Genomic DNA, 111,061 nt, shown 5'->3' on the forward strand with positions numbered 1-111,061 from the left:
CTCGAAAATGCGGCGCGAGCCCGGCCGCGAGAACGCCGGCGACGGACGCATCACGCGCGTCATAGAGGCGGCGTTGCCCTATGCGCTCACCGGCGCGCAGCAGCGCGCGCTCGTCGAGATACGCGAGGATCTCGCCTCCTCGCGGCGCATGCTGCGGCTGCTGCAAGGCGATGTCGGCGCCGGCAAGACCATTGTCGCTCTGCTCGCCATGGCCAGCGTCGTCGAATGCGGCCGCCAGGCGGCGCTGATGGCGCCGACGGAAATTCTCGCGCGCCAACATTACGAGCGCCTGCTGCCGCTCGCCGAAGCCGCCGGCCTGCGCCTTTGCCTGCTCACCGGCAGAGCCAAGCCCTCCGAGCGCGCGCGAATCTACGAGACCATAGCGGCGGGCGCCGTCGATATCGTCATCGGCACTCATGCTCTGGTGCAGAGCGAGCTTTCCTTCGCCGATCTTGGCCTCGCCGTCGTCGATGAGCAGCATCGCTTCGGCGTGCAGCAGCGTCTGGCGCTCGGCGCCAAGGGCGAGAGCGTCGATGTTCTGGTAATGACGGCGACGCCCATTCCGCGCTCGCTGGCGCTCACCTATTTCGGCGATATGGACAGTTCTATCCTCGACGAGAAGCCGCCCGGCCGCTCGCCGATCGAGACGCGCGCGCTGCCGGTGTCACGCATCGGCGATGTGGTGGAGGGCGTGCGCCGCGCTCTCGCCTCCGGCGCGCGCGTCTATTGGGTGTGCCCGCTGGTGGAGGAGAATGAGGACCTCGATCTCGCCGCTGCGCAGGATCGTCACGAGGATCTGACGCGCATTTTCGGCGAGATCGTCGGCCTCGTTCACGGCCGCATGAAAGCCCCGGAGCGCGACGCCGCAATGGAAGCGTTCAAGCAGGGCGTAACGCGCATTCTCGTCGCCACCACGGTCATAGAGGTCGGCGTCGATGTGCCGGAGGCGACGGTCATGGTGATCGAGCACGCCGAGCGTTTCGGCCTCGCGCAATTGCATCAGCTGCGCGGGCGCGTCGGCCGCGGCTCGGGCAAATCCTCCTGCCTGCTGCTCTACAAAGGCCCGCTCGGCGAGACGGCCAAGGCGCGGCTGGTGATGCTGCGCCAGACCGAGGACGGATTCCGCATAGCGGAAGAAGATTTGCGCCTGCGCGGGGAGGGGGAAATTCTCGGCGCGCGGCAATCCGGCCTGCCGGGCTTCCGCCTGGCCGATCTCACAGCCCATGCGCGGCTGCTGGCCATAGCGCGCGACGACGTCGAGCTGACCCTGCGCCGTGACCCGGACCTCTCCAGCCCGCGGGGCGAGGCGCTGAGGGTTCTGCTCTATCTCTTCGAGCGCGACGAGGCGGTGAAGCTGCTGCGGGCGGGATGAGCGCGCCGGGCCTTTATCGGGAGCGCCATTGCGCGTAAATTCCGGACCTGCGCCGCTAAAGCGGCGAAAATGAAAAAAACGGGCGGCGAGCGCCCGTAAAGGGAGAGCGAATTGTCCTATCTGCACACGATCTGGAGCCAATTGTCGTGGAGCGACAAATGGGTCCTCGCCATCAACGTCTTTCTCGCGGTCATCTTCTTCGCCTCCTGGCGGAACAAGAAGCGCCGCCAGAAGCAGGGCGAGTGAACGCGCTCAGACGGCGCCGCGCAGGTTCGCCGCCGTCTGGCCGAAGAGGATTTTGCGCTCCTCTTCCGTGAAGCCGTCGCGCGGGCGGGAGAGGGCTTCGCCTTTCGCATAGGCGCGCTCGACCGCCGGCCGCGCGCGCATCGCCTCGAACCAGCGCCGCACATTGGGAAAGTCGTCGAGAGACTGTCCCTGCCGCTCATAAGGAACGATCCAGGGATAAGCGGCCATATCGGCGATGGAGTAATCATCGGCGATGTAGTCTCGTCCAGCGAGACGCTTGTCCAGCACGCCATAGAGGCGATTGGTCTCGTTCACATAGCGATCGATCGCGTAGGGAATCTTCTCCGGCGCGTAATTGCGGAAATGATGGTTCTGCCCCGCCATGGGGCCGAGCCCGCCGACCTGCCAGAACAGCCATTCGAGCACGCGCGCGCGGCCGCGCAGATCGCTCGGCAGAAAGCGCCCCGTCTTCTCGGCGAGATAGACGAGGATCGCGCCGGATTCGAACAGCGAGACCGCGGCGCCGCCGTCGGCCGGCGCATGGTCGACGATGGCCGGCATGCGATTATTCGGCGAGATGGCGAGAAAGGCGGGAGAAAATTGCTCGCCCTTCGATATGTCGACGGGGATGATTTTATAGGCGAGCCCCGCCTCCTCGAGAAAGATCGTGATCTTGTGGCCATTGGGCGTGGGCCAAAAATGGAGGTCGATCATATGAGGTCTCCGTGTCGTGCGAGGACGGGCTACTCGCTATTCGCTCGTCCCAACGGAATCGTGACATAGAAAGTCGATCCTTGTCCCGGCTGCGATGTCACCGACAGCCGCCAGCCATGGCGATCGGCGATGGATCTGCAGATCGCGAGGCCTATGCCGGTGCCGGGATATTTGCCCTTGGGATGCAGCCGCTTGAACGGCTCGAAAACGAGCTGCGCATATTTGCTCTCGAAGCCTATGCCATTATCGACGAAGGCGACGACGATCTCGCGCTCGTTCTGCGTCGCCTGAATGACGATCTCCGGCGCGCAATCTTGCTTGCGATATTTGAGCGCGTTGGAGACGATATTATGCGTCAGCCGCGCGAATTGCGAGCGGTCGGCGCGAAAGGCGACATGCGGCGCCTCTATGCGCATGCGTGCGCCGCTCTCCGCGATCGCCTCGGAGAGGTCGTCGACAGCGAGGTCTATTTCGTCGCGCAGATCGAGCTCCTGCACATTCTGCGCATCGTTGATCGCGCGCGAATAGGTGAGGAGATCGTCGACCAGCTCGCGCGCGCGCAGCGCCGAGGAGCGCATCACGCTATTGGCGTAGCTCATGTCGTTCTCATTGGCGCTGGAGATCGCCTGCTCGAGAATATCCGCGAATGCGGCGATCTTGCGCAGCGGCTCCTGCAGATCATGCGAGGCGACATAGGCGAATTGCGCCAGACGCTCATTGGCGCGCTCCAGCTCCGCCGCGCGCTGCGACAGCGCATTCTCCGCTTCGCGCCGCGCGGTGATGTCGAGCACGGTCGCCAGCACGATCGCGCCGGTCTCGCTCTCGATCGGCGTCAGCCCGATCTCGACTGGAAACTCGCTGCCGTCGCGCCGCGTCGCCTTCAGATCGCGGCCGGCTCCCATCGGGCGCTTGCTCGGATGCGCGAGGAAGCTCTGGCGCAAGGAGGAATGCGCCGCCCGCATGCGCGCGGGGACGAGAATATCGATGGACTTTCCAACCAGTTCGTCGCTACGATAACCGAACATACGCTCGGTCTCCGCGTTGACGAATTGGATGAGTCCATCGGCGCTGCTGACGATCATGGCGGCAGGCGCCGACTCTACCGCGAGGCGAAAATGATCGTCGCCTATGCTGTCGAAGCTCATCCTCGCACCCCTCGTCGCGCGCATTTGGTAGCGCTCGTTGCTGCGCGCGGGGCGACCGCATCCTATTTATAGGAAACAGCGTCTGAGAAACGAGCGCAAGTCGAGAAGATGGGGATTGTGATGTCCGCTGTCGAGACGAAGAATCGGGCCTGCCGCGTATTGATCATCGAGGACGATCAGGACGACGTCTTCCTGTTCAAGCGAGCCCTCGATTCCGTGCGCTCCTTGCTGGAGCGCGACATCGAATGCGAGCAGGTCGACAATGGGCTGGACGCGATCTTTCTCGTGTCGCGCGAGGAGATCACGGACAAGCTTCCGGATGTGCTGGTGCTGGACCTCAACATGCCGCGGCTCGATGGCGTGAAGTTCTTGAAGTCGCTGCGCCGCTCGCTTCTGCTGAAGGAGCTGCCGGTTTTCGTGCTGACAACCTCCACCGCGCCGTCGATCCATGAGGAGGCGATGCGGGCCGGCGCCGACAAGGTGTTCGTCAAGCCCAATGACGCTGAGGCGCTGCTCGCCATCGCGCTGGAGATCGTGAGCTCGGCGTTGGAGCGGCGCGGCGAGCCGGCGACGCGTCAGTAATACCAGAGGCCGTCGTGCAGCCCGCGCGGCGATGGCGGCGGCGCCTGGCGCGGCGGCGGATTGACGTAATCGCCGCCGCCATAACCGCCGCCGTAAGGCGCGCCATAGCCGTAAGGCGCCGGGCCGCCGGCGTTCTGGCCCGAGGGAGGGGCGTATCTCTGCCGCTCGCGCTGAAGCCGGCGCTGCTCGCGCGCCCGCTCGCGCGCCTCCCATAGATCGCGTCGCTGCTCGGCGGCCTGCGCGCGCGAAGGCCCCGCGCCGCCCTCGCGGTCCCGCGCGAATGGCTCTGCGAGCGCCGAGGTCGCGATTGCGACGCCTGCGAAGACGATCGATGCGACGAGCAGGGCTTTCGACATGGGACGCCTCCGATTGCGAATGGAAGCCTAGTCTAGACCATGGCGCGGCCGCTGGCCGGCGGCGCAAACGGATGTGGTTAAGCTCCTCTCTCTCGCTTGCGCGCGCCGCAACGCTTTTTTCAGCCTTTGCTGGAAGTGTCACAGATCTCGCCGCCCGACGCGGCGGCGGCTTGTTTTTCGCGATGTGATGCGAAAATTCCTTTTGTGGAGCGGCGCCATGATGACGCTTGATCCGACGACGTTCGGTCCCGCCGGCGACGACGCCGCGAATCGAATCGCCTGCGCCTGTCTGCCGCCGCCGACGACGCGCTGGGTGGTGCGCCGCAAGGCCGAGGTGGTGGCGGCGGTGCGCAGTGGCGTCGTCTCGCTCGACGAGGTCTGTCGGCGCTATTCGTTGACGCCGGACGAGTTCAATGCCTGGGCGAGCTTCATCGACCGCCATGGCGTGGACAGCTTGCGCACGACTCGTCTGCAATATTATCGCCGCCGCGCGGCGCGGCTCGCCGCCGGCAAGCGTTGACCTGTCAGCCCTGCGGCTTGCTCTCGATTCGCAGAGCCTCGCCGGCGTGTTGGGCGAGCGCGGTCTGAATCGGTCCCGCCAGCGCCGCCAGCAGCCAGGGCAGCCAGACCTCTATGTGCAGCGAATCGGCGAGCACCTCTATGCGCGCCTGCATATTGTGGCCGAAGGCGCCGACCTTCAGATCGGCGGCGTTCCCGGTCCAGACGACCTCGGAATGCGCGAGCTTGTCCACATAGTCCCGCCGCAGCTGCTCGAGCCCAGCGGCGACGCGCGCCCGCGCGGTCTCGACGCCGAGATCATGGCTAACGCTGATGACGATGGATTTTTGCATAGTGAGGCTCCCGTGCCGCCAATCTAGGCGTCGAGAGGCGGATTTCACAGGGGCGGAATGATTACTGGCTCCCCGAGCAGGACTCGAACCTGCGACCCAGCGATTAACAGTCGCTTGCTCTACCGGCTGAGCTATCGGGGAACGGTGCCGGGCATATAGCAAGCTCTAAGCACTCTTGCCAAGCCCTGTTCTCCGCCTTTCTCGATTTCTTTCGGGCTTCCCACAAGCCATTCAATCGGCAGGGGGAAAAAGCGCGAGTGTCGCTACTATGTCATTCTGCGACGGCAGGCCCGCCTCATTGCCCAGGTGCTGAATCTTATATCCCGAGGCCGCGCGGGCGAAGTGGAAGTGCTCGCGCCAGGGCGCTTCCGGCCGCTGGAGATAGGACGCCATATAGGCGCCGTGGAACACATCGCCTGCGCCCGATGTGTCGACGATGCGCTCCGCCGGTACAGGGAGGGAAGGGAGGCGCTGCACCTCGCCATTCTCGTCGTACCAGAGCATGCCGCGCTCGCCATTGGTGACGCCGCCGATGCGGCAGCCCTTGCTCTTCAAATAGGCCAGCATATCGGCCTCCGAGAGCGTCATCTGCTCGCAGAGCCGCTCGGCGACGATGGCGACGTCGATGAATTCGAGCAGATCGGTGATTCCCGACCGCAGCGCGCCGCCGTCAAGCGAGGTCAACGCGCCCGATTCGCGGCAGGCGCGCGCGTAATGGAGAGCCGCGTCGGCGATATGCCCGTCGCTGTGCAGTGCGCGCACCCCAGTCAAATCGAGACGCGGGAAGTCCTCGAGGAAATTATTGTCGCGGGCGCGCAATATGGCGCGTTTGCCGTCTTTGGGCAGCACGAAGGACAGGGACGAGCGGCGCACCCGGCGCGGATGCACGCGCAGCCCATAGGTCGCGGCCATATCCATGAACATATGGCCGAGCCAGTCGGGCGCGAGCTGCGTCAGCAGATCGACGCCGTCGCCGACCAGCTTGGAGCAGGCGAAGGCGGCGGTCACGGCGTTGCCGCCGAAGGAGACGGCGTAATCCTCCGCCACATCCTTCTCGTCGCCCTTGGGCATGACCTGCGTGCGCATGGTCACGTCGATATAGGAATGGCCGATGAACAGAGACTGCAATCGAGGACTCCGAAAGGAGGAGCGGAGGAGGGGGCGCCGTCAGACCGAGAAGCTGGAGCCGCAGCCGCAGGAGGCGGTGGCGTTGGGATTCTCGACGCGGAAGGATTGGCCCATCAGATCCTCGACATAATCGACGCGCGCGCCGGCTATATAGGCAGCAGAAATCGAATCGATGACGAGCTTCGCCCCATCGCGCTCGACGACGATATCGTCCAGCTTGGGCTCGGTCTCGACCGTATAGGCGTATTGCAGGCCGGAGCACCCGCCGCCATCGACGGAGAGCCGCAGCGCCGTCGCGGCGGCCTCGCCGGCGAGAATGGCGTGAATGCGCTCGGCCGCGCGCTCGCTCATTTCGATCTTCGCAATCGTCGCCGTATCGGTCATTAGGGCGCGCCTTCCTCTTTTTTGGCTTTTGTCTCGCCAGCCTCGTCGCTTGCGCTCCCCGGGGCGGGCGGGATATGCGAAGCGAAAATATGGCCGCCCGCGTGACCTTGCAATGACAGGAGCAGACGATTGGCGATCGAAGATCCCGCCGTCCGCGTCCGCGCCCCCTACGGCAGCGATCCTGCGGCCTCACGCGGGCGCTTGTTTCCCGAATCGGCCTCGCCGACGCGCAGCGAGTTCCAGCGCGACCGCGACCGCATCATCCATTCGACGGCCTTTCGCCGTCTCGCGCATAAGACTCAGGTCTTCGTGCCGCTGGACGGCGATCATTTCCGCACGCGGCTGACCCATACGATAGAGGTGGGGCAGATCGCCCGCGCGCTCGCCCGCGCTCTGGCGCTGGACGAGGATCTCGCCGAGGCGGTGGCGCTCGCCCATGATCTCGGCCATACGCCCTTCGGCCATGCCGGCGAACATGCGCTGCAGCGCTGCATGGAGGCCTATGGCGGCTTCGATCACAACGCGCAGGCTTTGCGCGTCGTCACTCTGCTCGAGCGCCGCTACGCTCGCTATGACGGGCTGGACCTCACCTTCGAGACGCTGGAAGGCCTCGTCAAGCACAATGGACCTTTGCGCGGCCCGCGCTCGAATCGCGCGCTCGCTCCTTATGTGGCGGAGTTCGACGCGCTGTTTCCGCTGGAGCTGGACAGTTTCGCAGGCGCAGAGGCGCAGGCGGCCGCTCTCGCCGACGATATCGCCTATGACGCCCATGACATAGACGATGGGCTGCGCGCCGGCCTGTTCTCGCTCGAGGATATCGCCGCCGTGCCCTTCATCGGCGTGATGCTGGACGAGATACGCGCCGTCTATGGCGCGCTGGAGCGCACGCGGGTCATTCACGAGCTGGGCCGGCGCGTCATCACCCGCTTTGTCGAGGACGCCATCATCCAATCGGAGAAGCGCCTGCGCCTCGTCGGGGCGAAAAGCGTCGAGGATGTGCGCCGCGCCGGCGTGGCGACGATCGCCTTCTCGCCGCCCATGGCCGAGGCCGATCGCTCGATCAAGGCCTTTCTCTTCCCCAAAATGTATCGGCATGAGAAAGTCGTGGGCGTCTGGGACCGCGCCGAGCAGGTCATCTCGCGGCTTTTCCCCGTCTATTTCGACGATCCGGCGCAAATGCCGCCGGAATGGGCCGAGCTCGCCCGCGTCGAGGAGAGCGCCGCCCGCGCCCGCCATGTCGCCGATTACATCGCCGGAATGACCGACCGCTACGCGCTCGGCGAATATCGCAAGCTGTTCGGGGAGAAAATGTCCTTGGGCTGAACAGTCGGTCCCGCTCACCCTCCCCTTTAGGGGGAGGGTCGGCCGGCGTCAGCCGGACGGGGTGGGGTTCAACAGCAAAAACTCGGGGCGTCACCCCCTCCCGATCGCCTTCGGCGCTCGACCTCCCCCCTCGAGGGGGAGGTGGAAACGCCCTTTCGAGCGACACCGCTCATTTCCCCCATCGCCCTGAGGGCGGACCACAGCTCGCCTTGACGGAGCCCCTCGCGCGCCCGACCTCCTGGTTCTGACCCGGGAGGCCCCCATGCTCGTCATCGAATTCGTCGGCGCCGCTCCAGAGGGAATGACCGCGCAGGTCATCGATCGGATGAACACCGACATCAGCGACGTGCGCAAGGCCGTCACTCACGCCAAGTCGCTGTTTTCGAATGTGATCGTCCAGCGCACGCATAAGCCGCTGCCGCATGGCTTCCGCATATTGGACAGCGATGGGCGGGAGGTCGCGAGCTGGAGCATAGACGAGTGAGGCGGGCGAGCCTGAAGGCCCGCGGTCCGGGCGCCGCTCTTGGACCGCCGATCAGTCGCTGCTGTCGCGAAAGATGCGTTCCGCTCCCCATTCTGCTAAACCCCCGGCCGCAATCGCCCCCGGCCCGGACATTCGATGAACATCTTCTCCGACTTCCACGTCGCCATCGCCGCCATTCTCGATTCGATCAAGGCCTCCGGCCGCCTGCCGGAGACGCTGGATCATGCGCGTTTCGTCGTGGAGCCGCCCAAGGACGCCGCCCATGGCGATCTCGCCACCAACGCCGCCATGGTCTTCGCCAAGGAGGCCAAGGCCAATTTCGCCAATCCGCGCCAGCTCGCGGTGGAGATCGCCGCCGCGCTCGCCGATCTGCCCGATGTGGCCGAGGCCGAGGTCGCCGGGCCGGGCTTCATCAACATCCGCCTGAAGCCGAGCCTCTACGCCGATGTGCTGCGCGCCGTGCTGAGCGACTGCGAAGCCTATGGAAGGCCGCAGGGCAGGGGGGCGCTCGCGGGCAAGATCAATGTCGAATATGTCTCGGCCAATCCGACCGGGCCGATGCATGTCGGCCATGGCCGCGGCGCGGTGTTCGGCGATGCGCTGGCCAATCTCCTGGCCTTCGCGGGCGCCGAGGTCACGCGCGAATATTACATCAATGACGCCGGCGCGCAGGTCGATGTTCTCGCCCGCTCGGCCTTCCTGCGTTATCGCGAGGCGCTCGGCGAGACGATCACAATTCCAGAGGGGCTCTATCCGGGCGACTATCTGAAGGCCGCCGGCGAAGCTCTGGCGAAACAATTTGGCCGCGAGCTTTTGGACAAGAGCGAGAGCGAATGGCTGGAGCCGGTCAAGCGCGCCGCGATCGACGCCATGATGGCGATGATCCGCGACGATCTCGCCGCGCTCGATATTCGCCATGAGGTCTTCTTCTCCGAGCGTAAGCTGCATGAGAAGATCAATGGTCTGTCGCAGATCGACAAGGAGATAAACGAGCTGCGCGCGCGCGGCCTCGTCTATGACGGTCGCCTGCCGCCGCCCAAGGGCCAATTGCCGGATGATTGGGAGGATCGCGAGCAGACCTTGTTCCGCTCGGTCGATTTCGGCGACGACGTCGATCGCCCGCTGAAGAAATCTGACGGCTCCAATACCTATTTCGCGGCCGATATCGCCTATCATAAATCCAAGATCGACCGGGGCTTCACCACGCTCGTCGATGTGTGGGGCGCCGATCACGGCGGCTATGTGAAGCGCATGACCGCGGCGGTCGCCGCGCTTTCGGACAATAAGGTCACGCTCGACGTGAAGCTCTGCCAGCTCGTGAAGTTGATGCGCAATGGCGAGCCGGTGAAAATGTCGAAACGCGCCGGCGATTTCGTCACCTTGCGCGAGGTGGTGGACGAAGTGGGCGTCGACGCCGTGCGTTTCATGATGCTCTATCGCAAGAATGACGCGCCGCTCGAATTCGATCTCGCCAAGGTCATCGAGCAGTCGAAGGACAATGCCGTCTTCTATGTGCAATACGCCCATGCGCGCGCCAAATCGGCGATCCGGCAGGCGCTCGGCGCTTTTCCCGATCTCGATCTGACGCCCAAGGCGCTCGCCGCTGCGCCGCTCGATCTGCTGCAGGACGAAGGCGAGATCGCGCTCGCCAAGGCCATTGCGCAATATCCGCGATTGATCGAATCGGCCGCCACGGCGCATGAGCCGCACAGAATCGCCTTCTATCTCTACGATCTCGCCAGCGTCTTTCATTCGCATTGGAACAAAGGCAAAGATCGGCCACAATTACGCTTTGTTAATGCAGATGATAGAAATTCGACCTATGCGCGGATGGCGTTGGTCGTTTCTTTGACTTGCGTCCTGGCGTCGGGTTCGAGACTCCTAGGCGTGAGCGCCCCCGACGAGATGCGGTGATCGCGGCCGGCGCTTTGCAAGAGTGCGGCGTGCGCTCGCATCCGGGAATGGCGACGTCGCGTCCGTCGGGTAGTGAGCAGGAAGGTGCATCATGCGCGAGGCGACGGCCCGAGGGCCTTCCATCGACATCAGCGAGTTCGAGCGGCGCCTGCGTGGCGGCGAGCCGCAAGAGAATCAGGCGGGCAGGAGCGAGGCGAAGAGCGATCCGCTCGCCGAGCTGGCGCGGCTGCTGCACGGCGACGAGACGGCCGGCGCGGCCGATCCTTATGGTAGAGTCTTCGCCGACCAGCAGCGTCGGGAGCCGGCCGTGAGCCAGAGAGACAGAGACGTTTTCGATACGGCCGAGCTGCGCGGGGCTCTGCCGCCGGTCTCGCCGTCGCCCTTATCGCCGCCGCCGCTTTCGCCGGCGGCGCAGCAGCAATCGCAGTCCGACGACTATTACGCCGTGCGCTCGCCCGGCGAGGGTCAGTGGGCGCATCAGGATCAGCAGGACTATCTCGACTATGGCGTCGAGGACGAGCCTTATGACGAGCCGCGCGAGCGGAGAGGCTTTTTCGGCGCTTTGCGCGATCGGCTGCGGCCGTGGCATGCGGTCGTCGCTCTCGCCGGCGTCGGCGCGGTGAGCGTCGGCTTGGCCTTGGGCCATCGCGGCGGCATCGTGGCCCCGCAGGAGCTCGCCACCATAAAGGCGCCGGAAGGGCCGGCCAAGGTGCAGCCCTCCACCGTCGCCGAAGCCGCCGCGCCCCAACGCGGCGCCGCCGTGCTCGATCGCAATCAGACCGCTCCGGTCAAGAAGGTCGTCTCCAAGCAGGAGCAGCCCGTCGATCCGGCGGCGGCGGTGCGCGTCGTCAAGCTCGGCGACGGGCCGGTCGACGCGCCGCACGAGGCCGCCCCGGCCGGCGGCCCCAATAATCCCTATGGCGCCGAGCCGCGGCGGGTGAAGACCGTCTCGGTGCGGCCCGACGGCACCGTCATCGATCATGACGCGCCGACGCCGGCGATCGCCCGTCCCGTCAATGTCGCGCCCCCGGCGCGGCCGCCGTCCCTCGCCGCCCGGCCGAGCGCCGTCGACGCCGCGGCCGAGCCGCCGACCGCGACGCCCAAGGGTCCGGCCAAGCCGGCGACGACCCCCAAGGTCGCGCAGCCGCCGCGTCCCAAGCCCGCCGCCCCGGCGGCGGCCGCTCCCGAGCAGACCGCCGCGCTCGAAACGGCCCAGCCGGAGGCCGCGACCGGCGGCAATGGCGGCTTCGCCGTGCAATTCGGCGCCGCCGGCTCGGAGGACGAGGCCCGCCGGCTGATGCAGACGGTGAATTCCAAATACAGCGCCCAGCTCGGCGGCAAGCGGCTCGGCTTCCGCCTCGCCAAGGTCGGCGAGAAGAGCGTCTATCGCGTCCGCGCCGCCGGCATGAGCCGCGAGGCTGCTGTCGGCGTCTGCGAGAAGGTCAAGGCCTCCGGCGGCTCCTGCTTCGTCGCCGCCAATTGATGGAGACAGCGGCTCCGTGACGCGCGCTTTCATCTGCGGCTGCGCCGGCCTCGCCCTCTCGCAGGAGGAGAAATCCTTCCTGCGCGAGGCGCAGCCCTGGGGCGCGATCCTGTTCAAGCGCAATGTCGCCTCGCGCGAGCAGCTTTCCGCCCTCACCGCGGAAATCCGCGAGGCGCTGGGGACCGACGCCCCCATTCTCGTCGATCAGGAGGGCGGGCGCGTCCAGCGTCTCGGCCCGCCGGTCTGGCGCGCCTATCCCGCCGCCGCCGCCTTCGAGAGGCTGGGGCTTCCGCCCGAGGAGACGGCTGCGCTCGTCCGGCTCGGCGCGCGACTGATCGCCCATGATCTGCGCGAGGTCGGCATCGACGTCGATTGCCTGCCAGTTCTCGACACGCCGGTGGACGGCTCCCACAATATCATCGGCGACCGCGCCTATAGCCGCGTTCCCACCGAGATCGCGCGGCTCGGCCGCGCCGCGGCGGAGGGGCTGCTCGATGGCGGCGTGCTGCCGGTCATCAAGCATATCCCCGGCCATGGACGGGCGCGGGCGGACAGCCATCTCGAGCTGCCCGTCGTCGACGCCTCCCGCGCCGAGCTGGAGGCGCAGGATTTCATTCCCTTCCGCGCCGACGCCGATCTGCCGCTCGGCATGACCGCCCATGTCGTCTATCGGGCCATCGATCCCGAGCTTCCGGGCACGCTCTCCAAAGCCGTGATCGAAGGGATTATTCGTTCCCTCATCGGTTTCGACGGCCTGCTGATGACCGACGATCTCTCGATGAAGGCGCTCTCGGGCGGCTTTCGCGCGCGCGCCGAGGGCGCGATCGCCGCCGGCTGCGATGTGGTCCTGCATTGCAACGGCGATCTCGCCGAGGCCCGCGCCGTGGCGGAAGGGGCTGGCGATCTCGCCGGCCGGGCGCTGGAGCGGGCGCGTGCGGCGAAAGCGAGAATCGCCGCGCCGAAGGAATTCGATCCTGTGGACGGCGCCCGCCAGCTCGACGCGGCTCTTGCGGCCGGCGTCTGATCGGCCCAATCTCTCGCCTTCCCGATGGGCGGAGGCGTGAGACAACGCCGTGAGGCGAGATGGCGCAGGATTTGGCTTTCGACATCGCCGGAGAACATGAGCGCGCGGAGGCGGAGCCCGCCTTCCTCGTCGATGTGGACGGTTTCGAAGGCCCGCTCGACCTGCTGCTCGAGCTTGCCCGCCGCCAGAAGGTCGATCTCGCCCGCATTTCCATTTTGGCGCTGGCCGAGCAATATCTCGCCTTCGTCGAGGAGGCGCGGCGCGTCCGGCTGGAGCTGGCCGCCGATTATCTGGTGATGGCCGCCTGGCTCGCCTATCTGAAATCGCGCCTGCTGCTGCCGGAGCAGCCAAAGACGGGCGAGGAGCCCTCCGCCGCAGAGCTGGCCGCGGCGCTCGCCGATCGCTTGCGCCGGCTGGAGGCGATCCGCGCGGCGTCGGACAAGCTTCAGGAGCGCGCGCGGCTCGGCCGCGACATGTTTCTGCGCGGCGGGCCGGAGGGCATAGAGACCAAGACGAACTCGACCTTCACGGCCAGTCTCTATGATCTTCTTTCGGCCTACGCCCGCCAAAGGCAGAAGCAGGCGATCTCCAAGGTCACGCTACGCCAGCGCAATGTCTGGTCGCTGGCGGAGGCGCGCGAGACGCTGGAGCGGCTCGCCGGAATCGCGGCCCAATGGACCGCGCTCGACGATTATCTTTTGGCTTTTTGTGTGGATATTCAAACGGCGCGCACCGTCCGCGCCTCGTCTTTTTCCGCTTCGCTGGAAATGGTGCGGGAAGGGCGGTTCGACATTCGCCAGGACCGCGCCTTCGCGCCGATCTGGCTGCGGCGGCGGGAAACGGAACTGGACCGCGAGCCTTCGGACTCGCCAAGCGAAGCCTCGGAGGCGTGAGCCATAGGGCTCCGATCCAAAGGCCAGGGAGAAGAAATTTGGCGCGAGCCTTGCGACCCGTCCAACTGTTCGAAGACGATGTGACCCTCGATCAAGAGGCGGCGGCGCTGCGCGAGGCCTCCCGCATCGCCGAGGCGCTGCTTTTTGCGGCCAGCGAGCCGCTCGACGAGACGGAGATCGCCCGCCGCCTGCCGGACGGAACCAATGTCGAGGCCGTGCTGGCGCGGCTGAAGCAGGATTACGCCGAGCGCGGCGTGACGCTGACTCGCGCCGGCCACAAATGGTTTTTCCGCACTGCGGCCGATCTCGGCTGGGTGCTGGCGCGCGAGCAGGTGGAGCAGAAGAAGCTGTCCCGCGCCGCGCTGGAGACGCTCGCCATCGTCGCCTATCACCAGCCGGTGACGCGCGCCGAGATCGAGGACATAAGAGGCGTCGCCGTGGCCAAGGGCACGCTGGACGTGCTGCTGGAAACCGGGTGGATTCGCCTGCGCGGCCGTCGCCGCGCGCCGGGGCGTCCGCTCACCTATGGCACGACCGATGCGTTCCTCATGCAGTTCGGCCTGGAGCAGATCGGCGATCTGCCCGGCCTCGACGAGCTGAAAGGCGCCGGCCTCTTCGATGGTCGCCTGCCCAAGGGCTTCGACGTGCCGCAGCCGACCGACGACGCCACGCTCAAGGAGGACGAGGATCCGTTGGAGGGCGACGCCGAGGCGGCGCTCGAGATGGATTTTCTGCTGGAGCCCGACGCGCCGGAGGAGCCCGAACCGATCGAGGAATAGAGCGCTTTCGCCCCGTCTCGCCCGGGCCAAATCGAAATCCTACCTAAAGCGTCGGAGAATTCGACGCAGGGCGCCTCATCCAACTTGTTTTTGCGCGTCCGGCGTCCTAGGTTCCGAGAAGTTTCGGCCGGCCTCGCCGGTCCACGAAAGACGAGTGGGAGGTTCGCGTCATGGGCGGTCTGTCGATCTGGCATTGGATTATCGTCGGCGGCGTGGCCTTCATCCTGTTCGGCGGCCGCTTCAAGATTTCCGACGTCATGGGCGACGTCGCCAAGGGCATCAAGGCCTTCAAGAAAGGCCTCGCCGAAGACGACACCGAGGCGAAGGCCGAGGAGCCGGCGAAATCGCTGGAGCATCAGGCGCTCGCGAGCCAGACGACGCTTCACGTCGATAAGACGGCCGAAGCGAAAAAGGCCTGACGCCACCCTTGTTTCGCCTGCCGCGGGCAGGCTCTCGAGAAGACCATGTTCGATCTCGATCCCGGAAAGCTGATCGTCATCGGCATCGTCGCGCTCGTCGCGATTCCGACCAAGGACCTGCCGCGCGTATTGCGCCAGATCGGCCAGATCACCGGGCGCATGCGGCGCATGGCGGCCGATTTCCAAGGCCAGTTCATGGATGCGATGCGCGAGGCCGATCTCGCCGACGTGCATAAGAATTTGAAGAGCGAGGTCGATTCGGCCTTCGCCGGCGTCGGCGACGTCGCCTTCGATCCGCTCAAGCAAGCGCGCGAGCAGATCGTCGGCGCGATCGAAGGCCCGCCTGCCCCGCCGCAAAGCGATGAGAGCAAGGCCGCTGAGCCGGCCGTCGAAGCGCAGGCCGAGCCTCATGCGGCGAGCGAGCCCGCGCCGACGAGCGAGACCGATACGCCGCCCGAAAGCCAGCCGAAATGACCGACGCCGACATCGACGCCACCAAAGCGCCGCTCCTCGAGCATCTGATGGAACTGCGCGAGCGGCTGATCCGAGCGCTGCTGGCGTTTTTCGGCGCCTTCATCCTGGCCTTCTTCTTCGCCAAGGACATCTACAATCTCCTGGTCGTGCCCTATACAATGGCGGCGGGGCCGGAGGCCAAGCTCATCTACACGGCGCCGCAGGAATATTTCTTCACGCAGATCAAGGTGGCGATGTTCGCCGCGGCCTTCATTTCCTGCCCGATCGTCATCGGGCAGCTCTACGCCTTCGTCGCGCCCGGCCTCTATCGCCACGAGCGGCAGGCGTTTCGTCCCTATCTCGTCGCCACGCCGGTGTTTTTCGCGCTGGGCGCGATCGTCGTCTATTTTCTGGTCATGCCCAATCTGCTGCATTTCTTCATTTCGATGCAGCAGGCCAATGAGCCGGGGAAGGCGCAGATCGAGCTATTGCCGCGCGTGTCAGAATATTTGTCGCTCATCATGACGCTGGTGCTCGCCTTCGGCGTCGTCTTCCAGCTGCCGGTGGCGCTGACGCTGCTCGGCCAGATCGGCATCGTCTCGTCGAAATTTTTGTCCGAGAAGCGTCGCTATGCGATCGTCCTCGTCTTCATCGTGGCGGCGGTGCTGACGCCGCCCGACGTGTTCAGCCAGCTGGCGCTCGCCATACCGGGCCTGCTGCTCTACGAGGCGTCGATCATTTCCGTGCGCTGGATCGAGAAGAAGCGGGCGGCGGCCGAGGAACAGCAAGCCGCGGGTTGACCCTTCGTTCTGCTCGAGGGACAAGGACCCTCATCCGACCCTCGCTGACGCGAGGGCCACCTTCTCCCACGAGTGGGAGAAGGATTCGCGCCCCTCAACGTCGGCCGCTCCCTTCTCCCACTTGCGGGAGAAGGCAGCCCGGCGCAGCCGGGTCGGACGAGGGCCTCGCACCAGTCGGCGGATCGATTCTCATGCACGACATCAAATTTATTCGCGATAATGCGGAAGCTTTCGACAATGGCCGCCGCCGCCGCAATCTCCCGCCTCTGTCGGAAAGCCTCTTCGCGCTCGATGACGTACGCCGTACGGCGATCGCGGCTTTGCAGGCGGCGCAGGAGCGACGCAACGCCGCCTCGAAAGAGATCGGCCTCGCCATGCGCGAGAAGGACGCCGCCCGCGCCGAGGCGCTGAAGGCGGAAGTCGCGAAGCTGAAGGAGGACTTCCCGCAGCTCGAGCAGAAGGAGCGCGAGGCGAGCGCTGCGCTGGACAAGGCGCTGTCGGAGATTCCCAACACGCCGCTCGAGCAAGTGCCGGAAGGCAAGGACGAGCACGACAATGTCGAGGTTCTGCTCTGGGGCGAGCCGCGCAAATTCGACTTTGAGCCGAAAGAGCATTTCGACATTGGCGAAGGCTTGAAGCTGATGGATTTCGAGACCGCGGCCAAGCTCTCCGGCGCGCGTTTCGTCGTGAACAAGGGCGGGATCGCGCGGCTGGAGCGCGCGCTCGCGCAATTCATGCTCGATCTGCATACGGGCGAGCATGGCTATACCGAGGTCGCGCCGCCGCTGCTGGTGCGCGACGATGCAATGTTTGGCACGGCGCAATTGCCGAAGTTCGAAGAGGATCAATTTTGGGCTATCAGTGGCCAATTCATTCCAGAGATATCTGATGAAGAACTTATCAAGGACTATGTTGACGTTCGAAGCGAAATGCCGAAGGGGCTGGCGCAGACTTTGAGAACAATGAAACGCGAACGCCTAGGTCTGATTCCCACCGCCGAAGTCCCGCTCACCAATCTCGTGCGCGAATCGATCCTCGACGAATCGCAGCTCCCTCTGCGCTTCACCGCCGGCACTTATTGCTTCCGCGCCGAGGCTGGCGCGGCGGGGCGCGACACGCGCGGCATGATCCGCCAGCATCAGTTCTATAAGGTCGAGCTCGTCTCCATCACCACGCCCGAGCAATCGCTCGAGGAGCATGAGCGCATGACCGGCTGCGCGGAGAAAGTGCTGCAGCTGCTCGAGCTGCCCTATCGCAAGGTGACGCTCTGCACCGGCGACATGGGCTTCGCCTCGCAGAAGACCTACGACCTCGAGGTGTGGCTGCCGGGGCAGGGGAAATATCGCGAGATTTCCTCCTGCTCGGTCTGCGGCGATTTCCAGGCGCGGCGCATGAACGCCCGCTTCCGTCCCGCCGAGGGCAAGGCGACGCGCTTCGTGCATACGCTCAACGGCTCCGGCGTCGCCGTGGGTCGCGCGTTGGTCGCGGTTCTGGAGAATTATCAGGAGGCCGACGGCTCCGTCACAGTGCCGACGGTGCTGCGCCCCTATATGGGCGGGCTGGAGCGAATCGCCGCGGCGCGGTAGCCCTTAGCGAAATCTATGTGCGCGCTTCCTTCTCCCGCCTGCGGGAGAAGGTGGCCCCGCTAAGCGGGGGCGGATGAGGGTCCTTCGCGTGAGGCGAAGACTCGTGTCGAGCTCGACGAGCCCTCATCCGACCCTCGCTGACGCGAGGGCCACCTTCTCCCACGAGTGGGAGAAGGAGCGCCAACGATCAGCGTTTGTGAGCCTATGCGCATCCTCATCACCAATGACGACGGAATCCATGGCGCCGGCCTCGCGCTGGCCGAGCGCGTCGCGCGCAGCCTCACCGACGATGTCTTCGTCGTCGCGCCGGAGAGCGAGCAATCGGGCGTCGCGCATTCGCTCTCCATCAATGATCCGCTGCGTTTGCGCGAAATCTCCTCGCGGCATTTCGCGGTCAAAGGCACGCCGACCGATTGCGTCATCATGGGCGTGCGCAAGCTGCTCGCCGACAAGCCGCCGGATCTCATTCTCTCCGGCGTCAATTCCGGCCAGAATCTCGCCGAGGACGTCAGCTATTCCGGCACCATCGCCGGCGCCATAGAGGGCACGCTGCTCGGCATTCCTTCCATCGCGCTCTCGCAGGTCTATGATTTCTTCGCCGGACGCCGGCACATCCACTGGGATTGCGCGGAGGCTCACGCGGCCGACGTCATTCGCAAGCTGGTCGCGGCGGGCATTCCGCCGGGCGTGCTGATGAATGTCAATTTTCCCAACTGCACGCCGCAAGAGGTGAAGGGCGTCGCCGTCACCATGCAGGGCCAGCGCTCCAATGATCTGATGCATATAGAGGATCGCAAGGACGGTCGCGGCATTCCCTATTATTGGATATGCTTCCGGCGCGGCAATTTCACGCCGGGGCCGGGCACCGACCTCGAGGCGGTGGAGGCGAATAAGATTTCGGTGACGCCCCTACGCCTCGACTTCACCGACCATCCGACCTTGACGCGGCTCTCCGCCGCTTTCGAATAGGAGTCAAATGGAGGAGCGCGCGGACGAGGGACAATCGATCGAGGCTCGCGCGGCGCTTCTCCTGCAATTGCGGCGCGCCGGCGTGCGCGACCTCTCCATCATGCGCGCCTTCGAGACGATTCCGCGCGAGCTGTTCGCGCCGCATCGCTTCCGCGATCTCGCCGCTCGCGACATGTCGCTTCCGATCGGCTGCGGACAGACAATGCCGGCCGCCGCCGATCTCGCGCACAGGCTCGAGGCGCTACGAATCGAACCGCATCACCGTGTGCTGGAAGTAGGGACGGGCTCCGGCTTCGGCGCGGCGGTGCTGTCGCGGCTCGCGCGCGAGGTGGTGACGATCGAGCGTTACGAGACTTTGGCGATAGAGGCGCGCCAACGTCTCGCCGAGCTCGGCTGCGCCAATGTCGAGGCGCTGTTCGGCGACGGCCTCGCAGCGGACGAGACGCGCGGATATTTCGACCGCATCATTCTCCATATGTCATTTCACGAGCCGCCGCCGCATGCGGTCATGGCCGCGCTGGCGCCGGACGGGGCGGCGATCTTCGGACGCTATGCGCCGCCGGCTTCCGAGGATGCGCGGCCGTTGGAGCGCCTATCGCTCTCGCATCGCGACGGCGAGGCCCTATGGACGACGAGCGATCTCGGCCCGTGCCGCCTGGGCGCAGCGCTGACAGGACGCGCGAAAGCTCTGTGAACGCCCGGAATTTACCTAAATTCGTCGAGGCGCCGCTGAACCCGCATTCATCTTAAACGCTCCCTTAACCGGGCTGTGACTAAATGAGCACAGTGAGGATAGCGTTCGAGTGTAGGTCGCGTCATGGCAATTGAGCGTCGTGTTTTTCTGTCGCGGGTCGCAAAGCGGCTCATGTTCGCCGCCGGCGCCGCCGGCCTTCTCGCCGGCTGTTCCGACGCCTCCCGTTTCACCGATCCTTTCACCAATCCGTTCCAGGATTCCGCGCCGGCGGGCCGCGTCGATCGCGTGCCGACCGGCACGATCTCGCAGCCCGTGCGCCGTAGCGTCGTCGAGCGTCATCCGCTCGCGCCGCAGCAGGCCGTGAGCCAGGCTGCGCCCGCTCCCGTCGCCGCTGCGCCTGCGCCGGCGCAAGCTCCCACTCGCATGGCCGGCGCCTATAATCATTGGAGCGCCGAAGGCGGCACGCCCGTGGTCGTCGCCGACGGCGAATCGGCCGGCGTGATCGCGACGCGCTATGGCGTTCCGCTCGACGCGCTGCTGCGCGTCAATGGCTATGGCAAGCCGGCCGAGGTGCATTCCGGCTCGCGGCTGGTGATTCCGATCTATCGCGCTTCCGCCGCTCCGGCGACTCCCGCTCCTGCGCCCGTCGCTGCAGCGCCGGCTCCGGCGCCCGTCCATGTGGCCCAGCCGAAGCCATTGCCGCAGCCTGTGGTCAAGACGGTGGATGTGCGCGATCGCAAGACCGAGAAGAAAGCGGTCGCTCCCGTCGAGCCGAAGCGGAAAACCTCGAGCGTCGAGCCCGAGCAGGAGCCCGCTCCGGCGCGCCCCATCGTGGCCGAGCGCCCGCACGCCGCGCCCGTCCGGCAGGCGCAGGTCGAGGCGAAGCCGGCGAAGCCAGCGCCTCGTCAGGTGGAAATCAAGCAGGCCGAGACTCAGCCCGCGAGGCCCGCGCCCAAGCAGATCGTCGCTCAGGCGCCTGTGCAGCCGAAGCCGGCTCCCGCGCTGAAGCCGCAGGCCGAGGCGCATCCGGCCCGCGCGCAGCTCGCGCAGCGGACCAAGGAGCCTGAGCCCGTGAAGGCGAAGGCCGAGCCGCAGCGCAAGCTCGCTCAGGCGGAGCCCGTGCGCAAGCCGGAGCCCGAGGTCCGCGCCAAGAAGAAGCCAGAGCCGGCTCCGGCGAAGGAGATCGCCCGCGCGCCGCAGGCCGAGAAGCCGCAGCGTTTCGCCGAAGCCGCGCCGGCCGCGCAGCCGCAGGCTCAGCGCAGCATCGACAAGACGCCGACCGCCTCGATCCCGCCGCAGGCGCAGCCGGCCGAGGAGAAGTCCGCGTCGGCTCCGGCCTCCGCCGACGCTCGGCCGGAGTTCCGCTGGCCGGCGCGCGGCCGCATCATTCAGGGCTTCAACACGGGCGGCAATGACGGCATCAACATCTCCGTGCCGGAAGGCACGCAGGTGAAGGCGGCCGAGGGCGGCGTCGTCGCCTATGCCGGCAGCGAGCTCAAGGGCTATGGCAATCTGGTGCTGATCCGCCATCCCAATGGCTTCGTCTCCGCCTATGCCCATAATGGCGAGCTCGATGTGAAGCGCGGCGATCAGGTGAAGCGCGGCCAGACGATCGCCAAATCCGGGCAGTCGGGCAATGTCGGCTCGCCGCAGCTGCATTTCGAGCTGCGCAAAGGCTCGACCCCGGTCGATCCGACCGGCTATCTCGCCGGGCTGTGAGCTTAAGGAATCTCGGGCGTTCGCGAGACACTTGCGCCGGAGTGGGGCGACGGGCGGCACGACGCGCCCGTCGCCCGTTTTCTTTTCCGGCGGGAGCCTCTATAGGGACGTCCGGGTTGGGCGATAGGGGAAAATTCGGCAGTGAAACGTCTCATCTCTCTCGCGGCGGCTGTTCTTTTCGTCACGCCGGCGCTCGCTATCGATCCCACCGGAATTCCAGTCTGCGACACATTCTTGAAGCGCTATGAGGAATGCTCGGTCGAGCTGCCGCGCGCCAATGTCCACGCCGCGCAGAAGGAGCTGCTCGAGGGCGCGATGAGCCTGCGCGCCAACGCCTCCAATCCCGAGCTGCGCCCGACATTGGAGAAGTTCTGCGCCGACACATTCGAGGCGATGAAGGCCTCGAGCGACATCAAGGCCTGCATGTCGAAGTGAGCCGCCGCTCAATGGATCGGTATGGTGATCGCGTTGCGCAGGGCGGATTCCGCGGCGAAATAGCCGTAGCATTCCGCTGTGTGCAGCGCGGTCCAATTGTTGACGGTGAGGAAATTCGCCTTGGTGTCGTAGGTGTGGTCGCCGATGCGATCCGGGCTTTTCACGCCGGGGCCGACGAAATGCGCCAGCTCGTGGATGATCGTCTCGAGCATGAAATTATCGGTCTTCGTCAATAGCTGCCCGACCGGAAAGAAAATCGTGTCTTCGCGCAGATTCTTGGCGCCTTTGTAATTGTCGTCGCCGGAGAGGCGCGGCCTGCCGTCCGGGCGGCGGGCCTGCCAGCCGCCGTAGAAAGTGTAGGCGACATAATCGAGCGCGGCGAGCGTGCCATCCGCGGGATCGGGCTGGAAATAGCCGACGCCCCAGCCGAACATCGGCGCCTGCAGCAGCGAATGGGTGATGACGGTGGTCATCGAATCATAGAGCCGCTTGGCGCGTTGCAATTGCGCCAGCTTCGTCGTCGTCGGCTCCTTGTGTGTATGGAAATATTTGTCGAACAGAGCGAGCTGCCCTCTGCCGATGTCGTGCAGGGAGGGGAAGGGATCGTTGCGCCCCGCCGGCGAGCGACGCAAATATTCCGAGGCCATGTCGATATTGAGCTGCGCCATGGAAATCCAATGGCGCGCGCGCGGCAGCAGCGAGCCGATGCGCTCGACGAATTGCGCGTTTTGCTGCGCCGTGGCCTTGGGCGGCGGCGCCTTGGGGCCGGCCTTGGCGGGGGCGGCCTGTCCGCCGCTCTGGCCGCTCAGCGCGTGAATGGTCGGCCCGTCGGGATCGACTCTTCCGTCCGACCAGCCGAGCTGGCGCTTCTGATATTTCTCGATCGCCGCGATGGTGATCGGCCCGACGATTCCATCGACGTCGAGCTTCAAGATCGGTCCGCCATCCGCCGGACAGACGCCATTGAGCGCGGATTGGATCGTCCGCGCGTCTTCGGGCAGGTTGCGGCCGCCGCGGCCCACGGAGCCGCCGATCGAAAAGCCGGGCGCCGGAGGCGGATCGCAGCTGGAGCAGCCGCCATTCGATAATTTCATGAGAATTTGCTGGGCCATGGGTCAATTCCCCGGGGGAGCGCTGGATCGAAATCGCGAGCGGCGCCGCAGCGTCACTGACCTCACATTAGCCGGGCGGCTTTTCGTGTTCTGTGCGCGCGCTCACAGTCGCGACGGCGACGTTATTCGCGCGACGCCTGCGGACATGTCCGGAGGGGCTCTAGCGCCGAGCCCTCGGCGCGCCAGATATGATGGTCATGCGTTCCCTCTGCCTGCGCTGGCTGCCGAATTTCATTACCATCGGGCGTCTCGTGGTGACGCCGGCCGCGATCGACATGATCGTGGGCGATCATTGGCGCGCCGCCTTCGCGATCTTCGCTCTCGCGGGAGCGTCGGACGCGCTGGACGGCTGGCTGGCCAAGACCTTCGATCTGCGCACCGAGCTCGGCGCCGTGCTCGATCCCATCGCCGACAAGGCGCTGATCGTCTCCATTTATGCGACCCTGGCGTTCAAGGGCGTGCTGCCGCCGTGGCTCGCTCTGCTGGTGATCTCGCGCGATGTGATGATCGTCGGAGCGGTGTTCGTCTCCTGGCTGCTGGCGCGTTCGATAGATCTCAGCCCCTTGCCGGTCTCTAAGGCCACGACGGCGGCGCAGCTGCTGCTCGCGGCGATTGTGCTCGCGGGCGAGGCCTTCTCTATTCCGCTCCATGGCGTGGACAGCCTCGTCATGGCTGCGGTCGCGGCATTGACCGTCGCTTCCGCCAGCGTCTATCTCTGGCGCTGGGTCAAGCTCATGGGACCAGACGATGTCGGAGCGTGAGATGGAGGAGGCGCGCGTCCCGAACGGACTGGACCGGCGGCTCGCCTTTTGGATGGCGGCGATTCTTCTCGTCTTCGCGCTGTTCTATTTTCTGAGCCCAGTTCTCGCGCCGTTTCTGGCGGGGCTCGCGCTCGGCTATCTGCTCGATCCGGTCGCCGATCGGCTGCAGGCGCTCGGCCTCTCACGCCTCGGCGCTTCTTTTGTCATTTTGACCGTGTTCGTCGTGCTGACGGCGGCGATCGTGCTGCTGGTCGCGCCGGTGCTCACGCGGCAATTCAGCGAGTTCATCGAGAGCCTGCCCGGCTATCTCACCACTCTGCAAGGGCTGCTCACGCGCGTCAGCCGCGAGGCCACTGGCGATTTTATGCGCAGCGTCTATGAGAAGCTCGGCCTGCCGGTCTCCGACGCCTCGCTCGACACGCAGAAATATGTGAACGACCTCGCCAGCGAGGCGGCTCGCATGGGCGCCGCTTTTCTGAAATCGCTGGTCTCCGGCGGCGCGGCGCTCGTCAACATGGTCTCGCTGGTGGTGATCACGCCGGTCGTCGCCTTCTACATATTGCTCGACTGGGACGATATGGTCGCGACGCTCGATCAGCTGACGCCGCCGCGCTATCGCGACGATGTGCGCGCCATCGCCCGCGACATAGACAGAGCGCTGGCCGGCTTTCTGCGCGGCCAGGCGCTCGTCTGCCTGTTCTTGGGCCTGTGGTACAGCATCGGCCTATCGCTCATCGGCCTGAATTTCGGCTTTCTCATCGGCGTCAGCGCAGGCGTGCTCAGCTTCGTGCCCTATGTCGGCTCGATCACGGCTTTCGTCCTGTCGATCATCGTCGCTCTGGTGCAGGGCTGGCCGGATTGGCGCCTGCCGGCCATGGCTGTGGCGGTCGTCTCCACCGGCCTCTTCCTCGACGGCAATGTGCTGTCGCCGCGCCTCGTCGGCGGCTCCATCGGCGTGCATCCCGTGTGGCTGATGTTCGCTCTGCTCGCGGCGGGATCGTTGTTCGGCTTCACCGGCCTGCTGCTGGCGGCGCCGGTTGCGGCGGCGCTCGGCGTCATTCTGCGCTTCGCCGTGCGGCGCTATCGGCAGAGCGCGCTGTTTCTCGGCCCGGCCGCGCCGGGGGAGAGCTGAGCCCATGCCGGAAGGCGACGCTCGCCGCGGCCCCGCCCAGCTCTTTTTCGATCTGGCCGGCGAGCCGCGCTATGGCGAAGCGGATTTTCTGATCTCGCCCGCCAATCGCGCGGCCTATGAGATGATCTCGCGCTGGCCGGATTGGCCGGACAGCGCGCTGCTGCTCGTCGGGCCGCCGGGATCGGGCAAGACCCATCTCGGGGCCATTTTCGCGCGTCGCAATGGCGCCGTTCTCGTCTCTCCGACCGAGATTCCGGAGCCCGGCCGGCTCGCCGGCGCCGTTGCGCTGCTCGATGGGCTGGAGGCGGTGACAGACGAAACCGCTCTGTTTCATTTGATGAATTTCATTCGCGAGAGCGGCGGAACGCTGCTCGTCACCTCGCAGCGGCCGCCGTCGGCGTTGAAAATCGCGCTTCCCGACCTATTGTCGCGTTTACGTCGTGCGCCGGTCGTAGAAATCGGCGCGCCGGACGATTCTCTGATTCGCGCCGTGCTGGAAAAGCTGTTCCGCGACCGTCAGCTGGCGGTCGAGGCGACGCTCGTCGACTATGTCGCGCTTCGGCTCGAGCGCTCGCTCGAGGCGGCTCGCGCCTTTGTGCGCATGCTCGACGAGGAGGCCCTCGCGCGCGGCCGTCCGGTCACGCGCGCGCTCGCGGGCGAGCTTTTGCAGCTTCTCGACGCCTCACGCGGCGCGTGAGGGGTTTCGGTCGGCGGAAAATCTGTCAGAATCGCGCCGGCGGGCGAGAGGTGGAAAAAGCATGACGAAGCATATCCAGGACAATCTCGAGGCCGAGCGCACCGGAGCCGATATTCCCGTCATGGACAAGCCGGGCGATCTCTTGGAGCGCCCGCAAGAGCTGGCCGCTCTGCCGCAGCGCTTCATCAATCGCGAATTGTCCTGGCTCGAGTTCAACCGCCGCGTTCTCGAGGAGGCGTCCAACCGCAATCATCCACTGCTCGAGCAGCTGCGCTTCCTGTCCATCTCCGCCAATAATCTCGATGAATTCTTCATGGTGCGCGTCGCCGGCCTGCGCGGCCAGGTCCGCACCGGCGTCGCTACTCTGTCGCAGGACGGGCTGACGCCGGCCGAGCAGCTGGTGAAGATCAACGAGCGGGTGGCGCTGCTCACCACGGCGCAGACGCGGCGCTGGCGCGAATTGCGCCGCGAGATCGAGGATGTCGGCATCGTCATCGTCGAGCCGGGGCATCTTTCCAAGGGCGACCGCGAATGGCTGGAAGAGCATTTCATGTCGCGCATCTTCCCGGTGCTGACGCCGCTCGCCATCGATCCGGCGCATCCTTTCCCCTTCATTCCCAATCTCGGCTTCACTCTGGCGCTGGAGCTGGTGCGTCCGGGCGATCGTAAGACCTTGCATGCGCTGGTGCGTCTGCCGTCCAAGATCGAGCGTTTCGTGCGACTGCCGAGCGCGGGCGGCGCGGGGCAGGGGCGCGAGCGCTTCATGCTGCTGGAGACGCTGATCGCCATCAATGCGCAAAAGCTCTTCCCCGGCTATCAGCTCAAGGGGCAGGGCATTTTCCGCCTCATTCGCGATAGCGATCTCGAGGTGGAGGAGGAGGCCGAAGATCTGGTCCGCCTGTTCGAGACGGCGTTGAAGCGTCGCCGCCGCGGCTCGGTCATTCGCCTCGAGGTCGCCTCGGACATGCCCGAGGCGCTGCGCGCCCTCGTCGCCGAGGAGCTCGATGTCGGTGGGGACGAGATTTTCGTGCTCGACGGAATGTTGGCGCTGAACGATCTCTCGGAGGTGGTCGGGCTCGATCGGCCCGATCTCAAGTTCAAGCCCTACACGCCGCGCTTTCCCGAGCGCGTGCGCGACAATGGCGGCGATTGCTTTCTCGCCATCAAGCAGAAGGACCTCGCGGTCCATCACCCTTACGAGTCTTTCGACGTCGTCGTGCAATTCCTGCAGCAGGCGGCGCGCGATCCCAATGTGGTCGCGATCAAGCAGACGCTCTATCGCACCTCCTCCAACAGCCCCATCGTGCGCGCACTGGTGGAGGCGGCGGAGGCCGGCAAATCGGTGACGGCGCTGGTCGAGCTGAAGGCGCGCTTCGACGAGGAGGCCAATATCCGCTGGGCGCGCGATCTCGAGCGCGCCGGCGCGCAGGTCGTGTTCGGCTTCATCGAGCTGAAGACGCATGGCAAGCTGTCGATGGTGGTGCGCCGCGAGGGCGGCAGCATCGTCACCTATTGCCATGTCGGCACCGGCAATTATCATCCGGTGACGGCGCGCATCTATACGGACATCTCGCTCTTCACCGCCGATCCGGCGATCGGCCGCGACGTGTCGCGCATCTTCAATTTCATCACCGGCTATGCGGAGCCCGCCGGGCTCGAGCGCATGGCGGTCTCGCCCATCTCGCTCAAGACGCGGCTGCTCGAGCATATCGAGCAGGAGATCGGCTTCGCCAAGGCCGGCAAGCCGGCGGCGATCTGGGGCAAATGCAACGCTCTCGTCGATCCGGAGATCATCGACGCGCTCTATCACGCCTCGCAGGCGGGCGTGTCGATCGAGTTCGTCGTGCGCGGCATCTGCTGCCTGCGGCCGGGGGTGCCTGGCCTTTCGGACAATATCCGCGTGAAATCGATCGTCGGGCGCTTCCTCGAGCATGCGCGCGTCTATTGCTTCGGCGGCGGCCATGCGTTGCCGCACGCCAAGGCCCATGTCTATATCTCCTCGGCCGATCTCATGCCGCGCAACCTCGACCGCCGCGTCGAGGTGCTGATGCCGATCACCAATCCGACGGTGCATCAGCAGATTCTCGATCAGATCATGCTGGCCAATCTCATCGACAATGAACAGAGCTATCGCGTCTTGCCGGATGGCTCGTCCTTACGCATAACTCCCCCTGAGGGCGAAGAGCGGTTCAACGCCCATAAATACTTCATGACCAACCCGAGTCTCTCTGGCCGTGGCAAGTCTCTCAAGGAATGGCGCCCGCGTTCGCTCCTCAAGCCGCGTGAGGAATGACGCGGCGGAGGTCGAGGCCGCGGCGCATGCGGAAGCAGCGCAGCGGCCGGTCGCAATCGTCGACATCGGCTCCAATTCGGTGCGCCTCGTCGCCTATTCGGCGTTGCGGCGGGCGCTGACGCCGATCTTCAACGAAAAGGCCATGTGCGGGCTCGGGCGCGGCGTCGTCACGACGGGCCGGCTGCCCGATGACGCGATTCGCAAAGCGCTCGCGGCGCTGCGACGCTTTCGCTCGCTCTGCGAGATCATGGAGATAAGCGACATAGAGGTGATCGCGACCGCGGCCGCGCGCGACGCCGTCAATGGCGCCGCCTTCCTCGCCGCCGCCCAGGAGGCGATCGGCCGCGAGATTTCGCTGCTGTCGGGCCGCCGCGAGGCGGAGCTTTCGGCGCTCGGCGTCATCTCCGCCATACATGAGCCGGATGGCGTCGTCGGCGATCTCGGCGGCGGCTCGCTCGAGCTCATCGACCTGCAAGACGGCGAGATGGGCGAGGGGGTCACGCTGCCGCTCGGCGGTCTCGCGCTGATGGACGCCGCCAGCCGCTCGACCCGCCAGGCGGCGCGCATCGCCCGCAAGGCGATCGACGACGCGCTGCCTCTGCAGCGGCTCAAGGGGCGGACCTTCTACGCCGTCGGCGGCACATGGCGCGCGCTGGCGCGGCTGCACATGCGTCAGCGCAATTATCCGCTCGACATGATGCATAATTACCGCATTCCGACCAGCGACGCGGCAGAATTCGCCAGCCTGTTGGAGCGCGTCGACAGCGAGGCGCTGGCCGATATCGCCGCGGTCTCGACGGCGCGCCGTCCGCTGCTCGCCTATGGCGCGATCGTGCTCGACGAGGTGATTCGCAAGGCGCGGCCCAAGGAGATCGTCATCTCCGCCGCCGGCGTGCGCGAGGGCCTGCTCTATGAGCGCCTCGCTCCACAGCAGCGCGCGGCCGATCCGCTGGTCGCCGCCGCGCGCGAATTGGAGGGCGCCATGGCGCGCGCGCCCGGCTATGGCGATGAACTCATCGCCTGGACCGACGCGCTCTTTTCCTCCTCCGGCCTGCCGGAGACGGAAGATGAGGCGCGGCTGCGCCATACCGCCTGCTTTTTGTCGGATGTCAGCTGGCGCGCCCATCCGGACTACCGCGCCAATCAGGCGATGAATGTGATCGCCAATTCCGCCTTCGTGGCCGTCGATCATCCGGGCCGCGCCTTTTTGGCGCTGGTGGCGGTGCTGCGTCACGCCGGGCCGGACAGTGAGGGCGCACTTCCGGTGCGTGGCCTGCTGTCGCCGCGCCTGCTGGAGCGCGCCCGCGTGCTCTCGGCGGCGCTGCGGGTCGCTTATCTGCTGACGGCGGCCATGCCCGGCGTATTGCCGCGCACGCCGCTCGTCACTCATGAGGGGAAGCTGGTTCTGTCGCTGCCGCCGGAATTCGCCGATCTCGTCAGCGAGCGGCTGGCCAGCCGCTCCAAAGCGCTCGGCCGACTCATCGGTGCCGAGGCGATTATAGAGGCCGCCGCCCCCGTGCTCTGACGGAGGCGGCGTCCGTCATTTTAGTAGGCCGCGCGGGGCGCGACGCGCTCGCTCGTGCTCACCGTGACGGCGCCGGCGTCGGCAGAGCAGGAGAAGCGCAGCGTCTTGGCGACGGCGGTGTCGAGATTGGCGGAAGAACCGCTGGAAATCGGCACGATGAAGCGTGTCGTCGCCGTGGTCGTGCCGGCCGCCTCGAGCGTGGGCGCGTCGAAGACGATCACCGTCAGCCGGCAAGCGCCGGAACCGCCCACGAAATAGCTCAGCACATGTTTCTGGCCCGCGTCGAAGCTGGCCGCGGCGAGCGGCTTCAGCGTCACGGGCGCAGCCGCCGGGCCGTAGGGCTCGGCGTGCAGGGCCACGCCCGCCGTGAGGCTCAGCACAGCGGCGAGGGCCAGAGCGAAGATGCGTTTGCCTGCAGTCATCATGGTCTATCCTTCCTCGAATTCAGCGACGGCGCCGGAAAGCGCCTCCTGCGACCACCGCTCCTCGAAGCGCCGAAGCCGCGTCGAGCTCGCGTTGCGTCGCAACATGACTGTATGTTGCAGCGCAGCAGCTAGATTTCAAGGCGCGGTTTGTCGCAGGGCTGTCTCTATAGAACTATTCGATTTCACAATGAATTCAGATCGAAAGATGAGTTGTGCGTCGCAAAATGGATAGGTTCGTGCGGGCTGGATGGGTCGGCAAAGAGCCACCCATCCCTATCCATGAGGATAGGGATGGGAATGGGTGAAAGAATGGGGAGCCTGCCTACCCGGAGGCTGACTTCAGCGCGCGGCGCTCTCGTCCAGTTCTTGCCAGTCGAGGGTGACGACCCTGCCTTTTTCGACCGCCAGGGCGAGCCGTCCAGCCTTTAGCTGCAGAGCTTTGTCGCCGAAGATCGCCCGCCGCCAGCCGGACAGGGCAGGGACATCCGCCCCATCGTCGGCGGCTATGGCCTCGAGGTCTTCGACGGTGGCGATCATCTTGGTGGCGACGCCCGTCTCTTCGGCGACCTGCCGCAGCAGCACCTTGAGCAGCTCGACCGTGGCGCCGCTGGAGCTGCCGCGCTTCTCGCGCTCTATGCGCGGCAGGGTGGCGGGATCGCGCTCCAGCGCTCTTTCCACGGCGGCGACGATTTCCGCCCCCGAGCGCGAGCGCTCGAGCCCGCGCGGGAAGGCGCGCAAATTGCCGAGCGCCTCCTGCGTGCGCGGGGCGGCGAGGGCGATCTCGATCAGCATATCGTCCTTGAGCACGCGCGAGCGCGGCACATCGCGACCCTGCGCCTCGGCCTCGCGCCAGGCGGCGAGCTCCATCAGCACGGCGAGGTCGCGCGGCTTGCGCACGCGATGACGCAGCCGCTCCCAGGCGTTCTCCGGGCTCTGCTCATAGGTCTCGGGCGTCGTCAGCGTGCGCATCTCGTCGACGAGCCAGTCGAGCCGATTGGAGCGCTCGAGCCGCGTGCGCAAATGCGTGTAGATCTGACGCAAATGGGTGACGTCGGCGATGGCGTAGTCGATCTGCGCCGTGGACAAGGGCCGCTTCGACCAATCGGTGAAGCGCGAGGATTTGTCGAGGCTCTCCTTGGAGATGGCTTTCACCAGCTCGACATAGGAGACCTGATCGCCGAAGCCGCAGACCATGGCCGCGACCTGAGTGTCGAACAAGGGCGCCGGAATCAGCCGCGCCAGCCGCCAGACGATCTCGAGATCCTGGCGGGCGGCGTGGAAGACCTTGACCACGCGCTCATTGGCCATCAGCTCAAAAAAGGGCGTGAGGTCGAGCCCTTCGGACAGGGTGTCGACGGCGAAGGCCTCCTCGGGCGAGGCCAGCTGGATGACGCAGACCTTGGGCCAGAAAGTCGTTTCCCTCAAAAACTCCGTGTCCACGGTGACGAAGGGATGACTGGCGAGACGGGCGCAGGCGGCGGCGAGATCTTCGGTAGAGGTCAAGAGGCTCATCGACATGCAGTCTTAGAGTACTTTTTTGTGGTCCTGAAGGGCTTGCGTGCATGTTTTCGCATTCTTGCCGCATGTTTTCGACTGATTTTCCCGGCGGACCGCCCGAGCTGGCGCTTCTCGCGGCGGCTCGCGGGGCGCGCGCGATAGCGGCCAATCTGTTGAGCCGTTTTGGAAAATGATCTATCCGAGAGGGGATGAGGACGTCTCCTCCTCCCATTCTATGCGCCCGGCCCGAGCGGCGGTCCGGCGCGGCGCGCGTCTCGATGCGCAGTTTTTCCGATTGCTCTCGATGCGGCGAAATGAAATCATAGTGAAATAGTCAACTATATGGAGCCCTCGGCCACATGGCGCCCCTCGCTTTCGCCTCCACCTCGTTTCAGTCTCCGCTTCGGCTCGCTCTGGCGGCGGCATTTTCCCTCGTCTGCGTCGCGGCCGAGGCCAAGGGCGACGCCTGGGCGTCCTGCCGCGCCGCCGATCCGGACAAGCGCATAGAGGGTTGCGGCGAGGTCATCGCCCGTGGCGACAAGGAGACCAAGCCGAACCGCGTGGCGGCCTATGTCAATCGCGGCGGCGCCTTTCACGCCAAGGGCGATTTCGACCGCGCGCTCGCCGATTACGACAAGGCGCTGGAGATCGATCCGGCCTCTTCCGTCGCTCTCGCCGATCGCGCCGCCGCCTATCGCGCCAAAGGCGATTTCGACCACGCTATCGCCGATTACGACAAGCTCGTCGCCGCGCAGCCCAAGGCGGCGGCCTATCTCGGCCGTGGCGGCGCCTATCAGAGCAAAGGCGATCTCGACAAAGCCATCGCCGATTACGACAAGGCGCTGGAGCTGGACAAGAAATCGACGGCCGCTCTGGCCAATCGCGGCCGCGCCTGGCGCGCCAAAGGCGATCTCGACCGCGCGCTCGCCGATTTCGACGCGGCGATCAAGCTCGAGCCCAAATCCGCGCAGGCCTATCTCAACCGCGCCGCGCTCTATCAGGGCAAGGGCGATCTCGACCATGCGCTGGCCGATTACGACAAGGCGATCGCCAGCGACGGCAAGCTCGCCATCGCCTATAATAATCGTGGGCTGACGCTGCACGCCAAGGGCGAGTTCGACCGCGCCGTCGCCGATTTCGGCAAGGCCGTCGGGCTCGATCCCAAATATGCGCGCGCCTATCTCAATCGCGCCAACGCCTATCGCGGCAAGCGCGAGCTCGATCGCGCCAAGTCCGACCTCGAGCAGGCGCTGGCGCTCGATCCCAATCTCGCCGCGGCGAAGAAGGGGCTGGACGAGGTGACGAAGCAGCTCGCCGCCCGCGCCGCGGCTGCGCCGGCGCAATAATCCTGAGTTGCGCTCGCGCCGTCAGAGCGACGGCGAGGGCGCTTCGTCTATGGCGAGGAAGAGGCGCTCGACTCCCGTTCCGGCGATCGGCGGCGATCGATGCGGAAGGGCGCGGAGGTCGGCGCTCGCCGCTTTTTCTCCGCGCATAATCGCGACCCAGCCGCGTTCGAGCTGCCGAATCGAATTCTCCGCGAGCGGATCGGCTTCCGGTCCCGGCGCGATCCATTGCGTGCCCGGGCCGCGATAGGTGGTCACGAGACGAAAGCGCACGAAATCGACATGGAACAGCCGGCAGGCGTCGTCGGCGATCGTCTCCAGCCTGACTCGCAATTCGCCCGCCCGAGTCGCCTCGCGATAGAGGCGCGCGAGGCGCATGACGTCATTCGCCAACCATTCGGCGAGCCACTTCGGCCCGAGGGCCGCCTCGTCGAGCGCGTCGAAGAGCGCGCGCGGCAGCGTCTCCTCGGCGCCGGTCACGCGCAACCGTAGAGGCCGCGCGAGACTCATCGCATCCAGCGTCTCCGCGATCCGCGGCTCCAGCGCGCGCGGCAACAGGCAGATGGAGCGGGATTGCATCAGTCGGCGAGCGGAGCTGGACGGCGGCGCGGCCGCCTCGTCACGCAGCATCGGCGCTCTCCCAAGCGGGGAAGGGATCAACGAGCGAGCGATAGGCGGAGGCGTCGAAGCGCTTCGGCTTTTGCGGCCCGACGAGGCAGGCGTCGAGCGCAGCGCGAATCGCGGCCTCGTCCATGCCGATTCCGATGAAGACGAGCTCTTGCCGGCGATCGCCCCAGACCTCGTCCCAATTGCGCTCGAAATGGCGCTTCCAATCGGGATGATCGGGCCAATGCTGCTTCGGCACCGCGATCCACCAATAGCCCATTGCGGTCACGCGGGCGATCGCGCCGGCGATCGAGAATTCGCCGACCCATTTCGGCCGGGTGGCGAGCCAGAAATGCCCTTTGGCGCGCACCAGTCCCGGCCAGGTCGCATTGATGAAAGCGTTGAATTTTTCCGGGTGGAACGGACGCCGCGCCCGATAGACGAAGCTCTCTATTCCATATTGCTCCGACTCCGGCACATGCTCTTCCGGGCTGTAGAGCGCCTTGTGCCATAGCGGATGGCGCTCCGCCTTCTCCTCGTCGAAGAGGCCGGTGTCGAGAATGGCGTCCATCGGCGCCGCGCCGAAATCGGTCTCGACGATGCGCGCGTCGGCGTTCAGCGACTTCACCACTTTGCGCACCAGCGCCAGCCGCTCCTCCGACACCGCCGAGGCCTTGTTGAGGACGATGACGTCGGCGAATTCGATCTGCTCGACGAGGAGATCGACGAGGGTGCGGTCGTCGTCCTCGCCGGCGACCTCGCCGCGGTCGCGCAGAAAGTCGTTCGAGCCATAGTCCTGCAGCAGGCTGGCGGCGTCGACGACGGTGACCATCGTGTCGAGCCGCGCGAGATCGGAGAGGCTGGCGCCATTCTCGTCGCGAAAGGAGAAGGTGCTGGCGACCGGCAGCGGCTCGGCGATGCCCGTGCTCTCGATCAGCAGATAATCGAAGCGGCCTTCCTCGCCGAGGCGCCGCACTTCCGCGAGCAGATCGTCGCGCAAGGTGCAGCAGATGCAGCCATTGGTCATTTCGACGAGCTTCTCGTCGGTACGCGACAGCTCTGCGCCGCCGTCGCGGATGAGGTCGGCGTCGATATTCACCTCGCTCATATCGTTCACGATGACGGCGACGCGCCGGCCCTCGCGATTATTGAGAACATGATTGAGCAGCGTCGTCTTTCCGGCCCCGAGAAAGCCGGAGAGGACGGTGACGGGGAGGCGAGGGTCGGGAGTCTGGGCCATGGCGCGCCATATGTTATGTTATAACATATATAGGCGTAGCCGAGCGGGATAGCGGCGTCAAGCGAAGGCGAGGGTGGGCCGTGGATTCGCTCAAGTTTGATCTATGCGCACCCATCGATGCATGTTATATAGATATATTAACATGTGATAGCAGGAGATTTGCATGGAAAGTAAGCTACTTGACATGTTTGACGAGGGATACCGAGAAGCCGGCATATCTCCTTCCGTTCGCGCCGAGGCTTTCGACGATTTCCTGACGATGAAGTCGATTGCCGCAAAGCGGACATGGACCTTCGGGAATGGTCTGGGCGCGAACGCCGGAGCCGTTTGTATGGGAGGCCATTCCAAGGAGCTGGTTCGCAATTTGTGCGTCCGCATCGACGCCCTCACCCTCGCGCAACTCGATGCAGTCACAGACGTGATGGAGTGCTCGAAGCAAGAGTTCGTCTTGGAAGCCGTGTCGAGCGCAATAGCAAAGGCTACGACTAATTTGCGCGCGCAAGGCCTCTCTCAGCCATTGGAGCAATCGCTGCGGACTCAATTAGAGAAAGCCGAGTTGAGCTACGAATATTCCGACGACGCCAAAGGTGGAGCGCTGCGCTATCGTGGCGAAGTTATTCTCAATCGTGATTCTCGAAAGCATGAAAATACGGTCAATGCGGTCAGAAATCTGATCGCGAACGGCGAATAAGTCGCGCCAATTCGCTAGAGCATTATCCGATCCGATCGGATAATGCTCTAGGTATCTCTCTTTTGGAGCGAATTCTGATCGATCGAACGATACCGTTCGATCGGAACGCGCTCTAGCAGGCGTAGTCCGCGTCCTGGCAGAGAGCTGACTACGCTGAACGTTCGAGCCCGGCTCGTCGTGGAAGTCTCGAACCGGCTAGACTTTAGGCGCCAAGTGGTGGGCGAGGGCTCTACTTCCCCTTGGCCGCCGCCAGCACCTCGGCCGCATGGCCGGGCACTTTCACCTTGCGCCATACCTTCTCGATCTTCCCATCCGGGCCGATCAGAAAGGTCGAGCGCTCCACGCCCATATATTTGCGGCCGTACATGCTCTTCTCGACCCAGACGCCATAGGCGGAGAGCATTTCCTTGGTCTCGTCGGAGGCGAGCGGGAAGGTCAGCTCATATTTGGCGCGGAATTTGTCGTGCTTGGCCGGCGAATCGGGCGAGACGCCGACCAGCGCGGTCTTAGCCTTGCCGAAATCGGCTTTCAAAGCGTTGAATTCGATCGCCTCCTTGGTGCAGCCGGAGGTGTCGTCCTTGGGGTAGAAGTAGAGCACCAGCTTCTTGCCGGAAAAGCCGGAAAGAGAGAGGGTCTCGCCGCCGGCGCCGGGCAGCTCGAAAGAGGGGGCGGCGTCGCCTTCGCGCAAGCCTGTGGATTTCTTCGCCTCGGTCACTGCGCCTTCCTTTCGTCTCATCCGCCGTTACAATCGGCAGCATGCAGAGGATGGCGCGCTCCGCAAGGGATTCTGGTGAAAATCCCCAGTTGCGCGCCATTCGAGTTGTGATCTTCTCGCCGCCGTGCAGATTCGGCGCCGGCGCGCGCGGAGCGGCGCGGTGGAACCGAAGGGCTGGCGCTTGACGCAGAGGATAGACGAAGGTCCGGCGGTCGGAGCGCGGGCGCCGCGCTTTTTATTGGGATTTTTCCAGCGCGGCTCCACCGCAGTCCGGCTGCGCGGCTTTTGCGTGGTGCGTTGCCTTTCCATCTTGGCGGTGACGGCGCTGCTCGTCATCGTGCTCACTGTCGGCGCTTTTTTCGCCGCGCTCGCCCGCGGTCCCATCGCCTCCGACTGGCTCGCTCCCAAGATCGTCGAGGCGCTCGACGATCTCTATGTGCATCGCTACCAATTCGGGATCAGCTCGGTCGCGATCGCCAGCACGGATCACGGCCTCACCTTCACCGTGAACGGCCTCGCCGTGAAAAGCGGCGAGCGCACGATCCTCGCCGCGCCGCGCGCGCAATTGTCGGTGGACCCGCGGGCGCTGCTCATCGGCCGGCTGACGCCGCGCCGGCTCGACGTTCTGGACCTGGAGCTGAGGCTGGAGGTGCTGCCCGACGGCGTGGTGGCGATTTCCGCGCCGGGCGCCGATCCGGTCGCCATACCGCTCGACGCTCCGTCGCCTGCGGAGCCCGCCGCCGAGGCGCAAGCGGCTCCTGTCATCCCATCGCTGCGGCAGGCGGCCGGCGCCTTGCGCGCGGTGATGAATTTCATCGTCGATCCAGAGAGCCCGGTCGCCGCCATCGACAAGATCGGCGTCTCCAACGCCCGTCTCGTGATCGACGATCGCACGCTGGACAAGACGATCGTCTACGATGATCTGACGCTGAGCTTCGACAAGATCGCCGGCGCGCGGCGACTGCGCCTCGGCGCCACCGGCTCCACCGGCCATGTCGGCGCCGAGGTGGAGGCCAAGGGTGGCCTGGGCGAGCGGCGCACGCTGGACGCGCGCTTGCACAGCCTCTCCATGGAGGAGATCGCGCTGGCGGCGGGGGCGCGCACTCTGCCCTTCGACACAGACGCGCCTCTGTCGCTCGATCTGCATTTCGCGCTGGCGGGCGACGGCCGCGTCGTCGAGGCGAGCGGGAAATTCTCTGTCGGCGAGGGCTTCTTCCGCCTCGAGGAGCCGGACGCCGAGCCTTTCATGCTGCAGGAGCTGTCCATCTCCGGCCGCTGGGACATAGAGCGCCGGCTGCTCGCCATAGAGCCGGTCGAGATCCGCACCAGCGTCGCGCGGCTGAGCTTCAAAGGCGCGCTGACGCCGCCAGCGGAAGGGACCGGCGTTGTCGCGCTCTCCTTCGATCTCGCACGGCCGGGCGCCTTTCTGCCGACGCGCCATGGCGAGGCGCCGCTCGTCGTCGAGAACGCCGGCCTCACCGCGACGCTCGATCTCCTCGCCAAGAAATACAAGGTCGAGCGCGTCTTTCTCGACGGGCCGGAGGTGCACGCCACGGCTTCCCTCGATGTGGATGGCGCGCAGCCGGATGGGACGCATCTCAAATATGCGATCCACGCGACGCAGACGCCGCTCCGCTCCGTGCTTCGCATCTGGCCGACGCAGGTCGCCGCGCCGACGCGCATGTGGATGGACGAGCATATCACCGCCGGCGTCATGCGCAGCGGAACGCTCACGGCCGATCTCGACCAGCAGGCGATGACCGCCGGGCGCTATGAGCGGCCGCCGCCGGACGCCGCGCTGCGCGGCGATTTCGATCTCGACAATGCGACGCTCATCGACGCCGTTCCCGGCTTATGGCCGATCAACGGCATGAACGGCCATATCGCGCTCACCGGCCGCACCGTCTCCTTCGTCGCCACATCAGGCGTGATGGAGAGCGCGCCGGGCCGCAGGCTCGCGATAACGGAAGGCGTGTTTCGCGCGCCCTCGCTCGGCTTCGATCCGGCGCCCGCCTGGATCGAATTGAAGCTCGCCGGTGGCGTGGAGGCGGTCGCCGATATTCTCTCGCTCAAGAGCGTCGCTCCGGCGGCGAGCCTGCCCATGGACGCCAATCAGCTCAAAGGGCAGATCGAGGGCAAGCTGCGCATCGATTTCGAGCTCGGCCTGGCGGCCAAGGAAGAGCATACGCGCATCGCCGTCGACGCCGAGACGAGCAATCTCACCATGGAGCGCTTCATCGGCAAGGAGCGGCTGGAGGGCGCGGCGCTGCGGCTCGTCTCGGATCGCGAGGGGCTGCGCGTCACCGGCGCCGGCCGCGTCTTCGGCGCGCCGGTGACGCTCGATCTGCGCCGCGCCGCCGGCGAGAAGGGACAGGCGCAGGCGCAATTGTCGCTTTCGCTCGACGACGCCGCGCGCGTGCGCGCAGGCTATGGATTTACCGGCGTCTCCGGCGTCGTCGGCGTGCAGGTGCAGACCAGGCTGCCGATCGAGGATTCCGAGTCGCAATTCGAGATCGATTTCTCGAAAGCCGCGCTCGATCATCCCTTGCCCGGCGTGACCAAGCCGCTGGGCAAGCCGGGCCGCGCCAGCTTCACTCTGGTGAAGCGGCCGGACGGCTCGGCGCTCGAGCAATTGCAGGCGGAGGCGGGGCCGCAGCAGTTTTCCGGCGTTGTGGAGCTCGGCCGCGACGGCGTGCTGCGCTCGGCCAAGCTCTCGCAGGCGAAGCTCTCGCCCGGCGACGATATGCGTCTCGAGGTGACGCGCGGCGGCGATGCGCTGAAGCTCGTCGTGCGCGGCGCCAATATAGATGCGCGTCCGCTGCTGCGTTTTCTCTCGCAGCCGGCGGCCGAGCAGAGCGCCGCCGCGGTCGCCGGCAAGCCGCCCAACTCCGACGATTTCGATCTCGATCTCAAATCGCCGATCGTCACCGGACACGGCAAGCAGATCCTCTCCAATGTCGATCTGCGCTTCGAGCGGCGCGGCGGCAAGCCGCGGCAATTGTCGCTGACCGGCAATTTCGGCCGCGAGCCCTTCGCTGCGATGCTGACGCGCCATCCGAGCGGCGCGCCGCAGATCGATCTTTCGACCAGCGACGGCGGCGCCTTTCTCTCCTTCCTCGATCTCTATCATCGCATGGAGAGCGGCGCGCTGTCGGCGACGCTATTGCTCAATCCGGGCCGTTCCGACGGCACGATGCGCATTCAGGATTTCTATCTGCAGAACGAGCCGGCCATACGTCAGCTCGTCATGCAGGGCGCCGCGCGCACGGATGACAAGGGCGCCGCGCATTTCGATCCCGATTCGGTGAAATTCGCGCGCGTGCAATCCGCCTTCACCTGGGCGAACGGCCGGCTCACAATGCGCGACGCGGTGATGTCGGGGACGGAGATCGGCCTGACGGTGGACGGCTATATCGACTTGGCGCGCGATCGCATCGACGTGTCGGGCTCTTTCGTGCCGGCCTATGGGCTCAATAATCTCGTGTCGAATATTCCGGTCATCGGCTTCATGCTGGCCGGCGGCCAGCATGAGGGCGTCTTCGCGGTGAGCTTTCGCGTGAGCGGCGCCTTCAGCGCGCCGGTGCTGACCGTCAATCCGCTGTCGGTGATCGCGCCCGGCCTATTGCGCAAAGTGTTCGGCGTCATTGACGGCACCGGCACAGGGCGCCTGCCGGAGAGCGCGCCGGCGCCGCGGTAGAGGGCGGCGCAATCGCGGCGTCATCTCGCCCGGCGGCAGATCGGGCCGCCGGGCTCCGTGGCGTCTCGCAGCGTCGCCATCAATGCCGAGACGCCGCCGCAGGCGAGGAGCAGGAGAAGCGCGAGCCATGCTAGGGCGGCTCGCGCGTGGAAGGGCGGGGCGCGCCACATGCCCGCGCTTAGAGCGCGTTCCGATCGAACGGTATCGTTCGATCGATCAGAATTCGCTCCAAAAGAGAGATACCTAGAGCATTATCCGATCCGATCGGATCGGATAATGCTCAGTGGTGATGGCCGCCGCCACCGCCCGCCGCGCCCTCCGCCTCGTCGTCTGACGGCAGCTGGCCGACGCGCTTGAGAAACGCCGCATGCTGCTCGGGCGTATGGTTGGCATGAATGCCGCCGAGCTTCTTATAGTCCTCGTTGGCGGCGACGGCGGGCTTTGGCGAATTCGTCGAATTGCAGGCGGCGAGCATGAGCGCGCCGCCGATAGCGACGATAGAGAGTGACGCCTTCATCGTTTCTTTTCTCCGGTAATGATTTCGTAGACTCAGAATGTGATCGATGAGGTGACGCCGAATGTGCGCGGCCCCTGCGTCGAAATTCCGACGGTCGTCGGCGCCGAGGAGGCGCCGGGCGACCAGCTCGACCAGGGTCGGTTGTCGAAGAGATTCTTCGACCAGAGGGTGAGGCTGTATTTGCGATCGTCGGTGCGCAGTCCAACGCCGGCGTCCAGCATCACATAGGCTGGTTGCCAATATTGGACCAGCGAGAAGGGGTTCGTATATTGCGCCTTGTTGAACCATGACGCATTCGAATAAACGAAGCCGGTGACCGGCTGATTGCTCCAGTCGCCGAGGCCCGCGAGCGCATTGCCGAGTCTGTGCTCGTAATTGAAGCCGCCATTGACCTGCCACCAGGGTATTCCGGTGATCCTCGTACCATTCATCGGAATGGTCGCCGGTCCGCCGGTGATTCCCCAATCCGCGGGCGCCGGTCCATCCTTGTAGTCGATATAGCGGGCCTCGGTATAAGCGCCCGAGGCATTCAGCGTCAGCCCTTCGAAGGGAATCCAGCGCTCAACGAATTCGACGCCGCGCAGGCGCACATGTGGCGCGTTGCCGAGATAGGAGACATTGGCGGTGACGCCGGCGCTGCTCGTCTGCACCTTGGTCTGGGTGATCTGGAAGTCGTAGAGATCGTTCCAATAGAGGTTGACGTTGGAGATCAGCGCGCCGTCGAACCAATTGGTCTTCGCGCCGATCTCATAATCCCATGAGGTTTCGGGCCGGGAGAAGGCCGTCTTGAACCCTTGCGCAACGCCGCCGATGTAGGTCGGCGTGTTTTGCGTGTTCACCGATTGCGGCTTGTCGCCGCGTCCGACCAGGCCATAGATCAGGACGTTCTCATCGACCTGATATTGCGGGTTGAAGACCGCCACGACGCCATTGTGATATTTCGTCTCGCCGCCCGAGTCGGCCCATCCGTAGCCGCCGCCGGCGATGATGGCGGCGTTCTGCTGCCAAACGGTGTAGGGCACGCCGTAATAGAAGTTCGGCCGAAACTTATTCGCGCTATAGCGGATCTCATAGCTGTCGCGCAGACCGATGGTGAGGGCGAGCTTCTCGTCGAAGTGATAGGTTCCCTGGCCATAGGCGGCGAAGGAAATGTCGCCGGTCTTATTGAGCCACCAAGGCGTCAGATCGGGCAGAGCGGCGGCGTTGTTGAGCCATTTCGCCGTGTCGACGCCATATTGGTAATGGTGCATGCGGTCTTCGCCATATTCCAGATAGCCGTAGAGACCGGTCGTCCATTCGAACTCCTGGTCTTTGGGCGAGGACAGCCGCAGCTCCTGCGAGGTCTGCATGAGATAGGTGTCCATGCTGCCCGAGCCGAGACCGAGCTGCAGCAGCTGATTGTCCGAATATCCCAAGTTACGGAACGATCCATAGCCGATCGCGGAAATGGCGGTCAGCATATTGTCGCCGATCTGATAGTTGAACTCGTTCGACAGCATGAAGACATGCGTCGGATCGCGACCGCCGCGCGCGAGATAGGGCGTGTTGGGATCGATCGTCCAAATCGGCTTGCCGAGCTTGTTGATGACATTCTGGAAGAAGGTCGTCGATGGACGCGTTCCATTGACATAGACGAGGCTGGTGTCGCCGATCGTGCCGGTGAGATAGTCATTGTGCTCATTGGACGCGTTGTAGATGAAGCTGAAGCGGTCGCTCCATCCATCGCCGACGCCCAGAAGCTGGAGGTGCAATCCGAGGCGATTGGTGTCCTGATAGGTCGAGCCCGTGGACGGATCCTTGATCCAGCCGTCGCCGCGGTCGAGATAGCCGGCGAAGCGATAGGCGAGGGAGTCTTCGATCAGCGTGCCGGTCGTGTTGATCGTCTGCTTGAAGTGATTGTAGTTGCCGAAGGTGGATTTCACTGTCGTCTTGGGCTCGAAGGACGGCGCCTGCGTATGCAGGATGATCGAGCCGACATTGGTGTTCTTGCCGCCGGCCGTGCCGGTCGGGCCGAGAGCGAGCTCTACCGAGCTCAGATCGATGAGATCGCCCCATTGGAAGCCGGCGAAGCTCCAATAGACGTTATCGACGATATATCCGGTGTCCGACGGAGAGCCAGTGCCGCCGCCCGCTGCGACGCCGACGCCTCTGATTGCATTGCGGGACTGTCTCGGCGTCGAAATGTTCGGACGATAGCCCGGCACGCGGCGCGAAATATCGGTGACGGAATCGATCTGCTGATCCTCGAGGGTGCGCTGCGTCACCACGTTTCCCGCCCGAGGAGTCTTGGTCAGCACCTGCTCCAGCAGCTTCTCGCCGACGGCCTCCGTGCCGCCGGTCACCTGCACATCCTGAATCTGTGCGGAAACGGTCCCCTCACTCTGCGTCGCCGCCGATGGCGCGGGCGCCGCGGTCTGAGCGAGCGCCGCGCCGCCCGAAGCGCTCACCGAGAGCCCCAACAAGATGGACGCCACTGACACGCTCGAAGACAGACGCCTATTCGAATTAGCTTCCCCGACCTCTACCATTCGATCGATCCCTCACCGTTCGACCCGTAATGGTCCCCCCGGACCATGCCGCCTCGCCGCTCCTGATGAGCGGCTGCGTGTAGCGCCTACGAAGTCTCGCTTAGTGTAGGGAAAATACACAGTATGTCTACAAATTTAATGTGATTATGATGTAGCGGTGCGTCTCCATAGATTCTATATCATATTGAAATATATCGAGTTATTGTGAAGCGCAGAATGCGGAAGGGCGCCGATTCCATGGATTTACCCTATAATTCTACACTGCTGTAGCATTTATGGCTACCTTTGCCGGGGTCGGAGAGACGCGCATCTCGGCTCGGCTCCTGCAGGACGAGACGGCGCTTCCTGGTCCGTGGACGCGGAATCGTCGAGGCGCATGCCGCCGACGGCGGCCGCTCTCGAACCGGCCGTGAGACATGTCATCCGCTGTTCAGATTCGTACAGCTAACTTCACGCTCGCGCTCACCATTTCGAGACGGGCGCCGAAGTTCTCATGGAGATAGACGTGAAGCATTCCTGGAAGCGAAATATGGCCGCTCTCGCCCTCGCCATATCGACCGGGCTCGTCGCCGGTTCCGCCAATGCGGCGGGCGCCTGCAACGGCCTCAGCGGCTATTATGGCAATGTCACCGCCATTGTCGTCGGGCAGGACGGCAAGACGGTCAATGTCACGCTCGCCGGCGGCCGGCCCAATGCTTACGGCTCCTGCAGCGGCAATCAGCTCACCGTCAATTTCACTGACGACAAGACGATCAAGGGCGTGTTCGACGGCAAGACGATCAGCTGGGACAATGGGACGAAGTGGACCAAGCAGTGAGCGGCTCGGGCGCGCTTCGCCATTGCCAGTGAACGGCTCGACATGACAACAGCGCCACCGAGCAAGTCTCGGTGGCGATCTCGTCAGGGCGGGAGGACGCCGACGCTCGCCAGCCTCGGCGCTTCGCATCAAGCGCCATCGGCGTCTTCCTTGCGCTCCAGCAGCACATGCTTTTTCTTGCCGAGCGATAATTTGGCGACGCCCTCGACGAAATCCGTCTCGCCGAGCACGGCCTTCTCGTCGCTTACCACGGCGTCGTTCAAGCGCAATCCGCCGGCCTTGATCTGCCGCCGCGCCTCGCCCGTGGAGGCGACGAGACCCGCCTTCACAAAGGCGGTGAGCACGCCGATTCCCGCCGCCACCTCGCTCGCCGTGACAGCGACCTTGGGCAGAGAGAGCGCGAGCGCGCCTTCCTCGAAGGTGCGGCGCGCGGTCTCGGCGGCGAGCTCGGCCGCCTCGCGCCCATGCAGAAGCGCGGTCGCCTCGGTGGCGAGTATCTTCTTCGCCTCGTTGATCTCGGCTCCGCCGAGCGCGGCGAGCTTCTCGATTTCGTCCAGAGGCAGGAATGTGAACAGCTTCAGGAAGCGGACGACGTCCGCATCCTCGGTGTTGCGCCAATATTGCCAATAATCGTAAGGCGCTAGCATGGAAGCGTCGAGCCAGATGGCGCCCGCCGCCGTCTTGCCCATCTTGGCGCCGGAAGAGGTGGTGAGCAGCGGCGCGGTCAGCGCATAGAGCTGATGCGTCCCGAGCCGGCGGCCGAGATCGACGCCCATGACGATATTGCCCCATTGATCGGAACCGCCCATCTGCAGGCTCGCGTCATAGCGCTTGGCGATCTCGACGAAATCATAGGACTGCAGGCACATATAGTTGAATTCGATGAAGGATAGCTCCTGCTCGCGATCGAGCCTCAGCTTCACCGAATCCATCGACAGCATGCGATTGACCGAGAAATGCCGGCCGACATCGCGCAGAAAGTCGATGTAATTGAGCTTGGTCAGCCATTCGGCGTTGTCGAGCAGGATCGCATCGGTCTTGCCCGCGCCGAAGGAGAGGAATTTCGCGAAGGTCTTTTGGATCGCCGCCTTGTTGGAATCGATCGTCTCGATTGAGAGAAGCTTGCGGCTCTCGTCCTTGCCGGAAGGGTCGCCGACGCGCGTGGTGCCGCCGCCGACCAGCGGCAGCGGCTTGCCGCCCGTGCGTTGGAGCCAGGAGAGCAGCATGATCGACAGAAGATTGCCAATATGCAGCGAGGCCGCCGTGCAGTCGAAGCCGACATAGGCGGTGAGCTCGCCGGAGCGCGCCTTTTCATCCAGCCCCTCGAAATCGGAGCATTGATGGACGAAGCCGCGCGCGATGAGCGTCGCGAGGAAGTCGGATTTGGGGCGGAATGCGTCGGACATGGGGGCAGGGTGTTACGGGGAAAGGGGGCGGGGCGCAAGCAATAGTGACGGGGCTGGCCAAGCGGCGCTCATGGTCGTTCGGCGGCGACAATCGAACGCCGCTCGTCCATATCTGCGCCCGACGTCCTGACTTAGCTTACTGTTTCTGCTAGCTTTAGCGTCATTACAATAGTGAGTGTGTCCGATGAAATCGAGCAGTGTCGTTTTTGTGCATGGCCTCATGGGATGGGGGCCGGACGATCTTGGCGGGCTCCCCTATTGGGGCGACGCTCCGGCGCAATTCTCACCGCGCTTTCGCACCCATCTCGCCAAATGCGGGCCGCTCAATTCCGTTCACGATTGCGCTTGCGAACTCTTCGCGGAGATCGCCGGCGCGCGGATCGATTATGGAGAGGCCCATAGCGCTCACGCTGGTCATGCGCGCTTCTCCCGCGATTATTCCGGGCGCGGCTTCGTCGAGGGCTGGTCGGCAGAACGTCCAGTGATTCTCATCGGCCACAGCGCTGGCGCGCAGACTTGCCGGATGCTGCAAAATCTTCTGGCGCAGGATTTCTGGGGCGTCGGCTCCAACGCCGATTGGGTGGAGGCGATCGTTTGCGTCGCTGGCGCGCTCAATGGCTCGACTCTGGCTTATCGCTACTGCGACGAAGAGCGCGGCAGACCGAAAATGCTGCCGAGCGCGCTGGTCGCTGGCGCGCTCGCCGCCGTGTCGGCTCTGGCGCGCGTCGGCGCCGCGCGCTTCTATGATCTGCATCTCGATCATTGGACGCGAGAGGAGGAGGGCGGCGAGGCGTTCCTGCGGCGGCTGGACGCCACCCGCTTCGTCGAGAGCGGCGATAATCTCAGCTTCGACGTCACGCTGCACGGCGCGGCGCGCCTCAACCAATCGATGGAGACTTTCGAGAACTGCCTTTATCTCTCTTTGGTCTCTTCTGCGACGCGCGAGGGACGTTTTTGGAGTCTGCCGTTTCTGCGCAATCGGCATCGGCCTGATCGCTCCATGGAGCTGACGATGCGGGATTCCGCCTCCTACATCGCGACTCGGCCCGAGTTCTCGGTGGCTCCGGCGCCCGATTGGGGGAGCGGCGATCTGACGATGGATCTCTGGCGCGAGAACGACGGCGTGGTGAACACCATCTCGCAGCGCTATCCTTTCATCGGCCGCGCGCATCCGATGAGCGGCGAGGGAATCTTCGGTTTCGAGGATCGCCTCGAGCCGGGGAAATGGCGCTATCAGCGACTAGACGAAATCTTCGGAATGGCCTTCGACCACAATGATGCGACCCATGGCGCCCGTATGAAGCCATTCGAAAAGGGACGGAGGGAGGCTCAACGGGAGCTGTATCGAAAGCTCGCGAATCTTCTGGCGACGTTCGATGCGCCTCATGAGAAGATGACGACGCGAGAGCCGCCGCCCGGCTCGAACCAGGATCGAGCAAAAAAATAACGGCGCGCTAAAGAGCGCGCCGCTTTTTTGGTGAGTGTGAGCCGACCGATCATACAGCCCCCTGAGGAGCCCACGAAGCAGGCGCGTTCGGTCCTGGAAGCCGTATTACACGTCGAAGCCGCCGTCCCCGCCGCCGTCGTCGAAGCCGCCGGTATCCGTATCGTAATCGGCGCTCTGCACGTCGGGCGCGCCCGGATCGGGGCTGTCATAGCCAGCGTCGGGGTAGGGCTGGTTATTGCCGCCCTGGTCGCCGTAGTAATTATTGATGATCGTGTCGCCGCCGCCGGCGTTGGCGTGCTCATAGCCCGAGCCTATGCCGAGATTGCTCCCGGCTCCGCCGGCGCCGCCATGGAACAGGCCGCGGATCGAATCGGCGAGCAGCACGCCGCCGGCGACGCCCGCCGCCGCGCCCAGCGCGCCCTTCAGAAAGCCGCCGCCGGGAGCCGCCGCAGCCTGCTGAGGCGGATAGCCCTGCGGGGCGTAGCCGGGAGGCGGGGGCGGGGCATAGGCGGGGCCGCCGGCCGGGGGCGCGCCCCAAGGGCCGCCCTGCTGCTGCGGATAGCCGGGCTGCTGGCCATAGCCCGGAGGCGGGGCCGGACGCGGCGGGGGCGGGGCCTGGCGCTGAGCGCCGCCGAACAAGCCGCCCAAAAATCCGCCGGACTGCTGAGGACGGCTCTCCAACTCATGCACGCGGCTGTCCAGCTCGTGCAGACGTTGATTGGCCGCCTGCAGCGCCTGATCCTGCACCAGAACCGTCTGCGCCAGCAGATAGGGCGCGCCCGGCTGCGACTTCAGCTGCTCGGCGATGAAACTCTCCGCCTCCTGATCGCGCTGAGCGCCGGCGGCGCTGCGCGTACGCTCGAACAAACCGGCGAGCAGTTGGCGTTCTTCGGGTGACATAGGTCTCTCCCAGTTGGAACCAGCCCTCTTCGCGGGCGTGGCGCCAGAAATATGGGAGCGCTTTTTCGCTCTCACAAGGGCTGTGGTCGCGGTCGAGCTGGCGATTTCGCCGGCTCAGTCGCCGGCGAGCGCCATGTCGTCGCGGTGGATGATCTCGTCCGGGCCTTTGAAGCCGAGCAGCCCCTCTATGTCGCGCGACGATCGGCCGATGATGCGGGCAGCGTCCAGCGCGTCGTAAGTCACGAGGCCGCGGCCGATTTCGCCGCCCGAAGCATTGCGGATCACGACGCAGTCGCCGCGCGCGAAGCCGCCTTCCAGAGCGGTGACGCCGGCCGGCAGCAGGCTCTTGCCGGAGAACAGCGCGCGCGCCGCGCCTTCGTCCACATGGACGACGCCCTTGGGCTCGAGCGAGCCGGCGATCCATTTTTTTCGCGCCGTCACCGGCGAGGAGGGGGTGAGGAACCAGCTGCAAGGCCCGCCCGCGGCGATTCGCGAGAGCGGCGCCTCCACGCGGCCGTCGGCGATGACCATATGGGCGCCGCCCGTGGTCGCGATCTTGGCCGCCTCGATCTTGGTGCGCATTCCGCCGCGGGAGAATTGCGAGGCGGCGCCGCCGGCCATCGCTTCCACCTCCGCCGTGACGCGCGGCACCACCTCGAGCAGCTTGGCGTTCGGATCGCTCGCCGGCGGAGCGGTGTAGAGGCCGTCCACATCGGAGAGCAGCACCAGCAGATCGGCGCTGGCCATTGTGGCGACGCGAGCGGCGAGGCGATCATTGTCGCCATAGCGAATCTCGGAAGTGGCGACAGTGTCGTTCTCGTTGATGACCGGCACGGCGCGTAGCGCCAGCAGCCGGGTCAGGCATTCGCGGGCGTAGAGATAGCGGCGGCGCTCCTCCGTATCGCCGAAGGTAACGAGAATCTGCCCGGCGGTGATGCCGAGATCGCCCAATGTCTCCGCCCATATGCGCGCGAGGGCGATCTGCCCGACGGCGGCGGCGGCCTGGCTGTCCTCCAGCGGCAGCGCGCCGGAGGGAAGGCCGAGCACGCTGCGTCCCAATGCCACCGCGCCCGACGAGACGACCAAAACATCAGCGCCGCGCCGATGCAGGGTGGCGATATCTGCGGCGAGCCGCGCGAGCCACTCGCGCTTCACCTTCGCCTCGCGCGGATCGACGAGCAGCGAGGAGCCGACCTTGACGACGATGCGGCGGAAGGATTCGAGGGAGGGACGTTTCACGGGCGATCGGCTCATTCGAGATGCGGGACGGCGGGACTTATAGCCCGTCTGCGCGGAAAGCCCACCCCGCGCCGCGCCGCAACGAGAAACGGGACGGAAACGAGAGAGAGACTTTCCGCCGCGCATCCGACACCGGGCCGCTTCATCCTGCATGCGCTGACGAAGACCAAGGAAATTCCATGCGTGACAAAATTGCTTTGACGCGACGCGGCCTCGTGGCCGTTGCGCTGGCCGGCTCGGCGACTGCGGTCCTGCCGGAACCGGCCGCTCCCGAGCCGGCCCCCGGACCGCTGACGGCGCCGGCGGAAGAGGGGCCTTTCTATCTCGATCTCGATCTCCAGCGAGCGGACATAGCCGAAGGGCTCGCCGGCGTGCCGTTGGACATCGTCTTCGCTGTCCAGGACGAGACCGGCGCGCCGCTGCCCGGCGCCCGAATCGATGTTTGGCATTGCGACGCGCAGGGGCGCTATTCCGGCTTCCCCGGCCAGGGCGAGGATGGGCGGCTCGATCTCTCCGGCAAGACCTTTCTGCGCGGAAGCCAGATCGCGGGAGCGGACGGACGCGCGCGCTTTTCCAGCGTCTATCCGGGCTGGTATCCCGGCCGCACCACCCATATTCATTTCAAGATCATCGACGGCGGAACGGCGCGTCTCACCTCGCAGATTTTCCTGCCGGACGCGCTGAGCGAGTTCCTCTACGCCAATCTCGGCGATTATGCGCGCGGGCGGCTGCGCGACACGCTCAACTCGACCGACGGCATAGCGCTCGCCGCGGGCGAGACGACTCGTGGCGAGCTGCGCGAGGCGGCCGGCCGTTATGTCGTGTTCTTGCGCGCGCGGATCGACCGCAAGACGGTGCGCGCCGTGCCGCCTCCACCCTTCCTGCAGCCACGCGGCGATCGTTTCGCCGGACCGCCGCCGGGGGGATTCCCGCCGGGAGGTCCGCCGCGCCGTCCGGCGCTGGAAGGGGCGGAGCGTCTGCGCGGGCTGCTTCCCAAGGCGTGAGCCGATCGCTCATGGCGCGGCGCGATTGCGCAGAAACACCACATAGCCGAGAAAATTCGGCCGCTTCGCCAGAGCGGCCGGAGGCGCCCATCGGGCCCCTTCGGCGAGGCCGAGCCGGAAGGGAATGCGAAGCCGCGAGAGCCGCGCCAGATAGGCGTCGATATTCTCGACCGTCTGCGCGCCTTTGTAGGTCTGGAAAACGAGCTCGTCGACGCTTCCCGAAAGCGCGTTCAAATCCTCGGGCGAGGCCTGAGACGCCCAATCCATGAGCCCGGTGACGCCGAGCGCGCAGTTTCGAGGCAGCTCTCGCCGCAGCGTGCGCAGGAAGGTGGCGTAATTCTGCAAGCCGCGCGTCGCAGCGTCGAAATCGATCTGCACGCCGGCGACGCCGCCCGGCTGTGCGCGCCAGGCATCCAGACGGCGGCGAATTTGGGCGACGATCTCCGGCGGCCAATCGAGGCTGCGGATGCGATAGGCGAGCCAGAGAGCGGCCTTGTGCGGGCCGGGCTCTACGCCGCCTTGCGCCTTCATGCGAACAAAGCCGTCGCGATCCGGCCCGATCTCGCCCGAATGGAGATAGATGGTTTTCGCCGCGGCGAGCTCGGCGCGTCCTTTGACGCCGGCCCACAGCCAGAAAGCGTCATGATCCGCCGCCCGCACGAGAGGCTCGGCCATTGCCGGAGACGCACAGAGCAGCGCGCAGAGCGCGAGGAGAAGAACCCGCGATCTCACCAGTAATATTGCAGCCCGCGCGCCCATTGCGTCGCGCCATAGCGTGACTTCAGCGTTTGGAACCAGGCTTTTCGCTGCGCCTTGTCGACATCCTTGCCGCCGCAATCATTGCTGCCCGCCGGCGCATAGCAGTTGATCGCGCGGTAGAGCGCATAGGCTCTGTCGGCGTCCTTGGTCGCCGGATCGGCGATCAGCCGCTGATAGACATCGCCCCGCGAGAAAGGTTCGCCGGGGAAAATCGCCTTGGCGCCGCCCAGCTCGTCCGCCGCCGGACGCCAGGCGTCGAAACGGGCGAAGCCCGAGTGGCGGACGAAATCGCCGAGGCAGAGCAGGCCATGCGCGGAGCGTGGATCGGCGGCGAGTTCCGCCACCACCGCCTTGGGCGCCGGGCATTTATAGGGCTCATTGGCGGGCGAGGAGAGGAAGATCGCCGATTTGGGAAGATCGGAGACCTCCGGCGCCGCGGCGTCGTCCTGCGCGAGTCCTTCAGCCGAAAAGTCGCGCAGGAAATTCGCATATTGGCCGCGCGTCGCCTCCTTGTAGAGGAGCAGGAAGCGGGCGAGCTTGCGCTCCTCCGCGCTCGCCTGCGGATCGGCCACGGCCATGCGCAGCAGGATCGGCCCGGCCGTGTGGCGCAGCAGGATCGCGCGAATGCGTGGCGAGGAGAGCCGCGTCTCCGGCAGGAAAACCTTGTTCGCCATGCCGGCGCGCTCATAGCTCAGCGCGAGGCCCAGCTCGATCGCCTCTTTCCACAAGGGATTGGAGACGGTTCCGCGCAGCTTCGTCCAATGCTCGATCGCCTGTGGATATTGCCCCGAGGCCATCAGCGCCTGACCGCGCAAAGTCTCACGGCTGAAAGCGAGATAGGAGCGCGGCGCCGCGACCGGCGCTCCCAGCGCCTGCAGCGTCGCCGCAAAATCGGCGTCGGCGTAATAGGCGCGCGCGGCTTTCAGAAAGCCGAAGAGATCCTCGCGTCCGGCGAAGGCCTGCGCCTGCGCGTCCAGCTCCGCGGCGGCAAGATGCGTCTCCTTGCCGTCGGAGCGCAGCTTCATCAGATCCTGCGTCGCCAGCAGAATCGGCTCGCGGCTCGCATGGTCTTTGGCGGCGGACAGATATTTGGCGTCGATCTCCTGCGCCAGATCGACGCCGTCGAGCCCGACCTTGGCGCCGCTCCCTTGCGAGATCTGCCGCCCATATTCGGCGGCGAGGCGCTCGTCATCCGCCGCCAGCCAATAAACGCGCCGCAACAGTCCTTGCGCCGAGGCCGCGTAGCGCCCCGTGGGATAGGATTTCAGATAGGCCTGGAAGGCGGCCTGCGCCGCGGTGAGAGTGGCGCGATCGGTCACATTGGGCGTCGCGGTGCCGTCGAAGTCGGCGAAGGCGCCGATCTGCGCCTTGTTGAGCAGGGCGCGGGCGGTCATGTAACGCGCCGCCTCGCGCAGCCAGGCGTTGCGCGCCGATTCGAGCTTGCCGAAACGCTCCAGCGCGCGATCGAAATCGCCTTCGTAGAAGGCGTCGGCGCCGATGAGATAGGAAGCGAATTCCTGCCCGGCGGCGGAGGGCGCGATTTGCGCGAGCGCATTCTGCGCCGCCGCGTCGGCTTTCTCATTGCGGCAGGAGGGGGCGATCTTCTCCCGCGCCGCCGTCAACGCCCGCCGCTCTTCGACGGAAAGCGCGGGCTCCGCCTCGACCGCCGCCGTAAAGGCGGCCCGGCCCGACTCTATGGAAACGCAGCGCGTTCCCTCGCCATCGGCGAAAGCGCTCGCGGCTTCGTCCTTGCGGTCGCGCGCCGCCGCGCCTTTTCGGCAGGCGTCGGTGAAATCGGGCCGCGAGAACAGCACAGAGGAATAGAAGTCGAGCTTCTCCTCGCCCTTTGAAATCGCCTCGTCCTTCGGCCGCAGCGCCGGATCGGCGTCGATCATCAGAAAGAGGAGATTGAGACGGGTGTCATTGCCCGGATCGAGGAAGGGCATGCCGTTCTGCTCGGCGTAGCTCCTCTGATCGAGCGACCAGCGTCCGGGCGTCGGATCGCCGCCGCCACAAGCGTGCGCCGTCCCGGCGGAAATCAGAAAAGCGAGAATGGCGGCGCTGGCGAGTATGGAACGCATCGAAACATCCCGATCACGAAATGCGCTTCGATATCGCGCTTCGCCGAAAGCCCGGCTGCGCGATCTTTGTTGGGCGGAATTTTGGGAGGAGCTGGCAGGAGTGGAGGGACTAGACATTCTGTTGTGCTTCAACGGGTTGGGCAGAAATCCTGCGTCTTTCTGCTGACGGAATAATCTAATAATATCAAAGAAGGGTCAACGACCATGTCCCACCCTTTGGCATTCGTCAGCGGAGGTCCGATAGAAGGTTCGCGACAACGGCAGGCCGTTAAGGGTGCTAGCTGAATATTCGGGTAGGCCGACGACGTGAGCTCTCAAAAACCAGAACGAATCGGCGCAGATCTGATCTTGACGTAAGAGATCTGGTGACCTCGACGCTTGGACGTTCGGCTCGCGTACGTCGCTATAGCGAGGAGGAAGAAGCGATAGGATTCAAGGGAGGACGTTTCGCAAGCGATTCAGAAGCTCGTAGCAGCTCGCTATTGCCCGAGTAGCAAAAAAAAAGCATTCTGCAATTGGGAGTGATTTTCGAGCGGACTGGGTGGAATCGTTTGAGCGGCGGTTTACGGACAAGCGGGGAAGCGCGGCACGGCGACCGGCTTCTAGAGGATCGACGGAAAATCGGAGCCTTTTACACGCCCGAACCACTTAGCGAGATTCTCTCCAATTGGGCGATCCGCTCTTCAACCGACACCGTGTTAGAGCCGAGCTTTGGGGGCTGTGGCTTTCTCCAGTCTGCGAAAAAACGCCTCACTGATTTGGGGTGCCATGAGCCGCGCCAACAGATCTATGGCTGCGATGTCGACCCGGTGGCATTCACCTACCTCGCGGAAATCTTCAGTGGGCCGGTTGACCTGAAGCGCTTCGTGCAAACCGACTTCCTCGATATGCAGCATAGCGGCGAATGGCCTGGCCGCTTCTCTACGATTCTGGCGAATCCTCCTTACATCCCCTACCAGGAAATTTGCACGGAACGCCGCCAATCTCTTTCGAATCGATCATGGGCGATAGAAGGAGTCAGCGGGCGGGCGAGCCTTTGGGCTTATTTTGTAGCGCATGCGTTGTCATTCTTAGAAGACAAGGGGCGGATGGCATGGGTTCTCCCCGGAGCCTTTCTCCAAGCCGACTACGGTCAGTCAATCCGCACCTATCTCGCGACTAATTTCAGACGCGTCGCAGCGTTCGTCCTACGTGAGCGAATCTTTTTAGAGGCAGGCACCGACGAAGAGACTGTGATTTTATTGGCGGATGGCTATCGCGACAATTGCTCGTCCTCTCAGATCGAACTCGGGGAAGCACAGACTTTTGGCAAACTCTCGCAACTGATCGACAAATGGGATTCTGGAGTTTGGAGAGGCCGCCCGGCTGATGGCCGGCCGGCAGCACTTTGTTTGAGCAACGCGGAGCATCGGCTTTTTACGAAATTGGCGGAGTCGGGCGCCTGCAAAAAGTTGGGCGAGATCGCGTCCGTTCGAATTGGACTGGTTACTGGCGCGAACGATTTTTTCGTTCTCACCGAAGAAAAAAGAAAAGCGGTCGGGCTTGAGAATAGCGACTGCAAGCCCATACTCGCGAAGCTTGTTGCCGCCCCTGGAGCAAGTTTGACGCTTCAAGATCACGCTCGTTACCTCGCTTTGGGAGGCCGTGGTCATCTTGTAGACAGTGACGGCAAAACGGGAGGTCCTGGAATCGAAGCATACCTTAAAACATTTCCAGATGAACAAAGAGAAAGCATTAGCACATTCAAGAAGCGGCAGATATGGTCTAAAATAGATGATGGGAAGATTCCAGATGCATTTTTCCCAGTTATGCATCAATTCGGCCCACGACTTATCTTGAATCCAGATGGGCTGACTTGCACAAACACAATTCATCGAGTCTACTTTAAGGAAAGTATGAGTATTTTGTATCAATGGCAACTCGCGGCCGTTTCGATCCTAACCACATTCTCTCAACTCTCCGCGGAACTCGTCGGGCGCCGCTATGGCTCCGGGGTGTTGAAACACGAACCTAGGGAAGCCGAAGAAATTATGATCCTACTCCCGAAGGTTAAAGCGAGCACACTCGATAAGGCATTCAGGGCAATCGATAAGGATCTGAGGGCAAGTGATCGATCCTCCGCGATGCAGCGCGCAGATGCGCTTATCTACGGCGCAACCTTGCAGGACGATTGGAAGGCAGTTTCTGCGCGGCTCTCTCGAATTTTAGAACGAGTGCGGCGTCGCCGTCGTCCGAACCGAAGCTTAAAGAAAGCTAGTCATGGCTGCTAGCCCACATTCGATTTAGAGCGGTTGTTGAACTGACGAAGAGGCTATTTTGGAGCTGATCTACATAATGAGAGTAGCATAGCCGTTCGTACAGCGAAATTGCGTCGCACCAGTTCGGATCTTCCCGTAGTTTTAGCCAATCCTCCTCATAAAAGTTCGCAGCAACGACCTCGCAAAGGAGCGCGACCTCCATCGGCGGATGGCACCAGCGTGGTACCTTGAGTGGATGATCGTGCGCCCGGGCAGCATGATGATGCCCGCCATACTGCAGATGCGTGATCGGCCCCGATTGGTAAGCACCTTCTTGCTTATTCGCTAAATCAAGATGCCAGCGGGAAACTGGATTGTTAAAGTCATCATCGATCTCCAATGCAATGTCCAAGGCCTTGAATGGAAGTTGTATTTCATCGCTCTGCGCTATTTCGATGCCCTTTGAAACAATAGCAGGCGTGATCCAATTGTTTGAACGATCCTTAGTTTTCTTGAATAGGATCGGGTCTCCTCTATCCACTGAAACTGACCAGCTGACAGCATTCTTCTCACGCCCGATATCTCTCGCGACTCTCAAAAGAGCGTTGAAGCCTTCAGGCTGAACTACGTCATGAGTGACCAGGATGTGTGCAACGGTACTAAGAGCGGTGCCTGCGTCGGAAGCCTTGACAACCATGAAAATCGAACCCCTTTTATTCGGATCGTTCCCTCGTCTTCACCTTATTTGCCAACTCCTTGTCAACATCTTCGACAATGAAAGATATATCGCCGCTTTCATGTCGGTCAGTCTGAATGCAGTCCCAGCATATACGACGCCGGGTAGCATAGCGGGGCAGCATTGGCTCAAAGGCCGCAACCGAGTGGCGCAACTCTGTGCCTCGACGACAACAAGCACACGCAAAAGCGATGAACTCCTCACCTGAATTATTCCAAGGTGACCTCGCTGGTTCAAGGCATTCGCCCGTTAAATCTGAGAGAATTTTTGCACGGGCTGATGCAGGTAAGCCAGTGGCGCGTCGACCGAAATGGGTGGTCGCCCAATCTTCCAGTCGGTTCAACCACCACCGCTTCCAGCCATCCCCAAAGATCCCAGTATATCTGATGCCAGCAGTATCTAAAAATTTGGCGATCGTGTCCTGGTGACGAATGTCGATCCCGAGATGTGCGCACACGTCCTCGATTTCGATGAGCAGCCCGGGGCGATCGATCAGTCCGAAAACGATCCGCGATATGACGTGCGGTGCCTTCGCCTCAGAAACCTTGGTCCTTAATTCTTGAACATCTATAAAGGGGCGATCATTCTCTATGCCGTCCAAGAGCTGATGTAAGTCGTAGTACCCATCCGCGGCTCGAAGTTTTTCGTAACCTTTACAGAGACTCACTAATTGTTTCCGCGTCCTCTCGCGATAGTTATTGATATCCTCTTTAACGTAGACTCTATCGAACAAGTCATGAGCAGTTTTGTCGGGCCGATACAGGCTTTTTATTTTAGTTTCTGCAGACACGAGCACGAGCGCAAAATCTCGACTCGGGCGCTCCACTGCGATATCGCGTAGATGTTGACCAAGTGCGCTGCCCTTGAAAGTCTGCTCGGAATTTAAACCGTCAGGAGCCTCGTCGAGTCTATAATCTAAGGCAACTATCATCGGGTTTTTGTCGATGATTTTGCGCGCTAGCAAGGTGAGTTCTGTCATATCTATTGCGTCGAAGTGAAGAGCGCCTGACGACAACGTCTCAGCGTAAACAGACTCTTGATCGTCGACGAGCACACCGATGTAGGTCAAGATTCCTCCAGAAATGCAAGGACGCGAAATTCAAAGCGGCAGCCATATCCCTCGGTTGCTTCGACTACGCGTACAGATCCGCCGTAGCTAGCCGCAATATCTGCGACGATTTTGAGGCCCAGACCAGTCCCGGGTCCCGTCACTCCATCGTCCTCCGCCGCCATCGTTGTGGTGAAGAAAGCGTCGAATATACGTTCTCGATCTGCGAGCGGGACACCTGGTCCTCTGTCCTCAAAGCCTATGACGACGTGGCGACCGTCGCGATGGCCATCTAAGCGAACCCCCCTATCACTTACCCGTGCCTTCCGCATCGATTTTATGGAGTTGGTTAGAAAATTAAGTAGCACAGCATCTAATTCGCTGCTGTGCATCGGGATTGTCCGAAGTGTCGCCGGATCGACTTCCACTTTAAAACTCACACCTTGCCGCTTCATGTATTCCGAGAACTGCTCCGCAAAGCGACGCAGTGCGCCTAGAACCGACAATGAGTGAAGTTCTCTACTCTCCGTAGTTGACATTAGCTTCCCAATATATCCACCAATGTCAAACATTCGATCTGCCGCCCTTTTCATTTCCAGGAACTGACGCTCTAACGGCGCTTTTGGGCAATCATCTCGCACTCCCGCGATTGCATCCTCCAAAAGATCGAGTCTTGCACGCATCGCGTCACGAGCCCCCTTGACCTCGTGGCTAAATACAGTGATCGAAAGTCCGAGCGACGCGAGCAGTCTGAGCATCTCTTCATATTCGAGAGAAGCTGCTCGTTCTTTGTCTACCTGGTTCTCATACTCGGCCGCGATCGCTTCAGCTTGCGCGAGCATGTGCTCGGCGACGACCAGATCGCGTTGCGCGGCGCGAGGGTCCGGGCTCTCCCGCAAAGTCCGATCCTGATTCTCCCGCAATGTCCGAAGGAACTCAGACGGCTTACGTGGTTCCGCGACGAAATTACGCTGACCTGCATCTTGCTTCCGATTGCGAGAGTGGGCCACACGTTTCACGGCCCATTCGACGGCGTTACGAACAAAGCTCTTCAACTCAAGAAATGCCTCGTTTTCAAGTAGACCTTCGCGGCTGCTGGTCTCCTCGAAGAGCGGGTTTTCAACGGTGTGGAGTTCGACATGGCCGAAAAAATTACGATTGTTGGCCGGGACTAATAATTCTCGACGTGAGACGTCTCGGTCGAGTTCAAGCCAATCGTCGGTCGACTCGCCATAGGGGAGGACACGAAAGCCATCCCGGTAAACTCGTATTCCACCAAAACTTCTACCAAGCTCGGCGGCGGTCGCCATTTTCATTCCGGACAACGTATTACTGTGGTAAATAAAATATGATGCGGTTAGAGATACTGGTCCTGTTATAAGATAATGCTGATCCATTTTTTGAATATCATTTAACATCAGCTTCGGAGCTGATACATTAGCCGCAGCATTTCCATCCTCGTCAATGGTGGCAGTTATTGTTGCGAAAGCCTGAGATAAAAACTCCGATTCGATCGAATATTCTGATCTCTTTTGGTCGCGTGTGATTCCGTTTATCGTAACTGCAAAACCCGGGTCTACCCGTTGGCTAATTTTTGTTGATAAGCGAGAGATAGGAAATGGAGGCTGAAGAAGAAGTACAGAGCGCCATACTTTGGCAAGCGCTGAGTCGCTCCACGCGTCCCTAAGGTCCATAATTCTTAAGGTTGTTCCGCAATCATCTGCTTCTTTGTCGAAGCGATGTATTTTGCTAAATACCTCATTTAGATCCCGCCCTGCGCGGAACTCCTCATCCCAATTGAAGGCTACTCGGAAGCCAAAAGGTAGTCCCCTTGGGCGGGATTCTAGCTGCAACTTTTTTCCAAGTCTTTGCACAGAAAAACGTCCAATCCCCTTTCTGCCGGCGCGCACGCGGTTGAAGAGAGGCGAGCGAGGTTGGTCGATTTTTGCCGCCGTTGAAATCCTCATCCAACTTGAGCGAATGACGTCATCTTGCATTCCTGAGCCATTATCGACGATCGCTAAGGCGCCGCCGGGACGGTTGCAGTTGCTGAAGGTAATTGAGACCTGAGTGGAATCAGAGTCGTAAGCATTTTTGATGAGCTCAGAGAGCGCAGTGTCTTGCTTGCCAACAAGTTCTGCGCCCAAACGGTTTATATGCCCAGCATCAACTACGAACCGAACACTGTCCGGATCGGACTCGACGAGTCGGCGGCTCAGCTGCTCGATGCGGAGCCAATTCGGCGCGGCGTTTTTCAGTTCGGCCGCGACCGCCTCCCTGATTTCTTCCTGTGTCAAATTCTACCCCACTGGTGCTTGTGCCGTTGATTCCACTATGAAATCTAAAATCGCAATTCCCTAAATGCATGTTTGAAGCGGTACCTCAAAATCCTAACCAATGATTCAAAATGTGGACATTGTCACGCTTTTCCGAAATCCGGCACGAGGGCCCCGGCTTCCTGGCGGTTCGTTGAAGCACGGGACTCATTCCTCTCGACGAAAGCATGGAATTTTGATGACTGACAGCCCGAACTTAGTTCGCTCGATCAGCCAACGGCAAATGTCGATGCCGGTCAGGCCGAGGACGAAGCCGGTAAATCCGGGGACCGCATCGACTTGAATCGTCGCCGGGTCGAGCCCCGCCCAACTGTAGAGCGACGCGAGCCCGGCCCCGACGAGCGGGGCGAAGATCGGCGTTCCAACGAAGGCGAAGGCGCCGCCGGCGAGGCCGGCGACGAGACGCAGCGGCCAGGGGCCGTTGAGCAATAGGGCACTCACGCCGGCCCCCGCCGCCGATCCGACGATCGGCGCAATATGATAGGCGTCATTTTGCATTCATTCCCCCAGCTTGACCTTATTGGATCGGGAGCCTGCGGCAGATCCGCGCCTCGGCGTCGAGACGCGAGAGGTCGCGGACGACCGCGACGGCGTCCTTGTCGCGATGCGTCTCGACGAAGGCCGCGGCCCGCTCGAGGTCCGCATCGCCGAGGGGCGTCGGACAGATGCGCGCGAGCTGGCGCTTGATCTCGGCCTTTCGGGCTTCAGGCGTCGCCTGCGCCGTCACGGCCCTGACCGCCGCGATCGGCGGCGGCGCGCCGTCGTCGCAGGCTGCGAGCGAGAGAATCGGGATCGTCAGGCTCAGAAGGAAGGCTCGCGCGCGCATCGGCAGTCTCGGCTATCGCTTGTTGCGTTTCATTGGCGGCTTCGGCGGCGCCCGCGCGTTCGTGGCCGCTCGCCGTGTCGGCGCGTTGCCGATCGCCCACCCAGGCCGAAGCGACGGCCTGAAAGAGCGAAGAGAACAACGCGCCGACCAAACTCGTGAGAAAGCTCACGTCGCCGCCGGAAGGCCGAGGGCCGCGGCGTCCGCCTCGGCCGGGATGACGCCGAGCTTCGACAGCTCGGCCACGATCAGCGGTTCGAGCAGGTCGCCGGCCCATTTGGCGATTCGCGGCTCGTTCGCAATGACGCGCGAGGCGACCGACACGATCAGGTCATTGGCGACGCCGATTTCGACCGTTTTGCCCTTGATGAGCCCGACCTCGGTCGCAATGACGTAGTTCGCGGCTTTGGAGATCGCGTCATTGGTCAGATAGGCGCGCAGCGCCGCCGGCGCGCCGCGCAGCGCCCAGCTCACGACGGCGACGACGAGGCCGACCGACGAGACGAGCAGAGAGGACAGCCAATCGCCCCAGGGAATGGACACGACGTTCGCGGCCGGCGCGGCCGCCTCGGCCGCGGCGGGAGCCGCGCAGAGCGCGAGCGAGCATGCGGCGGCGATCGCCGCGCCCGCCGAGAGCACGTTGCGTTTCATGACTTTACCTTTCGAGATTTGGGAAAATGGCCGGAAAGAGCAGCTCGCGGGCGCTCGGCCGGGACGCCGCGAATTCGAAGCCCGAGGCGGGCTATTCGAAGGCAGGCTATTCGAAGGATTGTCCCGTCGCCGCCAATCGCGCGACGCCGCCGATATAAAGCAGCAGCGGCGCGGCGAGTGAAACGACGACGACGGCCGCGACGATGATCGCGACGCGCTTCCAATTGATCGGGGACATGGGCGCGCCCCCTTTCACGCTTCGCTTCCGGCCTTGACGGCGCCGACGCGGAAGGCGCCGTCATGCGTTCCCTTCGGCAAGGCGACGCCATGCGGCCAGGAATAGGAATGGATCACGTTGCGGGGATAGACCGCGATGCTCACGGCGTCGGATTGATTGCCGCCGAGGCCCCAGACATGAGTCGCGTCGAAGTCGACGACGAAAAAGACATGGCCGCCGCCGTCGCGCTTCTTCGTCGCAATCGCGCCGATGATCGGCGTCGAGAGCTTGTCGCCATATTTGGCGTAATCGAGCGCCCAAAGCGTTCCGCTCGACGACAAGCCCGCCTTGCGCAGGCACGCGCCGACGAAGGCGGCGCACCATGGAACGGAATCATGCTTGACCTCGGGATGGCCGGCGAGCGCGTATAGCTCGACGACTTTCGGATTGTCTTTCGCGCCGACGCCCTCATGCGTCCCGATATAGGAGCGCGCGACTTCGATCCATTTCGGCAAAGCGATAGCGCGTTGCGGCGCGAGGGCGCCGCTCGTCTCATTCGTCATGTTTCACCCTTCGGAAAGAGAGCGCGCCCGATGCGAACGCGCTCACGGCTCGCCGGATTGGCGAACCGGATTGGCTTGCGAGCCGCCGCCGCTCGTCAGCGGATCGGAACGGCCGCGCGTGCGAGCGCGCCGGCGATCGTCATCGCGCCGCGCAACCGATCGCGCTCGACGTCGCCGCGCTTCAGACCGTTCGCCGCGACGCATTTTGCGAAAGAGCGCCCGAAGCCCTTGCAATAGGCGAAGATCAGCAATGCGCGACGCGCGTCATGATCGGCGGCGAGATGTTTCGACGGCCACTCGATCGCCTCTTCCATGCGCGAGATCGCCGCGGCCGAGGGCCGCGGTTGCGACCATGCGAAGGCTTTGCGATCGCGCAAGGCCTCGGCGGCGACGCCATCCTCGAATGTGTCGCGGATGACGAAAGACAGCGCCGGGCGGAAGCCGCGCGGGCGATCCTTCTCGGGAAGACGCTTCAATGTCGCGAAGGCCTCGACGAGGCGCGCATTGACGAGAGCGCCAGTCCATGCCGCCGGACGCGAAGCGAGATCACGCGGCGGAGCGATCGGCAGAATGTCGGAGTCGAGATAGGCCATAGGCTTCCCCATGCTGTTCGAACTCGAGGCGTCGGGCTTCTATCGCTTTGCTCGGCGCGCGCCTCGGCTCGACGGTTCGATATCCTTTGAGCGGCTCCCGATAGGCGACGATTTCGGGGAAGAGCCGCAGCGCCTCGGCGTAGTCGTCGAGCGCGCGAAGCGCCTGGCGCTCGGTCATTTGGCGCGACATGCGATAGAATTTCTGGACGAGGTCGACGGGGTTTCCGACCGTGCGCGCATAGGTCGCCAGACATTCCGGCGAGAGCACGTTGAGCGCGTTCGCGCGAATGTTGCGATGGTCGAGCCCCATGCGCTTGGCGAGGCCGAACACGCAATGTTTCGAGCAGCGGTCCGGCGCGCCGAGCAGCCGCGCAATCGTCTTGATGAAAATCCCGAGCCTGTAGCCGGCGGCGACGGTCGCGCGATCCTCTTCGGTCGGCGACCATTTCAACTGAATCGAGCGCACCTTCACGCCGCGCTTGCGCGCCTTTTGCAGATAGGCCCGCGCAGTGTTTTCTTTCATGCCGAGATGCGTGACGAGATCGGCGACGGATGCGCCGCCGTTTATCGCGCGCACCACCATATCTTGCCGCCGGCGCGCGTCGCTGTTCGCGCAACGCGCTTCGGCGAGCGCCCTTGGCGTTCGCTCGGGAAGGCCCATTCTCTTCGCGGCGCGCCGGATGGAATCCATGGACGCGCGCAAATGATGCTCGAAATCCCATCGCATCTGATCGGAAATCCAATTGGCGCGCAACCATTCGGCCTGCGCCTCGGTCGGCTCCCACCGGCGCGTCGAGACGATCCTCTCTCTATGGCCCGCAGGTCGCGCCCAGCCGTGGCGCCGTGCGAGATAGTGAATATCGGCAGCCTCGCGGCCATATCGATCGGCGATCGCCCATGCCGCTGTTCCGTTCTCATAGAGCGCGCGCATTTCGGCGAGCTGCGCTTTCTTCGGAACGCGTGACGAGCGTCGACGAAAGCGCGGCGAGCGAACAAAGCCATAGGCGCGCACGCGCCGTTCGATCGCGCCGACGCCGATCCAAAAATGTTGCGAGAGACGCCATGCGCTTTCGCCGCTCCACCAACGCCGTCGCAGATCTTCGAGCTGCTCGACCGTCCAGGTTTCGCGCGGGCGCAGCTCAAGGCGTCGAGACGGCCTTCGCACCTGTTCCCCGACCGAAGATCGTGGAGATTTGATAGACGGTCCATGTGAGCGAGGCGATCGGCGCGCCGAAGTCCGCCGTTTGCTGCGCCGCCGAATAGACCGCGCTCGGCGCGCCGGCGCTCATTGTGCGAACAATCGACGTCCCGTTCGCAATATCGACCTGATAGGCCTCGGCGTCTTCGTTCAGCGGCGCATCGATCGGCTCCCACGAGTCGCCGCCGAATCGCGTGCGGCGCACCCATGACAGAGCGATATCGCCGCTTCCCTGCCATGCGGCTGAAAGATGCGAGGGCGTATAGGGGCGCAGGCCGACGCCGGAGAAGCTGAAATCCGACTGCGCATAGCTCGCGTCGGTAATCGCATAGACGGACGGGCCGTAGCGCAATGCCTGAGTGACATTGCGTTGGTCGACCGTCATATCGAGAACGCCGAGCGAGGATGCGTCGAGAAAGACGATGCGCGCGCCGGCCGGAACCGGATCGGCCATGCCGGATTCGGTTCCTTGCTGCGCCCGCAACAGCTTCGTAAGCTTGTAGGTTCCGGCTCCGGTCAATGTCGCGTTGACGAATTGCAGGATTTCCCACTGACCATTCGCCGGATTCTTGACGGCGACCGCGCCGAGCCCGGAGAGCGTTTGCAGCTCTGTGAGCGAGAGCATTTGCACGCTCGTATCATAGAGGCGCAGATAGACCGCGTTGGCGTTGTCCCAAATCGAGCGCGGCCCCGAATAGAGCGGGCTCGTCAGCTCGCCGAGCGCCGCCGTCTTCGCGATCTGACCGATGAGCGCAAAGCCGGCCCCGCTCGAGCGATAGAGCGAGACGCCCGCCCAGGGCGAGGCATAGGCCGCGATGCGCGGCGCCCATGGCTTCGGATCATCCGAATTGAGCAAGGGGATATCCATGAACTCGACGATGACGCCGCCATAGGTCTTCGCCGAGGGAGCGGAGCGCGGGCTTCCCGACGAGCCGCCCTGTCCGCGCGCGAGCGCCGGATCGAAGCCATAGAGGTCGAGCGCGCGATAGAGCCCGGTTTCGATCGACTTGACCCGCAGGCTTCGCGTGACGCCGTCGATCGCGAGCGACAAGCAATCGCCGGGGTCGAGCGCGAGCTTCGACGGCGGCAGCTTGACCTGCGCCGTCTCGCGAGCCGCCCATTGCTGTTGCAAGAGATTGGCGGCGAGCTTTTGCGCCTGGTTCGATTCGAGAACGACGCCGACCTGCGCCGTCGCGATGCGCTCGCTGGTTCCGATCGAACGGCGCGCCGTCGCCGAGCTGGTCGCGTAGTTCGCATAAGCGTCGACGAAGGAGAGCTTGAGCGAGCCCGGAAGGTCGGTTTCCTGTGCTCGCGTGAGCGAATAGCCGACGTCGCCATCGCCGTCGAGAACGAGATCGTCAATCGAAAGAGAGAGCGTCGACGCATAGCCGCGCGACGCGAAGACGATCTTTCCGTCACTCTCCACTTCGTCGAATTGATAGGCGTCCTCTATGCCGGAGAGCACGTCGCGCGGCGACACCACGCCATCGGAGGCGAAGCCGATCGACAGCGAGCCCGGCCCGACGATGCGCGACGCGTCGAAGTCGGAAAGGCCGACCGCGCCGCACAGCTCGGCGATGATCCATCGGACCGGAACCTCTTGCGCGCGACCGCTCACCCAATGGCCGAGCTCGTAATTGACGCCGTCGCGCCATGTCGCATTCTTCGACGGAAAGTCGGGGAACGGCCGCGCATCCCAACACCACACGAACATGTTGCGCGGATCGACCATTCTCACGCCGCCGCCGGACACGGGCGAATGATCGCGCCAATAGGTCAGCATCGCCTCGAGATAGGCGCGTTGCATCGCATCGTCGCGCGAACCGTTCGAAAAATAGGGCAGAAAGGACTCGGACGATTTCGGGTCGACGAAGACATTCGGCTGATTGCTCCCGAGATGGACGGCCGGACAGCCGAACTCGGTGAACCAGATCGGTTTCGACTGCGGAACCCAAGCCGTGGGCGAGGCATTCTCGCTTCCGCCCGGCCGGCTGTAATGGGCGCTCGACCACCATGCGCGAATATTCTTGTTCGCGAACACCCAATGCTTGCCGGCGAGCCCGTCGACGATCGGCGTTCGCGTTTGCGCCGCCCGATCGGCGTCGCTCGCATAATACCAGTCGAAATATTCGCCGCCTTCGATGTTCGCCTTCAGATAGCTCTTGTCGTAAGGCGAGACGGGACCATCGGCGTGATAGTCGACATTCGAGCCGACGTCCCTCCAATCGGAGAGCGGAAGGTAATTGTCGATTCCGATGAAATCTATGTTCGCGTCGGACCACAGCGGGTCCATGTTGAAGATCACGTCATTGGTTCCGTCGCCGGGGCGGTGCGAGTGATATTCGCTCCAATCGGCCGCGTAGCCGATCTTGACGGAAGGCCCGAGGATGGCGCGGACCTGCGCCGCGAGGGCTTTCAAATGCTGGACGGCGGGATAGGTTCCGTCGCCGGCCGACGAGCGCAGGCGCGTGAGGCCGACAAGCTCGCTGCCGATGATGAAGGCGTCGACCATGGCGGGCGTCCCGCCGGAGAGCGCCGCCGTCGTCGCGGCCTGGACGCAAAGATTGGCGTAGTGCAACACCATGACATTGTATTGCGCGAAGAAGGCGTCGACCTGCGTGGCGCAGGCGCTCGTCTTGTCAACCGTTCCGCTGCGCCCCGGCGCGGGGTCGCAGGTGATGCGCCCGCGCCACGGAAACACGGCTTGGCTCGCGCCCCCATAGGGGTCGGGAAGCGTGTTTCCGGGCGGGACGTCCATTGAGACGAAGGGGTAGAAGACGCAGCGCAGGCCCCTGCGCTTGATTTCCTGAATCGCCTGCATGACCGTGTCGTCGGACGGCGTCCCGCCGAAGGCCGGAACCGAGCCGCCGACCGTCGAGACCGAGCCGCCGACGCCGGTCGGATCGAAGAGGCTCGGGTAGATATGCGAGACGACGGGCGCGGTTTGCGTTCCGATCCACGGGATTCCTTCGCGCCAATAATTGGCGACCTGCCAATTGCTCGGCTTCACATTGGCGGAAGCGTTCTCGACCTTCGGCACGATCTGACATTGTCCGCAGCGCAGATCGGTTCCGAACCAACTGACGACGAGCGAGACGGCGTCGGGCGCCGAGAGCGCGCCCTGCGAAGAGGTCCAATTGCCGCCGGTCGGCGGGTCGGGGTTTCCGCCCCAGGGGAGATTATAGGGCGGGACGGGCGGAGCGGTCGCGGGCAGCTCATTCGCGCCGGCGAGCTGATCGAGCGAGATCGAGAAATCGGCGCGCTGATCGAGGATATTCGCGTTCAACACCCATGTATGGCCGTAAGAATCGTCGGCCTTGTAGACTTGGCAGCCATAGACGAACTCGCCGAGGCCGGGAATCATGCAGACCGAGCGCAGGCAATTCGTCAGATCGTCCGCATCCGGGATTTCCGGCATGCGGACGATTTCCGCCGTGATTTGCGGCATGCGGTTCCCGAACTTGTCGAGGACCATGTTTTCGAAGACGAGATAACAGATCCCGCGATAGGCGGGCGCATTCCCGGAACCTTCGATCGATTCGATGAATGTGTCCGGCAATTGCTGATCGGAACCATTGTAGAAGCGCCATGTAAATTGCGCGAGGTCGAGTTCCTTGCCGTCCGCCCATACTCTGCCGAGCGACGTTCCCGAGCCGCCCTCGCAAAAGGCGACGGCGAAGGAGAGATTGGCGTGATAGATGACATTGATCGACGGCGTCCAAGCCGTTCCGCCGCCGCCGCCCTTGCCGCTCGACGCGTTTGCGGTCCAATTGACCTGATTTTCCTGCCACTCTTTGAAGTTCGAAGCCCAGATCACATTTCCGCCGAAGCGCATGCGGCCCCAGGCCTTGCGGACCGGCGCGCCTTCCGACGAGCCCGTGAGATAGACGTCCTGGACATGCTGTCCGAACGTCACCTGAATTTGCGGGCTCTGCTTTTTCGACGCGAGCGCGCGGCCGGCGAATGACAGGCCGATGCCGCCGACGAGGCTCGCCGCCATGCCGAGACCGGGCGTGATCGCATTGCCGATCCCGCCGAGAATGAGCGACGCCATTAAGAGAAGTTCCTGCGCTCGTTCCCGCCGGCTACGGCTCGACGCCGGGAAACGCGAAGGCGGCGACGATATGGCGACGCCAATAAGGGCTGAGAGCGACCTCGCGGACGCGATCGTCGCTTTGCGCGTGGATCATCGTCCAGTCGCCCGATTTGATCGCGAGATGCTTCGCCATGCAGCGATCGCGCATGCGAAAGGCGAGAACGTCGCCCTCGCGCGCCGCCGCGATCGCGATCGGCTCCATATGACGCTTCGCGGCGTCGAGCAGATATTCGACCTCGCCATATTCGCCCCAGTCCGGAGAATAGGGCGGCGGCGTCTCCGGCTCGGCTTCATAGAGGTCGCGCCAGACGCCCCGAACGAGTCCGAGGCAATCGCAGCCTGCGCCGCGAACGGCCGCTTGATGGTGATAGGGAGTCCCGAGCCATACGCGCGCGATTTCCAAGACGCGCGCGCGGGCGATCGGCGAGCCGTCAATTGCCAAGGATGGAGCCCCCGTCCATGCCGGGCGTGTCGCGCGTCGCGATGGAGGTCACGCGATCGTTTCCGGGGATATGTGGAAAGCCGCGAAAATTCGCGCCGTTCTGAAATTTCGATTTGCAGATGTTGAAGGTCTTTCGACAGCCGACCGTGACATTGGCGGCGTCGCCGATCGCGAGCGCGAATTCCGGCGAACTCCACAATTCGATTATGTCGACGCCGGACGTGCGCAGATGGTTCTTGATTTCGAACGAAAGGCCGCTGTTCGCTCCGGAGGTGAAGCTCATGACGCCATCGGTAAACCAGTCCGAAGCGAAGGCCGATAGACCCGTGACGACGATATCCCGCACGATCCCGGTCGTTTGTGCGAGCGCGGTTCCATGCATCGCCGGGTTCGATAGATCGACGCGGCATTTCGCATCGCCGAGCACGGCCGAACAGGTTCGCTGATAGATTCCGCCGACCGGCTGGTTGAGGCGGGAGCTGAGAGAGCGAAATTCGGCCGTGAAGGCGAGGCCCTGCCGTTTGACCTCGCCGAGATTGCCTTTCGAAATCGTGACGCCCTGCGTCGGATCGGCCCAATTCACCCAGAACAATTCGACCGTCGCATCGTCGTAACGGCCGGCGAGGAGGTCGGTCTCATTGATCGCCAGCGACGACAGCGCGCCCGACGCGGTGAAATTGTCGATCGAGAGGCCGAGGCCTTGCTGAATTTGCGACGCGGTGAATCCGCTCGACGCCTCGAATATCGTTCCGGCATAGACGATGTTTTCGTCATGTTCGGTGAAGCCGAGGATGACGCCGTCGCGACGCCGGATGCGCCAGCAATAGGCGAGCGTGGTGGCACCGCTTGCGAGATGAAGAACGAAGGCCGGTGAAAGATTCTTCATTGTCGCATCACTCCGCTCGGCGAGTGGGTACAATTTCGTGCTTCAGTGACATCTGAGCTTTCCTAAAAATAAAAGCTTGCTAAAAAAATAGCGTGCTACTAATGTGTTTATGCCGCGCTGTTTCGGCGGCACACAGGAGTGCGCAGATGGCCATCCGTCATGAAAATGAGCTTCTATTGCGATTGGAAGGAGTTGTAGACCGAGGATATGCAGAGATTTCAGTTAGCGAATTGCTGATTTGGTATAATCAAGAACGGCAGACGTCTCAGATTTGGAAGGACGTTGCAGAAAGATGGTATAACCTATTGGAAACAATGAAGATTGTTGCAAAAAATGAAAAAGATACGCCATTGTTGGTTGGAGATGGATACGGGTCATGGGTTTTGATTTGGGGTCGCGGCTTAATGTGCTCAGAAAATTCGTGGTTTAAGGACGTTCGTTCCCTAGCGAAGATGCAGGTCGAGTAGAAGCAGGCGATGCAAACGAGGCTGCATAGAGCAGCCTCGTTTGCAAGGGCCGCGGGAAGCCCTCTTTTAGATTCTGACTTCAATCACTGGAATATTCGGTATCTGCCCCGCTTTCCATGTCGTGTAATCGATTTCGAGATAGTCGATATCGAAGCGGACAGGCACGTCGAATTGAAAGCCGGCCTTGACGACGGCGCCGGAGGCGGGCGCCGTTCCGAAGGTGACGGTTCCCGTCGTCGGATCGACGGCCCAGCCGGACGTCAATTCGACGCCATTAACCGCGACCCGCACGCTACCCAGGACCGGCTTTCTGATCGCCCGCGCATAGGGCGCGAAGCTCGCGCCATAGGTTTTGACGAGCTGAAACGCCGTCGCCGATCCGTTACCGGTTCCGATCTGCTGATCGACGGGCGTGACGGCGACGCCGGGCGTCGACGCGGAAGAGAGGTCGAAGCGATCGCGCCAGCGAAAGCCATAGAGCCGCCCGCGACGCTCTTCGAAGAACTGGACGACGGCGGCGAATTTGGCGTCGTCCTTGTCGCGCAGGCCATAGCCCGCATTGTAGCGCCGGCGCGAATTCGCCCAGATCGAATTGCGCTCTTCGAAACCCGACCGCATGGTGACGATATCCGTGCGACGCTCGGGGCCGCCGCGGCTCCCGAGCGCGATATCGCAGGGAAAGAGCACTTCGTGAAAGGCGGACATTGTGTGCGCTCGCTCTGCGCCAGCTCGACCGCTCGCGCGCTTTCTCAAAGATTGCGTTGGCCGCGGGCGATCGCCTGCGTCAGAAGCGCCGTCATTTGCCCTTCGGATCGGGAGAACGAGCCCGCGTCGGGCGTCGTGACGTTGAAGTCGATATAATTATGCGTCGTGCTCGACGCGCCGGCGCTACGGGCGTTCGGCGCTGCGCCGAGGACCGAGCGCGCCATCGCGTTGGGCATGATCGAAACCGGCATGGCGCCGGCGAAAATGGGCTCGGGTCCATTCTCGCCGACGACGCCCCAACCGCCGGCGGGAATCGTGCCGCCGTCCGCGAAGAGGCCCGAAAAGCCGGAAAAGAGCGAGGAAAAGAAATCCCCGCTGCCGTTTTGCGGGAACGGCCCGACCGCGCCGGCCGGCTGGCCAATGAAGTTCGAATTGACGCCGCCGGAGAAGAGGCCGCCGATCGACCCGAATAATCCCCCCATATTGCCGTTCTGGCCTTGCGTGCCGAACAGCGACGCGAGCGGACCTTCACCGAGCAGCGCCGCCTTCAACGCGGCCTGTTCGAACGTCTTGATGATCGACTTCAGGACGTCATTGAACTTCGCGCCCGGCTCCAAGAGCTTGTCGATGGCGTCGAAGGCCGCATTGCCGAAGAACTGCGCCTGTTCGCGCGCAGCGGCTTGGGCCTTGGCCGCGTCGTCGATACGCTGGCGCAGCTTCGCGTGCGTCTCGGCGAGGCGCTCGACCTGCGCAATCTCGGCCTCGGTCAAAGGCGTTCCGCGCTCGCGCGCTGCGGCTTCGGCGCGGGCGAGATCGACGGCCTTCTCTTTCTCGACGTTCGATTTGCCTTGCGCATCGGCCTCGGCCTGCAAGACGTCGACGCTCTTGCGGAGCTGCGCGAGATAGGTTTCCACTTGGTCGGCCGTTGCGGCCGTTGCGGCCGGCGCGCGGGCAGCGCGCGAAGAAGCGGCGGAGCCGGTCGATTCCAGCGCCGAGAGCGACGGCCGCACGGGCGGCAAGGGCGCGTTTCGCGCGGCGTCGAGCGCGCCGGCGGTCGGCGTGAGGTCGACGCCGATCGAGCTGCGGCGCGGATTGACGAGGCCGAGCGCGGCGCGCGTTTGCTCATCCGTCAGGCCGCCGCCCCAAACGCCGGGATGCTCCAAGCCGACCCGCGCGATGTTGCGCTCGCGCGTGGCGCGATCCTCGACGACGCCGAGACGCTCGAGCTTGGGCGTAATCCAATCGCCGAATTTCTCGAGCCCCTTGCCGACGTCGGGGATGAGATCGCCGAGCGATTTGATGGCGCTGTAGAGCTTTCCCGCCAAGACGACGACGCGCGCGAGAACCTCTTCGACGCCTACCCAGCCGTCCTTTATGTCGAGCCCGAGGCCGGCGAGGTCTTTGAGGACCGGCATGAGGCCCTCGGCCATTGTGGCCTTGGCCTTGCGCAAGCGTTCGTCGAGTTCGTCGGCGCGCTTCACCATGTCTTCGTCGAAGACGGTTCCGCCGCGCTGCGCCTCGCCGACAAGCTCGGTCATCTTCATCTTGCCGGCCTTCACGGCCTCGGTCAGCTTTTCGGCCAGCTCCGGCGCGCCGGTCAGCATTTGCGCGAGATGGAGCGCCTCGACCTCGCGCCCGCGCGCCAGCAGTTCTCGCATCGCCGTCAGCACGGCGTTAATCTTTTGCTCATTCGTGTCCGCGCCGAGATAGTCGCCGAGGCCGCGCCCCTGGACGCGTCCGCCTCGATACTGCTCATCGAGAAAACGGCCGATCGAATTGATCCGATCCTTGCCATTGTCGTCGACCGTCTCGCGGACCGCCTGCTTGGCGTGAATGAGCGCTTGTTCGAGCGATTTCACTTCGACATTGAGTTCGGACGCTTGATTGCGCCACACGTGAAAAAACGTCGACGAGACGCCCGCGGCCTCGGACCCCCGCGCGATGGCCTGCAATTTTTGGACTTGATCGGCGGCAATGTCGGCCGCGGCGCCGAAGGCGGCGATTCCCGCCGTGGCGGCGAGCAGCGCGAGCTTATAGGCGGCGAAGAATTGCAGCCCTTGCGTCACGACGCTCGACGCCGTCGCGACGCTGGCGCTGGTGGCGTTGAGCGTCCGCGCGGCGGAAACCGCCGCGCCGGCGACGGTCGCGAGCTGCGTTCTGGCCGTCGTGGCGAGATCGGCGAGCCCGCGCTTGGCGGGCTCGAGATCGGTCGAGAAGCGTAGAACGAGAGCGCGGCTCGGCGACGCCATGGTTTTTCCTCACGCGAGCCCGGCGGCCTGGAAAGCCGCCAGAGCTTCGAAATAGTCCGCTTCCGATGGCGCGCCGTCGAGCGTCACGCCACGGGATTTCGCGAAGCCGCGAAGCATTGCGTCGAATTCGGCGAGCGTCATCGCGTCGACGTCTCGCGGGCTCATTCGGAGCGCTCCGGCGATCTCATAGAAAGGGGAGAGGTCGCCGGGGCGTCGCTCTCTTCCGTCTCCCCTTCCGCTTTTCCCGGCTCGACGCCTACGACGCAGGCGTTGAGAATATCGGCGGCGAGCTGGAGGAACTCGCCTTTCGGCCGCGGGTCGAGATAATGCAGCGCGATCGCCGTCGCGTCCGGCTCGCTCGCGCCGCCGCCCTGGAGCCCGAGGCGAATCGTCTCGCGAATATCGTCATAGCGCCATTGCATGGTCGAGAGACGCAGCAATATGGCGCCGATCCCCGCGCCGCAGATGCGCTCGAGTTCGCCGATCTCGCCGAGCCGCAATTCGAGCTTGCGGCGCCGCCCGGCAAGATCGCGATGGATCGAAGTGTGACGAAGCGTCTCGTTCATGCGTTCGCCGTCACGGTCGGCTTGCCTTGGCCGTGGAAGTCGCAATTGAACTTCACGAGGCCATTGTCCGCCTTTTGCTCGGTCCAATTTGTGACGAGGAACGCGCCCTGTTCGATATTGCCGCCGGAGGTTCCCGGCAGGTTTCGCATGAGCTGGACATTGAGCGCCGCGCCGCCGCGGTAAGCCGTGATGACGCGCTGATAGGGCGTCTTCGACGGGTCGCAGACGCCGGACGCGGTCAAATCCCAGGTGAGCCCCTTGACGGCGCTAGTTCGCGTCGGAAGCGCAGTCGGATCGGCGCAATCCGCCGCCCAGGCGTCTTCGACTTCGGCGCCATGCTTGGAGTCGACCGTGGTTCCGACGCAGAAAAAGGTGAAAGCCTCGGTCGGCGTCGCGCCGTCGCCGACGAGCAGATAGAATTTATTGCCGGGCAAGGGCAGAACGGGATTCGCGGTCATGGCGCCGTGTCCTTTCTCTCGAGGTCAGGGGTAGGGGGTTGCGTCGGAGAGCTGCGTCCGCAGGTCGAGAAAGCATTCCTTCGGCGACGGGAGCGCAATGACGTCGCCGCCCGCCATCGTGCGAAACGGCGTCATGAGATGGCCGCCGGCGAGCGTGAGCGTCTTCAAGTCGAATGCGAGGCGCATCGCTTCGTGAAGCGCCCAAACTTCTTCGCGGCCGAACTTGGTCGACACGGCATAGAGGCGCAAAGCGACGTCATATCCCGGATTGCAGCCCAGCTCGAGGCGACGCCAGCCGAGCGGTCCGAGATAGACGAAAGGCGCATTGGCGTCGGTCGGCTCGCCGCGATGATCGCGGGGAACCTCGTCATAGATCTTGCCGCCGACGATCGCCGCCACGCCCGCGTCGACCTTCAAGGCCTCGACGACGGCGATCTTGAACGCTTTGAGCGGCGTCATTGCGGGATTTCCGCGCTCAGCTCGGAAGCGTCGGCCTGCGGCTCGGTTCGGAATTCGTCGCCGCGCGAGGTCAGGCGCTCGCCTTTTCCCTGCCGCACGATCTCTTCTATATGCGCGTCGGGCGCGAGGCGCTCGCCAGGCTGATAGACGATATGCACGCTCGGACGCGCGACGACGATCGCCAATTGATCGACTCTGACCTTCGGCATGGATTTCCCCTTCAACCGAGTTCCCAACCGTCTTCGGCCGCCGCATCCGGGATCACGTCTTCCATGGCGAGCCCGCGACGTTCGAGCGCTTCGTCCGCTGACGGATAGAAGAAAGGTTGCGCCTCGGTTCCCGGATGGCCGTGGCGCTCGCTCTTGCGCCGACGGCTCGCGAAGGCGCTCGTTCCGCCCGGCCCCGACTCGTCATGCGGATGCGTTCCGAATTCGACGAAATGCGCGTAGTCGGCGGAAAGCTTGCCGTTCGCGCGGACATGCTGCGCCGAAGCGCGAAACTCGAAAAAAGCGTCGGTTTCCTCGCCCTCGATTCCCGAATAGAGCGTGCCCGTCGCCTGCGGAACGCGCTCTTGCGCGAGCGCTACCATGTCGTCGAGGGCGCCGCGGTCGATGCGATGCGCCTTCAACGCCATCTTGACTGCGATCTTTCCGAGCGCGGCGGCGAAATCGTCGAAGCCTATGACGCCGGTCGCTTCGCTTATCTCATAGAGTGCGAAGGCCGAGCGGGCGATGGTGAAGAGGGGGAGCACGCGGTGTCTCGGTTTGGGTGCGTTTAGACGTTCAACTTGACCGTCAGCTACTCGCAGGTAAGTTGGGTCCCGCGTCCTCTTGCCGTTGACATCGGAGCGGAGCCTTGAAGTTGTATTTGGTCACTTTTGACTTGCACGGTGCCGCGCAGCCGCCGGGAAATCTTTATGCCGATATATATCGAGACATTGAGAGGTTGTTTGGTAGAAAAAATTTCTGCAAAGACTTTGGACAGTTTTGCCTTGTGAAGAGTGCGGATCACGTCCAAATTGTGAAAAACCGAGTCAGGTATATTATCGATAGAAAAAGCAATCAGTTCAACAGTAGGGATATTGTTGTTTTCTCGTTGGGCGATGGCATTTCAATCTCAAGGGGACATAGCAACGAAGCTTTGGGGGAATTTCGAAAATTCTTTCTGACGTGATATTACGCTCTCGATCAATGGGCAGCGTTCCCTTTCAGCCCCCAATTTTGCGCGCGATCGTGATTTCGATGAAGCGCCGGACCTTGTCCGGCAACGCAACCGTTTCGATCGACCACTCGACGCCCTCGAGGCGGATGCGATCGGCGGCGTTGATCGTGCGATTTTGTGCGCAGTCATAGACTCTGAGCAGCCCGCGCGCCTGATCTTCGACGAGCCCGGCCTCGAGCGCCTTCGCTCCCGACGCCTGCTTGAATGATGCGCGCGTCGTGAAGGCGTCGGCGAAATCGCCACGCGCGACGCCGCCCGGATTGTCCGGGACGTCGGCGCGCCGCAGAATCGTGACCGAATAGCGCATGCGTCCGGCGAGCATCAGCGCATGCTCCCGAAAAGTGCGAAGCGGTTTTCGGGTGAGAGCATGCGAAAAAGCTCTTTCAGAAATTCGGCGAGCGGAAGGGCGCGACAAGCGCGGCGACGGCGAGCGGCGTTTCCTGCAACGCTGCGCCGAAGCCGGTCACGGCCTCGCGATTTTGATAGAGATGCGAGATCATGAGCAGCGCCGCGTGACGGATCGGCGCGGGGATAAGATCGGGCGTCGCGCCATAGCCGAGCGATAGGGTGATTTTCCATGCCGCCTCGTCATCGTCGACGCGCGGCCATGCGACGCCCTTGGCGAGACGCACGAAGGTCAGCTCCTTCGAAATCTTCCGCGTCACCCATTGCCCGGTCGCGAGCGTCTGATAGACGCCGTCCTGTAGATATTCGACCTTGTCGACGGATTGCAGCGGCGCGCGATCGATGACGAAGCCCGTCGCCGCCGGCAGGCCGCGCAAGCGCGGATCGGAACGGCCATTGTCGAGCGGAGGCGGCGGCGCCGTATATTCCCAAACCTGCGTGAGCAGCGGACGGCCGATGATCCCGTTCTCGAGGTCGAAGTGCTGCGTCGCCACGTCCAGCAACGCCGTCAGCAATCCGTCGTCGTCGCCGAAATCGACCGTGTTCGTTTGCCGCTTGGCCTCGGCGAGAGAGACGATCGGCGTCGACGACGACGAGACGAGATTATAGACGCCGGTCATATGGCCTCCGATCAGCTCGCCAGATCGGTCGGCTTCGTCGCGGGCTGCTCGGCCAGCTCGGCGAGCTTGGTCGAGAGCTGCTCGGCCAGCGCTTCCGCCTGCCTCTTGAAATCGTCGCGCTCATCCTCGGCGGCCTTCAGCCGCATGGACGCCGCGACCTTGTATTTTTCGAAGGTCTCGACGACGGCGTCGCGCTGCGTCCGCGCCGCATCGGCAGCCTTGCGATGGACCTCGGTCTCGGCGACGGCGCCGGCCTTTTCCTTGACGGCGGAGGCAAGCTTGCCGGCGAGGTCCGCGGCCTGCTTGACGAGGCCTTCGCGCTCGGCGGTCACACCGTCGAGCGCCTTGGACAGCTCGGCGACACGCGCAGCCGCGATGTCTTGTTCCGGCGCTTCGATCGCGAGGCCCTCTTTGATCCATGCGCGCGCGACGTCGTCGGGCTTGTCGACAATATCGCCGGGCAGGTCCGATTGATGCGCGCCAGCGATCGATGTGAGCAGCTTGATTTTCATCGGTTCTGATTCCTCGGATTCGTTTTCGCGAGGGAAGAGACGCCCGGCCGCGCGGCCGGGCGCGGCGCGATCAGGTGGCGGATTGCTGCAATGTGCGGATCGATTCCCATGCCGACGTCGTCGCATTCTTGGCGTCGATCATGCGGCCGTCGGCGCGCGCCCAGGCCAAGAAACCCACCTGTCCCTTCTTCGCATAGGCGGAGTCGGTGAAACGCAGGATGAGCACGTCCATGACGTCGCGGATCAAATATTTGGAGAAGTCGCCGAAGGCGATGGACTTCGAGTTGGCCGCGAGGTCCGCCATGTGCTGATTGATGACGATCGGCTTGCCTTCGATCTGATAGCCGGTCGACTCGCCGCCGGCGAAAACCGCCTCGAGCGAGGGCAGGAAGAGCGGACGATTATTGGCGTCCTTGAGCTTTTTGACCACCTTCCAGGTCTTATCGTTCATCATCCATGCGCAGCTCGCCGAGGCGCGATAGGCCGGATCGACCGAATGATAGAGTTCCATGAAGAAGTCATAGGCGAGCGAGGTCGCATTGCCGACCGGCGCCGTATAGCCGACCGAGGCTGCGGTGACGACGCCCTGCGGCTGGCCCGTTCCCGTTCCCGTCGTGAAATAGCGGTTCTGACCGCGCGCGACACGCGTGGCGAGCGCGCGCAAGACGATGGCTTCGACATTGATGGCCGCGTCCTGAAGAATTTCCATCGAGACTGGAATGGTCTTCGACGAGAATTTATAGGCGCCGACCGACACGGAGCCGAAGGCGATATCGTCGTCGGCCGCCGTGGCGTTCTCAGCGACGATCTCACCTTCCGCCGCCGTGTCGTCCGTCGTCCCCCAGGTGAAGGGCTGGCCGCCGGCCGTTGCGAGAATCCATGCGACGACGCGCATGCCGCCATAGGCCTTCAGGAATTCGAGCAGCGTCGGCATGACGATGGTCGGAACGAGAACGCCGCCGGTCGCGGAAGAGCCCTCGGCGATGTTCAAGACGCGATTGCGGTTGCGGGGGTCGGCGGCGGAGACGAGCGCCGCTTCCTCGGCCGAGAGTGCGGCGACGCCCTGCGCCAAGGCCTTGGCGAAGGCGGCGCGCGCCTGCGTGACGCGATGCGCGTTTTCGTCGACGCTCTTGCCGTTCTTGTCGCTCGCGGCGCGGGCGTTGAAATCTGTCGCGTCGTCGGCGGAGAGCGTCAAGGAATTCTGAACGCGGCTGATCTGGCCATCGATCAGCTCGATTTCGATCAAGACCGCGTCGGCTTTGGCCTCGATTTCCTTCGTGTAGTCCTTCGACTCGACCAGATTCTTATATTCCGTCACCTTGCGGGCGCGCTCTTCGCGCAAACTTTTCAGAGACGACATGGCAGATTGCTCCTTTGGCGGAGTGTGAGACCCCGTGAAGGGGCGATTTCCCGGTAAAGGGAAAGGCGGGGAAAGATCAGGCGGCGCGTTCGAACAGCCGCAACATGCGGGCGTGACGCTCTTGCGAGGTCTTCAGATATGCGGCGACAGGGTCGGCCTGCGGCGGGGCGAGCAGCGCCTTCGGCGGATGGTCGTAAGCCGAGAGGTCGAAGCGGCGCAGATTGCTCGCCTGCGCCGTGCGGGCGGCGATACGGTCGCAGAATTTCATTTCGACAGCCTGTTCGGCCGAAAGCCAGGTCTCGGCTTTCATCATGGCCGTCAGCTCTTCGACCGAAAGGCTCGCGCGAGTCGCATATTGGCTCGCGATCGAATCCCGAATGGCGTCGAGCATGTCGGCGCAACTTCGCATTTCGTCGGCGTCGCCCCAGGCCATCGACTCGGGATTGTGGATCATTACGAAGCCGCCGGGCGCGATTTCGATCTCGTCTCCGGCGAGCATGAGCGTCGACGCGGCCGAGGCGGCCATTCCGTCGATATGGGTGATGACGCGCGCCGGATGCTGCTCGAGCGCGGTCTTGATCGCCGTCGCTTCGAAGACGAGGCCGCCGGGCGAATTGATGCGCAGATGAATCGTCTTCGCCGCGAGGGCGCGAACGCCCCGCACGATTTCCTCTGTCGTCGGCTGATCCCAACCGCCGATCACGTCATAGACATAGATCGAGGCTTCATCGCCGTCGCGGTCCGGATCGAAGGCCGGATTGCTATCGTCGTCGCCATCCCAATCAGGGTCATAGCCTCTGACGATTTTCGGCTTGCGGCCGGGGCCGTTCGCGGCGAGCAGTTTCAATAGTCGGCGCATGGGCATGGCGTCACTTCCTCGACTTTCGCGACGGGCGGGATGAAGATTGTTGCGTCGGCTCGGGCGGCGGGGGCTCGGGCTTCGCGCTTTCCTCGGCTGACGCGCCGCCGTTCTGTCCGATCTGCGGCGCCTTGCGTTCCCAGGTGACGAGCTTGTCGGCGCTCGGATCGGTCGACGGCCCCATATTGAGCTTTTGCCGAACCTCATTCGCCGTCATCACGCCGGGGCCGTTATTGCCGCCGAGCGCGATCTGGAAAGCTTCCATCCGCGTCTTCATGTCGCCGCGCACGAACCCTTCGCGGTCGAATTCGGCGACCTTTCCATCGGGAACGAGCTTTTCGTTCACCTCGTCTTCGATGGCGCAGAGATGCGGGCCGAGCGTGAAATCGACGAACGCTTGCGTCTGTTCCTCGAGGCCCTTGCCGAAGGACGTGGCCTTGTCGGTCAGTCCGGCGAGATGCGCCGGAACGCCGAAGATGCGCGTCGCGATATCCTCCACGCTGAATCGGCGCGTATCGAGTAATTGCGCGTCCGCGGCATTGATGCGCAGCTCTTTGAACTCGCCGCCGTTCGTGAATACCGCCGGCCCGGCGAAGCGATTGTCGGAGCCATGCTTCGCCATCCAATGCTTGCGGATTTCGTCGGGCGTGTCCTTGGCGACGCCATTCGGAAAGGTGATGTAGCCGTCCGGCGACGAACTGTTGTCGAAATAGGCCTTGGCGAAGGCGTCGGCGGAAATCCCGATCCCGACGCTCATCGCATAGGCGGTAAGTGGCGACATGGCGCGGAAAATCTGCCAGATCGGCGAGCCGGGGATATGCAAGACGTCGTCTTGCGGCGCGACGATCATGCGCCCGTCGTCGAGAGTCATCGTATAGACCTGCAAAGGCCGACCTGCGACGCTGTCGAGACGAACGCCGGTCCGCGCCCACGGCACCTGATGCAGCTCATAGGGCTCGGCGGCGCGGAACGATTTCCTTTCGATCCATGCGATTCCGTTGCCGTTGAGCAGCATGTCGGCGACGGAAGAGCGCCAGAACATGGATGCCGAAAGGCGGGAATTCGGCCGCCTGTCGAGCATTCGCGCGAGCGGCGACTTGCGGTCGCGGACGCGATGGCCGTCGTCGTGTTCGTCGAACAGAGCGAAGGGCAGCATCGAGATGCAGCCGGCGATCAGGCGGACACACCCATAGACGGCGCTATGGGTGAGCGCTTTGTCGGCCGAGACGTTATTCGTCTGAGGGCCGAACAGCTTTTCGAAGGCGAGCGGATCGGAGAGCGGATAGGTCGCGGTCGTTCCCGAATTCTGAACCGCGGCGCGCAGATCATGCGCCTCTTTCTCGAGGCGCAGGGTTTCGATCTCGCGACGCAGCCGCGCGCGCTTTCCGAAGCCGAACATGCGGAGCCTTCAATAATCGAGGAAGCCGGAGCCGGCGGCGGGCGCCACGTTGATCGCGGCGACATTGGCGTTGATCGCGGCGGCTATGCCGTCGATTTTCTCGCGCGATTTGGATTTGTCCGGCGCGAAATTCATATTGCGGTCGAAGCGAACGAGCGCGTTTTGCGCCATCCATCGCAAAACCGGATGGCCGCCATGGTCGAGCAGGCCGGCGAAGACGAGACGCTCGAAATCCTTCGACGCCTCGCCGAGACTGGGGATTCCTTGGCGGACCTTCAAGAAGAGATCGGCGTCGACGCCTTCGTTTTGAAGATCCGTATAGAGCTTCGTCGCATTCCACGGATCATAGCCCATCCTGCGCACATCATAGAGCTCGAGGCCCTCGACGATCGCCGCTTGCACATAGGATTGATCGACGTAATCGCCGGGCGTCGCTTCGATCGCTCCCATTTGGAGCCAGCGGTCGTAATTGACGCGGTCTCGCTTGGAGCGGATGTCGATATTGTCGGCCGGAACCCAGAAGCGCGCGACGAGGCGGACCTTGTCGCCGGGCTCTTCCGGGAGAAACCACCAAATGAGCGCGGTGATATCGATGGTCGACGATATGTCGAAGCCGCCGACGCAGCTTTTGCCGCGAAGCTCTTTCGAAAAGCGGCGCCAGCCGTCTTTTTCGCCGCAAGCGTCCCATTTCTTGATCGGGAGCCATCGCGAGATCGCCTCGACCCATTGATTGAGATGGTAGCGGCGAAAATGCGACTCGGCGCGCGGATTGCCTTTCGCGATGCGCGCCTCTCCGCGCAGAAAGTCGAGCGTCGGCGAAAGGCCGAGGTTCGGATTGACGCGGCGCCAGACTTCCTCGTCTTGCCAGTCGTCATCCTCGCCGGCTGCGAACATGACGACGAGTGTCGACGGCTCGTAAATGCCGGCGCCTTCGTCGGCCTCGGCGGTCGGCGGCGCGATCGGGCCGGCGAGAATTTTTTGACTCTCATCGAAGAGTTCCCAGCCGGTGAGCGCGCTCTTCAAGCCCGCGGTCGACGCGAATAGCTCTATCGGCTGCAAACGAGCGCCCATGCCCTGCCGCAGCGTCGTCGCCAGCTCGCGCGAAATCCATTCGTGCATTTCGTCGCCGACCGAGACGGTCGGCGAGCGGCCGTGCTTTCCCTCGACCTTGCCCGGAAGAAGCTGAAAGCTGGCGCGACATTCGGGAATCCATAGGGATTTACGGAAAATGCCGATCGACGACTTCAGGCTGTCGTTTTGAACGACGATCGCCTTCATCTTGTCGAAGATGATCTTCGCTTGCTCTTCGTTTCGCGCGAAGACGAAGCCCTGGCCGCCGACGACGCCCTCTAGCACCCAAAAGAGAAGCGCGAGCGCGGCGAGAAACTCGCTCTTGCCGTTCTTGCGCGGAATCCACAGCATGAGACGGCGGAACAGCCGGACATGCTCGAAACTCTTTTCATGCGTTTGCGGGTCGAGAACCTCGACGGGAACCTTCCAGCCGACGAGCATCCGGACCGTGATTTCCTGCCAGAAGGCAAGACGGAAGGGGACGCCGGCGAAGCGGTCATCCGTGAGACGGAATATTTTCGGCCATAGCTCGACGATCGCATCGGCCTTCGCCGCATCGAACCATGCTCCGGGAACGCGGGCGGCGCGGCGCCATGTGATGCTCGGCCATTCCCAGCCGAGGGCCGACGCCCTGACGATCCATTCCGGCTCGGGCGTGAAGGCGTCGCCCGCGACGCAGGCGAGCGCCGCGGCCGAGGCCTCGCCGGCCGGGAGCGCGACGTCCATGCGCGCTCACTGATAAGTGCCGGGCGGCGGCGAGTCGAAGCGATTGGCGAGGCCGACGATTCCGTCTTCCGCCTGCGGCGCGTCTTTGGACGGCTGCTTGGGCGCGCCGGGCTGGTCGAAGAGGCCCCCGGCGAGCCCGCCGGCCTGCTTGCCGATGAGGTCGAGGCGGTCGAGCGGCGTGAGGCCGAACCGTTTCGAGAATTCGAGGATGAATTTGACGGCCGTGTCGCGCCGATCGACGGCGGGATTGTTGCGCGGCATGCGGTCGCCGGAGACGGTTTTGACGAGCCGGCTGAAGCCGTTTTTGTTTATGTCGGCCTGCGCGGCGACGAAGTCCGCGTAATAGACGCAGAAAATCGCGAAGGAATGGCGGTCGAGCGGCGCGAAGAGGTTCAGCTTCGCGAGGCGAGGCGCGTATTCGCGCCAGATCGTGAGCGCCGGGAGAAGACGGCCGTCATTGAGCAGCGACGGCGGCGCGAGCGTGTCGTCCGATTCGGCGGGAGCCGCCGCGAGCAGTGACGCGAGCGACTCGGCGTCGGCGATCTGGCGATCGGTCTTCGACCGCCGCTTGCCCGGATAGGCCTTCGCCGCCTGCAACTCCGGCGGATCGCGACGACGTCCCATAAGTTCCTCTCGACGCTCCAAAAAAACATTTCCGCGGATTTCGCGGCGATTTGCCGGGAGTTGAGCAACCGGTCGCGGGGGAGGGGGCCGGGAGGTTTTACCGCCCCCACCCTTGGGGCTGTTCGCGATCGGCGGCGGCGATCGGCGAAGGTCAGCCGCGGCGCGTCTCGGCCTCTTCGCGCTGCTTGTCGCGATTGTGGTGGAACGCGCAGAGCGATTGGAAGGGGCCGTTCCAAAACTTGTTCGCGTCGCCACGATGCGGCTCGATATGATCGCAGACGCTCGCGGCGACGACGACACCATCGGCGAGGCACATGCGGCACAAAGGCTCGCGCGCCAATTGCTCGTCTCGAATGGCGCGCCAGCGCGCGAGCCCATACCATGCGCGCCACGGCGCAGCGTCGCGACGTCGCCGCTCATAGTCCGCGTCGCTCTGCGGACGCGCGTCGACGACGGACGCGGGAACAGCGCCGCGCCGACCGGCGAGGCGAGGGGCCTTGGCCATGGGCTCTAGCCCTTCACAGCAAGGGGAAATGTCGAAAGCTTCGCACTCACGCCGACTTTCGTCCGCAGTGCGCTTTGACGGCGAGCCCGATCGGAGGCCGTTGGCCTTGCTCCACAAGCTCGACGTGTCCGACTTCGATGATGAGGGGCGTCGGACTGCCGAAGATGCAAATTTCTAGGCGGAGGATTCCACGCTTGTCAATGTCGACGACGCTTCCTTCATGATCGACGAATGGTCCGGCGGCGATCCGCACGCGATCACCCTTGCCGATCGAATTGCCGCGCGCGTCGCGCTTCGGCGCATGATTGCGATAGAATTCAATCAGCTCGCTCGGGACCGCAGCCGGTTCGCTCGAGCCCGCCGCGCAGATGAATCCACGAACGCCGGGCGTGGCGGAGATCGCCCATCGAATGGCCTCGGACATGGCGACCTCCAGGAAGAGATAACGTCCGAAGCGAGGAACCTTGCGAATCGCTCTCGTCACGCGATCGCTCTTGCGGCCAGCCCAACGTCGGCTGATCTTGATCTCGTCGATCGGGCGCCAGACGCGGAAGCGCGCGGCGGCGAGCCGAAGACAGACGTCGAAGTCCTTTCCCTCGAATGCTTCGACGACATACCAGCGCATCATTGAAGGCCCCCGAAAACCTTGCCGCTCCCGAACCACGACGCGAACGCGCTACATGCGGCGCACGCCCTCACGCGGCGTCGCCGTCCTTCGGCTTCGGCGGCGGCCATTCGGATTTCTCGTATCGCCCGCGCCCGATCTTCATATCGACGGCGAAGAGCTTGCCGCCCGGCATGCGGACATCCTTGGCCTCGCGATGCCAACGCTCCCAGGCCAGCCATTGCGGCGAGCCCTCGCGGATGAACACCGTCGCCACGGCCGCCGTGTCGGGCTTGGCGTTGAACGCCTGCCAGCCCTTGCCGCGCAGCCAATTGGCCGCGGTCATCCGCTTGCGCGTCTGCGCTTTGCACGCCTCGACGTAGGAGGGCGCCCATTTGACGGCGAGCGCCTGGTCTTCGTCGCAGAGCCGCAGGAACAGCCGGCGAGCCGGCTCGACGAGGTCGACGAGATCGAACGGCCAAACCTTTTTGAACTCGTCGAAGCGCGAAGCGCGCTCGCCCATGCCCCCCTTGGGGGGTAAGGGGGGTATAGGTTTGGGTTCTAGGTTTGAGTCTTCCTTAGAATAACCCGCACCATTGCGGGTTAACCTACCCTCGATTTGCGGGTTAACCTCATCCGGGGTTAACCCGCAATTTGCGGCATAAGCCGTTTCGGCTTCGGCCGCGCGCTCGGCCTGCTCGCCTGCCTCGCGCACGAATTGTTCTTCATCGCCATCGCTAAGCTCCTCCCAGCCGAGATCGCGCGCATAGCCGCGCGCGCGGTCGTCATGCAGCACGACATATTCATTGCTGCGCCGGCCGCCGTTTGCGTTCGAGCTGTAGCGATATGTCTGGTAGATCAGCCCGAGCTTGGCGAGTTCACGAAGCCGCCGCGCGACCGTATCGGTCGATTGCTCGGTTTCCTCGGCGAGCTGCTCATGGCTCGGAAAGGCCGCGCCATTTTGATTGGCGTAATTCGCCAAAGTGAGCAGCACGACTTTCGCCGAAGGGCTTCCGGTTTCCTTGCCGAGCGCCCAATTCATGGCTTGAATGCTCATAGGTCGAGCGCCCCCTGTTTCGGAGGCGTCGCGACCGGCGCGACGAACATATCGGGCTCGCGCAACGCGTCGGAGATACGCCGGCGCGCGACCTCGAAATATTTCGGCTCGATTTCGATTCCGACAAACCGACGTCCGAGCTTCACGGCGGCGACGCCGGTCGTTCCGGTTCCGCAAAACGGATCGAGAATCGTTCGCGCGCTCGCGACGAAGCCGAGCGTCCACATCATGAGCGGGAGCGGCTTTTGCGTCGCATGTCCATATTCGACGCGGCCGACCGGCGCGTCGAAGCGCTTCGAAGGTCGATCGAGATTGGTCCAGGCAGTCTCGAAATCCGCCATGGTCGGAACAGCATTGGTCTTGTTCCAGATCAGCCAACATCGCGCGGGCGGAAGGGCGAAATATTGCCCGCCCCAGAAAATTTGATGTTTCGATAGGCCGATCAGATCCCGGAGCACCTGCTCTTCAGGGGGCGCGCGATCCCATCGGGCCATTTCCTTGAAGCCCGCCTTGGCGCCCCATGTGCCGCCCTGCATCTTGTCGCCGAGCCCATAGGGCGGATCGGTCACGACGGCGTCGAAGCGACCGAGTTGCGGCAAAATTTCCCGGCAATCGGCGAGCCACAGCGTCACGCCTTCGGAGAGCCTTTCGATGCGCGGCGCGGTCATGGCGCGGCGCTCCCGCTGGGCTCGCCGGCGCAGCGCAGCCATGCCCCGAATTCGACTTCGACGGCGCGCCAGCGCTCGCGCGCCGCGGCGTCGCGATCGAAGTCCTTGCGGCTTGCGACATCGCAGCGGCGGCGCAGCGCGTCCGCCGCGCCCTCGGGCGTGTCGACGCCGAGGAATTTCTGAAACGCGCCTTCGGCGCAGCGCATCGCCGCCCGCCGCGCGAGCGGGAATTCGCAAGGCTTCGCCTTATCCTCGCACGGCGTGGCGGCTTGCTCGGACGCGCGCGCGTCGTCGGCCGCAGGCGTGTCGGTCGGCTGCTTGGGCGCGACAGCCGAGCGGATTTCGGCTTCGTGCCGTCGCACCCATTGGAGCGTTCGCAGCGCCGCGGCGAGCGCCTGGACGTCATAATCGCGTTCGGCCGCGCGCGAGGGGACGCGCGCGCCGCCGCCGACGATCCGGCGCGCGCGATCGACGGCCCCGATTTGCTCGGCGAGCGAAAAGAGCTGAACGCGTTCGCTCATGACGCCTCGTTCCCCCAGGCGTCCCACCCGTCGCGCGCCGGCCCGCGGCGGTTCAATTCGATTTTCGGCAGCGTCGGCCAGAGCCTTTCGATCAGCTCGGCGAAGATTTCGGGCTTGGCGCTATGCGCGCCGGGCGGCGCGACGATCACCGATTCCGGCTGTTCGCCGGGCGCCGGCGGAACGACCTTCCCGCGCTTGCCGATAAGAAGGATTTCGTGGCGCGTCCGCACCCAACGGCCGAGGCCGATGCGCCCCTTGTCCCACACGATTTGCGTGACATAGGCGAAGCCGTAAGACTCCATCACGCGCAGCGCCTCGACGATCATCGCGGCGATCGCCCACATGGCGAGAACGCAATCGTCCGCGGCGATCGAAGCGACGTCGAGCCCGGCGATCTCTTCCGTCGTCATCACGGAATAATGATTGGCCGCCGCGCGGTCATAGCCCGTTTCCTCGGACCAAGCCGTTTCCTTCCAAGCGGGGTCGCAATAAATGACGCCGTAGCGCTTCGTCGGCCATGCGCAGATCCTCGCGCCGAGTTCTTTCTCACGCTCGGCGCGACGCTCTTTCTTTTCGGCTTGGCGCTCGGCATGCGTCGCGACGAGCGCGCGCTCGGCTTCGTGCTTTGCAGCTTCGACCTTTCGCTCGAACGCAGCACTCGGCAGCTCGGCGAGCTTTTGCCAGCGGCTCGACTGCGTTTTCGATACGCCGAGATCGGCGAGCGTCGCCATAGTCGCAGGCCGCGACTTCGGATCGCCGCCTTTGACGCGCTCGCCCGTCTCGGCCATGCTCCGCAACAGCTCGCCGGCCTTGCGCTCGGCGCGCAGCCTTATTTCCGTCGCCCAGCCGATCAGATCGCCGTCCTTGGCTTGGCGCGCATATTCCTGAAGCGCCTTCGCGGAATCGCGAATCTTTTTCGCTTCGTCGACGCGATAGGCCTCGGCGAGCGCCGCGCGGGCGGCCTCGTATCGGGCGAGCCCGCTCATTGCAGCTCCCCGAAATGCTCTTTGCAGGCGAAGACGATCTTCGTTCCGCGATGAAGACTGCCGAAACCGAGGCCCGTCGACGCGCCGCAGCGAAAGCACAGATGCGCGCGCGGCGATTTGAGATCGCTCACGCCGAAGCGCTCGACGATCTCGGCGCGCGTCGGCTTCACGCGCGGCCGGCTCGCGCGGCGCGCCGCGCCGAAGAGATCACTCATCGTCGCGCCTCGCGGCCTCGCCGAGCGGCGTATCCATGAAATCGCCGAGCGCGGACAGATAGAGGTCGAGGATTTCGGCCTCTTCCTCGCGCTTGGTTCTATCGACGCGACGAAGCGCGACGATCTTGCGGACGATCTTCGGATCGAAGCCGACCGATTTGACCTCGCCGTAGACGTCTTTGATATCGGCCGAGATCGCGTCCTTTTCTTCGGCGAGCCGTTCGATACGAAGGATGAAGGCGCGCAGCCTCACGCCGTCGACGCTGATGAGCGCCGGCATTACAGCGACCTCGTATCGATATAATGCGCGCTCAGATCCTCGTCGGCGGCGGGCGACGCGTCGCAAGCTGTGGAGGCGAGCGCGCGCGCGAGCGCGTCGAAGCCGCGCGCCGCGCGCCGAAACGGCCATGACGCGGCCAAGGCGCAGCCGAGAAAAAGGTCGCGCAGAAGCGACGCGGCCAAGGCCGCGCGCAATCGGAATTTGCGCATGAGGAATCTCGCGCGTTCGAGTGACGTCGAAACTCGGGATTACCGACTGGACAGAGACTCGAATTCTTCCTCGAGCTTTCGAACGCTTTCGAGGTAACGCGCACGCCGCTCGGCGATCGCGGCCTCGAGCAGACTCTCGGGCGCGTCGCCGCCAATGACGAAGACGAGAAAATCCGCGCCATAAGCGCGGATCAGATGGAGAAGGGCGAGAAAGTCCGGCGCGCATTGCAGGGCGAGCCATTTGCGCACGCGATCCGCCTTCACGGCGCCGCATGTGATGGCCTCCACGGCTTCCGCGGTCTTGTGCGGATGCAAGCGCAGCAGAAAGGCGACGAGGCGTTCGAGCGCCTCCCGGCCGAGCAGGCTGGAAAAGTTTCCAGGATTTCCGGAAAGCTTTCCAAATTTCGTCGAATCTTTTCCCACTGAAACCCCCGATGCTGCATGCATCGAAGGGCTCGGAGCGAACGAGAATTCATCGACGAGGCGCATTGCTCGGAGGCCCTAGATCGCCGCCGCGGCGTTGGCGCGCCGCATCGGCCTCGATTTGGAACGGGAACAGGTGAGACGGCGCGTTGGCGCGCGCCGAGTGAACGCAATGAACGCAGACGCAAAAGGCCCCGAGGCCGAAGCCTCGGGGGAGTTAGGGAGGAAACGCCCAAGGAGGGCTAAGCGGCCGCTTACGGCGGCCAGTCGCGACGCGCGGCAAAGAGCAGGGAAGCCGCGCGAAGAGGAATGCGCCGAGGCGCGAAAAGAGCGGCGCTGTGGTCTCATGCGCCCTCGGTTTCGCGCTTGACGGACGAACGCAGGGCGCGGCCATCGGCGACATGGCCCAGGGCCTCGAGCAGGGCGCGCGCATCGGCGATCGAAAGGCGGAGCGCCAGCTTTTTGCCGCCCTCGATACGGAAGGCGAGCAGAACGCTTTGCAGCGCACCACGTTCGACCGCGATCAATTCGCTATTCTGTGGCGACATTTCCGAGATCATGCATCACTCTCGGCTGGAAAAAGGGAGGATGGCGATGCTGCGCCGTTCGCACGTCGAATGTTCAGCGGCCAATCGGCGTCAGTCGGCCAATTGTCCGCGAACCATCCGATGGCCGCGTTGAAGCGGCGCAGGGTTATGTCTTTGCCCCGGCGCACTGCGGCGAGCTTTTTGCTGTCGCCGAACACGCGGGAGCTGATCGTCGTTTCGCTTGCGCCGGTTAGGGCAGCGTAGGCGTCGGCGAGAGCGATGAGATCGTGTTCCGTGGCCATAGCGCAGAAATAGGTAATAATACCTGCTTTGACAACGGTTAAATTACCGATCGTCACTTTTTCCCGAGTCAGGTAAAAATACCGTATGGATTTGAAGGCCATCCTGCGTCGGATCGAAAGCCGCCTGAAGGTCGTCGGCCTCTCGGAATCGGCTGCGTCGAAGCGCGCCGGCAAGACCGATGCGATTCGTAACCTGAGACGCGCCATTAACGACGGCCGTCGGACCGGGATCACGACGACAACGCTCGCGGCCCTCGCGCCGGTCCTGAAGACGACGGTTGCATGGCTCGCCGAAGGTGTTGGCCGGGAGGATGCCGAAACGGGCGCGCAAATCCGCCTTGCGGGCGTTGTTCGAGCCGGCTCCGCAGCGATCCTCTATGCGGAAAATCAGGACGGCGACCGCTGGATAGAGCCGCCGCCCGCTTTCGACGAACATTCGTTCGCCGTCGAGGTGCATGGGGATTCTCTCGGGCCGTTGTTCGATCGATGGTTTCTGTTCTGCGACGGGCGGCGCGAGGCGATCGACGCCGATCTCATCAATCGGCTCTGCATTGTCGGGCTCGACGACGGTCGGATATTGGTCAAAAAGGTCGTGCGCGGGCAATTGCCGGGGAAGCACACGCTTTTGTCGAACACCGAGCCGCCGATTTATGACGTGGCGATCCTATGGGCCGCCCGAGTGCGGGAGATGACGCCCGGATATCATTAATTTGGAACTTCGATGCGCCCCGCCTTGATGAGGTGTTAGGTTTCTGAAGCGGAATGTCTTGGTCTAGGAATGGAACTAATCATGTCACCGGAGTTGAGGCGGGCGATATTCCGGATCAACGCCCATTTTATCGGGAAGGTCGCTCACTTCTTCTTGTGTGCCGATCGGGCGAACGTAATCGCCGTTCCACTTAATGTTCTTTGTTAAAGGCTGGTCTGTTGCCGGGTGTGCAGACGTAATTCCAAAGTAGCTTGGAATTTTTACCAGTAAAACTGTGGGAATGCGATAAAGCAAAGTTTGGCTATTTGCTATCTTCTCTTTTAGGTCGGGCGCGAAAGGCCTGTTCGAGCCTGACAGAGCTTCGCCAAGGTCTTTTAAATTCAGCCCATTTTCTTTGGCACGCTCTGCCATCCATTGCAGCGTATAGTCCGACAGTCCATGCTCTCGATAGCCTCCGCCAACGTTTGAATGGACGCCCGGGAACCAGCGCTCAACATAAAGCGGGAAGCCATGCTCAGCGATATTTCTTTGATTGCGCTGACGATGATAGTCGGAGAGTTCAATCGGCATCGGGCGAAACGGCCAACGCCGTTCATCCGCAGCTATAGCGTGGTAGGCAGCGTCGACACTCACGTTCAGCATGCTGTCATGGAAACCCGTCTTGAAAAACCGATCGTTCAGGCGCCCTAAGGTTGCGGAATATGGAATGCCCAGCGCTCCGACTGTGTCCCATATTCCGAGAAAACGAATTCCGACCGGGTAATAACAGAAATTATCTTCCCGAAATTTTCGTGTTCTTGCCTCTTGCGGTCGCCACTCTTCGCTTCTTGATTTATGATACCTGTATATTTCTTCAACTAGATGAAGATCCTGACAGCGAAGCACCCCAAATTTGTGAATCATGTCGGCAATTACTCGCGCGATGAAGGCTCCGCGACTAAAACCAAAAAGATAAATTTTATCTCCATGCTCATAATTACTAACGATAAATGAGTAAGCATCCTTTATATTATATGATACGCCATATCCTAAAATACCGCCTCTGTATTTTTCTATTTTCCTATTTCCAACTCCAGCTATGTAATGCAGTATTTGTGGATCGCCGTTTTTGCATTTCAATTCTGTTGCTTGCAGCAAGCGTACAACATTGGTGTTGTGCGCCGTTGGTTCATTCCAGGTCCCGTCACAAAAAATAACAAGCTTCTTAGGCATTGCGCTCACGTGCTCCGCAAAGACGCCGCTGCCCTTGCGCTGGGACCGCTCTGCCCGCGGAAGGTTGGCGGTAACTCTCACCGCATTATGAGCGAAGTCGCGTAAAGTGCCACCAGGTCGGGAGACTGCGTCCACGACAACGACGTGCTCCACGGGCTCACTTTAGAGGAGGGTAGCAAAATCGGTAATAATACCTAATTATGGCTTGACATTAGGTAATACTACCTTACCGTCATTGCGTCGTCCACGCTTCGCAATGGTCCATCGTGCAACCCTCCGTTTCACTCGCCGTAGCAGCGACAGACCTGCCGCAGTTTCGCGCCAGTTTGCTCGAGCCGCGCCAAATCCTCGTGCTTATGACCGCGGATGTGGTGGTTCTTCGCTCGACGTGTGGTTTCGTCGATTTCACTGATCTCGCCGCCCTCGGTTGGACGAAGGATCAGCTCGACCAATACGGCCCCGCCGCTGCGATGGAAGCGATCCGCCGCGCCGCTTTTTCGGACGATCCTTTGTCGTCGCTTTCGCCCGACGACGCGGGCGCGGCGACGATCACCGCATCGCTCTTGCCGCCGGACTTCGACCTCGACGACGAGACCGGCCTTTTTCTCCATTTGCATGCGCAGCGCATGCCGTGGCGCGACATTCGAAAGCTCGCGCCTTTCATCGTCGCCAAGGCGCGCGAGCAGCGCGCTTGCCTGAACCGCGCGCAGGCGATCGACGGCGCGCGCGACATCGCGTCCGGAGTCTCCCGATGAATGAAACGGATTTCACCAAGCCACCCGTTCGACGCGGCCCGCGCGAGCGTCTCGCCCCGACGATCGAGCGCGCCCGCGCGCGCAAAGCGGCGCCGATCGAAACGATTTCCGTCACACGCGTCGACGTCAATTATCGCAACAGCATCGGCCTGCGGACCATCGTCATTTCCCTTCCGCGCATGAAATTTCTGGAAAGGCCCGAACGATGAGCGCGATCATAGACGAAGAGCTGCCGCTGTCCCTCGTCACGCGCCTGTCGCCGCTCAACCCGCGTCAGGATATGGCGAGCGACGTCTCGACGCTCGCGGCGACGATCCGCGCGCGCGGGCTCCTGCACCCGATCCTCATTCGCGCGGTCGCCGGAGAAGACTGCTATGCGGTCTTGGCGGGCGGGCGCCGCTGGCGCGCCTTGCGCTCGCTCGGTCCGGAAGACCGCGTCGTCGAGGTCCGCATTTTCACCGGCTCGGACGCCGAGGCGCGCGAGGCCGCGCTCGCCGAAGCCGTCACGCAAAAGCCGCTGCATCCGGTCGAAGAGTTCGAGGCCTTTTCCGACCTCGAGAAATCCGGCTTCGACGTGCCGACGATCGCGCGCGATTTCGCTCTGACCGAGCGCCATGTTCGCCAAAGGCTCGCGCTCGGCCGATTGAGCCCGCGCGTTCGCGATTTGTGGAAAGCGGGTGAGATCAGTCGCACGCTCGCCGAGGCATTCACGGCCGGAACGATCGAAGCGCAGGACGCTTTTCTCGACGGGCCGTCGAGCCAAGTCTGGTCCGCCCACGCCATTCGCAAGGCGCTCCGCCGCGAGGCCGTCGAGGCGCATGAGGCGCTTTCGAAATTCATTCTCGCCGAGCGCGGGCGTCGCGCGAGCTATGAGCTCATGGGCGGGCGCATCGAAGACAGCCTCTTTTCGGAAGAGACGGTTCTTTTGGATCGGACGATCGCGCAGAGCTTCGAGGATGGTTTCTTGCTCGCGGCGGCGGAAGAGATCGCCGAGGCGGAAGGGTGGGGCCGCGCCGAGATCGCCGGCGGCGGCGACGCCGATCCCGCCTATTCCGAGCCAGATTACACGAAGGCGGAAGAGCGCCGCCTCGACGCCATCCGCGCCGAGCGACGCGACTGCGACGACGCCGAGCGGCGCGCCGCGCTCGATCGGGAAGAGGAGGAGATCGACGTCCGCGCGCTGCTTCGCGCTGTGCCGAAAAAGGCGCGCGCCACGCTCGGCGTTCGCGCCGAGCTGGACAGCGAAGGGCGTGTCGAGATCGTCCGCGCGGTGCCGCAAGCGAAGCCGCAGGAAGAGCCACGTCGGGAGGAAGAGGACGAGCCGGGCGCCGCGCGCGCCACCGATCGGCGCGCGTCGAAGGCGCGCGAGGCCCGCGAGCCCGAGCCGCCGACGATCCCGCCCGCGCCGGGCGGCAAGGACGCGCAAGCCGTCTTGACCGACGCGCTCGGCGGCGCGCTCGCCATTGCAACGGCGAGCAATCTCAACCTCGCGCTTTCCTTCGCCGTGGCGGCGCTCGGCTGCTCGCATGGCCGCATCGGCGTCGGGCTCGCGCGCGAGATCACGATTGCCTCGCCGCCGCGTCACGCGCTGTTGCAGCGGCTCGCGCCGGCGCATTTTCTCGAGGGCCTCGCGATCGTCGCTCGAGCGCCGCTCGCCGACCTCTCCGCCGCCTTCGCGGAATTGATCGGCCGCTCGCTTTGGCTCGAGAACCTAAAGCCGTCGCAGACGCAGAATTTCGTCTCGCTCGCCGCCGGCCTTGTCGACTTGCGCGCCGATCTCTGCGACGCGCTGGACTATAGAGCGCTGTTCGAGGCGTTTTCGCGCGAGGATGCGCTCGACGCGATCCGCGCGATCGACGGCGAGGCCGCCGCCAACGAGGCGGGCAAGCTCCGCAAGCCGAAGATCGTCGAGCGCGCCGCTCTGCTCGCGCGCGACCGTCGTTGGGTTCCCGAGGCGCTGGCGTCGCTGTCCGCATCGAAGCCGAGAGACGAGCGCTCGACCGCGCAAGCCATGGTCGAGGAAATCGCGCGCGACGAAGCGGCGAAGGCCGCAGGGCAGGGGAGCGACGGCGACGACGCGCCGACGATCGCCCAGGCCGTCGAGCGCTTCCTCGAGGAGCGCTGCGTCCGCGGCGGCGACGGCCGCATCAAGGCGAAGGCCTTGCTCGACCGCTTCAGCGAATTCGCCGAGGCCGAGGCCGTCGATTGGAGCGAGACGGCCCCGTGACGCGCGCGCGCCGCCGACCCGAACCCGCGCGCTGCGCTCCCGGTCCCAGTGACATGGCGTCTATCGAGTTCAAATATCTCGTAAAAGATACCGACCGATATGGCACGGACCGCTATTACGTGCGCATCAACGGGCGCAAGCGGCGCATTCGCGGCGAGCCGCCCGGCCCGGAATTCGTCGCCGCCTATCATGCCGCGCGCGCCGAGCTGGAAGCGGGGCAGGGCGCGGCGGCGGAACGCAAGACGATTCGCCCTGGCTCGCTGGAATGGCTCGGCCGGGAATATTTCGCGAGCGGAATCTTCCGTCAGCTCGACGCGCGATCGCAGCGGCTGCGGCGAAATATCCTCGAGGCATGCTTCGCCGAGCCGATCGCCCCCGCCTCCAAGGCCAGAATGGGCGATTGTCCGCTCGCGGCTTTCGGCTCGCGGCACGTCGAGACCTTGCGCGACCGCAAGCTGACGACGCCGGGCGCGGCGAACAATCGCCTGAAATATCTCGGCGCGATGTTCTCATGGGCGGTGAAATCGAAACGCTGGACGGACAATCCCGTCGCGGGCGTCGAATCGCTGCGCTACGCCTCGGACGGCTTCCATAGCTGGTCCGACGAGGAGCGTGCGAAATTCGAGGCGCATTGGCCGATCGGAACGAAACCCCGGCTCGCCTATGCGCTATTGCTCTACACGGGCGCCCGGCGCGGCGACGTCGTGACGCTCGGCCGACAGCATATGCGCAACGGCGTCATCGCCTTCGTCCCGGAGAAGACGAAGCGGCTCCGGGCGGACCCGGTCTTCGTCGAGATCGTCGAACCGCTGCGGACGGCGATCGAGGCCGGCCCGGCCGGGAACATGACCTTTTTGCTGACCGAATATGGCGCGCCTTTCTCGGCCGCCGGCTTTGGCAATTGGTTCGGGGAGAAATGCGCCGAGGCGGGCCTGCCCCATTGCAGCGCCCATGGGCTGCGCAAGGCCGGGGCGACGATCGCCGCCGACGGCGGCGCGAGCGAGCGCCAGCTCATGGCGCTCTATGGCTGGACGACGCTAGGTCAGGCCTCGACCTATGTCCGCCGCGCGAACAGCAAGCGCCTCGCAGCGGGCGCCGTAAGGCTGATCGGGGAAACGGCCGGGGAACAAAATGTCCCACCGAATGGGACGGATGCTGTCCCACAGGACGGAACAGACTGATTTCATTGTATGATTTTCGGAGCTGGCAGGAGTGGAGGGACTCGAACCCCCAACCCCCGGTTTTGGAGACCGGTGCTCTAGCCGATTGAGCTACACTCCTGCGGTGACGGCGCGCCGTCGGGGCTCTCAATGCCGCATCGCGGCCGAGGATGCAAGCGCCGGGGAGGGGCCTCGGCGCATTTTGCGGGTCAAGAATTGCCGCCCGACAGCACGGTGACGGCGCGGCGGTTCTGCGACCAGCAGGAAATATCGTCGCAGACCGCGACCGGGCGCTCCTTGCCATAGCTGATCGTGCGGATGCGCCCGGCGGAGAGGCCGCGCGAGGCCAGATAATTTTTCACCACCTCGGCGCGGCGGGCGCCGAGCGCGAAATTATATTCGCGCGTGCCGCGCTCGTCCGCATGGCCCTCCACGGTGAAGGAATAGCGGCCGTAGCGCTGCAGCCAGTCGGACTGCTTGTCGAGCGTCGCCTGCGCGGTGGGCGTCAGCTCGCTCGAATCGGTCTCGAAATAGACGCGGTCGCCGACATTTACGACGAAATCCTGCGGGCTTCCGGGGGCGGCGTAGCCGCCGCGGCCATTGGCGCCGGCGCCGCCGGCGAGCGCGGCGTTCTCATCCTCGGCGTTTTTGGCGCAGGCGCCGAGCGAGACGGCCGCCAGAATGGCGACGGCGAAGCGCAGGGCGCGCGTGGCGGAAAGCAATGCCATTTCCTCTAAGCTCCTCTGACGACGGGTCTCTACTGTCGCCAGTCCTATCCGCGCAGGGGTTAAGCGAAGGTTCCGTCAACCTTGACGAAAGCTTTGCGCGTCCCGATGCGGCGCGCGAAAGCGCAGTAAGGTTAACGTGAGCTTGATCGTCGATGCGGTCCGTGGCGGCAGTGAGGCAAAAAGGCGGCGCGAAAGGAGATGCGCCTTGTCCCACAGGGAATTGCGTATGGGGAATGCGGGGGCTGGACCGCCGCCCGGATCATTGTTAGCACTTTCTTCACCATGAGGCGGAGGGTGCTGGAGACGATGCGCGATCTGAAACGCTCCGCCAGCCGCTTTCACGGGCAATTCTGCGCGGCGATCTGCGCTTTGACGCTCGCCGGCTGCGTCGATACGGCGGTCGAGATCGGCCATCCGCGTCCCGAGCAGCTCGCCCAGCGGCAACGTCCGACGCCGCGGCCCGGCGTCAGCCCGCGCGGCGCGCCTGTGGCGCTCATCAGTCTGGAGGGCGCGCCGGAGGATGCGCTGGCGCGCTTCCGCCCAGCCTTCGCCCGCGCGACGGAGAGCCGCGACATAGCCGCCGCCGAAGAGCCGGCGGCCGCCTATCGTCTGCGCGGTTATCTCACCGCCTATGCGAGCCCCGAAGGGGCGACGCGCTTCGCCTATGTCTTCGATATTTTCGACCGCAACGGACGACGCGCCCGCCGCCTCACCGACGAGGTGGCCGTGACCGGCGCCGGCGATCCTTGGACGCTGCTCGACGATCGGGCGCTGGCCGCGGTCGCGGCGCGGGGCGCCGATGAGCTCGCCGCCTTTCTCTCCGATACGCCCGAGGCCGTCGCCGCGGCGGCGGGCGCAGAATCGGGCGTGACGATCGCCGCGGCGACACGGGGCGAGCCGGCCTCCGCGCCGAGCGACGCCAAGCCATTGGGCTTCGCCGAGATCAAGTGAGCGATCGGCCGAAGGAGTCGATCGCGACTGCGCCGAGCGCTCCGAAGAGGACGACGAGCCAGGCCGGCGCCCGCCAGAAGACCAGCAGCAGATAGGCCGTCGCCGCGAGGCAGAAATCCGCAGCCGAGAAGACCGCGCTGGTCCAGACCGGCGTGTAGAGCGCGCCCGTGAGAATGCCGACCACGGCCGCATTGACGCCGGCGAGCGCCGAACGCATGGCCGAGCGGCCGCGCACCGCATCCCAGAATGGCAGCACGCCGAGCAGCAGCAGCAAGGACGGCAGATAGATGGCGACGAGGCACAGGATCGCGCCCGCCCAGCCGTTGGGCGGCTCGCGCATCGCCGCGCCGAGAAACGCCGCGAAGGTGAAGAGGGGGCCGGGCACGGCCTGGGCGGCGACGTAGCCTGCGAGGAAGGCGTCCGAGCCGATCCAGCCCGGCGGCGTCACCGCCTGCTGCAGCAGCGGCAGCACCACATGGCCGCCGCCGAACACCAGAGCGCCGGAACGAAAGAAAGCCGCGAAAATGGCGAGCCAATGCGCGCCGGTGGTAGCGGCGAGAATCGGCGCGCCGATCAGCACGAGGACGAAGAGAGCGAGCGAGGCGAGGCCGGCGCGCCGACCGATGAAGCCGGCGGAGATCGGCGCCGACGCCGGCGCCGATCTCTGTGGGAGCAGCAGCCATCCGATGAGGCCGCCGCCGACAATGGCGCCGATCTGGCCCGCGGCCGAGGGAAGCGCCAGAGTGAGGATCATTGCCGCGAGCGCGATCGTGGCGCGCTCGCGATCCGGGCAGAGGCTCCGAGCCATGCCCCAGACCGCCTGTGCGACGACGGCCACGGCGACAATCGCGAGGCCGTGCAGCCAGGAAAGATGCGCGACATCGCCGAGCTGTGAGACGCAATAGGCGAAAAGGACGAGGGCGACGGCCGAGGGCAAGGTGAAGCCGAGCCAGGCCGAGAAGCCGCCGAGCAGGCCGGCGCGCGACATGCCGAGAATGAAGCCGAGCTGGCTGCTGGCCGGTCCAGGAAGAAATTGGCAGAGCGCGACTAAATCGGCAAAGGCCGTCTCGCTCAGCCATTTGCGGCGCTCGACGAATTCGGCCCGGAAGTAGCCGATATGGGCGATCGGTCCGCCGAAGCTGGTCAGTCCCAGCTGCAAAAAGGCGAGAAGAGCCTCGAGAGCCGGATGCCGCGGAGGTCGGGAGCCGACGATGTCGTCTATGTCGTTGCGCATGAGCGTTTCGCCTTGTCCTCTCGGCGGCTCATACGCTCGCGCGCGGGATCGCGGAAGCCGTCCGCCACGCGCCGCCCGCCTGCGCATTGACGACCCGGCCGGCTTTATGTATCGAATTAGCTACATAAGGTCGCGAGGCGATAGCCGGCGCGCCAGGGGATGGGGTGCCCCCTACAACCGCCGAAGAGGCTGATGACTCCTGCTCAATGCCGATGATCGGAAGATCATCGAACAAGGGCGCTTGCGCGCTCGCAATGCAGGAGGAAGCAGATGAATCAGGATCTCTCGGTTTTCGTCACCCCTTTCGCTCTCGTCATCGGATGCGCGCTGATCGCCGCTGGCGGGCTCTACTTCATCGAGATTCAATTTCTGAAGTCGCGCGTCCAGGCGATCGCCGCGCTCGTCGCGGGCTCCATCGTTCTCGCCGCGCTCGAGGTGGTGCTCGCCGGCAGCAGCGTCTCATTCTTCAAGGCGCAGCAGGTGCAGACTTCCGCCTGCGAGCTCGAGGGCGAGTCCGCGCATCCGGAGGCGCGTCTCGGCGTGGACGTCAATGTCATCCACAAGCACATTCTCGGCTGCATGCAGGAGGCCGGCTATGAATGGGCTCCCGCGCATCGCAATTGCAAGGATGCGCCGGTCGCCACCAATGCCTATTGCTATCTGCCGGCCACCGGCTTCGAGCGCGCGATCACCGCGTTTCAGCTGAGATTCGAATAGCCCGATCGCGGCGGCGAGCCTAAGCTCGCCGCTCGCCCCTGCAGGGCGCTTGCCGGTTGGAGGACATGCTCCATTTGACCTCGAGACTGAGGGGAAGGCGGCGCCCCGTCGGGAACAGACGGGAGATGTGCCGATGAATGAGGATATCGCCGCCTTCGTGGCTCCGCTGACGCTCATGCTCGGCGGCGGATTGCTGGCGCTCGGCGGGCTGTCCTTCATCGGCATCGACTACTTCGACAGCAAGTTCAAGGCGCGCGTCGCCTTCGCCGTCGGCCTCGCCTTCATCGTCGCCACAGAGTTCGTCTTCGTCACCGGCAGCAGCAGCGGACGCTATTTCGCCGGGCTGAAGATAGACGTCACCGATTGCGAACTCGACAGCGAGAGCAAGCTCCCCCAGGAGCGGCACAAGAACAGCCGCGTGTTGCATGATCATATCGTCGCCTGCATGGAGCGGCTCGGCTATGAGTGGAACGCCGAGCACGAGCACTGCAAGGAGGCGAAAATCGCCACCAACTCCTTCTGCTATCTGCCGACGCGGCCGGTGGCGCGGGCGATCGTGCGCTTTCAGACCGCCTTCGAGTGATCGGAAGAGCGCTCAGGCGCGATTCACCGCCTCGCCGGGGACGAAAGCGTCGAACGCCGCCCAGAACTGCTCGCGCAATTCGTCGCGCTCCATCAGCAATTCGTGGCGCGCGCCGGGAACCTCTATGAGGCTCGCGACCGGCAGCCTCTGAGCGAAGCGCTCGATCGCGCGCGAGGAGACGATGCGGTCGCGCCCGCAGAGAAACGCCATCACCGGCGAGCGCACGGCGCGGGCGTATTCGGGCGCGGCGAACTGCTTCATCAGCCGGAAGGCGGCGTTGACCCAGCCGACCGTCGGATCGCCGATGGCGAGATGCGGCGCGGCGCGCACCACATCGGCGTTGCGGGAGAAGCGCGCGGGATCGGAGGTCAGCCGATTGCCCTCGAATGGCAGCTCCTCCAGCGATTTCGGCCCGCCGCCCGGCACATACATGGCGCCGAGGCCGAACATATCGAGCGTGTCGGCGATGGCGCGCGCGCCGATCGGAAAGCGCAGGCCCTCGAAATCGACCATCGGCGCGGCGACGATGACGCGATCGAATGGCGAGCGCGCCGAATGGACGCGATCGAGCAATATGGCGCCGCCCATGGAATGCGCCAGCGCATGCCAGGGGGAGGGGCATTCGAGCGCCAGAACATCGGTGATGAAAGCGTCGAGATCGCGCTGATAGAGCGCGAAATCATCGACATGGCCCTTGCGCGGATCGGAAAGATCGCGCTCCGAGCCGCCCTGTCCGCGCCAATCCAGCGTCACCACATGGAGGTCGCGGGCGAGCAGATCGTTGATCGTCTCGAAATATTTCTCGATGAACTCGGCCCGGCCCTGAAACAGCGCCACTGTGCCGATCGCCCCACGCGGCGGCGCGAAGCTCGCCGCGCGCAAGCTGCGTCCATCCGCCGTGCGAATGGCGAAGACCTTCGCATTGGGCGGTACGGGATTGTCGGGCGTACCGATGAGCTGCGATTCGGTGAGCGGCATGTCGGGCGATCCTGCTGCGGCCGGAACGAAAGGCGCTGCCTGCGCCTCTCGCCCCGTCTATCGCATGTCTCGCCCGACCGCGCAAAAGGCGAAGCTCAGAACTTCACCGTCAGTCCCGCGTAATAAGAGCGGCCTTGTCCCGGCACGGCGCCGAAGACGCTCGTCTTCTTGTAATTCGTGTAATCGAAGCCGCCGAGCGGCGAATAATAGCGAACGTCGGCGACATTGGTGATGCCGAGATCGATGCGGAACGCGTCCCATTCATAGGCGGTGCGCAGATTGACGAGTCCGTAGGAGGGCGTCTTCAATTCATTGCGCGCCGTGCTCACATGCGTCTTGCTGTCGACCAGCTGCAGCTCGACGGCGCTGCTCCAGCCTCCGAGCTTGTGCTCGAGAGCGAAGCGCGCATTGAGCGGCATGATGTGATAGAGCCCGTCGCCGCGATCGAGATTTTCGCCATAGACATAGCCGATGACGCCCGAGAGCGTGAAGCTGCCGACATCGGGCGCCTCATAGAGCTTGCCGCGGCCGGAGAGATCGAAGCCATAGAGCTCCGCCTTGTGATTGCGGAACTGCAGAATGGGGAACCAGCGCCCATTCTTGTCGGTGAAGCCGCCGATGCGATCCGCGTCGATGAAATTTTCGACATAGCTGAAATAGGGCGTCGCCTTCACCTCCCAATCATGGGCGACGGGATCGCGCCACGCGGCCGTGAAGCTCACCGTATGCGCGACCTCGGGCTTCAGATCGAGATTGCCGACATAGCCATTGGCGTCGCCGAACCAGCCGATCATGCTGCTCGCCATGCCGCCGACGCCGAAGGCGTAGCGCTCGTAGAGATTGGGCGAGCGCGTCTTGCGCGAATAGCCGAGCTCATATGTGCTCGTCTCGTCGGCCTGGTAACGCACGAGCGCGGTCATGTCGAAATTGACGTCGGTGCGCGCATGGCTGCGGGCGTTGAAGAAGCGCGCCGCCGTCGCGTCCGGATTGGCCATGCCCATCATGCCCATGGGAATGGGATTGCGCGGGTCATAGGCCTGCGCATCGCCGGCGTTCGTCCAGACGATATCGTTGCGCACGCCGAGCGATGTCGTCCATTGCGGCGACCATTTCGCCTCCCATTCCGCGAATGTGCCGATGCGGTCGCGCTGGCCGCCATTGATGTTCCAATAGGTTCCCGGACCCATCATCATGCTGCCGACGATCGGCGGCCACCAATCGTTCAGATGATTGCCGTGGAATTCGTTGCCGACGCGCAGAAGATTGGAGGGGTCGAGCGGAATTTCCGCCTTCAGCGAATAGCCGTAATCCGTTCCCGACGTATTCATCGGCATATTGGCGGGCTGCTTGTCGTAGAGAAAGCCCATCTCATGCGCGGTATGCTGCCAAAAGGCGCGCGCCTCGAGCTTTCCCCATTCGAACGCGCCCTTATAGCCGGCGTCGACGGAATAGGCGCGATTGGCGGTCATATCCATGCGCTGATTGACGAAGCCCTGATAGGGAATGTTCTGATAGCCGCCCTTCAGCGTGAAGAGATGTCCGTCGTTCTGATAGGCGAGCGTCGCCGAATGATTTTCGGAGATGAAGCCGGTGGAGAGAACCTTCGGTCCATTGTCGCCCGCGTGATAATCGGAGCCGCGCGTGTAGCCGCCATTATAGAGCAGGCTGAAATGCTCTGTGGCGACATTCGCCGTTCCCGAGACGCCGAAGCTGCTGTTGGAGCTGCGGAAGAAGCCCGAGATCGATCCCGAGGCGAGAACGCCGGGCGCGATGGACGGAACGAGGCCGGGCGTGGAAGCGACGCGCGGATTGGCGAAGATCGGCGGCTTGGGCTCCACCGATATCGTGCCCGCGATCGAATCGCCGCCCTTGCTCACCGGCGTCACGCCGGAGAGCACCTCGATCTTTCCGACATTGTTCGGATCGATATAGGAGAGCGGCGGATTCATATGATTGGCGCAGGCCGAGGTGATCTCGACTCCGCCGAGCAGAATCTTGATGCGATCGTCGGCGAGGCCGCGCAGCGTCGGCAGGCGCGACACGCCGCCCGCCTCATAGAGATCGACGCCCGGCGCCGAATAGAGCAGCTGCGCCGTGTCGCTGGCGTTGGCGCGCTGCGCATCGAGCGCTTCGCCGCTGATCTCTGTTGCGCCGATCGGCGTGAAGGGGCCGTCGGCGCGACGCGCCGCGGCGCGCAGCGCACGCTCGCGCTCCCCTGCCACGTCGATCGGCGGCAACGCAACCGCGCTGGCGTCATTGCGCGTGGTCTCGTTCTGCGCGAGCACGATGGCGACGCTGCGTCCGTCGCGCGTGAGGCGATAGCCTATGCCCGTGCCGGCGAGCAGACGATCGAGCGCGTCTTCCAGCGTGAAGGCGCCGGAGAGTCCGCGTGTCGTGAGATCGCGCGTCAGCCGCGATTTATAGACGAGCTGCGCGCCGGTGGCGTCGGCGAGGCGATTGAGCGCGGCGGCGACGGAGCCGGCCGGAATCTCATAGCTGCGCACTGCGGCGGCGAGTTCCGCCTCCGGCATTGCGACATGCGCGATGGCCGGCTCTTGTCCGAAGACGAGAGCGCTCAGTGCCGTCGCTATCGCCGTCGCGCCCATGTTTCTATTCTCGAGACGAAAAAATCGCCGCTGCATCCGCCCTTCTCCGAGTTCTTATCGGGAACGAAAACGTCCCTCTATGAACTCTGACGAATGGAGCGCGCGAACACGCACGTCCGTGCGACGAAAAAATGCAGGCGCATGATGCGGCGTTCTGTCTCATCCGCGTAACGCCACGAGATAATCGCCGATGTGAATCGCATCGAGTGCGAGCGAAGCCTCGATCGCGCGCAAGGCGCCGATCGGATCGGCGGCGTCGAACACGCCGGTGACGCGCAGCCGGCGCGTGGAGTCGCTCGCCACGATGATGTAGCCGCGGTGATAGCGTGAGAGAATATCGACGACTTCGCCGAGCGGACGATCGACGAAGATGAGCTTGCCGCGTCGCCAGGCGGTGGCGTCCGGCACGGCGACGGGGACGGGCGCGCTGGTCGGCGTCGCCGGGCCGAAGTCGCATTGACGTCCTTCCTCGACGATCGTCTTCTCGCCATGGCTCGCGACGGCGACCTTATGCTCGGCGACCGTCACGCGGGCGCCGTCATTCTCGAGCGCGATATCGAAAGAGGTGCCGAGCGCCGTTACCGATCCGCCCGCCGCCGTGACGACGAAGGGCCGCGCGACGTCCGGCGCGACATCGAAAAACGCCTCGCCTTCGAGCAAAGTGAGCGCGCGCTCGCCGGCGGCGTAATGCACGGCGATGGCCGATCTTCCGCCGAGCTGGATCTTGGAGCCGTCCGAGAGCGTGACCATGCGCGTCTCGCCGGCGGCGGTGCGGAAATCGGCGCTCCAGAGCAGGCGCAGCGAATCGAAGCTCGCCACGGCCGCCAGAGTGGCGGCCAGCGCGGCGGCGTAGGCCATGCGTCGCCGCCGCCGAGCCGCGAGGGCGTCGACGCGGCGCGGCTTCAAAGCCTTCACCTCGCCGCAGAGCGCGCAAATATAGGCGAAGGCCGCGGCGTTGGCCGGATCGGCGATCCAGGCCTCGAAGGCGGCGATCTCGGCGCTCGACATGTCGCCGGCGTCGCGCCGCACCCACCAGGCGACGGCGGAGTCCTGCGAGGCGCTCTCCTGCGGCGCGGGATGTTTGTGGGCGGCCATAGATCGAAACTCGCTCCTCACACATACAGACGAACGACGGCCGGAATCGCGGATGCCTCGCCGGGAATTTTTCTACTGCACCGCGCTTCGGCAGCGCTTTATGGCGATGCGCAAATGCCGGTCCACCATATTGCGGGAAATGCCGAGACGCCGCGCGATCTCGTCCTGCGGGACGTCGTGATGCATGCGCAGGACGAAGACCTCGCGGCATTTGGGCGGCAGCGTCTCGATCGCCGCGGTAAGAATCCGCGCGCGGCGGTCCGCTTCCAGAGTCTCGTCGGCGGAGGGCTCGTCCGAGGGCGCGTCACAGCTCTCCGGATCGGCGACGAAGAGCTTGCTCTCGAGCTTGCGCCGGCGCGAAAAATCCATCGCCAGATTGACGGCGGTGCGGCGCAGATAGGCCGGCGGATCGGATATTTCTTCGGTCATGTCGCGATGCATGACGCGCAGAAACGCCTCCTGCACGATGTCCGGCGCGTGATCGGGACCGACCCGCCGCGTCAGCAGGCGCGTCAGATCGCGTTGCGTGCGCGCGAAGAGCTCGCGCAAAATCGAAAATCTCGTGTTGGGCATCGGCGCCATCCGTCGCAGCGTCGCCCGGGCGCGGGGGCGTCCGGTGCGTCGATCGGCGTATCGAAACGGCGGCCGCGATCGCGGCGCGCCGCGCGATCAGGCGAGGGGAGGGGCGCGGGACGACCAGGAGCTGGCCCAGCCGGCGGGTCCGCGCTGCGGCGGCGCTGTCGAGGCATAGGCGACGAAGGCGAAAGCGACCGGCGCGAGGGTCGGCTCCGCGGACGGTGGCTCGGCGAGGCTCGGCAGATCGCGGCTGGCGACGCAGAGAATGCAGCAGGGCGCATGATCGCGCTCCGCCGGCGGCGCGCCGTCTCTGTGCGGCTCGCAATAGGCGGAGGCCGAGACGCCGCCCGCCAAAGGCGCATCATGCGCTCGGACCAGCGAGGCGGCGACGAGGGCCTGCAGCGCGAAAAGGCAAAGCGCCAGCGCCGAGACGAGCGCGCGCCTCGCCGTGGAGACGTCCGACCAGCGCCGTGACCTCAGCTTCGCCATGCGCGAAACTAGCGCCCGGAAATTTCCGCGGTCAATGCGATCGTCGCGCTCGCGGCGAAAAGTCGGGGCCTGTCACAAAATTGCGACACCCGCGCCGGCGCCTCTTGCAGGTCGCAAAAAGCGCTCCCACATGGAATTCAGCGCGGGCCGTAGCGGACGCGCTTTCATCCCCGGCGCGAGCGGGGACGAACATCCCGATCGCGCTTCCACTGTCGCTTCTAGGAGGACAATGACATGCGTCCCTTCGATCTTTCCCCCCTCTATCGCTCGACCGTCGGCTTCGATCGTCTCTTCTCCCTGCTCGACCAGGGTCCGGGCGCGGAGGCGGCTCCGACCTATCCGCCTTATAATATCGAGCGCACCGGCGAGAACGACTATCGCGTGACCTTGGCCGTGGCCGGCTTTGCGCGTGAGGATTTCTCCATCGAGACGCGCGAGAACACGCTGACCATCAAGGGCGCGAAAGACCCGCAGCCCGAGACCGGCGGCGTCAAGCGCGAGATGCTGCATCAAGGCATCGCCGCGCGCGCCTTCGAGCGCCGCTTCCAGCTCGCCGATCATGTCGTCGTGACTGGGGCGACCCTCGCCAATGGCTTGCTGCATGTCGATCTGGTCCGCCAGATTCCCGAGGCGCAGAAGCCGCGCCGCATCGAGATCGGCGGCGGCGTTCCGGCGCAGACGATCGACGCCAAAGCCGCCTGATCTCAGGCCGCATCCCTCCTCGGCAAAAAAAATCGAGGCGTCCCGCGAGGGACGCCTCTTTTTTCGCTCAGCCGCCGGGCGTCGGCTTGGGCGGCTCGCCCGCGGGCGGCGCCTTGGATTGCTCCGCCGAGACCGGATTGGCGGGAGCCGCAGCGGCGGGCGTCGGCGTGGCGGGCGTCGCTGGAACGATGGTCTGTGGCGCCGGCGCCGCCTGCTGATGGCCGACGGCGGCGGGTTCCGGAGCGGCCGCATGCGGCGGCTCGGGAGCGGCTTGGATCGGCTGGGCAGGGGCGGCGGCAGGAGAAGGAGAAGGAGCGGACGCGGGCGCCGAGGCCGCGCCTTGCGGCGGGGTCGGACCAGAGTGCTGTTGCGCCGGCGCCTTGCGCTCGGCCGGCTTCGCGGCGGCGGGCTTGGGAGCCGTCGGCCTGTCTTGCGGAGCGGCGGCGCGCGCCGGCGGCTTGGTCGCCTCGGAGGGCGGCGAATGGGGCGGGCGCTGCGTCTCGGCGTTCTCCTGCCTGATGGCGGCATGGGCGCGCGCCGGCGTCTCCGCGCGACGAGCGGGAGCGGCCGATTGCGGCGCGGGGCGACGCGGCTCGCCGCCGAGGCCGGGCACGACCAGAGGATCTTCCGCGGCGCTGGCTCGAGGCCCGTCATAGGACTCCGGCCCAGGCCCGCCACGATAGGCGGCGGGCGGCGCTTCGACGAAGCCCGGCCCGCCCTCCGGCCCAATGCGCCAGGAGCGCAAAATCTCGCCCTCATAGGGGTCGATCAGAAAGCGCCGATAATGGCTGCGGCGGTCCACGCCTGTCGCCACCACCTGATCGCCGCGTCGGCCGAGCCCGCCGACGAGGCGAAATCCCTCCTCGCTCAAAATCCCGGCGATCGCTTGCGGCGTAGCGTTGGGCGCGGGCTCCGGAATCGGCTGGTGAAAGGCGTAGCCGAAGGGGCGAAAGAAGAAATCCGCCGCGGCCGGCGTCGGCGCCGCCATCGGCGCGAGGCTCGCGATCGCGAGCAAGAGCTTCGGCCGCAGTCTCGATAGCGTCATGAACCGCTCCACATCCATCTGGTCGTCTGGCCCCGTCTCGATTGCCGAGCTTGGGCGACCATTGCGGCGAGCTTTGGACGCAGCCGGCGCGCGCCGGCGGTGGAATGCGCCAGGAATTCGGTTTTGTAGCGGCAGATTGCTTGTGCGAGGGACGCAAATCTGGCAACAATATTTCCCGCCGATATGTCAGCCATGCTGACCATTCTGCGCCAATGACGCTCGCGCGACCCTGCGAGCGAAGCTATGATTTCGACGACAGAGGACGGGGACGCGGGCGCGGCGATCGGGCCGAGCCGCCTCCGGACTCGCCCGGGAGACGCCGCCATGACCGCGATCGACGCCAGAGACCCCCTCCTGCCGCAGGCTCAGGGCCTCTACGATCCGTCCAAAGAGCATGATTCCTGCGGCGTCGGCTTCGTCGCCAATCTGCACAACGCCAAGAGCCACGAGATCGTCGAGATGGGTCTGCAGATCCTGCTCAATCTCGATCATCGCGGCGCCGTGGGCGCGGACCCCAAGCTCGGCGACGGCTGCGGCATTCTCGTGCAGATCCCGCACCAGTTCTTCGCGGAAGAATGCGCCAAGCTCGGCTTCGCCCTGCCGGAGCCCGGCCATTACGCCATCGGCCAATTCTTCCTCTCGCGCGACGAGGCGGAGCGCGCCAAGGCGAAGGAATTCATCGAAGCCGCCGCCGCGAGCCAGGACCTCGTCGTGCTCGGCTGGCGCGACACGCCGGTCGATTCGAGCGATCTCGGCGAGGCGGTGAAGGCGGTCGAGCCGGTGCATGGGCAGGTCTTCATCGGCCGCGGCCCCTTAGTGACCGACGATGTCGATTTCGAGCGCCGCCTCTATCTCGCGCGCAAGACCGCCTCCAACGAGATTTACGCGCGTGGGCCGGCGGCTCGCGAGCATTATTCGGTTTCAGTGTCCTCGCAGACCATCGTCTACAAGGGCATGGTGCTGGTCTCGCAGCTCGGCGAATATTTCCTCGATCTGAAAGACCCGCGCTTCATCAGCGCCATCGCGCTCGTGCATCAGCGCTTCGCGACGAACACTTTCCCGTCCTGGCGCCTCGCGCACCCTTACCGCTTCGTCGCGCATAATGGCGAGATCAACACGCTGCGCGGCAATCTCAACTGGATGGCCGCGCGGCAGGCTTCCGTCGCCTCGCCGCTATTCGGCAACGACATAGAGAAGCTGTGGCCGATCTCCTATGAGGGCCAGTCGGACACCGCCTGTTTCGACAATGCGCTCGAGTTTCTCGTGCAGGGCGGCTATTCGCTCGCTCATGCGGTGATGATGCTGATCCCCGAGGCTTGGTCCGGCAATCCGCTGATGGATGGCGACCGTAAGGCCTTTTATGAATATCACGCCGCGCTGATGGAGCCCTGGGACGGTCCCGCCGCCATGGCCTTCACGGACGGCCGCCAGATCGGCGCGACGCTGGACCGCAACGGCCTGCGTCCGGCGCGCTATCTCGTGACCGAGGACGGACTCGTCGTCATGGCGTCGGAGATGGGCGTGCTGCCGATCCCCCAAGACAAGATCGTGCAGAAGTGGCGCCTGCAGCCGGGCAAGATGCTGCTCGTCGATCTCGAGCAGGGACGCATCGTCTCCGACGACGAGATCAAGAAGGAGCTCGCCTCCTCGCATCCCTATAAGCAATGGCTCGAGCGCACGCAGATCGTGCTCGAGGATCTGAAGCCCGTCGAGCCGCGCGCCTCACGCGCCGATGTGTCATTGCTCAATCGTCAGCAGGCCTTCGGCTATTCGCAGGAGGAGCTCGATCTGCTGCTCTTCCCCATGGCCGTCACCGGCCAGGAGGCGGTCGGCTCCATGGGCACGGATACGCCGATCTCGGCGCTCTCCGACAAGCCCAAGCTGATCTACACCTATTTCAAGCAGAACTTCGCGCAGGTCACCAATCCGCCGATCGATCCGATCCGCGAGGAATTGGTGATGAGCCTCGTCTCCTTCATCGGCCCGCGCCCGAATATTCTCGATCACGAGGGTTCGGCGAAGCGCAAGCGGCTCGAGGTGCGTCAGCCCATCCTCACCAATGAGGACCTCGAGAAGATCCGCTGTATCGGCCATATCGAAGACAGCTTCGACACCAAGACGCTGGACATCACCTATGACGCCGCGACCGGCGCCGCCGGCCTGCGCGAGGCGCTGAACCGGCTCGGCGAGCGCGCCGAGAAGGCGGTGAACGGAGGCTATAACATCATCATCCTCTCCGACCGCATGGTGGGGCCGGATCGCATTCCGATTCCGGCGCTGCTGGCCACGGCGGCCGTGCATCATCATCTCATTCGTCGCGGCCTGCGCACCTCGGTCGGCCTCGTCGTCGAGACGGGCGAAGCGCGCGAGGTGCATCATTTCGCGCTGCTCGCGGGCTATGGCGCGGAGGCGATCAACCCCTATCTCGCCTTCGAGACGCTCGAGGCTTCGACCGAGGAATTCCCCTCCGACGTCGATGGGCAGACGGCGATCAAGCGTTTCATCAAGGCGGTCGACAAGGGCCTGCTGAAGGTCATGTCCAAAATGGGCATCTCGACCTATCAGTCCTATTGCGGCGGGCAGATTTTCGACGCCGTCGGCCTCGCGCAGAGCTTCATCGACGAATTCTTCCGCGGCACGACAACGCGCGTCGAGGGCGTCGGCCTCGACGAGATCGCGGCCGAGACGGTGCGCCGTCACAAGGACGCTTTCGGCGATGTGGCCATCTATCGCGACGCGCTGGACGTCGGCGGCGATTACGCTTTCCGCATTCGCGGTGAGGCGCATAGCTGGACGCCGCATACGGTGTCGCTGCTGCAGCACGCCGTGCGCGCCAATGCGCAGGACAAATATCGCGCCTTCGCGCAGCATTTGAACGAGCAGGACGACAAGCTGCTCAATCTGCGCGGCCTGTTCCGCGTCAAGACGGCGGAGGAGGATGGTCGCGCTCCCGTGCCGCTCGACGAGGTCGAGCCGGCGATCGAGATCGTCAAGCGCTTCTCCACCGGCGCCATGTCCTTCGGCTCCATCTCGCGCGAGGCGCATACGACTCTCGCCATTGCGATGAACCGCATCGGCGGCAAGTCCAACACGGGCGAGGGCGGCGAGGAGCCGGAGCGCTTCAAGCCGCTGCCCAATGGCGACAGCGCGCGCTCGGCGATCAAGCAGGTGGCCTCTGGGCGTTTCGGCGTGACGGCGGAATATCTCGTCAACTCCGACATGATCCAGATCAAGATGGCGCAGGGCGCGAAGCCCGGCGAAGGCGGACAATTGCCGGGCGACAAGGTCGATGCGGTGATCGCCAAAGTGCGCCATTCGACGCCGGGCGTCGGCCTCATCTCGCCGCCGCCGCATCATGATATTTATTCGATCGAGGATTTGGCGCAGCTGATCTTCGATTTGAAGAATGTGAATCCCCGCGCCGATGTGTCGGTGAAGCTCGTCTCCGAGGTGGGCGTCGGCACGGTCGCCGCCGGCGTCTCCAAGGGCCGCGCCGATCATGTGACCATCTCCGGCTATGACGGCGGCACGGGCGCCTCGCCGCTCACCTCCATCAAGCACGCGGGTAGCCCGTGGGAGATCGGCCTCGCCGAGACGCATCAGACCTTGGTGCTGAACAATCTGCGCGCGCGCATCGCCGTGCAGGTCGACGGCGGCCTGCGCACGGGCCGCGACGTCATCGTCGGCGCGCTGCTCGGCGCGGACGAGTTCGGCTTCGCGACCGCGCCGCTGATCGCGGCAGGCTGCGTGATGATGCGCAAATGCCATCTCAACACTTGCCCCGTGGGCGTCGCGACGCAGGACCCTGTGCTGCGCAAGCGCTTCGTCGGCCAGCCCGAGCATGTCATCAATTTCTTCTTCTTCGTCGCCGAAGAGGTTCGCGAGCTGATGGCGCAAATGGGCTATCGCCGCTTCGACGAGCTGATCGGCCAGATGCAGATGCTCGACAAGGAGAAGGCGCTCGCCCATTGGAAGGCGAAGGGCCTCGATTTCTCCAAGCTATTCCACAAGCCGGCGGGCGAGGGCGCCGCGATCCGTCACAGCCTCACGCAGGATCACGGGCTCGACAAGGTTCTCGACAACAAGCTCATCGAGGCGGCGCGCGCCTCGATCGACCGCGGCGCGAAGACGTCCATCGAGACGGCGATCCGCAATGTCGATCGCTCGACCGGCGCCATGCTGTCGGGTGAGGTCGCACGCGTCTATGGCCTCACCGGCCTGCCGGAGGACACGATCGACATTCGCGCCGCCGGCACGGCGGGGCAGAGCTTCGGCGCCTTTCTCGCGCGCGGCGTGACGCTGCGTCTCGAGGGCGAGGCGAACGACTATGTCGGCAAGGGACTCTCGGGCGGCAAGGTCATCGTCTATCCTTCGCGCGAGGCCAAGCAGATCGTGCCGGAGAAGTCGATCATCGTCGGCAATACCGTGCTCTATGGCGCCGTGGGCGGCGAGGCCTATCTGCGCGGCGTCGCGGGCGAGCGTTTCGCCGTGCGCAACTCCGGCGCCTATGCGGTCGTCGAGGGCGTCGGCGACCATGGCTGCGAATATATGACCGGCGGCGTCGTCGTCGTGCTCGGCCCGACGGGCCGCAATTTCGCGGCCGGCATGTCGGGCGGCGTGGCCTATGTGCTGGATGAGGACGGCGGCTTCGCCGAGCGCTGCAATCTGTCGATGGTCGATCTCGAGCCGGTGCGCGACGAGGAGACCGCGATGACGCAGGCCTATCATCAGAGCGGCGACCTAGAGCAGCATGGCCGCGTCGATGTGATGACCGATATGACGCGCTTCGACGCCGAGCGTCTGAAGCATCTCATCTCCAATCATCTGCGCTACACGGGCTCGACGCGCGCGCGCGCGATCCTCGACGATTGGGAGAGCTATAAGCCGAAGTTCCGCAAGGTGATGCCGGTCGAATATCGCCGCGCGCTCACCGAGCTTCTGGCGCGCAGCCAGAGCGGCGAGAAGCTGAAGGCGGCCGGCGAGTGAGGCGGCCGCCGGCGCGTCACGCCGCCGGCGCTTCGACTCGAATGTGAAGGACTTCCGGCGGCGCGCCGAAGCGCACCGGAAGCGCCGTGCATCCCAATCCGCCGGAGACGACGAGATGCTTGTCGTCCTCCACGATATGTCCGTGGACGTAGCGATTGCCATAGAAGGACGGCACGATCGGCGCCCAGCCGAAGAGGCGCACCTGGCCGCCATGCGTATGTCCGCAGAGCGTCAGCGCGACGCGCTCGGGCACGCGCGGAAAAATGTCGGGCTCATGCGCCAATAGGATCACCGGATCG

At 64.2% G+C, this 111,061-nt stretch carries 113 protein-coding genes, 2 tRNA genes and 1 riboswitch (2 of these 116 cut by a window edge); of the genes, 43 read left to right on the plus strand and 72 right to left on the minus strand.

Features of this window, described 5'->3' with window-relative positions:
* Both recG and EDE12_RS22440 read left to right on the plus strand, forming a co-directional pair.
* A protein-coding gene (recG, locus tag EDE12_RS08840) for an ATP-dependent DNA helicase RecG (protein WP_026598555.1) crosses the window boundary here: on the plus strand, window positions 1-1,372 show its 3' portion. It extends 731 nt beyond the left edge of the window; the window shows 1,372 of its 2,103 coding nt (coding positions 732-2,103); its start codon lies beyond the left edge, outside the window; its stop codon occupies window positions 1,370-1,372.
* 111 nt (window positions 1,373-1,483) lie between these two features.
* Window positions 1,484-1,618 carry a hypothetical protein gene (locus EDE12_RS22440; protein ID WP_256388647.1) on the plus strand — a complete coding sequence of 45 codons (135 nt, stop codon included), beginning with the start codon at window positions 1,484-1,486 and terminating at the stop codon, window positions 1,616-1,618.
* Between the two features lie 6 nt (window positions 1,619-1,624).
* On the opposite strand, the gene EDE12_RS08845 is transcribed toward EDE12_RS22440, so the two are convergent.
* Together EDE12_RS08845 and EDE12_RS08850 are read right to left on the minus strand one after the other, a co-directional pair.
* Window positions 1,625-2,332 (minus strand): glutathione binding-like protein, encoded by a 708-nt coding sequence (locus EDE12_RS08845; RefSeq protein WP_026598556.1) that lies wholly within the window; start codon window positions 2,330-2,332, stop codon window positions 1,625-1,627.
* A gap of 29 nt (window positions 2,333-2,361) precedes the next feature.
* Complete coding sequence (locus EDE12_RS08850) at window positions 2,362-3,477, minus strand: PAS domain-containing sensor histidine kinase (protein WP_024879866.1); 1,116 nt, start codon at window positions 3,475-3,477, stop codon at window positions 2,362-2,364.
* A 120-nt stretch (window positions 3,478-3,597) separates the two neighbouring features.
* Here EDE12_RS08850 and EDE12_RS08855 point away from each other — a divergent pair, with 120 nt between their 5' ends.
* The gene (locus EDE12_RS08855) at window positions 3,598-4,059 is read left to right on the plus strand and encodes a response regulator (RefSeq protein WP_018265133.1); all 462 of its coding nucleotides are present in this window, start codon (window positions 3,598-3,600) and stop codon (window positions 4,057-4,059) included.
* Here EDE12_RS08855 and EDE12_RS08860 read toward each other — a convergent pair.
* On the minus strand, window positions 4,053-4,415 hold the full coding sequence (locus tag EDE12_RS08860; protein WP_024879867.1) for a hypothetical protein: 363 nt from the start codon (window positions 4,413-4,415) through the stop codon (window positions 4,053-4,055). The two genes, EDE12_RS08855 and EDE12_RS08860, sit on opposite strands and share 7 nt — an antisense overlap.
* Before the next feature lie 217 nt (window positions 4,416-4,632).
* Between EDE12_RS08860 and EDE12_RS08865 the strand changes: the two genes are divergently transcribed.
* Window positions 4,633-4,935 (plus strand): DUF1153 domain-containing protein, encoded by a 303-nt coding sequence (locus tag EDE12_RS08865; protein WP_026598557.1) that lies wholly within the window; start codon window positions 4,633-4,635, stop codon window positions 4,933-4,935.
* 4 nt (window positions 4,936-4,939) lie between these two features.
* Here the strand turns inward: EDE12_RS08865 and EDE12_RS08870 are convergent, their stop codons facing one another.
* The 4 genes from EDE12_RS08870 to erpA form a co-directional block, all read right to left on the minus strand.
* Window positions 4,940-5,266, minus strand: a complete 327-nt coding sequence (locus EDE12_RS08870) for a polyhydroxyalkanoic acid system family protein (protein ID WP_024879869.1) — start codon at window positions 5,264-5,266, stop codon at window positions 4,940-4,942.
* A 65-nt stretch (window positions 5,267-5,331) separates the two neighbouring features.
* Window positions 5,332-5,407 (minus strand) — tRNA-Asn (locus tag EDE12_RS08875).
* 90 nt (window positions 5,408-5,497) lie between these two features.
* Entirely contained in the window at window positions 5,498-6,394 is an 897-nt protein-coding gene (locus EDE12_RS08880) for a sugar kinase (protein WP_026598558.1), read from the minus strand.
* Between the two features lie 39 nt (window positions 6,395-6,433).
* A complete protein-coding gene (gene erpA, locus EDE12_RS08885) occupies window positions 6,434-6,778 on the minus strand; it encodes an iron-sulfur cluster insertion protein ErpA (protein WP_026598559.1) in 345 nt (114 codons plus the stop codon).
* Window positions 6,779-6,907: 129 nt separating this feature from the next.
* On the opposite strand from erpA, the gene EDE12_RS08890 reads away from it, so the two are divergent.
* The 15 genes from EDE12_RS08890 to EDE12_RS08960 all read left to right on the plus strand — a co-directional run bounded on the left by EDE12_RS08890 (window position 6,908) and on the right by EDE12_RS08960 (window position 21,753).
* On the plus strand, window positions 6,908-8,101 hold the full coding sequence (locus tag EDE12_RS08890) for a deoxyguanosinetriphosphate triphosphohydrolase (protein WP_026598560.1): 1,194 nt from the start codon (window positions 6,908-6,910) through the stop codon (window positions 8,099-8,101).
* Window positions 8,102-8,363: 262 nt separating this feature from the next.
* A complete protein-coding gene (locus tag EDE12_RS08895; protein WP_026598561.1) occupies window positions 8,364-8,585 on the plus strand; it encodes a hypothetical protein in 222 nt (73 codons plus the stop codon).
* A 135-nt stretch (window positions 8,586-8,720) separates the two neighbouring features.
* Complete coding sequence (gene argS / locus EDE12_RS08900; RefSeq protein ID WP_026598562.1) at window positions 8,721-10,499, plus strand: arginine--tRNA ligase; 1,779 nt, start codon at window positions 8,721-8,723, stop codon at window positions 10,497-10,499.
* Between the two features lie 91 nt (window positions 10,500-10,590).
* Entirely contained in the window at window positions 10,591-11,982 is a 1,392-nt protein-coding gene (locus EDE12_RS08905) for an SPOR domain-containing protein (RefSeq protein ID WP_134188053.1), read from the plus strand.
* 16 nt (window positions 11,983-11,998) lie between these two features.
* The gene (gene nagZ / locus EDE12_RS08910; RefSeq protein WP_026598565.1) at window positions 11,999-13,006 is read left to right on the plus strand and encodes a beta-N-acetylhexosaminidase; all 1,008 of its coding nucleotides are present in this window, start codon (window positions 11,999-12,001) and stop codon (window positions 13,004-13,006) included.
* 59 nt (window positions 13,007-13,065) lie between these two features.
* Window positions 13,066-13,899, plus strand: a complete 834-nt coding sequence (locus EDE12_RS08915) for a ScpA family protein (RefSeq protein WP_024879878.1) — start codon at window positions 13,066-13,068, stop codon at window positions 13,897-13,899.
* Between the two features lie 38 nt (window positions 13,900-13,937).
* Window positions 13,938-14,678 carry an SMC-Scp complex subunit ScpB gene (gene scpB, locus EDE12_RS08920; RefSeq protein WP_026598566.1) on the plus strand — a complete coding sequence of 247 codons (741 nt, stop codon included), beginning with the start codon at window positions 13,938-13,940 and terminating at the stop codon, window positions 14,676-14,678.
* A gap of 170 nt (window positions 14,679-14,848) precedes the next feature.
* A complete protein-coding gene (locus EDE12_RS08925) occupies window positions 14,849-15,097 on the plus strand; it encodes a twin-arginine translocase TatA/TatE family subunit (RefSeq protein WP_026598567.1) in 249 nt (82 codons plus the stop codon).
* 45 nt (window positions 15,098-15,142) lie between these two features.
* The gene (locus EDE12_RS08930; RefSeq protein WP_026598568.1) at window positions 15,143-15,571 is read left to right on the plus strand and encodes a protein translocase TatA; all 429 of its coding nucleotides are present in this window, start codon (window positions 15,143-15,145) and stop codon (window positions 15,569-15,571) included.
* Window positions 15,568-16,350: a twin-arginine translocase subunit TatC gene (gene tatC, locus EDE12_RS08935; protein ID WP_024879882.1), complete on the plus strand. Its 783-nt coding sequence runs from the start codon at window positions 15,568-15,570 to the stop codon at window positions 16,348-16,350. Before EDE12_RS08930 ends, tatC begins: the two co-directional genes overlap by 4 nt.
* A gap of 191 nt (window positions 16,351-16,541) precedes the next feature.
* Window positions 16,542-17,936: a serine--tRNA ligase gene (gene serS, locus EDE12_RS08940; RefSeq protein ID WP_026598569.1), complete on the plus strand. Its 1,395-nt coding sequence runs from the start codon at window positions 16,542-16,544 to the stop codon at window positions 17,934-17,936.
* A 204-nt stretch (window positions 17,937-18,140) separates the two neighbouring features.
* A complete protein-coding gene (gene surE / locus EDE12_RS08945; protein WP_026598570.1) occupies window positions 18,141-18,905 on the plus strand; it encodes a 5'/3'-nucleotidase SurE in 765 nt (254 codons plus the stop codon).
* 7 nt (window positions 18,906-18,912) lie between these two features.
* The gene (locus EDE12_RS08950; protein WP_026598571.1) at window positions 18,913-19,599 is read left to right on the plus strand and encodes a methyltransferase domain-containing protein; all 687 of its coding nucleotides are present in this window, start codon (window positions 18,913-18,915) and stop codon (window positions 19,597-19,599) included.
* A 171-nt stretch (window positions 19,600-19,770) separates the two neighbouring features.
* On the plus strand, window positions 19,771-21,318 hold the full coding sequence (locus EDE12_RS08955; RefSeq protein ID WP_051592654.1) for a peptidoglycan DD-metalloendopeptidase family protein: 1,548 nt from the start codon (window positions 19,771-19,773) through the stop codon (window positions 21,316-21,318).
* Between the two features lie 141 nt (window positions 21,319-21,459).
* A complete protein-coding gene (locus EDE12_RS08960; protein WP_024879887.1) occupies window positions 21,460-21,753 on the plus strand; it encodes a hypothetical protein in 294 nt (97 codons plus the stop codon).
* Window positions 21,754-21,761: 8 nt separating this feature from the next.
* On the opposite strand, the gene EDE12_RS08965 is transcribed toward EDE12_RS08960, so the two are convergent.
* Window positions 21,762-22,865, minus strand: coding sequence for a hypothetical protein (locus tag EDE12_RS08965; protein ID WP_064033693.1), 1,104 nt, complete (start codon window positions 22,863-22,865; stop codon window positions 21,762-21,764).
* 191 nt (window positions 22,866-23,056) lie between these two features.
* Between EDE12_RS08965 and EDE12_RS08970 the strand changes: the two genes are divergently transcribed.
* The 5 genes from EDE12_RS08970 (at window position 23,057) to ppx (ending at window position 29,273) form a co-directional block, all read left to right on the plus strand.
* Window positions 23,057-23,626, plus strand: coding sequence for a CDP-alcohol phosphatidyltransferase family protein (locus EDE12_RS08970; protein ID WP_084768629.1), 570 nt, complete (start codon window positions 23,057-23,059; stop codon window positions 23,624-23,626).
* Window positions 23,613-24,758: an AI-2E family transporter gene (locus EDE12_RS08975; RefSeq protein ID WP_051592451.1), complete on the plus strand. Its 1,146-nt coding sequence runs from the start codon at window positions 23,613-23,615 to the stop codon at window positions 24,756-24,758. Before EDE12_RS08970 ends, EDE12_RS08975 begins: the two co-directional genes overlap by 14 nt.
* Window positions 24,759-24,762: 4 nt before the next feature.
* Window positions 24,763-25,455, plus strand: coding sequence for a DnaA/Hda family protein (locus EDE12_RS08980; RefSeq protein ID WP_024879891.1), 693 nt, complete (start codon window positions 24,763-24,765; stop codon window positions 25,453-25,455).
* Between the two features lie 61 nt (window positions 25,456-25,516).
* Complete coding sequence (locus tag EDE12_RS08985) at window positions 25,517-27,748, plus strand: RNA degradosome polyphosphate kinase (RefSeq protein WP_024879892.1); 2,232 nt, start codon at window positions 25,517-25,519, stop codon at window positions 27,746-27,748.
* Window positions 27,738-29,273, plus strand: coding sequence for an exopolyphosphatase (gene ppx / locus EDE12_RS08990; protein WP_026598576.1), 1,536 nt, complete (start codon window positions 27,738-27,740; stop codon window positions 29,271-29,273). Before EDE12_RS08985 ends, ppx begins: the two co-directional genes overlap by 11 nt.
* A gap of 20 nt (window positions 29,274-29,293) precedes the next feature.
* On the opposite strand, the gene EDE12_RS08995 is transcribed toward ppx, so the two are convergent.
* Together EDE12_RS08995 and rnd are read right to left on the minus strand one after the other, a co-directional pair.
* On the minus strand, window positions 29,294-29,698 hold the full coding sequence (locus tag EDE12_RS08995) for a hypothetical protein (RefSeq protein WP_024879894.1): 405 nt from the start codon (window positions 29,696-29,698) through the stop codon (window positions 29,294-29,296).
* A 339-nt stretch (window positions 29,699-30,037) separates the two neighbouring features.
* The gene (gene rnd, locus EDE12_RS09000) at window positions 30,038-31,210 is read right to left on the minus strand and encodes a ribonuclease D (protein WP_024879895.1); all 1,173 of its coding nucleotides are present in this window, start codon (window positions 31,208-31,210) and stop codon (window positions 30,038-30,040) included.
* 344 nt (window positions 31,211-31,554) lie between these two features.
* Between rnd and EDE12_RS09005 the strand changes: the two genes are divergently transcribed.
* The gene (locus tag EDE12_RS09005) at window positions 31,555-32,541 is read left to right on the plus strand and encodes a tetratricopeptide repeat protein (RefSeq protein WP_026598577.1); all 987 of its coding nucleotides are present in this window, start codon (window positions 31,555-31,557) and stop codon (window positions 32,539-32,541) included.
* 21 nt (window positions 32,542-32,562) lie between these two features.
* Here the strand turns inward: EDE12_RS09005 and EDE12_RS09010 are convergent, their stop codons facing one another.
* Together EDE12_RS09010 and zigA are read right to left on the minus strand one after the other, a co-directional pair.
* Window positions 32,563-33,168 carry a DUF1826 domain-containing protein gene (locus EDE12_RS09010; protein WP_026598578.1) on the minus strand — a complete coding sequence of 202 codons (606 nt, stop codon included), beginning with the start codon at window positions 33,166-33,168 and terminating at the stop codon, window positions 32,563-32,565.
* Complete coding sequence (gene zigA / locus EDE12_RS09015) at window positions 33,158-34,384, minus strand: zinc metallochaperone GTPase ZigA (protein WP_024879898.1); 1,227 nt, start codon at window positions 34,382-34,384, stop codon at window positions 33,158-33,160. Before zigA ends, EDE12_RS09010 begins: the two co-directional genes overlap by 11 nt.
* Window positions 34,385-34,547: 163 nt before the next feature.
* Here zigA and EDE12_RS09020 point away from each other — a divergent pair, with 163 nt between their 5' ends.
* Window positions 34,548-35,075 carry a hypothetical protein gene (locus tag EDE12_RS09020; protein WP_134188054.1) on the plus strand — a complete coding sequence of 176 codons (528 nt, stop codon included), beginning with the start codon at window positions 34,548-34,550 and terminating at the stop codon, window positions 35,073-35,075.
* 229 nt (window positions 35,076-35,304) lie between these two features.
* On the opposite strand, the gene EDE12_RS09025 is transcribed toward EDE12_RS09020, so the two are convergent.
* Complete coding sequence (locus tag EDE12_RS09025) at window positions 35,305-35,790, minus strand: peroxiredoxin (protein ID WP_245267299.1); 486 nt, start codon at window positions 35,788-35,790, stop codon at window positions 35,305-35,307.
* Window positions 35,791-35,950: 160 nt separating this feature from the next.
* Between EDE12_RS09025 and EDE12_RS09030 the strand changes: the two genes are divergently transcribed.
* The gene (locus tag EDE12_RS09030; RefSeq protein ID WP_245275755.1) at window positions 35,951-39,487 is read left to right on the plus strand and encodes a DUF3971 domain-containing protein; all 3,537 of its coding nucleotides are present in this window, start codon (window positions 35,951-35,953) and stop codon (window positions 39,485-39,487) included.
* A 280-nt stretch (window positions 39,488-39,767) separates the two neighbouring features.
* Here the strand turns inward: EDE12_RS09030 and EDE12_RS09035 are convergent, their stop codons facing one another.
* Both EDE12_RS09035 and EDE12_RS09040 read right to left on the minus strand, forming a co-directional pair.
* Entirely contained in the window at window positions 39,768-40,004 is a 237-nt protein-coding gene (locus EDE12_RS09035; protein ID WP_024879902.1) for a hypothetical protein, read from the minus strand.
* A gap of 32 nt (window positions 40,005-40,036) precedes the next feature.
* Window positions 40,037-42,478, minus strand: a complete 2,442-nt coding sequence (locus EDE12_RS09040) for a TonB-dependent receptor (RefSeq protein WP_245267302.1) — start codon at window positions 42,476-42,478, stop codon at window positions 40,037-40,039.
* 583 nt (window positions 42,479-43,061) lie between these two features.
* Between EDE12_RS09040 and EDE12_RS09045 the strand changes: the two genes are divergently transcribed.
* A complete protein-coding gene (locus EDE12_RS09045) occupies window positions 43,062-43,349 on the plus strand; it encodes a hypothetical protein (protein ID WP_134188055.1) in 288 nt (95 codons plus the stop codon).
* Between the two features lie 128 nt (window positions 43,350-43,477).
* Here EDE12_RS09045 and tyrS read toward each other — a convergent pair whose 3' ends face one another.
* Window positions 43,478-44,755 (minus strand): tyrosine--tRNA ligase, encoded by a 1,278-nt coding sequence (gene tyrS, locus EDE12_RS09050; protein ID WP_026598582.1) that lies wholly within the window; start codon window positions 44,753-44,755, stop codon window positions 43,478-43,480.
* A 184-nt stretch (window positions 44,756-44,939) separates the two neighbouring features.
* On the opposite strand from tyrS, the gene EDE12_RS09055 reads away from it, so the two are divergent.
* Window positions 44,940-46,202, plus strand: a complete 1,263-nt coding sequence (locus EDE12_RS09055) for a hypothetical protein (RefSeq protein ID WP_198029881.1) — start codon at window positions 44,940-44,942, stop codon at window positions 46,200-46,202.
* A 105-nt stretch (window positions 46,203-46,307) separates the two neighbouring features.
* Here the strand turns inward: EDE12_RS09055 and EDE12_RS09060 are convergent, their stop codons facing one another.
* Entirely contained in the window at window positions 46,308-47,102 is a 795-nt protein-coding gene (locus EDE12_RS09060) for a DUF2076 domain-containing protein (RefSeq protein ID WP_026598583.1), read from the minus strand.
* A gap of 114 nt (window positions 47,103-47,216) precedes the next feature.
* Window positions 47,217-48,356: a glutamate 5-kinase gene (gene proB / locus EDE12_RS09065; RefSeq protein WP_026598584.1), complete on the minus strand. Its 1,140-nt coding sequence runs from the start codon at window positions 48,354-48,356 to the stop codon at window positions 47,217-47,219.
* Between the two features lie 164 nt (window positions 48,357-48,520).
* On the opposite strand from proB, the gene EDE12_RS09070 reads away from it, so the two are divergent.
* Window positions 48,521-49,345, plus strand: a complete 825-nt coding sequence (locus EDE12_RS09070; protein ID WP_026598585.1) for an intradiol ring-cleavage dioxygenase — start codon at window positions 48,521-48,523, stop codon at window positions 49,343-49,345.
* A gap of 9 nt (window positions 49,346-49,354) precedes the next feature.
* Here EDE12_RS09070 and EDE12_RS09075 read toward each other — a convergent pair whose 3' ends face one another.
* Together EDE12_RS09075 and EDE12_RS09080 are read right to left on the minus strand one after the other, a co-directional pair.
* Window positions 49,355-50,020, minus strand: a complete 666-nt coding sequence (locus EDE12_RS09075; RefSeq protein WP_245275756.1) for a DUF3142 domain-containing protein — start codon at window positions 50,018-50,020, stop codon at window positions 49,355-49,357.
* A gap of 53 nt (window positions 50,021-50,073) precedes the next feature.
* Window positions 50,074-52,185 carry a hypothetical protein gene (locus tag EDE12_RS09080; protein WP_026598587.1) on the minus strand — a complete coding sequence of 704 codons (2,112 nt, stop codon included), beginning with the start codon at window positions 52,183-52,185 and terminating at the stop codon, window positions 50,074-50,076.
* Window positions 52,186-52,706: 521 nt separating this feature from the next.
* Between EDE12_RS09080 and EDE12_RS09085 the strand changes: the two genes are divergently transcribed.
* On the plus strand, window positions 52,707-54,455 hold the full coding sequence (locus EDE12_RS09085; protein ID WP_245275857.1) for an N-6 DNA methylase: 1,749 nt from the start codon (window positions 52,707-52,709) through the stop codon (window positions 54,453-54,455).
* Here the strand turns inward: EDE12_RS09085 and EDE12_RS09090 are convergent.
* From EDE12_RS09090 to EDE12_RS09145, 13 genes are all read right to left on the minus strand, one after another.
* Window positions 54,439-55,119, minus strand: a complete 681-nt coding sequence (locus EDE12_RS09090) for a hypothetical protein (RefSeq protein WP_134188056.1) — start codon at window positions 55,117-55,119, stop codon at window positions 54,439-54,441. The genes EDE12_RS09085 and EDE12_RS09090 overlap by 17 nt on opposite strands.
* A gap of 16 nt (window positions 55,120-55,135) precedes the next feature.
* Window positions 55,136-56,227, minus strand: coding sequence for a hypothetical protein (locus EDE12_RS09095; protein ID WP_026598589.1), 1,092 nt, complete (start codon window positions 56,225-56,227; stop codon window positions 55,136-55,138).
* On the minus strand, window positions 56,224-58,503 hold the full coding sequence (locus EDE12_RS09100; protein WP_084768502.1) for a sensor histidine kinase: 2,280 nt from the start codon (window positions 58,501-58,503) through the stop codon (window positions 56,224-56,226). The genes EDE12_RS09095 and EDE12_RS09100 overlap by 4 nt, the downstream gene beginning before the upstream one ends.
* A gap of 186 nt (window positions 58,504-58,689) precedes the next feature.
* The gene (locus tag EDE12_RS09105) at window positions 58,690-59,040 is read right to left on the minus strand and encodes a hypothetical protein (protein ID WP_026598593.1); all 351 of its coding nucleotides are present in this window, start codon (window positions 59,038-59,040) and stop codon (window positions 58,690-58,692) included.
* Window positions 59,041-59,059: 19 nt separating this feature from the next.
* Window positions 59,060-59,368, minus strand: coding sequence for a hypothetical protein (locus EDE12_RS09110; protein ID WP_036290853.1), 309 nt, complete (start codon window positions 59,366-59,368; stop codon window positions 59,060-59,062).
* A 165-nt stretch (window positions 59,369-59,533) separates the two neighbouring features.
* A complete protein-coding gene (locus EDE12_RS09115) occupies window positions 59,534-60,016 on the minus strand; it encodes a hypothetical protein (protein ID WP_026598594.1) in 483 nt (160 codons plus the stop codon).
* A 106-nt stretch (window positions 60,017-60,122) separates the two neighbouring features.
* Window positions 60,123-60,254: a hypothetical protein gene (locus EDE12_RS22445; protein ID WP_280949682.1), complete on the minus strand. Its 132-nt coding sequence runs from the start codon at window positions 60,252-60,254 to the stop codon at window positions 60,123-60,125.
* A gap of 14 nt (window positions 60,255-60,268) precedes the next feature.
* On the minus strand, window positions 60,269-60,796 hold the full coding sequence (locus EDE12_RS09120) for a TIGR02594 family protein (protein ID WP_051592456.1): 528 nt from the start codon (window positions 60,794-60,796) through the stop codon (window positions 60,269-60,271).
* 95 nt (window positions 60,797-60,891) lie between these two features.
* Window positions 60,892-61,389 carry a hypothetical protein gene (locus EDE12_RS09125; RefSeq protein WP_051592457.1) on the minus strand — a complete coding sequence of 166 codons (498 nt, stop codon included), beginning with the start codon at window positions 61,387-61,389 and terminating at the stop codon, window positions 60,892-60,894.
* On the minus strand, window positions 61,343-62,554 hold the full coding sequence (locus tag EDE12_RS09130; protein ID WP_026598596.1) for a hypothetical protein: 1,212 nt from the start codon (window positions 62,552-62,554) through the stop codon (window positions 61,343-61,345). Before EDE12_RS09130 ends, EDE12_RS09125 begins: the two co-directional genes overlap by 47 nt.
* Window positions 62,529-66,641, minus strand: a complete 4,113-nt coding sequence (locus tag EDE12_RS09135) for a glycoside hydrolase/phage tail family protein (protein ID WP_026598597.1) — start codon at window positions 66,639-66,641, stop codon at window positions 62,529-62,531. Before EDE12_RS09135 ends, EDE12_RS09130 begins: the two co-directional genes overlap by 26 nt.
* Window positions 66,642-66,672: 31 nt before the next feature.
* A complete protein-coding gene (locus EDE12_RS09140) occupies window positions 66,673-67,086 on the minus strand; it encodes an NlpC/P60 family protein (RefSeq protein WP_245511930.1) in 414 nt (137 codons plus the stop codon).
* 28 nt (window positions 67,087-67,114) lie between these two features.
* Complete coding sequence (locus tag EDE12_RS09145; protein ID WP_026598599.1) at window positions 67,115-68,011, minus strand: DUF2163 domain-containing protein; 897 nt, start codon at window positions 68,009-68,011, stop codon at window positions 67,115-67,117.
* Between the two features lie 146 nt (window positions 68,012-68,157).
* Here EDE12_RS09145 and EDE12_RS09150 point away from each other — a divergent pair, with 146 nt between their 5' ends.
* Window positions 68,158-68,478, plus strand: a complete 321-nt coding sequence (locus tag EDE12_RS09150) for a hypothetical protein (protein ID WP_134188057.1) — start codon at window positions 68,158-68,160, stop codon at window positions 68,476-68,478.
* A 66-nt stretch (window positions 68,479-68,544) separates the two neighbouring features.
* Here the strand turns inward: EDE12_RS09150 and EDE12_RS09155 are convergent, their stop codons facing one another.
* From EDE12_RS09155 to EDE12_RS22095, 17 genes are all read right to left on the minus strand, one after another.
* Entirely contained in the window at window positions 68,545-69,183 is a 639-nt protein-coding gene (locus EDE12_RS09155) for a DUF2460 domain-containing protein (protein ID WP_026598600.1), read from the minus strand.
* 44 nt (window positions 69,184-69,227) lie between these two features.
* On the minus strand, window positions 69,228-71,432 hold the full coding sequence (locus EDE12_RS09160; protein ID WP_026598601.1) for a hypothetical protein: 2,205 nt from the start codon (window positions 71,430-71,432) through the stop codon (window positions 69,228-69,230).
* Between the two features lie 9 nt (window positions 71,433-71,441).
* Entirely contained in the window at window positions 71,442-71,597 is a 156-nt protein-coding gene (locus EDE12_RS21825) for a hypothetical protein (RefSeq protein ID WP_157198935.1), read from the minus strand.
* Entirely contained in the window at window positions 71,594-71,998 is a 405-nt protein-coding gene (locus EDE12_RS09165) for a gene transfer agent family protein (RefSeq protein ID WP_026598602.1), read from the minus strand. The genes EDE12_RS21825 and EDE12_RS09165 overlap by 4 nt, the downstream gene beginning before the upstream one ends.
* Window positions 71,995-72,456 (minus strand): phage tail tube protein, encoded by a 462-nt coding sequence (locus EDE12_RS09170; protein ID WP_026598603.1) that lies wholly within the window; start codon window positions 72,454-72,456, stop codon window positions 71,995-71,997. The genes EDE12_RS09165 and EDE12_RS09170 overlap by 4 nt, the downstream gene beginning before the upstream one ends.
* A gap of 24 nt (window positions 72,457-72,480) precedes the next feature.
* Window positions 72,481-72,915 carry a DUF3168 domain-containing protein gene (locus EDE12_RS21830; protein WP_026598604.1) on the minus strand — a complete coding sequence of 145 codons (435 nt, stop codon included), beginning with the start codon at window positions 72,913-72,915 and terminating at the stop codon, window positions 72,481-72,483.
* Window positions 72,912-73,124 carry a hypothetical protein gene (locus tag EDE12_RS21835; protein ID WP_026598605.1) on the minus strand — a complete coding sequence of 71 codons (213 nt, stop codon included), beginning with the start codon at window positions 73,122-73,124 and terminating at the stop codon, window positions 72,912-72,914. The genes EDE12_RS21830 and EDE12_RS21835 overlap by 4 nt, the downstream gene beginning before the upstream one ends.
* A gap of 11 nt (window positions 73,125-73,135) precedes the next feature.
* A complete protein-coding gene (locus EDE12_RS09180) occupies window positions 73,136-73,666 on the minus strand; it encodes an HK97 gp10 family phage protein (RefSeq protein WP_026598606.1) in 531 nt (176 codons plus the stop codon).
* A gap of 456 nt (window positions 73,667-74,122) precedes the next feature.
* Window positions 74,123-74,458, minus strand: a complete 336-nt coding sequence (locus EDE12_RS09185) for a head-tail adaptor protein (RefSeq protein ID WP_026598607.1) — start codon at window positions 74,456-74,458, stop codon at window positions 74,123-74,125.
* 61 nt (window positions 74,459-74,519) lie between these two features.
* A complete protein-coding gene (locus EDE12_RS09190) occupies window positions 74,520-75,161 on the minus strand; it encodes a hypothetical protein (protein ID WP_051592458.1) in 642 nt (213 codons plus the stop codon).
* A gap of 11 nt (window positions 75,162-75,172) precedes the next feature.
* Window positions 75,173-75,673, minus strand: coding sequence for a hypothetical protein (locus EDE12_RS09195; RefSeq protein WP_026598608.1), 501 nt, complete (start codon window positions 75,671-75,673; stop codon window positions 75,173-75,175).
* A gap of 70 nt (window positions 75,674-75,743) precedes the next feature.
* Window positions 75,744-77,033 (minus strand): phage major capsid protein, encoded by a 1,290-nt coding sequence (locus EDE12_RS09200; RefSeq protein WP_026598609.1) that lies wholly within the window; start codon window positions 77,031-77,033, stop codon window positions 75,744-75,746.
* A gap of 76 nt (window positions 77,034-77,109) precedes the next feature.
* Window positions 77,110-77,898 carry a head maturation protease, ClpP-related gene (locus EDE12_RS09205; RefSeq protein ID WP_166671845.1) on the minus strand — a complete coding sequence of 263 codons (789 nt, stop codon included), beginning with the start codon at window positions 77,896-77,898 and terminating at the stop codon, window positions 77,110-77,112.
* A gap of 4 nt (window positions 77,899-77,902) precedes the next feature.
* The gene (locus EDE12_RS09210; protein ID WP_026598611.1) at window positions 77,903-79,291 is read right to left on the minus strand and encodes a phage portal protein; all 1,389 of its coding nucleotides are present in this window, start codon (window positions 79,289-79,291) and stop codon (window positions 77,903-77,905) included.
* 9 nt (window positions 79,292-79,300) lie between these two features.
* Window positions 79,301-81,088: a terminase TerL endonuclease subunit gene (locus EDE12_RS09215; RefSeq protein WP_026598612.1), complete on the minus strand. Its 1,788-nt coding sequence runs from the start codon at window positions 81,086-81,088 to the stop codon at window positions 79,301-79,303.
* A gap of 6 nt (window positions 81,089-81,094) precedes the next feature.
* Window positions 81,095-81,712: a P27 family phage terminase small subunit gene (locus EDE12_RS09220; RefSeq protein ID WP_051592461.1), complete on the minus strand. Its 618-nt coding sequence runs from the start codon at window positions 81,710-81,712 to the stop codon at window positions 81,095-81,097.
* A 151-nt stretch (window positions 81,713-81,863) separates the two neighbouring features.
* Complete coding sequence (locus EDE12_RS22095; RefSeq protein WP_026598613.1) at window positions 81,864-82,217, minus strand: hypothetical protein; 354 nt, start codon at window positions 82,215-82,217, stop codon at window positions 81,864-81,866.
* A 220-nt stretch (window positions 82,218-82,437) separates the two neighbouring features.
* On the opposite strand from EDE12_RS22095, the gene EDE12_RS22225 reads away from it, so the two are divergent.
* Window positions 82,438-82,848: a hypothetical protein gene (locus tag EDE12_RS22225; protein ID WP_245275757.1), complete on the plus strand. Its 411-nt coding sequence runs from the start codon at window positions 82,438-82,440 to the stop codon at window positions 82,846-82,848.
* A 64-nt stretch (window positions 82,849-82,912) separates the two neighbouring features.
* On the opposite strand, the gene EDE12_RS09235 is transcribed toward EDE12_RS22225, so the two are convergent.
* The 11 genes from EDE12_RS09235 to EDE12_RS09285 form a co-directional block, all read right to left on the minus strand.
* Entirely contained in the window at window positions 82,913-83,878 is a 966-nt protein-coding gene (locus EDE12_RS09235) for a helix-turn-helix domain-containing protein (protein ID WP_026598615.1), read from the minus strand.
* Complete coding sequence (locus EDE12_RS22450) at window positions 83,875-84,546, minus strand: site-specific DNA-methyltransferase (RefSeq protein ID WP_198029882.1); 672 nt, start codon at window positions 84,544-84,546, stop codon at window positions 83,875-83,877. Before EDE12_RS22450 ends, EDE12_RS09235 begins: the two co-directional genes overlap by 4 nt.
* The gene (locus EDE12_RS09245) at window positions 84,543-85,067 is read right to left on the minus strand and encodes a hypothetical protein (RefSeq protein ID WP_026598616.1); all 525 of its coding nucleotides are present in this window, start codon (window positions 85,065-85,067) and stop codon (window positions 84,543-84,545) included. The genes EDE12_RS22450 and EDE12_RS09245 overlap by 4 nt, the downstream gene beginning before the upstream one ends.
* On the minus strand, window positions 85,064-86,053 hold the full coding sequence (locus EDE12_RS09250; protein WP_026598617.1) for an MT-A70 family methyltransferase: 990 nt from the start codon (window positions 86,051-86,053) through the stop codon (window positions 85,064-85,066). The genes EDE12_RS09245 and EDE12_RS09250 overlap by 4 nt, the downstream gene beginning before the upstream one ends.
* Window positions 86,050-86,268 (minus strand): hypothetical protein, encoded by a 219-nt coding sequence (locus EDE12_RS09255; RefSeq protein ID WP_026598618.1) that lies wholly within the window; start codon window positions 86,266-86,268, stop codon window positions 86,050-86,052. Before EDE12_RS09255 ends, EDE12_RS09250 begins: the two co-directional genes overlap by 4 nt.
* Entirely contained in the window at window positions 86,261-86,548 is a 288-nt protein-coding gene (locus EDE12_RS09260; RefSeq protein WP_026598619.1) for a DUF2312 domain-containing protein, read from the minus strand. The genes EDE12_RS09255 and EDE12_RS09260 overlap by 8 nt, the downstream gene beginning before the upstream one ends.
* Window positions 86,548-86,757, minus strand: coding sequence for a hypothetical protein (locus EDE12_RS09265; protein WP_026598620.1), 210 nt, complete (start codon window positions 86,755-86,757; stop codon window positions 86,548-86,550). Before EDE12_RS09265 ends, EDE12_RS09260 begins: the two co-directional genes overlap by 1 nt.
* Window positions 86,758-86,796: 39 nt before the next feature.
* Window positions 86,797-87,204, minus strand: coding sequence for a hypothetical protein (locus EDE12_RS09270; protein ID WP_134188058.1), 408 nt, complete (start codon window positions 87,202-87,204; stop codon window positions 86,797-86,799).
* 320 nt (window positions 87,205-87,524) lie between these two features.
* Window positions 87,525-87,707 (minus strand): hypothetical protein, encoded by a 183-nt coding sequence (locus EDE12_RS09275; RefSeq protein WP_134188059.1) that lies wholly within the window; start codon window positions 87,705-87,707, stop codon window positions 87,525-87,527.
* Between the two features lie 29 nt (window positions 87,708-87,736).
* Window positions 87,737-88,066: a hypothetical protein gene (locus EDE12_RS22100; RefSeq protein WP_208326063.1), complete on the minus strand. Its 330-nt coding sequence runs from the start codon at window positions 88,064-88,066 to the stop codon at window positions 87,737-87,739.
* Window positions 88,053-88,466, minus strand: a complete 414-nt coding sequence (locus EDE12_RS09285; protein WP_157198936.1) for a hypothetical protein — start codon at window positions 88,464-88,466, stop codon at window positions 88,053-88,055. Before EDE12_RS09285 ends, EDE12_RS22100 begins: the two co-directional genes overlap by 14 nt.
* Window positions 88,467-88,484: 18 nt before the next feature.
* Between EDE12_RS09285 and EDE12_RS21840 the strand changes: the two genes are divergently transcribed.
* On the plus strand, window positions 88,485-88,718 hold the full coding sequence (locus EDE12_RS21840) for a hypothetical protein (protein WP_051592655.1): 234 nt from the start codon (window positions 88,485-88,487) through the stop codon (window positions 88,716-88,718).
* 84 nt (window positions 88,719-88,802) lie between these two features.
* On the opposite strand, the gene EDE12_RS09290 is transcribed toward EDE12_RS21840, so the two are convergent.
* On the minus strand, window positions 88,803-89,930 hold the full coding sequence (locus tag EDE12_RS09290; RefSeq protein WP_084768630.1) for a DUF2235 domain-containing protein: 1,128 nt from the start codon (window positions 89,928-89,930) through the stop codon (window positions 88,803-88,805).
* A gap of 350 nt (window positions 89,931-90,280) precedes the next feature.
* On the opposite strand from EDE12_RS09290, the gene EDE12_RS09295 reads away from it, so the two are divergent.
* Genes EDE12_RS09295 through EDE12_RS09310 form a run of 4 tightly spaced genes read left to right on the plus strand, consistent with a single transcriptional unit; the run spans window position 90,281 to window position 94,093 of the window.
* Entirely contained in the window at window positions 90,281-90,685 is a 405-nt protein-coding gene (locus tag EDE12_RS09295; protein ID WP_134188061.1) for a hypothetical protein, read from the plus strand.
* Complete coding sequence (locus EDE12_RS09300; RefSeq protein ID WP_026598627.1) at window positions 90,682-90,894, plus strand: hypothetical protein; 213 nt, start codon at window positions 90,682-90,684, stop codon at window positions 90,892-90,894. The genes EDE12_RS09295 and EDE12_RS09300 overlap by 4 nt, the downstream gene beginning before the upstream one ends.
* A complete protein-coding gene (locus EDE12_RS09305) occupies window positions 90,891-92,912 on the plus strand; it encodes a ParB N-terminal domain-containing protein (protein ID WP_026598628.1) in 2,022 nt (673 codons plus the stop codon). Before EDE12_RS09300 ends, EDE12_RS09305 begins: the two co-directional genes overlap by 4 nt.
* A 53-nt stretch (window positions 92,913-92,965) precedes the next feature.
* On the plus strand, window positions 92,966-94,093 hold the full coding sequence (locus tag EDE12_RS09310; protein ID WP_051592463.1) for a tyrosine-type recombinase/integrase: 1,128 nt from the start codon (window positions 92,966-92,968) through the stop codon (window positions 94,091-94,093).
* Window positions 94,094-94,116: 23 nt separating this feature from the next.
* Here the strand turns inward: EDE12_RS09310 and EDE12_RS09315 are convergent.
* A tRNA-Trp gene (locus tag EDE12_RS09315) sits at window positions 94,117-94,193 on the minus strand.
* 88 nt (window positions 94,194-94,281) lie between these two features.
* Window positions 94,282-94,800 carry a peptidoglycan-associated lipoprotein Pal gene (gene pal / locus EDE12_RS09320; RefSeq protein ID WP_024879912.1) on the minus strand — a complete coding sequence of 173 codons (519 nt, stop codon included), beginning with the start codon at window positions 94,798-94,800 and terminating at the stop codon, window positions 94,282-94,284.
* 306 nt (window positions 94,801-95,106) lie between these two features.
* Between pal and EDE12_RS09325 the strand changes: the two genes are divergently transcribed.
* Window positions 95,107-95,751 carry a hypothetical protein gene (locus tag EDE12_RS09325; RefSeq protein ID WP_245511931.1) on the plus strand — a complete coding sequence of 215 codons (645 nt, stop codon included), beginning with the start codon at window positions 95,107-95,109 and terminating at the stop codon, window positions 95,749-95,751.
* Here the strand turns inward: EDE12_RS09325 and chrA are convergent.
* Entirely contained in the window at window positions 95,744-96,985 is a 1,242-nt protein-coding gene (chrA, locus tag EDE12_RS09330) for a chromate efflux transporter (RefSeq protein WP_051592464.1), read from the minus strand. The genes EDE12_RS09325 and chrA overlap by 8 nt on opposite strands.
* A gap of 146 nt (window positions 96,986-97,131) precedes the next feature.
* A riboswitch (Fluoride riboswitch) is annotated at window positions 97,132-97,194 on the plus strand.
* A gap of 61 nt (window positions 97,195-97,255) precedes the next feature.
* On the opposite strand from chrA, the gene EDE12_RS09335 reads away from it, so the two are divergent.
* Together EDE12_RS09335 and EDE12_RS09340 are read left to right on the plus strand one after the other, a co-directional pair.
* Entirely contained in the window at window positions 97,256-97,702 is a 447-nt protein-coding gene (locus tag EDE12_RS09335; RefSeq protein ID WP_026598630.1) for a hypothetical protein, read from the plus strand.
* A 133-nt stretch (window positions 97,703-97,835) separates the two neighbouring features.
* Window positions 97,836-98,285, plus strand: a complete 450-nt coding sequence (locus EDE12_RS09340; RefSeq protein WP_024879915.1) for a hypothetical protein — start codon at window positions 97,836-97,838, stop codon at window positions 98,283-98,285.
* Window positions 98,286-98,297: 12 nt separating this feature from the next.
* On the opposite strand, the gene EDE12_RS09345 is transcribed toward EDE12_RS09340, so the two are convergent.
* The 5 genes from EDE12_RS09345 to EDE12_RS09365 form a co-directional block, all read right to left on the minus strand.
* Complete coding sequence (locus EDE12_RS09345) at window positions 98,298-99,263, minus strand: alpha/beta hydrolase (protein WP_026598631.1); 966 nt, start codon at window positions 99,261-99,263, stop codon at window positions 98,298-98,300.
* Window positions 99,264-99,358: 95 nt separating this feature from the next.
* Entirely contained in the window at window positions 99,359-101,869 is a 2,511-nt protein-coding gene (locus EDE12_RS09350; RefSeq protein ID WP_245275758.1) for a TonB-dependent receptor, read from the minus strand.
* Window positions 101,870-102,028: 159 nt separating this feature from the next.
* A complete protein-coding gene (locus EDE12_RS09355) occupies window positions 102,029-102,964 on the minus strand; it encodes a FecR domain-containing protein (RefSeq protein WP_026598633.1) in 936 nt (311 codons plus the stop codon).
* Window positions 102,965-103,036: 72 nt separating this feature from the next.
* Entirely contained in the window at window positions 103,037-103,537 is a 501-nt protein-coding gene (locus EDE12_RS09360) for an RNA polymerase sigma factor (protein ID WP_024879919.1), read from the minus strand.
* A 96-nt stretch (window positions 103,538-103,633) separates the two neighbouring features.
* Window positions 103,634-104,029 carry a hypothetical protein gene (locus EDE12_RS09365; protein WP_024879920.1) on the minus strand — a complete coding sequence of 132 codons (396 nt, stop codon included), beginning with the start codon at window positions 104,027-104,029 and terminating at the stop codon, window positions 103,634-103,636.
* A gap of 234 nt (window positions 104,030-104,263) precedes the next feature.
* Here EDE12_RS09365 and EDE12_RS09370 point away from each other — a divergent pair, with 234 nt between their 5' ends.
* Window positions 104,264-104,731, plus strand: coding sequence for an Hsp20 family protein (locus tag EDE12_RS09370; protein WP_024879921.1), 468 nt, complete (start codon window positions 104,264-104,266; stop codon window positions 104,729-104,731).
* 67 nt (window positions 104,732-104,798) lie between these two features.
* Here EDE12_RS09370 and EDE12_RS21845 read toward each other — a convergent pair whose 3' ends face one another.
* A complete protein-coding gene (locus EDE12_RS21845; protein ID WP_157198937.1) occupies window positions 104,799-105,776 on the minus strand; it encodes a hypothetical protein in 978 nt (325 codons plus the stop codon).
* Between the two features lie 324 nt (window positions 105,777-106,100).
* On the opposite strand from EDE12_RS21845, the gene gltB reads away from it, so the two are divergent.
* Complete coding sequence (gene gltB, locus EDE12_RS09380) at window positions 106,101-110,762, plus strand: glutamate synthase large subunit (RefSeq protein WP_026598635.1); 4,662 nt, start codon at window positions 106,101-106,103, stop codon at window positions 110,760-110,762.
* A 16-nt stretch (window positions 110,763-110,778) separates the two neighbouring features.
* On the opposite strand, the gene EDE12_RS09385 is transcribed toward gltB, so the two are convergent.
* A protein-coding gene (locus tag EDE12_RS09385) for a metallophosphoesterase (RefSeq protein WP_026598636.1) crosses the window boundary here: on the minus strand, window positions 110,779-111,061 show its final stretch. Its footprint extends 620 nt past the window's final position; 283 of the gene's 903 nt are visible here — the last part of the coding sequence; its start codon lies off the right edge, out of view; its stop codon occupies window positions 110,779-110,781.

The organism is Methylosinus sp. sav-2, from assembly GCF_004366495.1.
In the GTDB taxonomy this organism is placed as follows: domain Bacteria; phylum Pseudomonadota; class Alphaproteobacteria; order Rhizobiales; family Beijerinckiaceae; genus Methylosinus.

Coding starts and splice junctions, on each gene's coding strand:
- EDE12_RS08845 (WP_026598556.1), bottom strand. CDS start 2,332: ATGATCGACCTCCATTTTTGGCCCACGCCCAATGGCCACAAGATCACG.
- EDE12_RS08850 (WP_024879866.1), bottom strand. CDS start 3,477: ATGAGCTTCGACAGCATAGGCGACGATCATTTTCGCCTCGCGGTAGAG.
- EDE12_RS08855 (WP_018265133.1), top strand. CDS start 3,598: ATGTCCGCTGTCGAGACGAAGAATCGGGCCTGCCGCGTATTGATCATC.
- EDE12_RS08860 (WP_024879867.1), bottom strand. CDS start 4,415: ATGTCGAAAGCCCTGCTCGTCGCATCGATCGTCTTCGCAGGCGTCGCA.
- EDE12_RS08865 (WP_026598557.1), top strand. CDS start 4,633: ATGATGACGCTTGATCCGACGACGTTCGGTCCCGCCGGCGACGACGCC.
- EDE12_RS08870 (WP_024879869.1), bottom strand. CDS start 5,266: ATGCAAAAATCCATCGTCATCAGCGTTAGCCATGATCTCGGCGTCGAG.
- erpA (WP_026598559.1), bottom strand. CDS start 6,778: ATGACCGATACGGCGACGATTGCGAAGATCGAAATGAGCGAGCGCGCG.
- EDE12_RS08895 (WP_026598561.1), top strand. CDS start 8,364: ATGCTCGTCATCGAATTCGTCGGCGCCGCTCCAGAGGGAATGACCGCG.
- argS (WP_026598562.1), top strand. CDS start 8,721: ATGAACATCTTCTCCGACTTCCACGTCGCCATCGCCGCCATTCTCGAT.
- EDE12_RS08905 (WP_134188053.1), top strand. CDS start 10,591: ATGCGCGAGGCGACGGCCCGAGGGCCTTCCATCGACATCAGCGAGTTC.
- EDE12_RS08915 (WP_024879878.1), top strand. CDS start 13,066: ATGGCGCAGGATTTGGCTTTCGACATCGCCGGAGAACATGAGCGCGCG.
- EDE12_RS08925 (WP_026598567.1), top strand. CDS start 14,849: ATGGGCGGTCTGTCGATCTGGCATTGGATTATCGTCGGCGGCGTGGCC.
- EDE12_RS08930 (WP_026598568.1), top strand. CDS start 15,143: ATGTTCGATCTCGATCCCGGAAAGCTGATCGTCATCGGCATCGTCGCG.
- tatC (WP_024879882.1), top strand. CDS start 15,568: ATGACCGACGCCGACATCGACGCCACCAAAGCGCCGCTCCTCGAGCAT.
- serS (WP_026598569.1), top strand. CDS start 16,542: ATGCACGACATCAAATTTATTCGCGATAATGCGGAAGCTTTCGACAAT.
- surE (WP_026598570.1), top strand. CDS start 18,141: ATGCGCATCCTCATCACCAATGACGACGGAATCCATGGCGCCGGCCTC.
- EDE12_RS08950 (WP_026598571.1), top strand. CDS start 18,913: ATGGAGGAGCGCGCGGACGAGGGACAATCGATCGAGGCTCGCGCGGCG.
- EDE12_RS08955 (WP_051592654.1), top strand. CDS start 19,771: ATGTTCGCCGCCGGCGCCGCCGGCCTTCTCGCCGGCTGTTCCGACGCC.
- EDE12_RS08965 (WP_064033693.1), bottom strand. CDS start 22,865: ATGGCCCAGCAAATTCTCATGAAATTATCGAATGGCGGCTGCTCCAGC.
- EDE12_RS08970 (WP_084768629.1), top strand. CDS start 23,057: ATGGTCATGCGTTCCCTCTGCCTGCGCTGGCTGCCGAATTTCATTACC.
- EDE12_RS08975 (WP_051592451.1), top strand. CDS start 23,613: ATGTCGGAGCGTGAGATGGAGGAGGCGCGCGTCCCGAACGGACTGGAC.
- EDE12_RS08980 (WP_024879891.1), top strand. CDS start 24,763: ATGCCGGAAGGCGACGCTCGCCGCGGCCCCGCCCAGCTCTTTTTCGAT.
- EDE12_RS08985 (WP_024879892.1), top strand. CDS start 25,517: ATGACGAAGCATATCCAGGACAATCTCGAGGCCGAGCGCACCGGAGCC.
- EDE12_RS08995 (WP_024879894.1), bottom strand. CDS start 29,698: ATGATGACTGCAGGCAAACGCATCTTCGCTCTGGCCCTCGCCGCTGTG.
- rnd (WP_024879895.1), bottom strand. CDS start 31,210: ATGAGCCTCTTGACCTCTACCGAAGATCTCGCCGCCGCCTGCGCCCGT.
- EDE12_RS09005 (WP_026598577.1), top strand. CDS start 31,555: ATGGCGCCCCTCGCTTTCGCCTCCACCTCGTTTCAGTCTCCGCTTCGG.
- EDE12_RS09010 (WP_026598578.1), bottom strand. CDS start 33,168: ATGCTGCGTGACGAGGCGGCCGCGCCGCCGTCCAGCTCCGCTCGCCGA.
- zigA (WP_024879898.1), bottom strand. CDS start 34,384: ATGGCCCAGACTCCCGACCCTCGCCTCCCCGTCACCGTCCTCTCCGGC.
- EDE12_RS09020 (WP_134188054.1), top strand. CDS start 34,548: ATGGAAAGTAAGCTACTTGACATGTTTGACGAGGGATACCGAGAAGCC.
- EDE12_RS09035 (WP_024879902.1), bottom strand. CDS start 40,004: ATGAAGGCGTCACTCTCTATCGTCGCTATCGGCGGCGCGCTCATGCTC.
- EDE12_RS09045 (WP_134188055.1), top strand. CDS start 43,062: ATGGCCGCTCTCGCCCTCGCCATATCGACCGGGCTCGTCGCCGGTTCC.
- tyrS (WP_026598582.1), bottom strand. CDS start 44,755: ATGTCCGACGCATTCCGCCCCAAATCCGACTTCCTCGCGACGCTCATC.
- EDE12_RS09055 (WP_198029881.1), top strand. CDS start 44,940: ATGAAATCGAGCAGTGTCGTTTTTGTGCATGGCCTCATGGGATGGGGG.
- EDE12_RS09060 (WP_026598583.1), bottom strand. CDS start 47,102: ATGTCACCCGAAGAACGCCAACTGCTCGCCGGTTTGTTCGAGCGTACG.
- proB (WP_026598584.1), bottom strand. CDS start 48,356: ATGAGCCGATCGCCCGTGAAACGTCCCTCCCTCGAATCCTTCCGCCGC.
- EDE12_RS09070 (WP_026598585.1), top strand. CDS start 48,521: ATGCGTGACAAAATTGCTTTGACGCGACGCGGCCTCGTGGCCGTTGCG.
- EDE12_RS09075 (WP_245275756.1), bottom strand. CDS start 50,020: ATGGCCGAGCCTCTCGTGCGGGCGGCGGATCATGACGCTTTCTGGCTG.
- EDE12_RS09080 (WP_026598587.1), bottom strand. CDS start 52,185: ATGCGTTCCATACTCGCCAGCGCCGCCATTCTCGCTTTTCTGATTTCC.
- EDE12_RS09090 (WP_134188056.1), bottom strand. CDS start 55,119: ATGGTTGTCAAGGCTTCCGACGCAGGCACCGCTCTTAGTACCGTTGCA.
- EDE12_RS09105 (WP_026598593.1), bottom strand. CDS start 59,040: ATGCAAAATGACGCCTATCATATTGCGCCGATCGTCGGATCGGCGGCG.
- EDE12_RS09110 (WP_036290853.1), bottom strand. CDS start 59,368: ATGCGCGCGCGAGCCTTCCTTCTGAGCCTGACGATCCCGATTCTCTCG.
- EDE12_RS09115 (WP_026598594.1), bottom strand. CDS start 60,016: ATGAAACGCAACGTGCTCTCGGCGGGCGCGGCGATCGCCGCCGCATGC.
- EDE12_RS22445 (WP_280949682.1), bottom strand. CDS start 60,254: ATGTCCCCGATCAATTGGAAGCGCGTCGCGATCATCGTCGCGGCCGTC.
- EDE12_RS09120 (WP_051592456.1), bottom strand. CDS start 60,796: ATGACGAATGAGACGAGCGGCGCCCTCGCGCCGCAACGCGCTATCGCT.
- EDE12_RS09125 (WP_051592457.1), bottom strand. CDS start 61,389: ATGGCCTATCTCGACTCCGACATTCTGCCGATCGCTCCGCCGCGTGAT.
- EDE12_RS09135 (WP_026598597.1), bottom strand. CDS start 66,641: ATGGCGTCGCTCATTCTCGGCGGGATCGGCAATGCGATCACGCCCGGT.
- EDE12_RS09145 (WP_026598599.1), bottom strand. CDS start 68,011: ATGAAGAATCTTTCACCGGCCTTCGTTCTTCATCTCGCAAGCGGTGCC.
- EDE12_RS09150 (WP_134188057.1), top strand. CDS start 68,158: ATGGCCATCCGTCATGAAAATGAGCTTCTATTGCGATTGGAAGGAGTT.
- EDE12_RS09155 (WP_026598600.1), bottom strand. CDS start 69,183: ATGTCCGCCTTTCACGAAGTGCTCTTTCCCTGCGATATCGCGCTCGGG.
- EDE12_RS09160 (WP_026598601.1), bottom strand. CDS start 71,432: ATGGCGTCGCCGAGCCGCGCTCTCGTTCTACGCTTCTCGACCGATCTC.
- EDE12_RS21825 (WP_157198935.1), bottom strand. CDS start 71,597: ATGAGCCCGCGAGACGTCGACGCGATGACGCTCGCCGAATTCGACGCA.
- EDE12_RS09165 (WP_026598602.1), bottom strand. CDS start 71,998: ATGAACGAGACGCTTCGTCACACTTCGATCCATCGCGATCTTGCCGGG.
- EDE12_RS09170 (WP_026598603.1), bottom strand. CDS start 72,456: ATGACCGCGAATCCCGTTCTGCCCTTGCCCGGCAATAAATTCTATCTG.
- EDE12_RS21830 (WP_026598604.1), bottom strand. CDS start 72,915: ATGACGCCGCTCAAAGCGTTCAAGATCGCCGTCGTCGAGGCCTTGAAG.
- EDE12_RS21835 (WP_026598605.1), bottom strand. CDS start 73,124: ATGCCGAAGGTCAGAGTCGATCAATTGGCGATCGTCGTCGCGCGTCCG.
- EDE12_RS09185 (WP_026598607.1), bottom strand. CDS start 74,458: ATGCTCGCCGGACGCATGCGCTATTCGGTCACGATTCTGCGGCGCGCC.
- EDE12_RS09190 (WP_051592458.1), bottom strand. CDS start 75,161: ATGACCGGCGTCTATAATCTCGTCTCGTCGTCGTCGACGCCGATCGTC.
- EDE12_RS09195 (WP_026598608.1), bottom strand. CDS start 75,673: ATGAAAATCAAGCTGCTCACATCGATCGCTGGCGCGCATCAATCGGAC.
- EDE12_RS09200 (WP_026598609.1), bottom strand. CDS start 77,033: ATGTCGTCTCTGAAAAGTTTGCGCGAAGAGCGCGCCCGCAAGGTGACG.
- EDE12_RS09205 (WP_166671845.1), bottom strand. CDS start 77,898: ATGCCCATGCGCCGACTATTGAAACTGCTCGCCGCGAACGGCCCCGGC.
- EDE12_RS09210 (WP_026598611.1), bottom strand. CDS start 79,291: ATGTTCGGCTTCGGAAAGCGCGCGCGGCTGCGTCGCGAGATCGAAACC.
- EDE12_RS09215 (WP_026598612.1), bottom strand. CDS start 81,088: ATGGACGTCGCGCTCCCGGCCGGCGAGGCCTCGGCCGCGGCGCTCGCC.
- EDE12_RS09220 (WP_051592461.1), bottom strand. CDS start 81,712: ATGGGACGTCGTCGCGATCCGCCGGAGTTGCAGGCGGCGAAGGCCTAT.
- EDE12_RS22095 (WP_026598613.1), bottom strand. CDS start 82,217: ATGGCCAAGGCCCCTCGCCTCGCCGGTCGGCGCGGCGCTGTTCCCGCG.
- EDE12_RS22225 (WP_245275757.1), top strand. CDS start 82,438: ATGATCGACGAATGGTCCGGCGGCGATCCGCACGCGATCACCCTTGCC.
- EDE12_RS09235 (WP_026598615.1), bottom strand. CDS start 83,878: ATGAGCATTCAAGCCATGAATTGGGCGCTCGGCAAGGAAACCGGAAGC.
- EDE12_RS22450 (WP_198029882.1), bottom strand. CDS start 84,546: ATGACCGCGCCGCGCATCGAAAGGCTCTCCGAAGGCGTGACGCTGTGG.
- EDE12_RS09245 (WP_026598616.1), bottom strand. CDS start 85,067: ATGAGCGAACGCGTTCAGCTCTTTTCGCTCGCCGAGCAAATCGGGGCC.
- EDE12_RS09250 (WP_026598617.1), bottom strand. CDS start 86,053: ATGAGCGGGCTCGCCCGATACGAGGCCGCCCGCGCGGCGCTCGCCGAG.
- EDE12_RS09255 (WP_026598618.1), bottom strand. CDS start 86,268: ATGAGTGATCTCTTCGGCGCGGCGCGCCGCGCGAGCCGGCCGCGCGTG.
- EDE12_RS09260 (WP_026598619.1), bottom strand. CDS start 86,548: ATGCCGGCGCTCATCAGCGTCGACGGCGTGAGGCTGCGCGCCTTCATC.
- EDE12_RS09265 (WP_026598620.1), bottom strand. CDS start 86,757: ATGCGCAAATTCCGATTGCGCGCGGCCTTGGCCGCGTCGCTTCTGCGC.
- EDE12_RS09270 (WP_134188058.1), bottom strand. CDS start 87,204: ATGCATGCAGCATCGGGGGTTTCAGTGGGAAAAGATTCGACGAAATTT.
- EDE12_RS09285 (WP_157198936.1), bottom strand. CDS start 88,466: ATGCACCTCGACGGCGAACGAATGTTCGTCGAAAGCGGGCGGCGGCTC.
- EDE12_RS09290 (WP_084768630.1), bottom strand. CDS start 89,930: ATGCCTAAGAAGCTTGTTATTTTTTGTGACGGGACCTGGAATGAACCA.
- EDE12_RS09300 (WP_026598627.1), top strand. CDS start 90,682: ATGAATGAAACGGATTTCACCAAGCCACCCGTTCGACGCGGCCCGCGC.
- EDE12_RS09305 (WP_026598628.1), top strand. CDS start 90,891: ATGAGCGCGATCATAGACGAAGAGCTGCCGCTGTCCCTCGTCACGCGC.
- EDE12_RS09310 (WP_051592463.1), top strand. CDS start 92,966: ATGGCGTCTATCGAGTTCAAATATCTCGTAAAAGATACCGACCGATAT.
- pal (WP_024879912.1), bottom strand. CDS start 94,800: ATGGCATTGCTTTCCGCCACGCGCGCCCTGCGCTTCGCCGTCGCCATT.
- EDE12_RS09325 (WP_245511931.1), top strand. CDS start 95,107: ATGCGCGATCTGAAACGCTCCGCCAGCCGCTTTCACGGGCAATTCTGC.
- chrA (WP_051592464.1), bottom strand. CDS start 96,985: ATGCGCAACGACATAGACGACATCGTCGGCTCCCGACCTCCGCGGCAT.
- EDE12_RS09335 (WP_026598630.1), top strand. CDS start 97,256: ATGAATCAGGATCTCTCGGTTTTCGTCACCCCTTTCGCTCTCGTCATC.
- EDE12_RS09340 (WP_024879915.1), top strand. CDS start 97,836: ATGAATGAGGATATCGCCGCCTTCGTGGCTCCGCTGACGCTCATGCTC.
- EDE12_RS09345 (WP_026598631.1), bottom strand. CDS start 99,263: ATGCCGCTCACCGAATCGCAGCTCATCGGTACGCCCGACAATCCCGTA.
- EDE12_RS09350 (WP_245275758.1), bottom strand. CDS start 101,869: ATGGGCGCGACGGCGATAGCGACGGCACTGAGCGCTCTCGTCTTCGGA.
- EDE12_RS09355 (WP_026598633.1), bottom strand. CDS start 102,964: ATGGCCGCCCACAAACATCCCGCGCCGCAGGAGAGCGCCTCGCAGGAC.
- EDE12_RS09360 (WP_024879919.1), bottom strand. CDS start 103,537: ATGCCCAACACGAGATTTTCGATTTTGCGCGAGCTCTTCGCGCGCACG.
- EDE12_RS09365 (WP_024879920.1), bottom strand. CDS start 104,029: ATGGCGAAGCTGAGGTCACGGCGCTGGTCGGACGTCTCCACGGCGAGG.
- EDE12_RS09370 (WP_024879921.1), top strand. CDS start 104,264: ATGCGTCCCTTCGATCTTTCCCCCCTCTATCGCTCGACCGTCGGCTTC.
- EDE12_RS21845 (WP_157198937.1), bottom strand. CDS start 105,776: ATGACGCTATCGAGACTGCGGCCGAAGCTCTTGCTCGCGATCGCGAGC.
- gltB (WP_026598635.1), top strand. CDS start 106,101: ATGACCGCGATCGACGCCAGAGACCCCCTCCTGCCGCAGGCTCAGGGC.